Raw genomic sequence first — 115,343 nt, 5'->3', positions numbered from 1 at the left:
GTAATTTGGTGCAAAGTTTGTTTGGGATTTATTTATAGAGTATTATAGTAGGTTTTGAAAGATATAACATAAATGTTTTATCTTTCATTTATAATTTAAAAGGATGGTGAATGAGAAAGTTTTTCTGTGTGGTCTTTGTACCCTTTATTTATAATTTACATTATTCGCAGGCAGCGAAAAAAACTTTTCCCTGCTATGATCTTACTACTGTATTGAAGGTTGAACCTACACCGCTTTACAAACCCCATCTTGATGCTTCAAAGAGTTTTGGAATACAGCTTCTGAAAGATTCCAAAACAGTACAGAAGTATATTAACAAAGGTAAATTTTACAAAATAAAAAAATCAGGGAAAGGATATCAGGTTCAGAGACTGGATTACAGCAGGGCTTATATGGTATCTAAGGCCAAAACTACCCTTGAGAAAATAGCTTCCAAGTTCAGTAAAGATACAAAAGGCGGTACTTTTACCGTTTCATCCATTACCCGTACTCTTGAAGACCAGTGCAGGCTGAGAAGAGTGAATTCTAACGCCTCACTAGGGATTAGTTCTCACAATTATGGCAATTCTTTTGACATTTCTTATATCAGATTCAACAATGTTCTGAAGTACAATCCGAAAATGGAAATAGCACTGGAGAAAGTTTTAAAGCACTATCAGAATGCCGGTAGAATATATTACATTAAAGAAAGACAACAGAGCTGTTATCATATTACAGTGAAAAATTATTAATTAAAATCTTACTTGCATAGCATGTTTAGTTTACATATTTTTATAGAACTAAAAACTATGCTTATGTCAACATTAAACATTGTAGACTACATGCTGCCTGTAGAAGAATGTAGAGCAGCATCAAACGAATGGAAAGCGTACTTCTCTGACTTTTCCAAAATTCAAAAGCTGATTCCTACCAACTATGTTTTTAATATTTCCAATGAGCACCTTGATTGGATGAAGGGCTTTAAGGATTATAAAGACTTTTGTGCAGCAGTAGGTGTTTATAGAGATCGTATGATTCTTATTTTTTATCCTATGAATAATGAAGGGGTAAAAATAGACGTCAAAGAATATCCGTACAGCTTCCTTACAGAGCTTGACAGAGACCTGAGACTACAGGAAGTTCAGGAATATACTGTTATTAAAAACGCTGTTCTTTCTAAAAATCTTGAGAGCACAGAGAAGAATGCGAATATGGGATTCCCGGTTTCCAATACACCTATTCTTGAGCAGGATATAGCGGTATCAGCTATTGAACGTTGGAGAAACGAAGGTATGGAGTGGTTTTATAAAGAATGCAGGGAAAATGAAGGCATTGGAATTTTCAGAAAATTCTATGTTCCTACCGCAGACCTTTGCCTTGAAGATGATGGTTTGCTGGGTATTACCTGTTCTTTTGGACTTAGATACAATGATATCTATGGAAAAATGCTGGTAACTCTTATTTTTATTTCTTCCCGAGCAAATCTTAGAAATGCCGAACTGGGAGCAGAGACCATTTCCAATACATATGACTGGGCAAAACCATGTCCTCCTATCTGCCGTATTCCGGATGTAGATGTAGGAAGTGGATTTTAAAAACGATAAACTGAGGAATGGCTGGACTTTATAAAGCAATTTTATTCCTGAACTATGCACTGCTTCTATCTGTTATACTGCTGGGAGCAGCAAAATACCGCATATTAAACCAAAAAGAAAAGCCGTATTTTTATTGTATTGCTTTTCTTTTTTTTATTGAACTGCTGAATCTGGCACTGCCTTATATCTTCAGACTCAATGATACATCATTTCTTTATCCCTTTTATATCGCAGGAGAGTTTTTTTTGCTGACAGGTTTATTTATCAGAAAACTGGATTGGCCGAAATATGCTCTGGGACTTACAGGTTTGCTGGCAGGAGGTTTTATGATTTCAAAATATGGGTTTGATTATCCGTCCAATGCAGATATTGCAAAGGTGGTATCCAATATTGTAATCATCTGCCTTTCCGGGTTTACCCTGATCCGTGAGATTAAAAATACCTCTGTACAGAATCAGAATCGTTTTATTCTGGTAGATGCCAGTATTTTTTTCTACTATTCCGTTTCGGTATTTATTTTTATCATCCAGCACCAGATTGCAGAACTGTCGGAAAACGATTATTATATTATTCTCAGTGCCAATAATATTCTTTCGAGTATTTTGTACTGTTCATTTTTATATACTTTTATCAGATTAAAGAAGTAACTTTAAATATCAATCTGCTGATCCTTATAATTGTTACCATAACAGTTATAGTATCCTTTATTCTGCTTGCCTACAGAGCTTTTATAACCAGAATTATCAAAGAGAAAAATGTACAGCATGAAGCCGAAGTTCTTCATCAGAAAAAATTAGTACTGGAAAACATTAAAGCGCAGGAAGAAGAAAGGAAAAGAATTGCAGTGATGATTCATGATGATATCGGAAACCGCCTCAATATTCTTTCTTTATGGTTGAATAATCTCGATACCCAGGGTGACGAGCTGATTAAAAAAAATATCTACGGTCAGATGTCTTCCCTGATTGACGCTGCCAGAAGTATTTCCCATTCATTGTACCCTGTAAATCTGGAATCGGTAGGATTGGTTTTATACGTTGAAGAACTCATAGCCAATCTTTCCCATAAAATTAATATATCCCTGCAGGTGATGCCCGGATATGAAAAGAAAGATCTTTTCGCAGAAGTGCAGCTGTACCGGATTATTCAGGAGTTTACTACCAATGTAATCAAGCATTCTGAGGCAGCCGATCTCTGGATCTATATTAAAGATTATCCTGAAAATACGGCCGTTATTATTTCGGATAACGGACAGGGTTTTGAATATGAAGAAGTGAAAAAAGGAATGGGAATAAAAAACATAGAATCCCGTATCAAATCTATGAACGCAACACACAAATGGAAAAAAACTTTTTCGAATAAAGGAAGTCGTTTAATCATAAAAATTCCAAAATATCATGAGTTCCCAAATCAAACTAGCACTGATTGATGATGAACAGCTGATCCTCGAAGGGGTAAAAATGTTGCTGTCCAATGAAAAAAATATATCGGTATGCCTTACTGCAGATAATGGCCCCGATTTTATAGATGACCTCGGAAAACTTTCAAAAAATGAATTTCCTGATATTGCCCTTGTAGATGTTCAGATGAAGCCGATGAACGGTTTTGAACTGGTCGAAATCCTGAAAGAAAAATATCCCGACCTTAAAATCATTATCCTTTCATCCCATTATAAAACCTCTATTCTTGGATATATGGTTAAGTTGGGAGTATCAGCCTTTCTTCCTAAAAACTCCGATAAAAAAACATTTATTGAGGCCATCACGATGGTTGATAAAAATGGAGTTTTCTTCACGGCAGAAGACCATCAGATGCTGTTTACTTACATGAATGGTTCTGCAAAGAAAAATTCTCTTTTTGAAACAGAAGATGAGCTTTCTGAAAGAGAAAAAGACGTGGTAAAACTCATCTGCCAGGAATTTACCAATAACGAAATAGGAGAAAAACTCTTTATCAGTCCCAGAACCGTAGAAAGCCACAGGCAGCGTATTCTGGAGAAGATAGGAGCCAAAAATACTGTGGGAATAGTGATTTATGCTATCATTAACAATATTTATTCCCTTGAAAAAATGTAATCGGATTCCGTAGAAATACGGAATTTTTTATTTGGTACTTTTCACTCTACCTAACCTTGTTTTTCTTCTGTTATTTTGAAATGTCTCTTTTAGGGATTTTATTTGAAAAAAACACAAACGGGATCTGTAATAAAAAAATTAAAGTAAAAACATGAATGGCAGTAGAGTGATTTCCGTTGGGATTTTCTTTGACGGTACAGGAAATAATGGGGTAAATATTCTTTCACCGGATAAACCGCTGAACAACAATGAGAGTTATTATGGTACGTTCACCAATATCTATAAATTATACAGTTTATTTATTGGAGATGAAAAAATATATATCGAAGGGATAGGAACCGTAACAGGCAGTGAAGATAATAATTTTGCTATGGCAACATGTGCAAATCCACCTTATGGTAACGGATATTCTTCCGATGATAAACTTCAGAAAGCGGGAGATTTTGTACAGCAGATTATTCATGATCAGACAAAAGAATACCATTTTTATATTTATGGATTCGGAAGAGGAGGAATGCTCGCAAGAACTTTCTGCAATCAGCTTTTAACTCATTATTCTCCGGGAAATTGCAGAATAAAATTTTTAGGAGCTTTTGATACGGTAGAATCCAAACCTTTTAATACTTATAATCTGAATATCCCTGCTCAGGTAGAGAATGCTTTACATATCTGCGCCGTGAATGAAAGCCGGTTTTTCTTTCCGCTTACCGGTTTTTTTGAGAACTCAAAAATAATGGAGGATCAGAAACTGGAAAATACGTCTTCCGTTTGGAAAGAAATCTTTGTGCCGGGTGATCATGCCGATATCGGAGGAGGATATCTTGAAGGGCCTCAGTCTGTTTATATTTCTACAAACTTCATTCACATTGATGATCTGCATCATTATATTTCGGATATCAGGAATGAAAAAACCAATGCTGAAGGAAATAAAATCTGGGATGCTTTGCTTTCCGGATATGAGATTGAGATCACCAATGGTCTTTCCCAGGCATATTTGTGCCGGGATAAAGTATACAATGACCTTTCAAAAGTATATGGAAAGCTGATGCTGGAAGAAACCAATGCTCAAGTATCCATTTTCAGTACAGAAAACGATGCGTATTTTGGAATAGATTATAATAAGCATCCTTTTCTCAGTTGGTTTTATATCAAAATAAGAGAATATGTAAAGGATCTTTCTGCGGGTAAAAAGCCAATCTATGATTTCGGGAAATTTGCAGACTATATCCATATTTCAGCAAATTTCGGACTTTATAGCAACAGTTTTCTGAAAAGATCCCAGCGGGAAATTACTATTGAATTGATCAATAACGGATTAAATGTTTCCAGCAGTACTTCTGTTGACCAAGCCGGCCAAACAAGGCTTTCTGCTGAGCTCCATCTGCCGGAAGACAGTTTTGTGGCAGATTTTCTCTACGGAACCAGTGTTCCCAATAATGATATATGGGATCGTTCCATTTTAAGAACACCAGCAGCTATTACATTGAATGAAATTAAGAATTAATACCAACAACTTCTCAGTTTTAAATTTAGGTTAGGGGACATCATGTTAGGTGTTCCCTTTTAATTATAAGATATCGGGCTCAAATGAGTATAAGTACTGAATTTGAAATTTGGTATGTTATACTGTAGTTTTTGGATTTTAATTCTCGTTACTTTGAATTGTTCATTTGTGAATGTTTAATAAAAAATCGAAGATAAACTCAAATCACTAAAAACAATATAATTATGAAAGTTTCAGAATGGCTTAAAAAAGCAAACAAATTGTTAGAGACTTGTGAATACCAGATCAGTATTAAAAATGGAAGTAAACCCATTACAATGTCCGAAGCTAAGACTTTGAATGAATTGCAAGTTGCAATAGGTTCCAACCATGGGATCAGACAGGTGAAATATAAAGAAGCTGAAGCAACACTTATAGAAATGATTGCTATGGTTGAAGCAGGGCAGAAAACACCGCCGCTAACGCCGGGATAAATATCTTATAAAATCACTTCACATGCAAAAGAAAGAGCTGTTCGTTTTGGGCAGCTTTTTTTATTTCTGGGCTATTCATTTCTTTTTCCGTATTTTTGCACCCGAAAATTCATTATTCATTACTAATTATTAATTAAGATGCTTTCGGTTCAAAGTTTAGGATTACACCATTCAGGAAATTATTTATTTCAAAATGTCAATTTCACCATTAAAAAGGATGATAAAGTTGGTCTCGTTGGTAAAAACGGAGCGGGAAAATCCACTTTATTGAAAATGCTTTCCGGAGAAATTAATTTCTACGAAGGAGAAGTTGTGACTGAAGGAAGTGTTACTATCGGTTTCCTAAAACAGGATCTTGATTTTGTAAAAGGAAGAACGGTTTGGGCTGAAACCATGCAGGCTTTTGAGCAGATCAACGCCTGGAAAGATGAGCTTGAAGAAGTGAATCACCAGATGACGGTAAGAACAGATTATGAAAGTGATTCCTACACGGATCTGATTAATAAAATGACCGAACTGAATGACCTTTTAATGAACCACGATGCCTACAATCTTGAAGGTGATATGGAAAAAGTGTTGTTTGGTTTAGGATTTAAAGCAGACGATTTTCAAAAAATCACCGATGAATTTTCCGGAGGGTGGAGAATGAGAATAGAATTGGCAAAATTACTTCTTCAGAAGAATGATATTATGCTTCTCGATGAGCCTACCAACCACCTGGATATGGAATCTATCATCTGGCTTGAAAACTTTTTGAAAGACTATCCTGGAGCCATTGTTCTGGTAAGTCACGATAAACAGTTTATGACAGCGGTTTGTAACCGTACTTTTGATATCAACAACAAAAAAGTTGACGACTATAAAGCCAATTATTCCAAATATCTTGTCATGAGAGAAGATCGCCGTGAAAAACTGATTCAGGCTAAAAAGAATCAGGATGCGGAGATCAAGCAGATGGAAGATAATATTAATAAGTTCCGTGCAAGTGCTACAAAAGCATCTTTTGCGCAGTCACTTATTAAAAAATTAGATAAAATAGAACGTATTGAAGTTGATAATGAAGACGTTTCAAAATTCAATATCCGTTTCGTACAGTCTATGGTTCCCGGAAAGATCATCTTTGAAGCAGAACACCTGGGAAAAGCTTACGGACAAAAACAAATCTTTGATGATGTAGACTTTATCGTTCAGAGAGGAGACAGGATTGCTCTTTTGGGGCAAAACGGACAGGGGAAAACAACTTTAGCTAAAATTTTGGCGGGAGATATTAAAGATTATTCAGGAACATGGAATCTTGGACATAACGTTAATATCGGATACTTTGCACAGAATCAGGAAGAGGTTTTAACCCCTAATAAAACGGTTCTGGAAGAAGCAGAAGATGCTGCAACGGAAGAGACAAGACCTAGAGTAAGAGACTTATTAGGATCTTTCCTTTTTCAGGGAGATGCGGTTACTAAGAAAACAAAAGTACTTTCCGGAGGAGAGAGAAACCGTCTGGCACTTTGTAAACTGTTACTTCGTCCTTTCAACACATTGATTATGGACGAACCTACCAACCACCTTGATATTCAGTCGAAGGAAATTATCAAGCTGGCACTGCAGAATTTTGAAGGTACCTTAATTGTCATCTCGCACGACAGGGAATTCCTTCAGGGGCTTTGTGATAAGATTTATGAGTTCCGTGACGGGAAAATGAAAGAATTCCTTGGAGACATCAATGAATACCTTGAATACAGACAAAAGGAAACGATCAGAGAGATTTCTGCAGAAAAAGCCAAACTTCATCAGGAAGTAAAGGTAGAACCTAAAAAAGTGGAAGAAAAACCAGCTGCTAGCAGTCAATCTTCGAATATCGTTAGTAAAGAACAGAAAAATATTCAGAATAAAATCAAGAAAGTAGAAGAGAGAATTTCCGAACTTGAAGCAAAAATAGAGGAAATGGAAGCTTCTTTTGCCAAAGAAAACCCTTCCGATGAAACCCTTGAAAAATACAATAAAACCAAGGAAGACCTGGATACAGCTCTACAGGAGTGGGAATATCTTGGTACCCAGCTTGATTAAATAAAATAGAAGTGCTTCATAAACTAAAAATTATGAAGCATTTTTTTTGTAACAAAATCCCGCTCATTTCTACTTATTATCCGTAGTTACAAGTAATTTAATAAAAGTTTAAGGAAACAATTAAATTATTTTCATAATTTTGAACCATGATTTTTAAAGAAAGCAGAAACCTAAAGAGTTTTATCTCCAAGCTATTGTTTGGAGTGTACTTCCTCGCGCTGCTTTCTCAAAGCTTTCACCATCATGATTCGGTAGACTATTTTAAGGCTTTTAATCTTAAAAAAGTTGAGAACACGGTGACGAAAGCAGTTACTAAAGAGAAAGCTGGCGACTGTCTGGCCTGCCACTTTTTGGTGACCGGACATACATTAGCTCCTGAGGAATTCAGTTTTACTTTTGAGCATTACAGCCATGAGGTAAAACAAATCATCGCCATCCAGGAGAAAATCTGGTCTCAGACCAAATTCACTTTTCAGCTTCGGGGACCGCCCGCACTTTCCTAATTCATAGATTCTATAGGGTTTAAAGTTTGATACTTAAAATTCAATGTTTAAAGTGTAAGATTTAAAGTTGTTGGAAAACAACTGATAGTTTGTAATTGATATTTAATTACAGCTTCTAACTTCTCATCAGCATTATACTTTTTTATATTGTACAACGTACATTTTACAATCAAACCCAACCCTTCCCACAAATTTTAACGACAATTGTACCTATCAAAAAAGGGTACGCAATCAATCTATTACAATGAAATTGATATATTGCCTGTTGCTGATCTTTTGCGGATCAGTATTTATAAGTGCACAAAAAACCTATACTGTAGAAGGAACCGTTCAGGATTTTCACGATAAAAGCTTATTGGAAAATGCTGTAATTAAAATCGGAAACTTCACAGCTAAAACCAATAAGAAAGGTAAATTTTCTTTTGACAAGATCCCTGCAGGGAAGTATACACTCATTGCTCAGCATCCTGATTGTGATGATTATACTGAAAATATAGGAGTTGATCAGGATGTTCAGCTGGTTATTACGCTGGAACACCATGTCAAGGATATTGAAACGGTAACGATTCATGGAAGTCATAAAAATAATGGTTCTCTGGTAGTCAAAACAGTCAATAAATCTGATATTGAGAAAAACTCTACAGATAATTTGGGGAACTTATTATCTAAAATTTCAGGAGTGACGGCCTTAAAAACCGGAAATAATATTTCGAAACCCGTTATTCATGGTCTTTATGGAAGCCGTATCAGCATTTTGAACAATGGGGTACGTCTTGCTGAGCAGGAATGGGGTGTAGAACACGCACCGAATGTTGATATCAATAACTTTCAGCATATCGATGTAATCAAAGGGGCTTCTGCCTTGAAGTATGGTAGTGATGCCATAGGTGGAGTCGTAGTAATGGAGCCCGAAGTTTTCCCTAAAAAAGATACCATAAAAGGCTCAGTAGGGCTTACCGGAATCTCCAATGGAAGAGGCATTGGCCTGGACGTGGATGTTGCCAAAGTCTGGAAAAATGGATGGGCCGTAAAGTCTGGCGGAAGTATGAAGAAGCTGGGCGATCAGAGTGCTCCGAACTATAATCTGAAAAATACAGGGATGGATTTCTCTTCCTTCAATTTTACTGTTCAGAATAATACCTATGAAAGAGGAATTTCTTTTGATTATTATCTGACCAATCAGAATATTGGGATCTTAAGAGACTCACATGTTTCAACTTCTGAAGACTATGACAGAGCAATGACTGCTAATCCCCCCATCTATTCAGGTAAGTTCAGTTATGATATTGATAATCCGAGACAGGTTATTGAACATCATATTGCAAAGGTTTCCGCTTTCAAACGATTTGAAAATATAGGAAAGCTATCTGCAACATACAGTTATCAGTATAACCACAGACAAGAATATGATATCAGAAGAGGTGAACTGAGTGATACTCCTTCACTGGACCTGGAACTGATGACACATCAGTTTAATCTTAATGATTTATTAGAAAGAGAAAAATGGTCTTTAGAAACCGGAATTGATGCAAGTTTTCAAAACAATTATTCAGATCCGGCAACCAAAGCAAGACGTCTGATCCCGAATTATGATAAATATTCTGCAGGTGCATATTCTGTTTTTAAATATAAGATCTCCCCTGAATTCAATTTTGAAGCAGGAGCGAGATATGATTTTACCCGTTATGATGTTACCAAATGGTATGATAAAAGTGACTGGGAGAAATCATATGCAGATATTTATCCACAATTTTATGTGAAAACAGATCAGAACAGAGTGCTGACACGTCCTCAGCTTAATTACAACAATGTTTCTTTCAATGCAGGTTTGGAATATCGTCCTAATGCTAATTTTGATCTGAAATTTAATTATGCAAAGGTGGGACGATCTCCGAATGTTGCTGAATTATTTTCAGATGGGCTGCATCACTCTGCAGGAGTGATCGAAACGGGAGATATGAGATTGAAAAATGAGCAGGGTCATCAGTTTAATTTAAATATAGATTCAAGGTTCAATGTTCTGAAAGGCTTGAATATTTCTGTGAATCCTTATTTCTTCATCACTAAAAACTTCATTAATGAAATTCCGGTGGGGATTAAAGGAACTATCAGAGGAGTATTCCCTGAATGGGTGTATCAGCAGATTGATGCGAAAATGTACGGAGTAGATCTGGACATCAACTGGAAACTTACGGATGATCTTACTTATGTAGGAAAGGGAAGTTATGTATATGGACAGGATGATACTCACAATGAACCGTTGATCTTAATGATGCCGCCTAATTTTTCCAATGCATTGCAGTTCAAAAAAGAGAAATGGAATAATTTCTATTTCACTGTTGAAAACCAAACTTTTGTAAAGCAAACCAGATTTCCGATTCGAAATGCATCGTTGGAGCTTTATGTCAATGGCGAATTGGTAGATAAGGAAATCGATTTCAGTACGCCGCCCAATGGATATTCACTTTGGAATATCCAAACCGGAATCAACATCAGTAAAAATCTTTCTGCAGGACTTATCGTAAATAATCTTTTCAATACTTCGTACAGAGAATATCTGAACCGTTTGAGATTCTTTGCAGATGAAGCAGGAAGAAACTTTATTTTAAATTTTAGATACAAATTCTAAAAATTTCAAAAAACAATTCAATCAAAATTTTACAATTTTAAAATTAAAAAAATGAAAAATCTATTCAATACTAAAAATATCATCAAATTATTAGCCGTTTTATTTATTACTGTTACTGCTGTTACTTCTTGTCAGAGGAATGGGTCTGCAGAAGAAGATGACCTTCCTCAGGAAGAACTTACGAATATTCTTTTGCTGGTAACAGACGATGCTGCAGGAACTACCCAGACTTATGATTACAGTATCGGGGCAGGAGGAACACCTACTATTCCGCTTACAAATGGTAAGACGTATACTGTTCAGGCAAAATTCAAAAACGGAAATGAAGATGCTACTCAGGAAATCATTGATGCTAAAAACGAGCACTTTTTAATATTTGATTTTCCAAAATCTAATATTACGGTAGAAAGAGCAGATGGAAGTGATCTTAGAAACGATGGAAAAAGAGTAGGACTAAGAACAAAGTGGACAGTGGTAAAAGCTGTTGATGGAACGGCTCCATTCTTAAAATTAACACTTATTCACTCTCCTCAAAGCGTAAATGATGCTAAATCAGGAACTGCATGGGGAAGCGTAGTAGGAGGAGAAACTGATGCTGAGGCAAAATACAACCTAAGTAATTAGGATAATTAATCTTGTTTGGACCACCGGAATTCTCCGGTGGTTTTTTATTTAACAATATTTGGCGTTATAAGTTGATTTTAAATGGGTGATTTTCATAAAAAATTCATATTTTTGCAACCTAAAATTTTAATCAATAATGAAGGTTACCGCACAAAACCATGATGACGTAAGTGCATTGCTTACAGTAACATTGGAAAAATCTGACTACAAAGAAAAAGTAGAGAAGCAGTTGATTAATTATGCTAAAAATGCGCAAGTTCCTGGATTCAGAAAAGGGAAAGTGCCTTTAAGTATGGTTAAAAAACAATATGAAGCAGGTATTGCATTCGAAGAAATCAACAGACAAGTTTCTGATGCTTTAAACAACTATGTTAATGAAAACAAATTAAGATTAGTTGGTCAGCCTGTTCCTCAGCCAGTAAACGAATTAGATTACAATGCTGATCAATTAGAAGTTGCTTTCGAAGTAGGATATGAGCCTGAATTCACTATAGATTTAGCTAAATATGAAGCACCTCACTACAAAGTAGAAGCTTCTGACAAAGAAATCAGCAAGAGTATTGAAAACATGCAGAAGCGTTTCGCTGAGCAGGTTCCTCAAGATAAAATCACTAAGGATTCTTACATTGCTTTAGAAGTTTCTCAGGTTGTGGAAGAAGATGCTGAAGGAGAGCACCACCACCACCCAAAAAACCTTACCATTACAGCTGAAAACAAAGAAGCTTTCAAATTGGTAAAAGGTTTGAAAATGGATGGATCTGTAAAAGTAACAAAAGAAACGCTTGCAGGTGATGAAGAATTAGCTAAAGAATTAGGATTCAGCAAAGAAGAAGTAGAGCACCTACACCACAATGAAGTAGAAGTAAAAGTAAAAGACTTCTATACATTAAACCTAGCTGAACTTAACCAGGACTTATTCGACAAAGTATACGGAGAAGGAAACATCAAGACTGAAGAAGAGCTTAAAGATAAAGTGAAAACTGAATTAGATGAGTACTTCCAGCAAAATGCTGATGTTCACTTTGTGAATAAAGTATTAGAGCAGGTAACTGATAAAGAAGAAGTAAAACTTCCTGAATCATTCCTTGTGAAGTGGTTATTATTCTCTAACCAGAATATCCAGTCTGAAGAACAGGCTAAAGAAATTCTTGAAGCTGAGAAAAACCAATTGAAATATCAGATCATCGAAGGTAAATTGATGACTGAAAACGAAATCAACCTTGACTATGCTGATGTATTGGCTCAGGCTGAGCAGTTAGTTAAAAATCAATTGGCAATCTACGGAATCCACCACTTAGGTGATGAAGAAATCCAAAAATATGCTGTTGAAATGTTGAAAGACCAGGAGCAGGTAAGACAAATTTCTTCTGAAGTAGCTATGGCTAAATTGAAAGATGTAATTCTTGAAAAAGCGAGCAAAAAAGAAACTAAAATTTCTCACGACGAATTTTTAGAAGAACTTAAGAAATAATTATATCCGATATAAATATTTAAAACCGTCAATTTTTTGGCGGTTTTTTTATTATAGCCCTACCTGAAAATTAATCATTCATCATCACCCACTGTTTATTCAATTCCCATTTATCATTTATCATTCATCATTTATCACTCATTACTCATTACTTATTTGTATGTCCGTCAATATTCCTATATTTACCCTTTAAACTTATTATATAATATGAAAAAGATCATCATACCGTTTTTCTGTGCTGTACTTTTCTCAGTACCGGCAGCCGCTCAGAAAAAAGCAGCCGTAGTAACTAAAACAGAAGCTGTAAAATCTAAACTAACTCCTAAAGAAGTTATTGACAATTATTTCAAAGCATTAGGAGGAAAAGATAAACTGGAAGCTGTAAAATCTACCATTACTGACAACACAGTAGCTGTACAGGGAATGGAAATCCAGATGACAACTAAGAAATTAGGAAATAAATTCAAATCCGTACAATCTTTTATGGGGAAGGAAATGATTCAGTTGTTTGACGGTGAGAAAGGATACTTTGATCAGATGGGAACTAAAACTGATATTCCTGCTGATAAAATCGCTGACCTGAAAAAAGGGAAACCCATTGATGCTCTGGCATTTGATGCTTCAAACTTCCAGACTGTATCTACAGAGAAATTAAACGGAAAAGACTATAATGTATTGTCTTCGGATAAAGGAAAGTTTTATTTCGATGCAGGAACCGGACTTTTATATAAGACGGATGCAGGAGAAGGAAATGCAACCATTAAAAGTTATATGGCCGTAGATGGAATACAGTTCCCTGCTGAACTGGATGCTGAAGGTGGAGGTCAGAAAATGACAATTAAAACGAACAAAGTTGTAATCAACTCCGGAGTTACGGATGCTGATTTTAAATAGAAAATCGCTTTTTAAGATATTTAAACCGGGTATTTCCCGGTTTTTTTTGGTATATGGATAAGTTTAACTCAAATTTAACTATAAAATGAATTCTGTAATTTCTTCAGATTGTGAATAATTGTTAGTTTTAACCCGTAAATAAAATCAAATACCATGAAAAAAGTCTTATCTTCATTTGCGGTCATCTTTTTGATGTCAGCAAATGCCTTTGGACAGAATATTCCAGTGGATCCTTCTGTGCGAATTGGTACCCTTTCCAACGGAATGAAGTACTATATCAAAAAAAATACTTTACCGGAGAAAAAAGTAGATTTCCGTCTGGCAATCAATGCCGGATCAATTCTTGAAGACGAAAATCAAAGAGGATTGGCTCACTTTATGGAGCACATGAACTTCAACGGAACCAAAAACTTTCCAGACAATAAATTAGTAGACTTTTTACAGTCTATCGGAGTGAAATTCGGACAACATCTTAATGCTTACACCAGCTTTGATGAAACGGTTTATATGCTTCCCGTTCCATTGGATAAACCGGGGAACCTGGATGCCGGACTGAAAGTAATGGAAGACTGGGCATTCAATGCAACCCTTTCCGATGAGCAGATCAATAAAGAAAGAGGAGTGGTGTTGGAAGAACTAAGATTGGGTCTTGGAGCTGATAAAAGAATGATGGATAAATATCTTCCGAAACTTTTATATAAATCTCAATATGCAGACCGACTTCCGATTGGTAAAAAAGAAGTGTTGGAAAACTTCAAACCTGATGTGATCAGAAAATTCCACCAGGATTGGTACAGACCAGATCTGATGGCAATTGTAGTCGTAGGAGATATCAATGTGGATGAAGTTGAAAAAAAGATCAAAGATAACTTCAGTAAATATAAAAACCCATCAAAATCCAGAGAAAGAAAATCTTTTGATCTTCCAAACCATAAAGAAACTCTGGTAGCGATTGAAACAGATCCTGATGCAACCAATTCTATGGTACAGTTTATCATGAAAGATGCTGATGCCTATAAACCGGATGTAACGGTAGAGCAGTACAATCAGAGTCTTGTGGAAAATCTTTCAACAACGATGCTGAACAACAGGTTGAGAGAACTGATCAACTCTACAAACCCGCCTTTTACTTTCGGATCAGTATACCACGGAGGAACTTATGCAAGAAGCAAAGAAGCTTTCCAGGGATTTGCCATGGTGAAAGAAGGAAACCAGCTGAATGCACTGAAAGTTTTACTGGAAGAAGTTGAAAGAGCAAAAAGATTTGGATTTACTCAATCTGAACTTGACAGAGCAAAATCTCAGGTGCTTTCCAACCTTGAAAGATCTTATAATAACAAAGATAAAACAGAAAGTGGTATGCTTGTAGATGAGTATGTAAGAAACTTTCTGGAGCAGGAACCAATGCCTGGAATTACATGGGAATATGAAGACACAAAATCTTTCTTACCATCGGTAACCCTTGCACAGACCAACGAAATCATCAAGAAAATGGTGAAGGATGACAGCAGGGTCATTGTTATCACAGGTCCTAAGAAAGATAATGTTGCCATGCCTACAGAAGCTATGGTTATGAATACATTTGATGCTGTAAAAATGGCTGATCTGAAGCCTTATGAAGAAAAAGCAGCTATCAAAAATTTAGTAAAACCTTTCAAATCTGAAGGGAAAATTGCTAAAACAGAAACGGATGCCAAGCTGGGAACAACAACCTGGACATTAAGCAACGGTGCTAAAGTGACTTTCAAGAAAACTGATTTTAAAGATGACGAAATTGTATTTACGGCGCGAAGCTTAGGAGGAAGCTCGCTTATTCCGGATGCCGATTACAATAAGACACAGTTTGCTTTCTCTGCATTAACAGAAGCCGGAGTAGGTGGATTTTCCAAAGCAGATCTTACCAACTATCTTGCCGGTAAGCAGGTGAATGTAAATCCTATGGTAACTTCCCTTTTCGAAGGGGTTTCCGGAAGAACAACCCAAAAAGATTTAGGAGCAGCCATGGAGCTTATGTATGCTTATTTTACAAATTTAAATTACAATCCGGCTTCCTTCAATGCTTACAAAGAAAAGCAGTCTGCCATGCTAAATAACCTGTTGTCAAATCCACAGACTTATTTTGCAAGCGAACACGCTAAATTTATGAATCAGAAGAACCCTAGATTTATCGGTCTGTTCCCAATGGAGAAAGATTGGGAGAATACAGATTATAAAAAAGCATATGACATCTATAAAGAGAAATTTGCCAATGCAGGAAACTTCCATTTCTATTTTGTAGGAAATATAGATGAAGCGAAATTTAAAGATCAGGTGCTGCAGTACATTGCAAGCCTTCCTTCATCAGGAAAGGGCGGCATGTTCAAAGATACAGGATACAGACAGATGGCCGGAGATTATACCAAGGTGTATAAAAAAGGAAAGGATCCGAAGAGTATGGTAACCATTTCTTACGCAGGAGAAGCTCCTTATAACGAAAAAGAAGCATTGGCTTTATCAGCCCTTGGAGAAGTGGCAACTATCAAAGTGATCGAAAAACTGAGAGAAGACGAAAGCGGCATCTACGGTGGAGGAGCAAGAGGAGGAATGAATAAGATTCCTTACAATTCCTACAATTTCAGCATCAGTTTCCCTTGTGGTCCTGAGAATACAGAGAAACTTACCAAAAGTGCTATTGCTGAGCTTCAGAAGCTGATTGATAATGGCCCGGAGCAGAAAGATCTGGATAAGTACAAAGAAGGAGAATACAATGATAATAAAACAGAATTGAAAGACAATATGTTCTGGATGAATGCTATTGCTAAAAACCAGCTAGACGGAAGTGATAAATATGACATCCTGAATTATCAGGAAAAAGTAAAAGCACTTACCGTAAAGGATCTTCAGGATGTAGCTAAAAAATACCTTACAAAAGGTAGAATTGTAGCCACTTTGATGCCGGAAGACGGTTGGGAAAAAGCTAAAAAAGAGGAAACTAAAAAAACAGAAGTAACTGCTGTAAAAGCAGGAGCTGCTAACTAGTCATACTTTTTACTTACAATAAGAAAACCGCAGAGAAATCTGCGGTTTTTGTTATTTAATTCAAATCCTTATCGGTTAAGAACCATATTCTTTTTTCCACTCATCAGCAGCTCCACTCAGAACATTGTAGAATTCTTCACCATATTTTCTAATCAAAGGAGTCTTTAAAAACTTATAGACAGGAACCTGAAGTTCTTTTCCAAGCGTACATGCATCGCTACATACATTCCATTCATGATAATTCAAAGCAGTGAATGCAGAATATTCCGTAACACGAATAGGGTACAGGTGGCAGGAAATCGGCTTCTGCCAGTCTACAGCACCATCCTCATAGGCTTTTTCAATACCACATTTGGTAATTCCTTTTTCGTCAAACGTTACATAAGCACATTCACGGTTCTCCACCATAGGAGTAACATACATTCCGTCGTGCGGATCAGTAGTCCATGTTCCCTGCTCTTCAAGGGCTTTGATGCCTTCCTGAGTAAGGTAAGGTTTTATTTTATCAAAAATACTGTCCAATATTTCAAGCTCGTTTTTATCCAACGGAGCCCCTACATCTCCTTCCACACAACATGCACCTTTACATTTCGTAAGGTTGCAAACAAATTCTTCGGAAAAAATTTCCTCAGAAATCAATTTATCGTCTATCTGAATCATAATTTTCTAAAATAAATCAAAAACTGTACCTGCTTTAAAGGTCAGTAAACTAATAATAATAAGCCATACACTGGCTTCACGCATCCAGTATTTAGGTAAAAATCTCATCATTCTGCTTAAAATAATACTAGAAGGAAATGCCAGTAGCAGCAGATATTCATAGCTCTTATTCATATACAGGATGATGGAAACAAGCTGTGCCATTGAAAAGACCAGCAGGAAAGTATATTTATACCTGCTTATCGGGCTTTTCTTGTTATAATTTTTAAAATGGTCATATACCGCATAAATAAGCATCAGAACCACAGGAATCAGTGGCAGAAGCTCCGTATAGTCCGTTACCGGTTTCATCTTTCCAAACGGGAAATAATCTATATTCCAGGAAGTAAACTGAACAAAATACATCACAGAGAAATAACTGAAGGTAATCAGAACAATCCCCAGCAGGAATCTGAAAAGGTTCAAGGTGATTTTAGCAGAGGTCGCAATCACGTGGATGATCACAAAAACAGCCATCGGCCACGTGGTAGGGAGAAAAATAAAGTTTAATGCTACAATAGACCCTACCAATACATACGATTTCTTTCTGATATCTTCGTCCGCACTGGTCAGAAGAAGGATAAGAAAGGAATTCGTAAGCAGTGAAACCGCAATTCCTATATCCAGATTTCCGGGATACAGCCCGAAAATGAAAAAAGTATATAGAAATAATGGAAGATGCGTCTGATAATTAAGGGCAATACTATGAAAACAAAAATATCCCAAAGCAATTCCCAGAAAAGTTATCCCGGCAACAATGGCTTCGTAAGTGTTGAAATTCAGTATGTTAAATATTACGACTACTAAAAGAAGAAAACCAATATAAACAGGAATTGAAAAAATATTGCTTTCTTTTGAAAGTAATTTAAACATTTTTTATAAATTTGTACAAAGTTAATTTAAAAAAGGAAAATAATGACGTCTTTCTTTCTATTCTTAAGTAAAGTTTTCAAATGGAGTTTCGGGTTCTTTGATAATTTCGGTAATGTTTTAAACTGGATTCTATTTGCAGTTTGCTGTGTATTATTTACTTATTGGTGCTATGTACTTGTAGTAACATTAGGTGGAGACAAAGACAAAGACTATTATTCTCCAACGGAAGGTAAGCATCCTTACTACGATCCGAATATCTACAAAAAAGAAGGTTAATTAATTGGTTATATAGTAAAAAACCGATCAGACAATATGCTCTGATCGGTTTTTTTATTACTAACGATTAAAATTTTCTTTTTCTTTAGTCGTGAATTGGAAGTACCAGAACAGGAATACTTGAACTTTTAGTAATTCCTTTGGTTAAGCTTCCCACGAATACATCATAGATTCCGCTTCTGCCATGTGATCCCATCACAATATAATCTGCATTTTTTGCCTTTGCATGTTCCAGAATGATATCTTTGGCAAGTCCTTGTTTTAAAAGGTGCTCGCAATCGATATCATGAGCAATGATTCTCTGCTCAATTTTATTAAGCTGTACAAGCTCTTCTCTGATTTCATTGGCTTCTACTTCAGGAAAATATTGAAATCCCATATCGCCAATAGCAAAGCCGATATCTGATGGCGCTACATGAATCAGGTAAATTCTGCCGTTAAGCTGTTTTGCAAATTTTATGGCACCGTCTACCAATTGGTCTGTCTTGTCCCCAAAATCTACGGGTACTACAATATTTATCATAACCTCTAATTTTGTTACCTAAAGATAGGAAAAATTTGTCAGACTCTGATGTTAAATACTTATAATATTCGGATATCAAGGATTTTTTCTTCCTCAAGATAAGCTTCCAGAATGTCATTTTCTTCCACTTTTCCAACCCCTTTTGGAGTGCCGGTGAAGATAAGGTCACCAACTCTTAACGTAAAATACTGAGAAGCAAAGGCAATAATATCATCAAAATTGAACATCATATCTTTTGTATTGCCATCCTGTACCTTCTCTTTGTTCTTTAACAATGAAAACTGAAGGCTCTCAAGGCTGAAGTTCTCCTTTTTGAAGAAACTGCTTACTACTGCAGAACCATCAAAACCTTTAGCAAGCTCCCATGGAAGCCCTTTTGATTTTAGTTCACTCTGAAGGTCTCTGGCTGTGAAATCTATTCCCAGACCTATTTCCTCATAATGCTTATTGGCCGTTTCTTTCTGGATATATTTTCCACCTTTGGAAATTTTTAATACCACTTCAAGTTCATAGTGAATATCATTTGAGAATTCAGGGATGTAGAAGTCATTTCCCTTTAGAACGGCTGTATCCGGTTTCATAAAAATAACAGGATTCTCAGGAATTTCATTTCCTAATTCTTTCGCGTGTTCGCTATAGTTTCTTCCTATGCAGATGATTTTCATAACTTAATTAATTTACTTTACCTTTAAAATATCCTTTACCTTCTTCTATATATTTTTCAGGACCATATCTTCTTTGAACTTTGGGTTCAGTATATCCGAAGATGCTATCTCCTTTTTGATAAGATTCTTTATCCAGAATAAGTTTACTGCCCAAAACTTTATAATATTCTCCTGTGTCCAAAAAATCAAAAAGCTTTCTATCGTCAGTATAAGAATAGGGCGAGATTTTATATCTATTTTGGAAAATATCTATCTGAAAACCACCACCGCTGAAACCATCTCCAACAGAAAATGTAACGTTTAGCATTGGATTTTCATTAATAGAGCAACTATAATATGCTGGACTTATACTGTCTGATTTTGTCTTAAAATCATTGGTTTTAATATCTTCACCCTCTGAACCCCAGATACTTGTTTGCTTTTGCTGATCAAAAGATTTAAAAAGAGGTTTCTGGCTTAAACTATGATCAACTTCTACGCTGTTCCACACCAATAAGAACTTTCCTATTATGAAAACAAGAAAGCCAAGAATAACAACGAGAAAAATCTTTCCAATTTTTTTGACCATATTAAATCTTAATGGGAGAACTCATTTCCGCAATAATAACATTTGAATTTATGACTTGTCAGAAAAGAAATTCCAAAGAAGCTGGTGGCGCTGTCATCCCTGTAAATATGATTGGAACCGCATTTCGGGCAGACAAAATCAAACTCAGGATCTTCAATAGTGTGTTCTACTTCCAACGAATATTGTTCATTGTCTTTATAATCCTGCAATACCTCTTTGGCTTTCTCAAGATCTTCTTCAAAAACCTGAAGCTGTATCCCGCCTACAGCCTGCGACAGAAGCCAATCCGATTGGATTAGCTGTTCATTCGCAATGAAGCTGTTGATATCGTTTTCAGCCAATATCTGTTTGTCCCTGTTAGCTTCAAGGGCAGTTTCATAAAATTTAAAACGAACCAGATCAGACATATTTAAAATCTGCTTGAGAGTTGAATTTTTGTGAAAATCTTCTTCGTATACAACGGAAAGTCAGCATTCTGAAGCCATCCGAAATATCCTAAATCCTTTTGGAATACCGCTTTCACACCCTGGCCTTTATATTTTCCAAAGTTGAAAACTTCTTCCATTTTTTCGTTATATCCGATAAATCCTGCAAGATCTGCATTTTTATTATGGAATGTAAACTCGCTTAATGGTGCTATTTCATTCGGAATATCATCATATTTTCCTACTTGTGCATCCAGAACTTCAAAGGTTGCCATTACATCAGCCTCTGCAGAATGGGCATTTTCCAGTGTTTTTCCACAGTAAAACTGATAAGCCGCTCCTAAATTTCTAGGTTCTTTTTTGTGGAAAATAGTCTGTGCATCTACCAATCTGAATTTACTCAGATCAAAATCCATTCCTACTCTTAAAAGCTCTTCAGCCAAAAGCGGAACATCAAATCGGTTGGAATTAAACCCTCCCAGATCACTTCCGGTAATCATTTCCATAATTTTAGAAGCTATATCTCTGAAGGTAGGTGCATCTTTTACATCCTCATCATAAATTCCGTGGATCTCGCTGCTTTCTTTAGGAATAAGCATTTCCGGGTTGACACGCCATGTTTTGCTTTCTCTGGAAGCATCAGGATTTACTTTTAAGATACAGATTTCAACAATTCTGTCTTTTCCGATGTTGGTTCCTGTTGTTTCAAGGTCAAAAATACAAAGTGGTTTATGGAGTTTTAAATTCATGTTGATCATTAATAATTTGAAAAATGTGTTTTATTTAAAATAAGGTGATAAAACCTTATGTAGATTCTTTAATTTCTATTTTAACTGTCCCTGGAAAACAAGAGACACCAGTATATAATAAATAACAAGCATCGGAATTCCTACCACCTGAAATAGGGCAAGAATAGCAATACCTCCTACCAGTAATACAACTTTAGGATAATTGTCTTTTAATTGTTTGGATTTGAATTTCATAGCCATCATCTTAATCGGGCTGATCAGAAACCAAGACGTAAGAAGTGTCAGTAAGATCAACAAGAGTTCATTATCGAACAAAAAACTAAAAGTTCCGGTTTCTTTAAACGCATAATAAAGACCGAACAATAAAACAGTATTGGTTGGTGTATTCAATCCTTTGAAATAATAACGCTGCTCTTCATCCAGGTTGAAAATGGCAAGCCTCAGGCAGGAAAATACCGTAACGATCAATCCAATATATTTAATTTCAAACGGAAAATGAATCCCAAGAAGCTCAGCACCAAACGGTTCAAGAGCTTTATACATCGTAAGTCCCGGAATGACTCCAAAGCTTACCATATCCGCAAGAGAATCCAGCTGAAGTCCCAGATTGGAGTTTGATTTTAAAGCTCTGGCTACAAAGCCGTCAAAAAAATCGAAAATAGCAGAGAGAATAAGACAGATCGCAGTCGTCTGATAATCTCCTAAAATTAGATGTATTGCTCCTACACAGCCTGCAAATAAATTAGCCAGGGTTAAGGCATTGGCCAGATTATTCTTTATAAAATCCATAACCACAAAATTACAGTTTTTAAAAATTCTAACTCAAAATAATCTGCACTAAAAAATGCATTAAAGTGTTTTTGATGTAAATTTGCCCCATGAAATTTTTAAAAGGATTTAGAAAACAGGAAGTTCTGGCATTAGTTTACAGGATTTTTTTAGCCTATGTTTTTTATCAGATTGCCAGGCTTTTATTCTGGTATTTTAATAAAGATCTGATTAAAGTTGACTCTGTTTCAGAATACATAAAGCTCGCCTTCCATGGTACAGCTTTCGATACTACTGCTATTTTATATGTCAATGCATTGTTTATACTCCTTAGTTTGTTGCCTTTGGTGATCAATACAAAAAAGGTCTTTCAGAAAATTCTTTTCTGGCTGTATTTTATCACGAACGGGATTGCTTATGCAATGAATTTCGGGGATTTTATTTACTATAAATTTGCACAGGCAAGGCTTACCTCTGCCGTATTTCAGGTGGCTGAACATGAGTCCAACGTCTCCCAAACGCTGTTGATTTCTGTGGGAGAGCATCCTTTTGTGCTGATTTGGTTTATTGTTTTAATGGGATTGTGGGTTTTCCTTTACAAGAGAGTAAAAGTGGAGGAGGTGAAACCTTTGAAATTAGTTCCTTATTTTATTACCTCCATTATTACGCTGTGTCTCACTGCGGTATTGGTTGTAGGAGGAATCAGAGGAGATTTCAAACACAGTACAAGGCCTATTAATATGGTAGATGCTACCCGTTTTGTAACCAATCCACTGCAGGGAAATATGGTGCTCAACAGTACATTTTCTTTTTTCAGGACTTTAAATACCAATAATTTTAAGGAGGTTCATTTCGTAGATGAAAAATATATTGAAGAAAATGTACAGCCTTATAAAGTATATGACAGAAAAGTGGAGAACCGTCCCAATATTGTTATTTTCATTGTAGAATCCTTCGGGAGAGAATATTCAGGAGCTTTTAATAAAGATAAAAATATTAAAGATTATGTTTCTTACACTCCATTTATAGATAGCCTGGCTGGACAGAGTCTGATTTTTCCCAATACTTTTGCGAATGGAAGGCAGTCAATTCATGGAATGAGCAGCGTATTGGCCGGAATTCCGAGTCTTACGGATGCCTTTACAGGATCACCTTATTCCAACCAGAAAATTCAGTCTATTGTGTCTGTTTGTAACGATCTGGGATATGATACTTCTTTTTATCACGGGGCCCCGAATGGTTCCATGGGCTTCCTTGGATTTGGAAATATTTTAGGCTTTAAACACTATTTCGGAAAAACGGAATACAACCATGATGAAGATTTCGATGGAATGTGGGCCATATGGGATGAGCCTTTCCTTCAGTATTTTGCTAAAAACGTCGGGAAGAAACAACCTTTCATGACCACTGTGTTTACTGCTTCATCACATCATCCTTTTAAAATACCTGAAAAATATAACGGTAAATTTAAAAAAGGGAAAATTGAAATCCATGAGCCGATGCAGTATACGGATTATGCCATTAAACAATATTTTGAAACGGCTAAAAAGCAGCCCTGGTATAACAATACCATCTTTGTTTTCACCGGAGATCATACCAACCAGGTGTATTATCCGGAGTACGAAAGAGCAATGAACCGCTATGCAGTTCCATTGGTTTTCTATTCCCCGAATCCTGCTTATCAGTTGAAAGGTGTAAGCCAGGAGATAGCACAGCAGGCAGACATATATCCTACATTGGCTGATCTTATCGGGTATAACAAGCCTATCAGAAGCTGGGGAAGAAGTCTGGTAAGTGATAAAAAGTATCCTTTTATCGTTGTAAATTCAGATGGAAGTACAGATCAGTTTATGATCGGGAATTATATTTACCGCTTTGACGGAAAAGAAATTATCGGTGTATATGACAAATCAGATCTGAGTCTTGAGAAAAATATACTCAATGAGGTTAAAAATGCTGAAGTGGAGCAGGGAAAGAAAACCGCAAAAGCATGGTATCAGGATTATATGGATAGGGTGATTAACAGAAAACTTAATTAAGACAAAAGGATAAGCTGTGACTGAGCTTTTTTATTTTTATACATCTCTTTATGCTTTGTATAATAAAAGTTTTTGTTCGTTGAAAATTAATTTATATTTTTAACAATACGTAGATAAGAATATTGTATAAAAATTAAAACTATAAGAAATATGAAAAAAATATTGTTAACGTTCGCGCTTTCTCTATGTGGTGTACTTACATTTGCACAGATAGAAGGCAAGTGGAAAACAATAGATGATGAGACAAAACAGGCAAAATCTATTGTTGAAGTATTCAAAAAGTCAGACGGGAAATATTATGGGAAAGTTTCTCAGTTATTGATAAAACCAGCTGATCCAAACTGTACACTTTGTAAAGATGACAGAAAAGGAAAACCAATTGTAGGATTGGAGATCATCAGAGGATTGAAAAAAGAAGGTGATGAGTTTACCGGAGGAACAATTACGGACCCTAAAACAGGAAAAACATACAAGTGTACCATTACAAGAAGCGGTGATAAACTTAATGTAAGAGGTTACTTAGGATTATCTTTATTAGGAAGAACCCAGGTTTGGGAAAAAATGAATTAATTTAAGTTTAAATAGAATTTTAAAATGACATTTCAGAAATGAGGTGTCATTTTTTGTATAGATAGGAATTTCTTCAGGACCTTCTAAAAAATTACAAAGAACTGAGTCTACAGGAGAAAAATCAGTTTTAAATAAAATTAATAAAAAGACTTCTCGCTTAAATGAAGAGTCTTTTTATGATGTGTATAATAAAAAATCACTATTTTTGTAGTCTAAATTTTTCGAATAAATATGGCAGAATATACTTTTCGTGAGGTAATTGCACAGGCAATGAGCGAGGAAATGCGTAAAGACGAATCCATCTTTTTAATGGGGGAGGAAGTTGCAGAATACAATGGTGCTTATAAAGCTTCAAAAGGAATGCTGGATGAGTTTGGTCCTAAAAGAGTAATCGATACCCCAATTGCAGAACTTGGTTTTACGGGAATTGCTGTTGGTGCTGCGATGAACGGTAACAGACCAATTGTAGAGTATATGACATTCAATTTCTCATTGGTAGGAATTGATCAGATTATCAATAATGCTGCAAAAATCCGTCAGATGAGTGGTGGACAATGGAACTGTCCGATTGTTTTCCGTGGACCTACAGCTTCTGCAGGACAATTGGGAGCTACCCATTCTCAGGCTTTTGAAAACTGGTTTGCCAACATTCCTGGCCTTAAAGTAGTGGTTCCTTCAAATCCTTACGATGCGAAAGGGTTGTTGAAAACAGCAATTCAGGATAATGACCCGGTTATTTTCATGGAATCTGAGCAGATGTATGGAGATAAAATGGAAATTCCTGAAGAAGAATACTACTTACCATTAGGAAAAGCAGATATCAAGAGAGAAGGTACAGATGTTACTTTGGTTTCTTTTGGTAAAATCATGAAGCTGGCTTTACAGGCTGCTGAAGATATGGCTAAAGAAGGAATCTCTGTAGAGGTTATTGATCTTAGAACAGTTCGTCCTCTTGATTTTGATACTATTCTGGCATCAGTGAAGAAAACAAACAGATTGGTTATTTTGGAAGAAGCTTGGCCATTTGCGTCTATATCTTCTGAAATTACTTATATGGTACAGCAAAAAGCATTTGACTATTTAGATGCTCCTATCAAGAGAATTACTACTCCTGATGCACCTGCACCTTACTCTGCAGCATTATTTGCAGAATGGTTCCCTAAACTTGAAAAAGTAAAAGAGGAAATTAAAAAAGCGATGTACGTAAAATAGTTATAGAGAAAAACTTCCGAAAGGAAGTTTTTTCATTTATTATATTCATGAAGAAAAATTCTTGACGTCATAAAATTAGTATAAATTTGCGCCTTTAAAATAAATTAAGCTGATATGGCAGAAGTTACAGAAGATGGTTACCACTTCGATATAAAGAAGCTTTCCTTTATGGGAGTTTTAGTGTCTCTAGGAATTGTTTTTGGAGATATTGGGACCTCTCCGCTTTACGTAATGAAAGCAATTGTGAATGCAAGGTCTGGGAGTAGCAATATGCCTTTCAATGAATACATAGAGGGAGCTCTTTCCTGTATTATTTGGACGCTTACCCTGCAGACCACGATAAAATATGTTATCATTGCTTTAAGAGCAGATAATAAAGGTGAAGGAGGTATTCTGGCTTTGTTTTCATTGGTAAGAAACCTTAAGAAAGGTTGGCTGTATCTCATTGCCATTGTAGGAGCCGCCGCTCTTATTGCAGACGGGGTCATTACGCCATCACTTACCGTAATGTCGGCCATTGAAGGTCTTGAAATTTATAACCCTCACACCCCTGTTGTTCCTATCACGATTGGAATTCTGATTGTCATTTTTGTGGTACAGCAATTCGGAACCAGCTTTATCGGGAAGTTTTTTGGCCCTGTAATGGTTGTTTGGTTCCTGGTATTAGGAGGTTTGGGAGTGATGCATTTAAGTGAGAATTTTGAGATCCTAAGATCTTTCAATCCTTACTATGCTTACAAGCTTATTGTCAACTCACCCAGTGCTATTGTTATTTTAGGTGCTGTTTTCCTTTGTACAACAGGAGCAGAAGCGCTTTATTCAGACTTAGGACACTGCGGTGCAAAAAATATCAGAGTAAGCTGGGGATTTGTAAAAATCATGCTTATTCTAAACTATCTTGGACAGGGAGCATGGCTTCTGACTAATTACAACAAACCTGGATTTTCAGTAGTAAATCCGTTCTTTGGAATTATGGAAGAATGGATGATCATCCCGGGAGTAATTTTGGCAACAGCCGCTGCAATTATTGCCAGCCAGGCATTGATTACAGGTTCTTTCACCATATTCTCAGAAGCAATGTCTCTTAACCTGTGGCCTAATCAAAAAATTGATTACCCTTCCGGAGTTAAAGGACAGATGTATATCCCAAGAATCAACTGGGGACTTCTTATTCTGTGTATCATTGTCGTTCTGCATTTCAGGGAATCCGGAAAAATGGAAGCCGCTTATGGACTTTCCATTACAGTGACGATGCTGATGACGACAATTCTGCTCGTGTTCTGGCTATTGAAACAAAGAGTGAGCAAAATATTGATTTTATTCTTCGCATTTGTTTATATGGCTATTGAACTAGGTTTCTTCAGTGCCAATATTATCAAATTCATGGAAGGAGGATGGATTACCGTTGTATTGGCTGGTTCTATCGGACTTTCTATGTATGCATGGTATAACGGACGATTGATCAAAACAAGATTTATCCAGTTTGTGAAAATAGAAAAATATGTGTCTATCCTTAAAGACATGAAACTGGATGAGACCATTCCGAAATATGCTACCAACCTGGCTTATCTGAGCAGAGCAAAAAGAAATGATGAAGTAGAATCAAAAATTATTTATTCCATCATCAAAAAACAGCCGAAAAGAGCAGATCATTACTTTATTCTGAGCATTGTAAACCAGGAAGATCCATATACTTTCAAATATACAGTTGATGAAATTCTTCCGGGAACAGTCTATAAAATCAACTTCCTTTTAGGATTTAAAGTAGACCGAAGAATCAATGACTATTTCAATATGGTCCTTAAAGATTTAATGGCTGACGGAACCATTCCTTCAAGAAGCAGCCACCCTTCTTTAAGATCTCATGAAATACCGCCGGATCTTAAATATGTAATCATAGATAATACGTATATCAACGATATCCTTTTAACTGTTAAGCAAAAGATTATTCTTAACATTTACAACTTTGTGAAGTATATCGGAAGTGATGACTTTAAGGCCTGGGGAGTATCTTCTCACAACGTTGAAGTAGAATCTGCACCTATTACAGAACTTACGGTTTATGATAATAAGATTGAGCAGTCAGGGTACTTCCGTCACAACTCTTAGCCTTCTGGCGTTGAACCATGCTATCTATTTAAATAAAATTCAATAAATTTGTAGATAATTTTTTTAATGGATACAGTACAAAAAGAAAAAAATATAGCATTGATCAAGGATGTTTTAAGAAACTACTTATTAGAAAAAGGGTTCAGAAACACACCTGAAAGATATACGATATTAGAAGAGATTTATAATATGGATCATCACTTCAACGTTGATGATCTGTATCTTCTGATGATGCAGAAGAAATATCATGTTTCCAAAGCGACGATTTACAACACTATTGAGATTTTCCTTGATGCAGGTTTGATCCGTAAGCATCAGTTCGGAGAAAAGACATTGACCTCTTCATCTTATGAGAAGTCTTATTTTGACAAACAGCATGACCACCTGGTGATCTACAAAAAAGACTCTGATAAAGAGATTGAAGAAATTATTGAATTCTGCGACCCAAGAATCCAAGGAATCAAAGAAGCCATTGAAGAAGCATTTGGCGTAAAAATTGATTCTCATTCGCTATATTTCTATGGCACTAAGAATGACTAATTAATGAGAATAATCCTTTTTCTGCTAATCTTTATTTCTACGCTCAACTTTGCGCAGGATAAAACTCCTGTGAAGAGAGATCCTTATTTGCAGGCTCCTTCACCGGCTCAGCCCAAACAGGTGAGACCCGAAGATAAAGTAAAGATCATCCATGCGGACGAAATCAAGAAAGACCCTGAAAAATACGACGGAAACCAATATTTTACCGGGCATGTTCAGATTGAACATCAGGGCTCCATTCTTACCGCAGATGAAGTTGTCCTGTATAATGAAGAAAACTTTGTAAAAGCAATAGGCAATACAAGGCTTCAAAATACAGATGGCTCAGTAATTACAGCAGGAGAAATGGAATATGATGCCAATACCCAAAAAGGTGTTGCCAGAAAAAATGTGGTCTTAACCGACCCTAAACAAACAATAAAAACAGATATTCTGTATTATGACAGACTGGCTAATCAGGCTTATTTTAATACAGGAGGAACGATCTCTGATGGTCAGAATGTAACCTATGCCAAAGTGGGAACTTACTTTCTCAATACAAGAGTTGTTGACCTTACCGGAAATGTAAAGATCGAAACACCTCAGTATATTATAGATGGTCCCAACATCAAGCAGAATCAGAATACTAAAATAGCAGATTTTAATGGTCCTACAACCATTACCAGCAAAACTAATCCAAGAAACAGAATCTATACTGAAAGAGGAACCTATAAAATGGATTCCAAGGAGGCTTACCTAACCAAAAACTCAAGGATATTTTATAATGAGAAAATCCTTACCGGTGATGATATGTATTACAATCAGATTTCCGGATTTGGTAAAGCAACAGGAAATGTAACCCTTGACGATCCAAAAGAAAGAAGATATATAAAAGGAGGGTATGGAGAGATTTTTGAGAAAAAAGACTCTGCAATGATGACGAAAAACCCTTATGCCGTAAAAGTGATGGAAAAAGATTCCATTTATTTTGCAGCAGAAAAAATTATCTCTTATCAAAGACCGGATTCATTGGACATTAAAGTGAAGAAAAGCTATCTCAGAGCCTTTAAAAAAGCCCGTATTTATAAATCCAATGCACAGGGAAGAGCAGATTCCATAGCCTTTAATGAAACGGATGGGATCATGCATATGTATACAAGCCCGATTCTGTGGAGCGGTGAAAAACAGGTGACCGGTGATAAAGTGGAAGCTTACTTTAATACCAAAACAGAAGATATAGACTCATTAAAAGTAATCGGAAATGCCTTTGCCATCAGTAAAGTTGATTCACTCAATCTAAAAGATGAATTCAATCAGGTGAAAGGAAAATTCATGACGGTTTACTATGAGAAAAATGATATTAAAGAAGCCAGAGTCGTTGGAAATGCCCAGTCTATTGTCTATGTAGATGATACCGATCAGGAAACAAAAAAACCGGAAAGAATAGGAATTACCCTTTCTACCTGCGGAATTATCGGTGCATTGTTTGAAGAAAGAGCCTTACAGATTATTTCATGCAGTATTGGAGCAAATTCTGATACCTATCCCATGAGTAAAATAGAACCTGCACGAAGAAAGTTCCCTGATTTTAACTGGAATACGAAAGACCGGATCCGGAAATGGCAGGATATCCTTGTAGACAGCCCGAACAACGAGGAAATACAATATACAGCTGATAGTGAACTCTTCGATAAAGCACAGAAAGCAATTGATGACGAAAAAGCTAAGGAAGAAGCTAAAAAGCCGAAAAGAACCAGAAAATAATACAAAAGACCAGTACTCGCTGGTCTTTTTTGTGGATTAATTTTAACCTTTAGTGAATCTTTTATAGCTTTGCTGAAATTTTGGAGACAATGGAAATGCATAAAGATTTTTTTATATATCAGGCTCAAACCACAAAATTTGCGGCAGGTTTTGAAGTTGAAAAAGCAGAAGGAAGCTATATTTACGGTACAGACGGAAAAAGATATCTTGACTTTGTAGCAGGAGTTTCTGCCAATACGCTGGGGCATTCACATCCTAAGATCGTAAATGCAATTAAAGAACAGGCAGATAAATACCTTCACGTAATGGTGTATGGCGAATATGCCCAGGAAAAGCCTGTTGCCCTATGCAAGCTGCTTGCAGAAGCTACCCCGGAGCCTTTAGAAGTTACCTATCTTGTAAACAGTGGTGCCGAAGCTATTGACGGAAGCCTGAAACTGGCAAAACGATATACAGGGAGAGAAGAAATTGTTTCCTTTAAAGACTCTTATCACGGAAATACCCATGGGGCTTTGAGTGTTTCAGGAAATGAAACGCATAAAAGAGAATTCCGTCCCTTATTACCGATGGTTTCTTTCATTGAATTTAATAATGAAAAAGATTTCGATAAAATCACTGAGAAAACAGCGTGTGTCATTCTTGAGACCATTCAGGGAGCAGCAGGGTTTCTGGTTCCTGATCAAGACTATCTGATCAAACTGAAGAGAAGATGTGAAGAAGTAGGTGCTCTTTTGATTTTAGATGAAATCCAACCCGGATTTGGAAGAACAGGAAAGTTATTTTCTTTTGAGCACTTTGGAATTGTTCCGGATATCCTGGTAATGGGTAAAGGAATGGGAGGAGGAGTTCCTGTAGGAGCTTTTATGAGTTCCAGAGAAATCATGGAAAGCTTATCACACTCACCAAAGCTTGGTCATATTACTACTTTTGGAGGAAACCCGTTGATTGCAGCCGCAAGTTACGCTACTTTAAAAGAAGTGCTGGACAGCGGGCTGATGGATGAGGTGGAAGAAAAAGAACAACTGTTCAGAGAACTTTTAGTTCATCCTAAAATTAAAAATATCAATGGCAAAGGTCTAATGCTTGCCGTGAATCTCGGAACACCGGAATATACGTTGGAAGTGGCGAAAAAATGTATGGAAAAAGGACTTGTTGTTTTCTGGCAGCTGTACAGAAATGAATACCTGAGAATTTCTCCGCCGCTTACATTATCTAAAGATGAAATCAGAGAAGGATGTCAGATTATCCTTGATATCCTGAACGAAAATTAAAGATAAAATCTCTCCTTCCCGGAGAGATTTTTTTATGCTTTACATGACAGTTTTAGCCATTAAAAATTAATAGAATAAGGATTTAAATCCCGTGATAAATATCATACTGATTCTTTAAAAAAGTAATTGTTTTTTTGCGTAATAAAAAAATTAATTTATATATTGCGGGACGATAAAACAAAGATTATATGGCGAAACATAAAGTCCATTACGAATTTCCAATGCACTGTTTATCAGAGATTTTATACGAATATCTGGCGACTGCAGAAGGATTGTCTGAATGGTTTGCGGATGAGGTAACAGAGAAAGGCGATGATTTCTTTTTTAGCTGGGGTGGAGGACCTGCTGAGAAGGCCACTTTGATCAGATATAAGCCTGAAGGTTTCGTGCGTTTCAGATGGGAAGAAGATGAAGGAACAAAAAATTTCTTTGAAATGACTATCACAATTGATGATATTACAGAAGATCTGGCTTTAAATATTACAGACTTTTGTGAAGAAGGTGATGAAGAGGAAAATGCAATGTATTGGGAAAATCTTATTGAAAACCTGAGAATAAAATTAGGTGCGGCATAATACCGGGCTATATTAAATGATAAAACTGATGAACGATTTATCGTTCATTATTTTTTTGTAAATAAATCACATCAAAAATTGGAAAATCAATATTTTACATCAGACGAGTTAAATGTAAAGAACAGAGCCTTCCTTTGGGGCGACTCAGTGAAAGTTTCTTTCTTTGTAAGAAATGGTGGATTGATCATGGACGAAGAATGCTATTTTTTCCTGATGGCTTCCATGAGAAAGATGAGAATGAATATTCCTTTAACTTACACCCTGGAGTTTTTCCAGACTCTTTTTCAAAAAGAAATTATTGAAGGTAAAGGAGTAAAGAACGGAATTATCAATTTCCAGGTGTTCAGGAATAATGACGGCGTAACATTGGCGAAATCTTCTGTTTCCTATTTCTACGAAGTTTCAGAAATGGCGGATGTGCTGGCAGTTCATCAAAGACCTTTAGAATTGGATCTGATTAAGGAAATTAACGTTAATAACAACCTTCTGAGCAATATCAGAGTTCACTGCCCGGAAAATATCTACGGAGCGATCTATGCCCAGGAAAACGACCTTGATGACGTTATTCTTCTTAATCCCAACAAAAGGATAGCACGTACTACTGCCGGAAATCTTCTTTTTTTAGAAGGTGACGTTATTAAAGTGCCAAAGCAGACTGAAGGAGCTTACATTTCTCCTTTGATGGAAAACTTTGTGACTTTTTTACATAAAAATAACCTTGCTGATATTCAGGAACACGAAATTATCGCATTTGAATCTCAGAAAGCTGAAGAAATTTTAATGATTTCTGAAGAGAAAGGTATATTTTCTGTAGGTAAGATTAGAAATAAGACTTTTGAAAACTCCCGTTTCTCAGAATTAGTAGAAAGCTGGAAGAAAAGTTTTAATCAATAAAAATTGACAAACCCGGTAAACAACAAAGTTCCAGAAGTCCTTTACCGGGTTTTATTCTGATTAAATCAGAAATTGTTTATTTATTTAGTATTCGTTGATGATTTCAACAAATTTCTGTGCGATTTCTTTCTGCCCTTTTTCACTTGTTATATAATTCCTGTTTTCAGAATTATTGATGAACCCAAGTTCTACCAATACGGCAGGTGCTTTAGTTTCTCTTAAAATGTGAAGATTGCTCTCTGATATTTTACGGGCATTGAATTTCTTATAAATTTTTCCGGCAAGCTCCTTTGAAACATCAGAATTCTGAACATACACCTCAAAACCGTTATCAGACCTCTCTTGTTCAGCAGAAGTGTTGACATGGAGTGAAATGGCCATTTCAGGATTAAGTTTATTGATCTGAGCTGTCCTTTCAGAAAGAGAAGGATACGTGTCAGAATCCCTTGTCAGAATAATTTCATATTTATCCTGGCTTTCATTGATCTTCTGGATTTCCTTAGCAATACTTAACGATATATTTTTTTCACGAATTTCACCATGTGTAGCCCCAAAATCATTTCCGCCATGACCGGCATCTATGACAATGTATTTTTTGTTAACTGGGGTAAATGATAAAAATGCGGTAGAAAATATTGATAAAGCAAGTAATGTAATACCTTTCATATCAGTGATTTTAGTTTTTCAAAGAACGGAAAAACTTTCTTTAAAATTGGTTAAAGGAATCTTAAAGTTTGTTAATTGTCTGATTGTCATGAAAATGACACACTAATTCAGCGAAATGTCTTCAGGAGAATTGGCCCAAAGAAGAAATTCACCACCAAGATTCTGCATAATAGATTTCCAGAGAGTTTGATCGTTTGGAAGCGTATAATCCAGATTATACACATCTACTACCGTCCACATTTTTCTTTGAACTTCAGTGTCAAGCTGGCCCGGAGACCATCCTGAATAGCCTGAAAATATTTTGATGTGCTCAATATCCAGTTCGCTGCTCAAAACAGCATTGATGATGCGTTCAATATCTTCTGTAAGATAATATTCATCTGTGATGTCTGTATAGATCTCAGTAACCCTTTTACCTTTTACAATAAAAAACACTTTGTCGTTCTCCACAGGACCTCCGTCATACACCTCAATTTTAAAGTCAAAAAAATCTTTGAACCTGGTGCTCATCTGGCTGTTCTTTTTATTCAGTATCAAACCAAATGCACCACTTTCATTATGTTCAATAACCAGCACTACCGATCTTGAAAAAATATCGCCGGAAATGTCAGGTGTCGAGATTAATATTTTACCTTTGTATGAGTGATTCATACTCAAATTTAATAAAAAATATTTATGGAAAACCTGCACGACAAAAGAAAAGTGTACGAGAAATCCCAACTTATTGAAAGTGAGATAAAACAAAATCCAATTGAGCAGTTCAGAGACTGGTTTTTGGAGGCCAGTGAGAGCCCAATGATCTCAGAATCCAATGCTATGGCTGTTTCTACAGTAGAGGAAGATGGGTGCCCGAGAACAAGAATGGTGCTTCTTAAAGCATATACCCATGAAGGATTTATTTTTTATACCAACTACAACAGCCGAAAGGGAAAAGCAATAGAAAACAATCATAAAGCATGCCTGCATTTCTTCTGGCCTAATCTTGAAAGACAAATCATCATTAAAGCAGATCTTGAGAAACTTGCGGAAAACTTAAGTGATGGTTATTTCCATTCAAGGCCTAAAGGAAGCCAATTGGGAGCTGTAGTATCTCCACAGAGCCAGGTGATTCCAAACAGAGAGTTTTTGGAAGATAAATTAAAAGAACTGGAAAAAGAATATGAAAATACTGAAGTTCCAAGACCTTCTAATTGGGGCGGATATCTGGCAAGACCTTATGAGATTGAATTCTGGCAGGGCAGGCCCAACCGTCTTCATGACAGAATTATTTATCAGCTGGAAGATCTGGATTGGAAGATTTCAAGACTGGCTCCTTAAATGGGGAATTAGATATTAGAAGCTAGAAATTAAAGATAATCGTTTTATCATAAAACGAATACTGAAAATATAAAACTTTGTACTATCAATAGAAGCGGGCTTTAGCCCGCTTATTTATTTATAACAATGATAAAGGCTTTAGCCGAAACTTAATATTCTACAGCTTATTTATTTTGAAAAGTAATGGAAATGAGACTGCCTAAAGCCCTTTAAAGTTTTGGCTGAAGCCATCAGAACTGATGATGTTTTTGAACGGGCTCCCTTCGACTAAGCTCAGGATTATAGCCCGTTCCTATTGAATGTTTAACTCTAAACATAATTAATTGGTTAATTAATTATGATTGCCTCCTATTGCTTAATAATCTTGATCCGGTTTGTAAAATAAATCATCAATAGAAGCGTGTTTTAGCCCGCTTATTTATTTACAATAATAATAATAATAATAATAATAATAATAATAATAATAATAATAATAATAATAATAATAACGGCTTTAGCTAAAACTTAATAATTCTTAATTGCTTAAAGTTTCTTAATGGTTTAATTTCTTCCACTATTTAAAATAAAAAAAGGCTATTTCTAAGAAACAGCCCTTGAATTTTTTTAATCTGAATGATTATTTTTTCTTAGCACCTGAAACTGCATTTGATAAATCAGCTCCAGCTTTAAATTTAGCAACTTTTTTAGCAGCGATCTTGATCGGTTTTTTAGTTGCAGGGTTAATCCCTTGTCTAGCAGCTCTCTCAGCTACTGAGAAAGTACCGAAACCTACTAAAGACACTTTTCCGTCTTTTTTCTTTAATGTAGTAGTTACGTTACCAATGAAAGATTCTAAAGCAGCTTTTGCTGCAACTTTAGTGATACCTGCATCTTTAGCGATTGCGTCGATTAATTCAGACTTGTTCATAATTTTTAATATTAAAGTTAGTTCGTAATTATAGCAAATATAATACTATTTTCTAATTGTGCAATTTTTTTATTAAAACTTGTAAAATTTTTTTGCTTTTCGGGGAAATCAGTTCAAATATGATAATTCCACTTTTTACAGAAAATCTACGTTACAGGTTACTAAAATCATGCCAAATGCTTATGTTTATTGACTTTAGCAAAAAGTTAATATTATTTTTCGTATTTATTAAATCCTAAATTTCGTATAAACAATTAATTTTTTTGACCATATGATTATTAAATCTATAAGTAATTTTCGGAATCCTTGTGTTCTGTGAAATTAAACGCCTGTGTTTGTGGGAGTTTTTAAATGATACTAAAGACCTGATTTATTAATTTTTATTAATAAATTTGCAACATGTTAATAGAAGTTTTCAAGTCTAAGATTCATAGGGTGAGAGTAACTGCCTCTGACCTTAATTATATAGGAAGTATAACAATAGATGAAGATCTTATTGAAGCTGCCGGTCTGGTAGTGGGAGAAAGGGTCTATATTGTGAATGTGAACAACGGAGAACGTTTTGACACGTACGTTATCAAAGGAAAAAGAAAATCCGGAGAAGTATGTCTGAACGGGCCCGCAGCAAGAAAAGTACAGAAAGATGATATTATCATTGTTATTGCTTATGCGCAGATGACCCCGGAAGAGGCTAAAGACTTCCAGCCAAAGATCGTTTTCCCGGATGAAAAAACAAATCTTCTTACCTAGTACATGGAGAAAACATCAAAAAGTCCGGTAAAATCAATAGTAACAATAGTAATATCGCTTGCTTTTGCAAGCTTTTTTTTATGGCTTGCCTTAAGAGGCCTCGATTTTAAAGTCATTCAGAAGTCTCTGGCAAAAGCGAATTATCTTTGGGTACTGTTTGCATCTGTATTTGGTCTTCTTGCGTATTGGTTTAGGGCCATTCGCTGGAACCTGATGCTGGAACCCATGGGATACAAAATTTCTAACTCCAATTCTCTTTGGTCTATATCATTTGGATATCTGATGAACCTTACCATTCCGAGGAGTGGTGAAGTGGCAAGAGCTACGGCTTTGTATGGGGTAGAAAAAGTACCTGTGGACAAATCTTTTGGAACGATCATTTTGGAAAGAGTGGTAGACCTGATATGTATGCTCGGTTTTTTAGGATTGACTTTATTGTTTAAATATGATGCAATTCTGTCGTTCTATAAAAATTCAGGAATCAGTATGAATCCTAATAAGATTGTATTGATCCTTTCAATTCTGATTGCAGGAACTGTTTTATTTTTCGTATTCAAGAAGAAACTTTCAGGAATTCCCTTTTTAGGAAAAATTGTCAACTTTATTGATGGGATTTTTCAGGGGATCACTTCAATTTTTAAATTAAAAGAAAAGGGAAAATTCATTCTTTATACATTAGGAATCTGGATTTGTTATTATTTAGCGGCTTATCTGGTTTGCTTTGCACTTCCGGAAACCTCTGCATTTACCTTCGCAGACGGTTTCTTTATTATCGTAGTAGGAACATTGGGAATGATTATTCCTGCCAGTGGAGGTATTGGGGCTTATAACCTTGCGATGAAGTATGGTTTTATGGCACTTTTTATATCCGTAGGAAAAAGTGCTGATTTCGGTGGGGAAATGGGATTGACCTATTCCTTTATTTCTTTACCGCTGCAGATTGTGATCATGCTGGTGATGGGATTGATTTCCATTCCTATGCTGGCCAAAGCAAGAAATGCTGCTGTTTCAGATAAGGATTTTGAAAATTAATTTAATACTCTTTATACAATACAAGGTTCAATTTTTTAATTGGACCTTTTTTTATGATGATGCGTGACTTAAACAGCTTTGATTGAGTTCTAGAAATGATTTTTCCTAAATAAATTTGGCCAGGTCATAAATCACTTCTATCTTAATGCGAAAAATAATCATAATATAATGGCAATTAATCTACAGAAAGGGCAAAAGATCGAGATAGGATTGACGAAAATGACGATCGGATTAGGCTGGGATCCCAACGAAGGAACCGGCTATGATTTTGACCTTGATGCTTCTGCAATCATGATTGATTCTGACAGAAAATTAGTAAGCGAAGAATACTTTGTTTTTTACAATAACCTGAATTCTCCGGACGGAGCCCTTATCCATACAGGAGATGATCCTAGTGGTAAAAACAGTGATGGTGACGATGATGAAGCTATTGTAATAGATCTTGATAAAGTAGATTCAAGAGTAGAAGAAATTCTTTTCGTAGTCACTATAGAAGATTTTGAAAGAAGAAGACAGAATTTCGGACAGGTAAGAAACTCTTATATCAGGGTTGTTGATAATCATTCAAACCAGGAAATTGCAAAATATGAACTGGATGAAGATTTCTCCATTGAAACCGGTGTAGAGTTCGGAAGGCTGTACAAAAGAAACGGAAGCTGGAAATTTGAAGCTTCAGGGATAGGATACAGGGCAGATCTTGGCTTCTTTTTAGAGAAATACTACAAAGGGCAAATTATCAAATAAAATCATCAAATACACAAAACTATAACTATGGCAATTAATTTACAGAAAGGACAAACGATAGATTTAAAAAAGAATGACCGCGGAGAAAGCGTTTATGATCTTTCAAAAGTAACCATTGGCTTAGGATGGGATATAAGAACGGGCTATAATCCTGAGCTTAGTCGAAGGGAGCCCGTTTAATCAAATGAAAAAAGTCCAACGGCTTTAGCCAAAACTTACATGATTTTCAATTCACTGCTTTTCAGTTTCCATGAAATAAGAATACTGATCTTCACCCACAATTCTAAAACCAAGACTTGTGTAAAGATGCTGTGCCTTATTGGTTTTTAAGACACTTAATGATACCGTTTTTCCTGCTAACGAAGCTTCCTCCAGGATATCAGACAAAATCTTTTTTCCAAGCCCTTTACCTTGTTGGCTGGGATCAATCTGAAGTTGCAGAACTTCAATGTTGGTAAATGTTCGGTCTACTTTTAGCAGTCCTACGGGTTGATTGTTTAAAAGAATAATATTGGCTTTTTCAAACTGGTACAGAACTCTTTGCAAAGTTGTTTCTCTGTCAGTAGATAGTCCTGAATTTTCATAATGAGGGTTCATTGTTTTCATTCTGAGGTTGAGAAGAAAATCAATATCTGTTTCGTCAGCTTGTTTATAATGCAGGTCAAGATTCATATTCAAAAATAAAAATTAGATTTTATTTTAATGCAATTTTCAGTCCCATTTCCTCTTTCATATGCAGCAAGACTTCTGCATTTCCCCGGGCATCATCTACCGGATTGTGGGTATGTTCCGTTTTGCGCACATGCTTCCATTGGGCAAAAGTATCCTTTTCCAATCCGCAGTAAAGATCAGACAGTCTTCTGGAAGAAAAGCCAAAAGGATTCCGTCCGAGAAAATGATGGAAATACCAGCAGATAAACATCCAGTCGAAACCATTATTATCGCTGATGAAAATAGGTCTTCCTTTGGAGTTCGTTTTAATCCAGTCTTCAAAGGCAAGCATTACAGTCTCGGGATTATCAAAATTCATTGTTTCTTCCCTGCTGAAACCGGAAACCGCTAAAGCATCAGGATTGAATCTATCAGAAATCGGCTTCAGTTTTCCATAAAAAGTAGTGTCCAGTTCCTGTGTAACGAGTACAGCCCCGAAACAGACCATTGAAAAATCACCGGGAATCGGCCCATCCGATTCTATGTCAACCATGACGTAGCTCATTGGAAATAGTTTTAAGAAAACGAAGATATTGAAATAAGCTGGATAATGTAATGTTTAAGGCTGGAAACTGGGAGAAGGAAGCTGGAAGTTATTTTGGTTGCTAAGATATACTTTTCTCTTTTTAATAAAAGTTATCTCAAAGATTTCAATCAAATAGCTTCAGATGTTACTCGTCATCCAGAAACTTCCCTCCTCCAACTTCCCTCTTCCAGCCTCATATTAACTCAAAAAAACCTCTTCTCCCGATTTTTATCTTCGTTTGCGGGATCAGTTCCATTTCTTCATTAGCATCTGTTATTTTGATATTATTGACCTGAATGCCTCCATTTTCAATTAACCTTCGGACGGCTGATTTGCTGAGGTTATTTTTAAGCTGATGGCAAAGTTCCACAAGAGATACTTTATTTTGGTTGTTTTTCAAAGAATTTATAGAAACAGGTTCATACACTTTTTCCTCAAAATTTTTATTCTGAAACTGATTGATAAAGAATTGTTCTGCATTTTCTGCTGAAGCATCATCATGGTATTGACTGATGATATTTTTAGCAATGAGTTTTTTTATATTCATAGGATTTTCGCCTTCCGTTATTCTCGAAACAAGAGTCTTTTTTTCTTCTACAGGAAAATCTGTAGTCAGGTTGATGAATTCCTCTATCAATGCATCCGGAATAGACATCGTTTTTCCAAACATTTCATTAGGTTCGTCTGTCAGCCCGATAATATTGTTCAGTGACTTACTCATTTTTTCCTTTCCGTCAAGACCCTTGAGCAGTGGCATACACATGACGATTTGTGCAGGCATTCCGTATACCTCCTGAAGCTGTCTTCCCATTGTACAGTTGAAAAGCTGATCTGTGCCACCCATTTCGATGTCACACTCAATTTTTACAGAATCAAAACCCTGAAGAATGGGGTACACAAGTTCATGCAAGGCAATAGGGGTATTTTCTGTAAATCTTTTATTAAAATCATTGCGGTGCATCAGTTGAGCAACAGTAACTTTTGATAGCAATTGGATAACCTCTGAAAAGTCAAGCGCATCCAGCCAGTCAGAATTGAAAACAATCTTTGTCTTCTGAACATCAATTACTTTGGAAAGCTGGTTGATATAAGTCTGGGCATTATGCTGTACATCTTCAGCACTTAAAGGTTTTCGGGCTTTATTTTTCCCTGTAGGATCACCAATTCTCGCCGTAAAACTTCCTACCACGATAATGATCTGATGTCCCAGATCCTGAAATTGTTTCAGTTTTTTCAGTACAACCGCATGTCCCAGATGCAGATCCGGCGCAGTAGGGTCAAATCCCAGTTTGATGGATAGTTTTCTGTTTTCCTTTTCGGCTTGTATAAGTTTTTCTTCCAAACCGTTTTCAGGTAGGATGATAGCCACATTTTCTTGTAGTAAGTGAATCATGTTGAATAGTTTTAAAAATGAAAAGCCCGGACAGGTACTGTCCGGGCTTTATATATACGTTAGATTATTTTATTGAATTACAGATATAGAAAGTCTTCCCGAACGATAGCTCGGAACGTAATATTCACTGAAGAATGGAAGACGTAGTATACTGTTTAAATGTTTCATGATGTTGTAAAGGTACAGAATTTCTGCGGATCCAATATTTAAACCATTAAGATATTTTGTAAAGGTTATAACAAGATTAGTTTAAAAAACTTAACCAATTACGAATCTTAATGGTTTAAAATAATGGTTCAAAACAATTTTATTTGCGGTGTTTGAAGCCAATTTCATGCCATAAATCCCTTAAAAGCAAAATACAGAATAAAGATGTAAAAACTGTATTTTATTATTTTCTTTGTCAGTTTATAAGTGTTGATTAATAAAGGATTGGCGGTTTGTTTGTCAGTGTTTGTTTTCATAAATTGTTATTAATAATTAAAGACATATTCAGAATACAAGGTTTTAATTTGATCTTCCCAGATTTCAATATCTTCGGATGTCGCTTTATCTGCCTTATCAAAAAATAAATGTTGGATAATTTCCAGTCCGGAATAGATAAAAATTCCATTATCTGAGGTTAATGTAAGGGCTTTATCCATTCCGGTTTGTTCATATTCTTCATGAGATTTTCCGTGGGTATTGATAATGACGGCTTTTTTACCCGTCAGAAGTCCTTTTTGTATACCCTGATCATAACGGTAGGCAAATCCGTAACTAAAGACCCGGTCTATATAACCTTTCATCATTGCAGGAAGACCTGTCCACCAGATAGGATAAATAAAAGTAATCTGTTCTGCCCAGGAAATATAATCCTGTTCAACTTGTATATCATCAGCTACTTTTCCCATGCGCTGTCCCTGCATATCAGCCAAAGAAAGTACAGGATCAAAACCTGTTGCATACAGATCTCTCACTACAATTTCCTGATTTCGGGATTCAAGCGTTTCAATAACGGTGTTTAAAAGTTGATGATTTAAACTGTTCTCATTCGGATGGGCGTAAATTATTAAATGTCTCATTGTTTTTCTTGTTAAGATTATTGAGACAAAAGTAGCCGGATGTACTTTTCAAAAATTGTAAGAAAACGAAACGGCTATTTAGACTTTGGATTGCAGATCTCCTGCTGAAATTTTAAATACTGAGCTGGCGAAATGTTCATAAAATGTTTGAAATCATGAATAAGCTGGCTTTGATCATAATAACCACATTCATCAATGATGGTAAACCATTTCACTTTATTCTGCTTTCCGGTTTCTTTTTCAATGATTTTTACAGCTTTTAAAAAACGGTTATAGCGGTTAAGCTCTTTTAAGGAATACCCGAATTGCTCTTTCTGCTTTCGCTGAATATTTCTTTCTGTCTGCTGAGTCTGCTCTGCAATTGCTTTGACCGGATTCAAAAGATCATTTTCAAAACTGCTCAAAAGTTTACTGGTAATATCCTGATGTTGAAGATAAGGTTTGCAGAATTCAAGGATGTGATTTACCTGCTCTTGGGTTGAAGCTAATTTTTTCAACTGTTGCCACAAATCTGTAAAACAATTTTCCTCCAGCAGTTCGTCAGGATGTCTTACCGATTGTTCAATGGGTACTTTTCCAAAAAATCTGAAGAAAGCATCATCTTTAAAATTGGCTACCAGAATAGAACAGCCTGCCGGAAGCGTATATTCAAAAGATTGTCTCACCGGACCCAATACCATACATTTATCAACACCAACGGTTGTCTTTTCGCGGGTAGACATTGTAGCACTTTCTCCAAAACAGAATAACAGAATTGTCTGATACGTGGGCAAAAGAGTTTTGGTAACAGATCGATCAGAAGTATTTTCAGCAAAATAAAAATGAGTAAATACATTTTCAAATTCCTGAGGAACTGAAATCCTAAACTCATTATATTCCGGTGTTAATTCCATAATTAAGAAATTAAGAAAAGTTTTTTGCCATTTTATAATTAGTAAGGGCAATTCCTTTTACACGAACAGTCTGCTCTTCAATCACATGAAAACTCATCTTTTCAAAAAAGGGTCTGGCGGTTTTGCTTACATCTGCTGTAATTTGTTTCGTATCATGCTTCAGAGCTTCTTTTTCAATTTCATGGTAAAGCAGCGCTGCTATCCCTTTATGCTGATAAGCTTTGTGTACAAAAAGAAGGTCAATATAGTTTCCCTTATCAAGAGTACAGAATCCTGTGATCTGATTTCTATTTTCAGCAATTAAAACATGTTGGCTGCTGATCACATTCATCCATCTTTCCTCGTTTTCTGCACCGGATTTCCATGCTTCAAGTTGTTGGGGATTGTAGTCTTTTTTGCATACCTCATCTATAGTGGATGTAAAAAGCTCCAGCATTTCCGGAAGATCTTTCCTGAGCCCTTTTCTTATAATAATACTCTGGTTATTGGATGTATTGCTGTTCATAAAGTTTTTGCTGTTCTTTATTAAGAAGTGGATAGAAAAGATTCATCTGCAGAAGCGTATAATGCTGTATTGCTTCTTGGGGACTGAGCTTTAAGATAAGCCTGTTGTGAGTAAGCCAGTTATCTGCAATGATGAATATCTGTTCAGTAAGACAATCCACAATAAAATGGGGAACATCTTTCTGGAAAATATTACTCTTTTGAAGGTCTGAAAAGATGAGCTGAAATTCCTCTTTTCTGCTGAAATTGATCCCTTCATACCTGGATTCTATTTCAGGAATCCGGTTGAGTATATCTATAAAATTAATAAATATAAAACGGTAAAAATAAAAGATCTCACAGGTAGAATAGGTAAACTGATAAAGATCTTGCAGACTTTTATTATCCAGTTTTTTCATTTGGTTCAGAAGCTCATCCATTTTCTGGGTAAGCTCTGAGAATAGAATTTTAATAATGTCTTCCGAGTGCCTGAAATGATAATGCAGGTTGCCCGCACTGATGTTGAGTTCAGCCGCAATATGCCTTGTAGTGATATTGTTATATCCCTTTTCATTAAATAACTCCAGTGCTTTAGACAGAATTTTATCCTTGGTCTTCATAGCTCAAAGATAAGAATATAAGAACGGATATAAATCATATTTTAAAAATTAGAACAATTGTTCTAATTTGGTATATTTGCAAAATAAAATCATAAGGCAGTGGAAGGTAAACCAAAATTTGATTACGAATCAGCAGGCAAAAACGAGGATGAAAGCAAAACCGATCCTCAGGAAGTTATATCCAAAATACTGCAGGTTGTTCTTGGGATAATAATGGCAGTGCTCCACATGTAATGAAAAAAAGAATTTCATATTGGTTTCTGCTGGGACTGGCAGCCTGGGGAACGATTGTTTTGCTGAGACAGAACGGAATTTATATTCCCGTTATCAATGATTATTTTGCGGACGGTATTACTGTTCCTATGTATTGTTATCTGATCGGATATATAATGAATTCAATCTTGGGCTGTTCATGGAAACCTGATTTGAAATTTATATTCACCTCAGTGCTCTATCTGTCTTTTTTGTTTGAAATGCTTTGCCCGAAACTATCTGCCCAATTTATCGGAGATATTTTTGATGTACTTGCATATTTTGCCGGAGGAATGGTGTATTATTTTGTTGCAGTAAAGAATTTGGCTGTAAATAAATAAAAAAAGCCAACAAATCTACATCGTAAAAGAGACTGCTGGCTGTGGTATAGTTTTTATCCTGATTCAATCATTCTTGTTAATCTCAGTTGTACTTTTTTATCAGCAGCGTTTTTTCGATTATATATACAAGACAATTATTGAATCCGGAATGTTACATGAGCGGAAGAATATTTTTTAAACTTATCCCTTTGAATAAGGATAAAGAAATTTCATCCCGATAACAATGAAAGGGATATCAGAACAGCTAAAAGCGAATGAAAGGTTTTTATTCCTGTTCCAGTTTAATAATAGGACCTTTGTAAAACTTGGTCAGATCATACAGATCAGCAAAATGATGTTGAAGTTCGGGAATGATTTTTCCGTCAAATTCTTTTGAGCTACATTGGTTTTCTGCCAGAAGATATAAAGATTGATGGTCCGGTTTCAGATACTCACAAAGTATATTATCCTGATGCTGGTCTCTATTGATAATTTCTGTGAGAAATATTCCGTAGATCAGGAATTGATTGAAGTTTTTGGAATCCACAATATAATTCATGTCCTGTTTCAGGAGCTTTTCATAATCTGAAAGAATCTGAAGAAAGTTTTCGGCATGAACGGTTGTAGGTATTTCATAAAAAAGATCAATACCATTGATGAAAAGTTGTGTTTTAGCTTCCTCATGATCTGAAGAATATACTTTACTAAACCATTGAAAAATAAGGAGAAGCTCCTCCTGAGTAAGTTCTTCAACAGAATCCTTTACCTTGTTTTTGATATTTTCAAGTGTGTCTTTTGCATCAGATGGCAGGAATTGTAAAATATTTTCTTCTTCACGGTCAAGCTTATTGTACAAATTAATTTTGGCAATAATAGGGTTGGTTTTGATGAAATAAAGTTCTTCCGCCATAGGTATTTACCAGATAATCTTTTAAAAATGGTTATTGAAAGATACAAAATATGCTTCAATCTTATTTAAAAAAATAATATGTAGCGAATGGTATAACTATTTTGTTAGTTCAAAAAGTTTACATGCTGAGTTTTCAAAAGTTTTTATTTGTTTTTAAAAATAGATAGACTTATCTATTTTTTTTGTTTAGATTTGTAAAAATTTTCACGATGAAAAAAGAAAAAGTACGCGAGAGGATTGTCAGGGTTGCTTCAGATTTATTTTATAAGCAAGGATACAATTCTACAGGAATCAACCAGATTATTGCAGAAGCTGATATTGCCATAGGTTCACTGTACAACCACTTTTCATCTAAAAACGATCTTCTTCAAGCCTATCTGGTCAAAGAAGAAGTGAACTGGTTTGAGGGATACGAAAACAGCACATCCAACATTTCAGAACCCAGAGAAAAACTTCTGGCACTCATTGACTACAGGAAAAAACTGCAGCAAACCTCTAAGTTTGCAGGATGTCATTTCATAAAAATAGTTTCTGAAATAGGAGAAGGAAATCCTTCTGTCTCCGGTTTTGCCAGACAGCATAAAGAAAAACAGAAAGATCTGATTAAAACACTTGTAACAGAATACGGTGCACAAGGAAAGCTTTCTGATATTGATTTCGTAACAGAAAATATTTTCCTGTTAATAGAAGGAGCGGTTGTAACCTCCACCATCAGCAAACAAAATGATTCTTTTGATCAGGTTAAAAAAATTGTTCAGGGCTTATTACCCTAATTTTTTTTGAATATTAAAAAATAGATATATCTATATAAAAATGAAACATAAGTATTTGAAATTATTAGTTATACTTTTTGGTCAGCTGTTGACAATTATGGATATTTTTATCATTAATGTGTCTATACCTTCCATACAGCGTAATCTTGATGCTTCCAACGGCGAAATGCAGTTTATGATTGCGGCTTATCTTATCGGATTTGCTTCTTTTCTGATTACCGGAGGCAGGTTGGGCGATCTCTACGGAAGAAAAAAGATCTATTTCATCGGATTAATATCTTTTATGGTAAGTTCTATAGCTTGCGGAATTTCTGCAGGAGCTGAGCAACTTGTTATTTCGAGATTTATACAAGGGATAAGTGCTGCAATGATGGCTCCGCAGGTTCTTTCGATGATTCAGATTTTATTTACTGTTCATCATGAGCGTACAAAAGCTATGGGTTGGTATGGGATCACGATTGGAATAGGAACTATTTTAGGTCAGTTTCTCGGCGGATATTTTTCATCTCTTACAATCATGGAAGAACCCTGGAGACTTATTTTTCTGATGAATATTCCTATATGCCTGCCCGCAGTTTTTCTGAGCCTGAAATTATTGAATGAATCTAAAACTTCAGTAAAGCAGTCTTTTGATATGGGTGGTGTTGTAATGCTTTCTGCAGGATTGTTCTGTGCTACTTATGCCCTTACGATGTCTGAACATGAAGGTTTTCATTTCAAAAATGCTGGATTGATGGTCATCTCAGCCGGAATTATTTTCAGTTTTATCAAAAATCAGAAGAGGAGAGTACAAAATAAACGTTCTTATCTGATTGATTTTGATCTCTTCCGTTATAAGAATTTTAATCTGGGAATTGTGGCTGTTTCCTTCTTCTTTATTATGCTGGATTCCTACTTTTATATTCTGTCGCTTTTTTTTCAGGATGGATTAAAGATCAGTCCTCTAGCAGCCGGAGAAATTATAGTCTTTCAGGGACTGGGATTTATACTCGCGTCCGCAGTTTCTGTAAAACTGATTTTGAGATATGGAAAAAAAGCCCTGATTGCAGGGCTCAGCTTTATTATTGTTATTCTTATTCTTCAGCTGTTTTTATTCAGAATACAGATTGGTTTTCCCATTTTCTGCCTGTTGTTGTTTCTGCATGGCTTGGGAGTAGGCTCAATCATTCCTTCGCTGGCCAATATTGCCCTGTCGGGGATGTCTGAAAAGCTGATAGGAAATGCATCCGGGGTTTATAATACCTTTCAGCAGGTGGCCGCCATCATTGGAATTGTCGCTGTAGGAAGTGTTTTTTACTATTTTCTGGGAACGAAACCTTTGGTAAAGCATTATCACAATGCATTTTCAGTAGCCATATTGATCAATATTCTCTGCCTGGTTTTTGTTATAGCTTCAGTTTTTAAAGTTCCTAATCATGTTCTTCCTGAAATAAGGCGTAAAAAATAATCAGGATTATTTGTATGTTTTTTTAGAAGAAGTTTTGACTTCACTTAATGTCGCTTTTGCAATATTTCTGGTAACTTCAGTAGGAGAGTGGCAGTCACAGTTGCTGAATCCTATCACATAGATATCCTCACTGGGGATATAAACACCCATGCTTTTAAATCCAAATACACTTCCACCATGTTCCCGGTCTGGAGTTCCATTAATGTCTTTCAGATGCCATCCGTATCCATAGGTAAATTCTTCACCACTGTTCAATTTATATTTCTGAAATGCTTTTTGGGTTTCTGTTGAATTCAGTAAGGTATTCTGAAGTAAAGCCTGCTGCCATTTCAGCATATCATCTACAGTAGACATCAGTGAACCGGAAGAAAATGGAACACTGAAACTGATGACCGTTTTATTGACAAATCCCTGTTCTTTTTTGTGATAACCATAAGCTCTTTGAAGGATCACTTTTCTATCCGAAGCGTAATAAGAATGGGTCATTCCTGTTGTATCAAAAATATTTTTCTTAATAAAATCTTCATAAGAATTTCCGGAAACCAGTTCAATAATATAACCTAAAACTACATACCCGGAATTGTTGTAATCAAACTTTTCTCCAGGAGCAAAATCTACAGGTTCATTCTTGAAAAAATTAACCATCTCTTCAGGCTTCATCTCTTTTTGTGCAATAGAAGAAATGGATTTCATTTTGGTAAAATCCTTAATGCCTGAGGTGTGTGTCAGAAGATGATGAATGGTAATTTTATCTCCGTTAGGATAATCTTTAATGTATTTGGAAATGGGGTCGTTGACACTAAGTTTGCCTTGTTGTTCCAGCATCAGAATAGCTACTGCGGTAAACTGTTTGGTCATTGATCCGATCTGGAAAACATTTTCCGGGGTCATATTAACGTTGAGTTCAAGATTGGCTTTTCCAAATGCTTTCCGGTAGAGATTCTTTCCCTTTTGAGTAATCAGAAAAACGCCGCCGGGTTCATTTTCATTCCCGAATTCTGTCTGAATAATACTGTCAATTTTCTTTTCATATCCTTTTGTATGGATCTGAGCATCCATTGTATTGCTGAAAAACAGGAGCAATATCAAAAAGGAAACTAGTTTTTTAATAATCATATTCTGTAATTTGCTATACAAAGATATGATAAATTATTATTACTATGTTATGCAATATAGTGATTTGTGTTTTTTTCTAAAAAAATAGAATGAGTTGTTATAAGAAACTATTTTTCAACAGAGATTAACAGCATCATTGGTCTGCGGAGTTCTTCTTTCATCTCCGGGATTTCTTTCAGCATCTCCTGATCTGGTTCCGGTTCAACAATTTCTTTGATTTTGAAGCCGTGTTTCAATAAAGTATTTAAATAAGAAGTTAAAGTACGGTGGTATTTGATCACATTTTCTCCTAAAAAAGTAGTGTTTCTTTTTCCTTCCATAAAATAACGGTCTATGGGCCAACAGGTTTTTTCGCCGTTTTTATCATATACCCAATCCTGACCGCCTTCAGCTGTGAAAACAGGGTGTTCCACTGAAAAGACAAAAAATCCTCCGGGACTAAGCCATTTGTAAATATGCTGAACTATAGTATCGAATGATTCTACATAATGTAATGTGAGCGAACTCAATATGATATCAAATTTTTCAGCAGGATAATCAACATCTTCCAAAGCTTTCCTTTCATATTGAATTCCTTCCAGATTATTGATTTCCTGAGCTTTTGCCAGCATTCTTTCCGAAAGATCAATTCCGATCACGGATTCTGCACCATTTTCCATGGCATAACGGCAGTGCCATCCAAAACCACAGCCGAGGTCAAGAATATGTTTTCCCTGAAAATCAGGCAGCATATTTTTCAAAGTATGCCATTCTCCGGCACCTTCCAATCCTATCTGTGAGCGGAGCATTTTTTCGTACTGGTCAAAAAATGACGGATTGTCATATTTATTTTCTTTCATAGCATAAAGAAATTAGCGGTTCTTTTGATGTTAAACTAATACGTTTCAGACTTTGAAAATCTTTCAGTCAAAGGAATTTTATCATTCCGGTAGTTTTCTCCGGTGAGAATGGTCTATGTAAATTTACGACAATTATATCAGAACCTCAATGCTGTTATGGATTATTAAAGTATTGCCCGTGTTGGGAATTGATAGTTACTTTTGATTTTTTCGCATTGCTTTAATCAGTTTGTCATTGCGCTTATCCGCTCTTTCATTATTTAAAGAAAGAACAGCCCATATGGCGGCAGGAAGCCATCCGATCAGAGTGATCTGTAAAATAAGGCAGATTATTCCGGTGAGAACTTTTCCGCGGACAATAAAGGATAGAAAGGGAAGTAATATGGCCAGTAACATGATTTTAAATTTTAATTGTATAGAATTTTAACGGGATTGAGGATCAAAATAAGCTTTAAAAGTAAGCGGATCTTCAGTTTTATCTTCAGCTTCTTCAAGATATTCTAAATATTCTTCCTGGTGCTTTTCCATATAAACAAGAACAATAGCCAGGTTTACAAACAGATTTTTGTCTTTAGAACCTAAGTTTAAAGCCATTTTTAAATACTCCAGCGCCTTTTCGTTTTCTCCCATATCGGAATACACAGCACCAATATTAACCAAAGCAGAAGTGTTTTCAGGCTCAATCAATAAAATTTCATCCAGTTCTTTGATTAATAGATCATTCAAAGTGTCCCAGTGATCTTCATTTTCCCATCTTTTGGCCTGAAGTTTTTTTACGTTTTCTAATCTTTGAGGTATCGTACTCATTATTTAAAATTACAGAATGGATATTTCTTATGCTATACAAATTTAGCTTCTTAGAACAGAAAGATCAGTATTTCCTGTTCATTATTGTATTATCAGGTCTGATAACAGGGCTCGAACCTGTGTCCTCCCGGTCCAAGAGCCGGGTGCTCTGCCACTGAGCTATATCAGATATCAGGATAGATGCAGGGCTCGAACATACGTCAACCCGGGTGAAGAGCCGGGTGCTCTGCCACTGAGCTAATCTATCCTTTATTTTTCTTTCAGATTTTTCCTGAAAAATATTTATTCTGTTTTAAAACCTTTGCTAAAAAAGGATTTGAAACCGTTACACCATGCACCAGTTCAGGAGTGGGTCTGAATGGGCTTACTCCATGAGTACGGGGTGCAATCCATCCTGATTTTTCAGGATTTATACCAGCTTCTTTACAAGCATTGACAATAGTTTCCTTATTACAAAAAACTTTTTCCTGAAAAACTTCCCACGGCAAAGGTACATTATTCCACACTTCTGTATTGGGATCTATCTTACCACCGGAAGATAAGTGCCATGCGATAACATCGGAAGCCATCAGACGCATCACTTTTCCAAAGCAAAGATCATCAAGAACAGAATCTAGCCCTAGGGCATAAATCAGATTCATCCAGTTATCTCTGGCTTTATTCCAGGCTCCGGCTGTATTATTCCATGTAGTAGAATCATTCCCTTTTTTGACAGCCATGGTTTTTCGGTAGATATCATTTTCATTCCAAAGTGTTTCCAGAAATTCTGAAATTTCTTCAAGAATAACGGTCCATCTTCCTAATAAATTTCCTTTCTGTTCATCTGTCAAATGCTGTAAAACTTCTTTAGAAGAGTAGCTATAGGAAATAGCTGACCAGTTTGTTTCTGACGGATTTTGTTTGCATCGGTTGAAAAGCATATCACATATTTCATCAAAAGGCCTGTCCTGACTTTGATTGGTAAATGTGCTTCTCAGATTGCTGCGGGCATTGAAGTAGGCAATAAAACATGCGGTATTCATATCAACGGAGAAATCTTCAAAGCTGATGGTATGAGAAAGTCCGTGCTTGGCAATTTTCTGAAGCTCGATTTTTTTTGATTCTTGAATAAATTTCTGAAGCCTGATCTCAATCCTTTTCAGAAGCCTCCACTTTTTATTATAATTCCGCTTGGAAATATCCATTCCGGCGAGCTTTCTCAAATCTTTATTAAGACGGTCTTTTCTGAAATCATTTTGCCCGATATCTTTGTGAATAAGGGAAGAAACTTCTTTTAGGAAAGCTTCAATTTCATCCACATTATTGTACCCTGAATTTTCTTTTTCATTGATTTTAAAAATATCAGTCGCTTTTTTGATCTGCTTTCCAGCTCCGATGGCTGTTCCAAAAGTTTCCAGCATCGAGGTATATCCATAGAAATTTTTATTCAGAGAACGGTTGGCTGCTTTACTTAAAATAGCATGTTCCTGAATTTTCAGATCGCTTTTCAAGACATCAACGATCATTTCTGCAACATCTTCTGGGCGTCTGCGTTCATCTAAGGTTGTATAAAGCTGTTTAATTGTTGCCATAAAGACAAAGTTAAAAGATATTTTTATTCAGAAATATATTACTTAAGACCATCTTTTATTGCTGCTTTCAGGATTTCAATGTTGATATCTTTCAACGCTTTGAATTTAATGCAATATCCGGTTACGCTGGCTTTACCTATTTTATCTGCATAGGTTGTGTTCAGATAGGTTTTATCGGCAATATTGAGGACATAAATTGAGATCCCAGAGGTATTGGCACTCATTCCGATCTGATAAAAATCTCTGGTTTTTCCATCAGTATATTGTATAGTGTAGAATCCATAGCCGATATTGGGATTGGAAACTGTTTTATTTTCACTGTTTTTACCATCCAGAAACCATAGCTGGCATTCCGGCATAAGTTCCAGAATGATGTGGTGCAGTTCCTGCATATCATTACGCTTTTTCTCAGGCTGGCTGTTGATATAGTCTTTGATTTGTTCTTGGATGGTCATGTGAAATTTGAGGTTATTGAGTGACTAATTTACAAAATTTCATAAAGCACCATACACGTAATGAGAAAACAAAAAAGAACAGCAATTGCTGTTCTTTTATAGTAATCTGTGAATCCGTTTTTATTGGTTATCCAAATGCTCTTTTCAGCAAACTCTCCACTTTTGGCTCGCTGCCTCTGAAGCTTTTATACAATTCCATTGGATCTTTTGTTCCTCCTGAAGAAAGCAATACTTTATATTTGGCTGCAATCTCAGGATTGAAGATTCCATTTTCTTTGAAATACTGGAAAGCATCCGCATCCAGAACTTCCGCCCATTTGTAAGAATAATATCCGGCAGAATATCCGCCCTGGAAAATGTGGGAGAAACTTGGGCTCATTGCCGTTTCAGAATTGGAAGGATAAAGAGTGGTTGCTTTGGTATATTTATCTTCAAAATCCTTTATACTTTCATTCTCCAACTCTCCAACTTTTGTATGATAATTCATATCCAGAAGTCCGAATCCAAGCTGTCTTAAAGTTTGATAACCTTCCATGAAGTTTTTAGACTGCTCTATTCTTTCAATTTTTCCATCAGGAAGTACTTCCCCGGTTTTATAATGTTTGGCGAATGTTTTTAAGAACTCAGGCTCATAACAGAAGTTCTCCAGAAACTGAGATGGAAGTTCCACAAAATCCCATTTTACAGAAGTTCCAGACAGTGTAGGATACTGGGTATCTGCCATCATTCCGTGAAGTGCGTGCCCGAATTCGTGGAAAAGAGTAGTCACTTCCTGGAACGTCAGTAGGCTGGGGGTATCTTTTGTCGGTTTGCTGAAGTTACAAACGATTGAAATATGCGGACGGGAATTTTCACCGTTTTGCTTATACTGATTTTTGTAGCTGGTCATCCATGCACCGGCTCTTTTCCCTTTTCTTGGGAAATAATCAACATATAATAATGCCTTGTAGCTGTCAGCCTGAGCGGAGCCGAAGGCCTCTTTTACTTCATATACTTTTACATCTTCGTGGTATTTCGGAATATCATTTCTCTCCTCAAAAGTCAGTCCGAAAAGTTTTCCTGCCAATCCGAATACTGCTTCCTGTACCTGATCTAACGGGAAGTATGGTTTTAATTCCTCATCATTAAGATCAAATTTCTGCTTACGAAGCTTTTCAGCATAGAATGCATGATCATAACCCTGCATTTCTTCAATTCCGTCGGCTTTGGCTAAAGATTTCAGTTCTTCAATTTCTTTATCAGCATATGGTTTTGCTTTGGTTAAAAGCTCGTTTAAGAAATCAAAAACTTTTACCGGAGACTTCGCCATTCTTTCTTCCAGAACGAAATCTGCATAATTTTTATACCCGATAAGTTCAGCTTTCTGCTGTTTTAGATTAAGTAGTTCTTTAATCAGATTCTGATTGTCGAATTCTCCGCCATCAAAGGATTTTTTACCATTTGCCAGTGCCAGTTCCTTTCTCAGTTCGCGGTTTTCAGCATACGTCATGAACGGAATATAGCTTGGGTATTGTAAAGTTACTACCCATCCTTCAAGGTTTCTTTCTTTAGCCTCCTCAGCATATTGATCAATGATAGCCTCAGGAATTCCTGCAAGATCTTCCTTATTCGTGATATGTTTAAAATAAGCATTTGTAGAAGCCAAAACATTCTGTCCGAACTGTAAAGATTTTAAAGAAAGATCCATGCTGATTTTCTTTAATTTTTCTTTGTCTTCCTCATTCAGTAAAGCTCCGCTTCTTACAAAACCTTTGTAGGTCTCGTTCAAAAGCATTTCCTGCTCTTCGTTGAGATTATATTTGTCCTTTTCATCATATACTTTCTTGATTTTGTTGAAAAGGGCTTCGTTTTGAGATATTTTTGAAGAATATTCCGTTAAGATCGGAGAAACCTCCTGGGCAATCTGCTGGATCTCATCGCTGGTTTCTGCAGAATTTAAGTTGAAAAAAATATTTGAAACCACATCCAGCTGTTCCCCTGAATACGCCAATGCTTCAATAACATTTTCAAAAGTGGGTGCTTCCGTATTGTTGACAATAGCATCAATTTCTGCTTCAGATTTTTGAATCAGCTCTTTAAACGCCGGAAGATAATCTTCATTTTTAATATCACTGAAGGGTGCTGAATGATATGGAGTAGTAAATTTTTCTGTTAAAATATTCATTTTTTGATCTTTTATATAAGGTAAATGTAATGATTCATTGGGAATCACAGCTGAAACGCTCAAAAATAATGCCTTACTCACAAGTTATGACAAAAATACTTATCTTTAAATAATCTTGTCATATGGAAAGTGAGAGTGATGTGGGAATATTTAATTTTGAAACCGATTTAAAATAAATAACCTTAAAATATATAGACTATGAAAACACTCTTAAAAATCATTGGTGCCATCATTGTGCTGGCTATTATCTATGCTGTAATTGCAATGCTGGCTTTCAGTAAAGATTATCATTATGAAAAATCTGTTGTCATCAATGCGCCACAGGAAAAAGTGTGGCCTTATGTAGGTACTTTAAAAGGCTACAATCAATGGGATCCTTTTTCCAAGGCTGATAAAAATATTGTGATTACGTATTCAGGGAACGGCGATAAAGTAGGAGATTCCTATCACTGGAAAGGTGATAAAAATGTAGGAGAAGGAGAGCAGGCAATTACTGAGCTGGTTCCTAATCAGAAAATGGCTACAAAACTTCACTTTATAAAACCTTTTGAAGGAGATATGAAGGCTAATTTTGTTATGGTTCCTGAAGGAAGCGGTACCAAAGTGACCTGGATGATTGATAATGAACTTACTCCTATGATGAAAATTATGAAACCACTGATGAACGGAAATATGGATAAAATGTTTAGCCAGGGGTTGGGTGATCTGAAAAAACTTGCTGAAAAATAAAATGAAAGCCTTGTAAATTTTACAAGGCTTTTTTACTACAATTCTTTCTTACCAATCTCGTTGATCGAGTTATAGTTTCCTTCACCCTTAGGATTAGGTCCGTATTCATTGGGTCCGTGGTCACTGTCTGCAAATAACATCCATAAACCATACAAAGGAATTAGTTGAAACCAACCTGAATTTCCTCTGTCGTGGCATCTTTTTGCTCCCTGTGCAATAAAAAACCAAAGAAATGGAATTAATAAAAGGAAGAAAACGATAATAACACCCCCGGATGGCTGTTCGTTAGTCTGAAAATAAAAATTGAAAGGCACAGAAAATACCAGATATAGAAGATAGGACAATCCGTATTCTGTCCTTCTGATTCTCCCATCAAATGAAAATGGTGTTTTAAACATGGTTTTAGATTTTAAAGGGGCAAAGCTAAAAAATATTTTTAAAAATGATGAGCTATTTTGCAATCGTTTTTTTATGTTAAGTCAAAGAAATATTATTCCAAAAATATTATCTTTATATAAAGAATAGATTGTATGGAGAAGATCGTATTTGAAAAAAGTGATATCAGAGACTTTGTGAAAACTACCATCGCAGAGAAAATTGAAAAGCTTAAAAACTTTATCGAATTTACCCTGGAAGCCAGCCGTGACATCAAAAAAACTCCGAAATATGACAGTATGAGAGAAGAGATGCAGGAGGAGATTTACCAGATGCAGCGACAGCTGGGAGCTTTGAATGATCTTAAAAGAAATATGGCAAAAGTCCTGAATACCGCTACGGAAAGAGTACAGCTTGGCTCGCTGGTCATTACCAATAAGGCCCGGTTTTATATATCCGTGTCACTAGGGGAATTCTTTTTTGAAGGAGACCGGTTCTATGCCATCTCTCCTGAAAGCCCCATGGCCAAAAAAATGATGGGTATGAAATCCGGTGATGAGTTTACCTTAAACAAAATCCATCAGAAGGTTATAGAGGTTTTGTAAAAGTAAAAAGTAAAAAGTAATTTTGATAAGTTTCCGGTACCTATCAGCCAATCAAATATTAAACTTCTTTCATCCCGCTTCCTGCTTCCATCTTTTTCGTAATTTTGTTACATGAATAAAGCATCCATTTTAAAAGAAATCATAGAGCAAAGAAGAAGTATTTTCCCAAAAGATTATGCGGATACAGAAATATCTCAGGAAGTTTTGGAGGAAATTTTAAATGCTGCTACACTGGCTCCCAATCACAAACGTACAAAACCCTGGCGTTTCAAAATATTCAAAGGTGAAGAGAAAGCACAGCTGGCCTCAGAAATGCAGGCTATCTATAAAGCAATTACACCTGAGCAGCTTTTCCTGGAAAAAAAATACAATGATATCGGTTTTAAAATCAATAAAGCCAATGTTGTAGTTTCTATCGTAGTCAACTTCAGCGGAATGGTTCCTGAATGGGAAGAAATAGCCGCTGTTTCAATGGCGGTTCAGAACATGTATCTTACCTGTACAGCGAATAATATCGGATGCTATTGGAGTTCTCCCAAAATTGTAGATGAATTGAAAAATTCTCTTACTATTGAAGAAAACCAGAAGTGTCTGGGATTATTTTACATGGGTAATATGGAATAAATAGCCCTGATCGAGCGGTTTGTTTAAGCTCTTTTTCTTTCTAAAAGAAAAAAGCGAGTAGCGAGAGCAGGTTCCCGGCTTCTGGAAAATGAATTTTATAAAACTTTTTACTTGTCGCTTTTTACTTTAAACTTTTTTACTATCTTTGCACTCTTAAATATTTAACTGGGACGAGTTCCCGTAAAATTCAAACATTATGTCAGTAAAAATCAGATTACAAAGACACGGTAAAAAAGGAAAACCTTTTTTCCACATCGTGGTTGCAGATTCTAGAGCGAGAAGAGATGGTAGATTCATCGAAAAACTAGGAACTTACAACCCAATTACTAATCCAGCAACTATCGAATTGAACGTTGATTCCGCTGTACAGTGGTTAAACAACGGTGCTCAGCCTACTGATACTGCTAGAGCTATTTTATCTTACAAAGGTGCTCTTTACAAAAAACACTTACAAGGTGGTGTAGCTAAAGGTGCTTTTGACGAAGCTGAAGCTGAAAAAAGATTCAATGCTTGGGTAGAAGCTAAAGACTCTAAAGTACAAGGTAAAGTAGAAGGTTTAGCAACTGCTAAAGCTGATGCTAAGAAAGCAGCTTTAGAAGCTGAAGTAAAAGTAAACGAAGCTAGAGTTGCTGCTGCTGCACAAGCTGAGGCTGATGCTAAAGCTGCTGAAGAAGCTGCTAACGCACCTGCTGAAGAAGTTGTTGCTGAAGCTACAGAAGGAGAAGCTCCTGCTGCTGAAACTGAAGAAAACACTGAAGCTTAAGAACAAACCCTGTTATGCGTAAAGAAGATTGCTATTTTTTAGGAAAAATCACACGCAGACATGGACTTGCGGGTAACGTAATCCTTAAATTGGATACCGATCAACCCGAGCTTTACAATAAATTGGAATCAATATTCGTTGAAATCAACGGATTATTGGTTCCATTTTTTATTGAAAGATCATCATGGAGCAAACTTGATGCTCTGAATCTTGCATTCAAAAACTCTTCTGAGGCTATGGTAGACCAGGTATTGGGTAAAAATGTTTACCTTCCGCTTGCTTCACTGCCCAAACTTTCGGGAAAACAATTCTACTATCACGAGATCATCGGGTTTGAAATCTTTGATCAAAATGATAACAGCTGTGGAGTGATCAGATCTGTAAATGATCAGACGGCGCAGGTGTATTTCATTACCAATCTGGATGGAAAAGAAGTAGTTATTCCTATGATCAAAGACTGGATTCTTGAAGTTGACCGAGAAGAAAGAATAATCAAAATGGAACTTCCTGAAGGTCTTATTGACGTATTTCTGGTTCCATCCAAGAAAGACGAATAGTTTGCAATAAGCTATTCTTCCTCAATTTCCTACATTACTATTACTTCATTACCGATTACTCATTACCCATTTTCAAGGCGGGTAAAAGATATTCCTGTACCATTTTTTCAACTTGTGAATGGGCATAAGGCTTATTGTAAGCTTGTGCGGTAATTACCATTACAACTGGTATTTTGGTGAAGATGATGATCTTGTTTCCACCATTTCCGCTGGATTGAAAAGCTTCATAACTGCTGTTTCCCACCGTATAAACTTTTCTCCAGAATAAATATCCATACCCTTCAAAATCCTGACGGTCCGGGAAATAATTGGTAAAAGATTTTTTAATCCAGTCTTTACTCAAAATAGTTTTTCCTTCCCAAACTCCATTATTGCTGTAGAGCTGCCCGAATTTTGCAAAATCAAGAGCTTTCATACGAAGTCCTCCCGCCAGAGACGGCTTTTGCTGTGGAGTAAACTGCCATTTATAATTTGTGATTCCAAGGGGTTGGAATAACTTTTTATCAGCATAGTTTTTTAAGCCTTGTGGAACCGATTTATCCAAAATATCTCCTGTTACCACAACTCCGGCAGTGAAGTAACTCCAGTTTTTCCCTGGTGTATTCTCTGTTATCGGCAGATCTAATGTGAAATTTACCCAATTTTCGGTAGGATACATATTTTCTTCATTTCCTGGAGATTCGTAATTTTCATCATTCCCATCAAATCCGGAACTCATTGTCAACAAATTTTTTATAGTAACATTCTCTTTTTGAGAAGAATAGTTTTTAAATTGTTTCAAATTGTAAAACTCTTTCAGGTTTTGATTTTCGCTTTTTAAATATCCTTCTTTGACAGCAATTCCCGTCAACGCTGAAGAAAATGACTTCCCTACAGAACGGGTATCCTGCAAAGAATCTCTTCCGGATCCGTTGAAATATTCTTCCAGCAGCAATTTTCCATCTTTTATAATGACAATTCCAGTTATATTTTTAAATCTGTTTTCTGCAATTTTCTTATTCAGATTTCTGATAGCTTCTGTGTTGATTTTTTCCTGAGAAACCTTCCATCCGCTGTTGGATTGAATGGGTTGAATGGCGATCTGATGCTCAGGAATATTTTGGGAAGGAACGTTGAGGTTGATCTGACCTTCTGCGATAACAGATCCTGTTTTGAGTGTAGAAGCGTTGAGATACGGGCGTATTTCAATTTTTAAGGTATGATTTCCTTCTGACAGAGCATCAATCCCGTTATGGGACATATAAAAACGCATCCATAAATACCTTCCCCATGAATCTTCGTTTTTGCTGCTGAGAAGAGGAATTCGCAGTGTGGTTTTGACTTTTTTATGATCTGCAATGCCTGCACCTGTATTGAGATTTTCTTTATGGATCAGTTTTCCGTCTACATAAAATGAGAATTGATAATTTCCGTTTTTCAACAGTTCATCAACCGTCCAATTGGGTTCAAGCTGATGCAGATAATTAACTAGAGAGTTGTCAAAAAAAGCATGAATACCAAGATCTCCGTTTTCCTGGAATAAAGAAGAACTGAGAAAGTCCGAATCCTTAAGGTTTTCAAGAGCAATAGTTTTATTAACGAAAACAATTTTTCCGATATGATTTTTTTGAATCGGATTTTCAATTTTTTCAGGATTGACTATGTTTTTGTTTTGTCCCTGATACAGATAAAATGTGAAAATAAAGATCAATAATAGAACTGGTTTCATTGGAAGAAGTATTTAAACAAAAGTAACAAACTTCTTCATGGTAAAATAGAATGAAATTAACATTGCTATTTTATTATTCGCCACATATTCTAATTGAACAGCTTTCTGAATTCTCCGGGAGACTGATTCGTCTTTTGTTTAAAGAGTTTACTGAAAGACTGCGGATGTTCAAATCCCAATTCATAAGCAATCTCACTTACAGATAAGCTTGTGGTAATCAAACGTTCTTTGGCGGAATCAATCAATTTATTCTGAATATGCTGCTGGGTATTTTGCTGCGTATGTAAGCGGAGTAAGGTTCCGAGATAATTAGGTGAAATATTCATTTGTTCGGCAATGGTTTTTACCGATGGAATTCCACTTTCAAGAAGATTTCCGCTTTCGAAATATTGGGAAAGGATATCTTCAAACTTGTATAATAATTCGTGGCTTGATTTTTTTCTGGTGAAAAATTGACGTTCATAAAAACGGTCAGAGTAAACCAGTAATAATTCAATTTGGGCAATGATGAGTTCTTGTGTAAATCGATCGGTATTTGACTGATATTCCCGTTCAATATTTTTAAAAATATCAACAAGGGTTTTCTCTTCTTTATCGGAAAGAAAAAGAGCTTCTTTTACCTGATAACTGAAGAAATCATAAGACTTTATTTTCCTGGTTAATGGAGTATTCCACAGAAAATCGGGATGAATCAACAATAAAAATCCGGTAGGCTCTACTTCAACATCCTGTCTTATTTCCAGGCTTAAAAACTGCTGGGGAGAAACAAAACACAATACTCCGGAGTCAAAATCATATTGCTGCTGACCGTAATTAAACTTTGGAGTGACATTTTTTTTCAAACCAATAGAATAAAAATTCTGGATCCACTTCAGTTCTTCATTTTCTACAACATAACGAACCTTGCTGTAATCTATCAAACTGATCAGTGGATGCTCGGGATTCGGAAGACTGCAGAAAGCATGAAATTCTGAAATGGAATTAAAATGAACCGGCTGTTTCATAATTGCGAAGTTAAGTGTTTTTGCAAATATTATAATGCATGATATCATAAAGCCTTCGACTCCGGTCAGGCTGACCTCTAAAGTTTTATATTTAATTCATCCGATTAAATTAAAATAGTAAGTATTAGGAATGTCATCCTGAGCGGAGTCGAAGAATAGTATCAAATTAAATCGCAGTAGAAACGGTAAGGCTTTCCCATTTCTCAGCATCTTTCTTTAAGATATCAATCTTATTATTCAGAAACTCCATCGTTCCTACTCCCAATAATAAATGTACCGGCGGATTTTTCTCTTTACTGATCTGAATCAGTACATCAGCTGCCTTCTCCGGATCATTTGGCTGATTTCCGTTGATGTCATTAAGATGAGCCTGTTCAGAATTTCTTGCTGCTTCATAAGCCTGAATAGGATTGGAAGGTGTTTTTACAGAATCTTTACTTAAAAAATCTGTACGGAAATATCCGGGATATACTACAGTAGCATGAATTCCGAAATCCTTTACTTCTTCGGCCAAGGCTTCAGTAAATCCGGCAACAGCAAATTTTGTTGAGCAGTAAATTCCCCAACCCGGAAAATTAGCGGAATATCCGCCAACGGAAGAAATATTGAAGATGTTTCCAGACCTTTGCTCACGGAGATAAGGCATGGCATTTCTGATCACATTTAAGGTTCCGAAAACATTCACAGCATAATTTTCTCTCGCCTCTTCATCTGTAAGTTCTTCCAATGTTCCGATTTGTCCATAACCGGCATTATTCACAACTACATCAATTTTTCCGAAATGTTCAACCGTTTTGGCAATGGCAGATTTAATATCGTTATTGTCTGTAATGTTTACGCCGAGCGGAAGGAAGTTTTCAGAAGTTTCTCCGAGGGTTGAGATCAGGGATTCAATGGTACGGCTTGTTGCAGCAACCTGAAATCCTTCGGATAATAATTTTTTTACCAACTCGAATCCTAAGCCTTTTGAAGCTCCTGTCACGAACCATACTTTTTTTGTTTCCATTTTTAAATATTTTTTTGTTTAAATGATGGTACAAAGATGGAAACTTACGAAAGGGGAAATGTATCCAAATCGGGGAATGATGTATCCAAATCGTGAATGATGGTTTATTTCCTTTGTATTCGGAGAACTTTTAATAATTTTTCAGAAGGTTCCTGTATTTCAATGGAGTAATTCCGATATTTTCTTTAAAACATCGGGTAAAATGACTCTGATCTGAAAAGCCGCATTCTATGGCAATATCCGTCAAAGAATGGGATAAAGTCAGCAATTCAAGTGATTTGTTAAGTTTTAATTTTCTGAGATATTCACCCAGATTGCAATGGAAATATTTATGAAAATCCCTGCTGAGATGGATAGGATGAATATTCAATGTTTTAGAAAGTTCCGTAAGATTCAGGCTTTCTGTAAAGCTTTCATGTAAAATTTCATTGATCTGACCTACCCAAACTGGTTTTCTATCACTACTTTCCTTCTGATGGGCCAATTGACTGAAAAGATGCAATAATAACTGAGTAACGGCCAGTTCAAAAGATAAATCATTGGTTTTCGTTTCTTTGAACATCTGATAAACCAGTAGTTTTAAAGCGGGATCTTTTATATTAAAGCTGCCCTCCACTTTATTTTTCTGAATATCAAACCGGTCAAACCAACTTTGAGTGAGCTCGATATGAAAGCCTCTTGTAAAGATATCCGGTTTACTATTGTAATGCGGATCTTCCCAATGATGGTACAATAATGTTCCGGCAGAACAGCCATAGGTTTCTTTTCTGTTCCCTTCTTTCATATTGCCCTGAAGCAAAAAAGTGAAGTAAGCATTTTCATGATAATGCCAGTCTACATAAGGATGCGTATACTCCGTATCAGTGATGATCAATCCTTCCAGATTGACTATTTGATTGGTTTCTCCAAAATATTCTCCTTTACGCAGGGTATTCATGATAAATTTTGTTTTAATCGGTCAATCTGTTCATACATTTTATTAAAGAACATTTTCCTTTCCCGGTTTCCGGATTCGTTCAGGGATCTGGAGTTCTTGATCTGATGCTCAAAATAGCTCAGAGAATCTTCACAGGTGATTTTATCATTGGTCATCATATATCCGAACATGCTGAAAGGAACGAAAAAGGAACATTGCTGCTCATTTTTGAATAAAATACTGTTGTTTAAAATGACTAAATCATTCACATAGATCTGGAAATTAGTTTTTTCCAGTGTTTTAATTTCCAGACTTTCCAGTAATTTCCTCAGGTCATCAAGAATAAGATCCACATCATTTTTCTTCAATAATCCCATTTCATAGTAGAAGGAGATTTGTCTCAAAACACTCATAATGGTGGTGTCATTCCAGATTTCGGTGACGTTTTGTTTATCATAAAGATCTTTCAGCAGGTCATTTTTTACTGAATGATATTCCATACTAAACTCATGAAACGGACTTAAAAACTTGTCCTGATTCAGTAAATTCATCCAGACATAAAACTTGAAACGGGATAATATTGAATCTGAAATGGTATAAAAAAACGGGATGTCTTTTGCAGAATAGAATACTTTGGAATTGTTGATATTCTGAAAAACATTTAAAATCTTCAAAGAGTTTTCGAAATAGTTTAAAAGATCTTCAGTGGTTCTTACCGGTTGTGTTCTTTTGACAACCAATTGATTTTCTGTTCCCAGAAACTGATCCAATGAGATCTGATAGTATCTGGCGAGCTCCAAAGCCTCTTCAAAACTGAACTTGGCTTTCATGGAAGTCCTTCTGTGGGCCGCGTCATAGCTGATATTAAGAATGTTGGCGATCTCATCATTTAAAGATTTTTCACCTATTTTTCTTCGGATTTCCTTGAGCAGAGCTTCCTGGTACATAGTTTTGTGATTTTCACAAATGTAATATTTTTTGTGGAAAGAGTTTTTGATTTTCTGTTTAAAAGGTGGGAAGCTTGAAGGCGGGAAGTATTGGTAGTCGAAAGAATCAATAATAATTTAAAAGTAATTGGAAATATAAGCACGATTACTATTGATCACTCAAAGTAACTTCGAACCTCTTTCTTCCAGTTTCCAGCCCGTATTTTGTGATTTTCGCAAACAGAATGTTTTTTTTAATTTTTTTTCACATTCAAAACTGTGCTTTCTGCTGATAATTTTGAAATGTAATTTTAAAATAATGCGTTATGAAAACACGAATTTTATTTGCAGCAGTTCTTTTATTCAATAGTCTGGCTTATGCATCAGACAGTTTAAAAGCAGATTCTTTGAAACCGAGATTTATTGCAGCTTCCCCTTCAAAGAATGTCAGAAATGTCAACGGGATTTTATTTAAATACTATGATGAGGAAGATCATTTTAAGCCTAAAAAAGTAAACGGATTAGGAATGGGATTCAACTTCCTGGGTATTTTTCTTCCTCCGTTGATGCTTGTCAACTTACAATTACCAGGCAATGATGATTATGTAATGGTTCCCCGTGAAAAGATGAATACAATCAATGGACTTCAATTGTCTCTGATCAATATGGAACCTACTGTTACAAATGGTCTGGAGATCAATGTTTCGAGTAATATCAACACATATGCGGTGACCAACGGAGTATCTGTTTCTCCATTTTTTAACCTGCATCATGAGATGAAAGGTGTTTCTGCAGCACCGTTGGCCAATATTGGACATAAATGCCGTGGGTTGCAGATTGGTTTGTATAACAAATGTGAAGATTTCAGAGGAATCCAGATCGGCGGATGGAATGAAAACGGAAAAAGAAAACTTCCGCTCATCAACTGGAATTTTAAAAAACAGAAAACAAATTAGACATGAAAAATTATAAACTCATATTATTTTTATTCCTGTTTTCAGTACGTATTTTTTCACAAAATACCACTAATGATACAGTGAATACTTCTACAGAAGAACCTTTTGATTATAAAAAATATTATGACTGTGATTTTGGAGAAGGAAATGTTTTGATTGTGATTAAAAAAGGAAAAGAATTTACAGATTTAAAAGATTTAAGAAAATCAGGGAAAGGTTTTGCCATTAAAATGGAAGCCATCTACAGTATGGAATTTACGGATGGACAAAGATATGAATCAAGCGTGGTGAAAAATATTACCCGGGATAGTCTTTCAATCACGAATTTTTTTAATGAAAATGCAGCTAAGCTTGCGGGAAAACCTTTTAAATTGATTACTTATCCGCTTTCATCTCTGAAATATATCCGGTTTATTGATGACAGGATGCTGTCGCTTTACAGCAAAAAAAATATTCAGAAAAATTTTGACCTGATTGTGAAAAAAATGGATCATGCTAAAATGTGTCCGGCTGTTATCGATTTTAAAGATAGAAGCGGAGAAACAAAGGTTTGCCATTTTTATCTGACATCCCAGGGATATGATCTTCTTTACGAGAGTGATGGAAGAGTATATTATCTTGAGGGTAGAGTAGAATGGAAATAATTTTTTGAAGAGAGTGCAGCCATCAGTCTGTACTCTCTTTTTAGAGACTTATCAGCATTAAATTTAATGAAAATATTGATTAATACATGAAAAAAGCAAAAGCAGTGGTGCATCTACAGAAGAAAAATAATATTTTTGTAATATAGCTCGGATGAATGATGAAAATAAAATGTTTAATCCTGTTTTTGATGATATGGAATGTGTTTTTTCAGGCACAGACCAATAATACCGAAAAAAATAATCCGGAAAAACGGACTTATAAAGAATTGGAAGACGAATTTTATAAGGCTCTTCCCGGAGATACAAACAACTCAAAAAGTATTGCCAGTTCTTATCTTAAAAAAGCAAAGTCTGAAAACAATACAACTCAGATTGCTGAAGGGTACGTTATGCTTCATTTTGACGAGGATTTACCTAATGCACTAAAATACCTTGACAGCTTACAGCATATCACCCAAAACTCTAAAGAAAATACCTATCCGGCCAGAATTTATCTTTTAAGAGGAAATCTTTATTTTAGAAATGATAATCTTCAGTCTGCATTGAATAATTATATCCTAGGTTTGAAGTATGCAAAAGAAAAAGGAAATAAAAGGCAGATTGCCATGGCCCATATCAGTATTGCCTATCTCAACAATTATATCGGGAAACATGAGGAGACTGCAAAAGTACTGAGGCATTATGCTTATGATGCCGATTATATGAATGAGACGGAGATCAATTCCCTCAAATTAAACCTGGCAGATGCTTATATAGAGATCAATAAAATGGATTCTGCATATGCATTGATACAGGAAGGTTTACAGGGTTCCAAAAAAAGTAAAGATGTTTACCGTTATTATCAAAACCTTGGGCTGCTGGGCTATTATCATCTTCATTCAAAAAATTATCAGAAAGCAATTGACGGTTTACTGGAGTGTGAAAAATATTTCTTTACCAATAATAGTGGCAGTAAAAGAAACCAGCATTATACTCTTTTATATTTAGGGAAATCCTATGCCGGGCTTCAGGAAAAAGAAAAATCTGTAGACTTTTTCCGGAAGATTGATTCTATGGTTCTTAAAACAAATTATATCTATCCGGAGCTGAGAGATGTATATACCTATCTGATTGATTATTATAAAGAAAACGGTGATAAAGAAAAGCAGCTGTATTATGTAGACCGTTTTCTAAAAGTTGATCAGGTCCTGGATACGCAGTTCAGGTACATTTCCAGAGAGCTTCCGAGAAGATATGATACGCCGGAGTTGCAGCAGGAGAAGGAAGATATTACTAACGAGCTTACCAAAAGGAAGAGTCTGTTTTATATTGTACTGAGTCTTTTGTTGATATCACACCTTCTGTTTATCAATGTTTATTTTAAATATAAAAAATCTGAAAAGAACTATAAAAAGATAGCCCAGGATCTGATTCAATCTGTAAATGAAAAAAGAGTAGTGAAAAATAAAGAGCCGGAAGCCGGACAAGAAATTCATCCGGTAGAAAATACGGAAAATTCTGAAGACAAAACATCCAGAACGGTTTCTGAAGATATTGCCCAGACCATTTTAAAGGAACTTGAAATATTTGAAAGCAAAGATCAGTTTTTGAATAAAGGAATTACGTTGGGAAGCCTTGCCAAAAAAATAAAAACAAACTCTAAATATCTGTCAGAAATTATCAATACTTACAAAGGAAAAAACTTTGCAACGTATCTCAACGATCTCCGTATTGACTATGCCATCAGCAGATTGGCCACTGACAGAAAATTCAGGTCCTATAAAATTCCTTTTATCGCAGAAGAATTAGGATATAATAACGAACAGGCTTTCACTTTAGCCTTCAAAAAAAGAACCGGAACCCCTCTTTCTATCTATCTGAAAGAAATTGAAAACATGTCTTCAAATTAGGTTTAATTTGTTGATATTCATTTTATTATTGTTTATAGATTCATGATTTTAGGTATATAAATTTATGAATCTATAGACCATTCACTTGTGTCATTATTTCACTTCCTGCATCTTTGCTTCAGGTAAAAACACAACCATTTATTTTGTATGTGCACAATACAAGATATCAGTTCCAAACTGTTGATCATTAAAAGAAATCAAGTCAGGAATTGTATCATAAAACTAATCATGAAGAGGATAAAAACCAGAAAAAATAACCAGAAAATTAAATGTAAATAATGAAGTAATTGTTCAGAATTCAGAGATGTAAAGTGTAGTGATCATTTAAAATCATTAAACAGTAAATCCGGTTCATCCGCCACAAAGTTTAAAAGTATAGTATAGTCTAAAAATGGATGTATGACCCGGTAATTTACCACAAACTTATCACTTAAAAACTAATAACCATTTCAATAAACTAATTCCATGAAAACCCAGAGTAAAATAATATTTTATTCTTTAAAAGTGATAGTGTAAGTGTGTTTATTCCGGGTGTTTATTCCGGATTTTATTGAAGTTCAGGATAATATTGAGTGGAAATGTACCTGAAAATGAAGGAGAGTCTGCAGAAGAAAAAAGGTGAATTTCCTGAACTGAAAGTTTAAATACCTGTTAAATGATTTTTAAAGACGGCGCAATCATCAAGTTGCGCTGTTTTTTTGTAACTTTGCGGACATTAATTTTTATATAAAAAATTTATCATCAACAAATGAAAAAGCAAACGATCAAAGAAATCCTAAAGGATTACAAGAAAGTATTACATCATGACATTACTGTTTACGGATGGGTAAGATCATTCCGTGCAAATCGCTTTATTGCACTTAATGATGGTTCTACGATTAATAATTTGCAGATAGTTGTTGATTTCGAAAATTTTGATGAAGCTATTATCAAGAATATCAGTACAGCTTCTTCCCTGAAAGTAATAGGAGAAGTGGTGGAAAGCCAGGGAGCAGGACAATCTGTGGAAATTATCGCTAAAAAGATCATTATTTTAGGAGATAACTTTACAGAAGAACTTCAGAGTACAATTCTTCAGCCTAAGAAACACAGTCTTGAAAAACTTCGTGAGCAGGCACACTTAAGATTCAGAACGAACCTTTTCGGAGCGGTGTTCAGAGTGCGTCATGCAGTAAGTTTTGCTGTTCACTCATTCTTCAACCAGAACCAGTTTTTCTATATCAACACACCGGTTATTACAGGCGCAGATGCGGAAGGAGCAGGTGAAATGTTCGGAGTAACCAACTTTGATCTGAACAATATGCCGAAAACGGAAGAAGGCGAAATTGATTTTGCACAGGATTTCTTCGGTAAAAAAACCAACCTTACCGTTTCAGGACAGCTTGAAGGAGAAACTGCTGCGATGGGATTGGGAAGAATTTATACTTTCGGACCTACTTTCCGTGCTGAAAATTCTAACACCACAAGACACCTTGCCGAGTTCTGGATGATTGAGCCGGAAGTAGCTTTCAACAACCTTGAAGACAATATCGACCTTGCGGAAGATTTCTTGAAATATGTGATCCAGTATGTATTGGATAACTGCAAAGATGATCTGGAGTTCTTAGACAATCGTTTTGCAGAAGAACAGAAAACAAAACCGGAAAAAGAAAGAGCTAAAGAAGGTCTTATCGAAAAACTTCAGAATGTAGTGGCTAAGCGTTTCAAGCGTGTAAGCTATACAGAAGCAATCGAAATCCTGTTGAACTCTAAAGAAAACAAAAAAGGAAAATTTGCTTACCCGGTTGAAAAATGGGGAACAGACCTTCAGTCTGAGCATGAAAGATACCTTGTAGAAAAGCATTTTGAAAGCCCGGTAGTATTATTTGACTACCCGAAAGAAATCAAAGCTTTCTATATGAAACTGAACGATGACAACAAAACCGTTGCAGCAATGGATGTTCTTTTCCCTGGTATCGGTGAGATCATCGGTGGATCTGAAAGAGAAGCAAGATTAGATGTTTTAAAACAGAAAATGGCAGATATGCATGTAGATGAGCATGAGCTTTGGTGGTACCTTGATACCAGAAAATTCGGTTCTGTACCGCATGCGGGCTTTGGTTTAGGACTGGAAAGACTAGTTCTTTTCGTAACAGGAATGACAAATATCAGAGATGTGATTCCTTTCCCAAGAACGCCGAAAAGCGCTGAATTCTAGAGCAATAAAAAAAGCCTTAATCACAAGTTAAGGCTTTTTTTATTTTTCAATAGTTTATTAAGATGGGATGTATACTGCAAAAATCATGCTAAATGTGTTTTTTGTCAAATAAATTTATTAAATTCGTAGAATATGTTATGTTAAAACGCAAATAAGAATATGCTTAAACAACACTTACAACTCAAATTAGGACAAAAGCTGGCCCCTCAGCAAATCCAGTTGATGAAGCTTATTCAACTTCATACTCTGGAATTTGAAGAGGAGCTGGAGAGAGAGTTAGAAGAAAACCCGGCTTTGGAAATTGCGAAAGAAGATTCTAAAGAAGATGAATACTCTTCCCTGGAAGATGCTTATAAGGATGAGGGTACAGAAAGCATTGAAACAGATTTCGACGTCAATGAATATATCTATGACGATGAACCAAGCTATAAAACCGCATCCAGCAACTATTCTCCGGATGATGAAGAATTTGACAATGAAAGTCTTCTCACGGAGGGACAGTCTTTATACGACTATCTTACAGAGCAGATACACCTGGTGAATATCAGTGAGGAAGATCTTAAGATTGCAGAATACCTTATCGGGAACTTAGATACAGACGGATATCTTAGAAGAGAAATCAAGTCTATTGTTGATGATCTTGCTTTCTCACAAGGTATTTATACAACCAAAGAAAAAGTTGAGGATATCCTGGAGAACTATGTTCAGAAGCTGGACCCGTCCGGAGTAGGAGCAAGAGGCCTGCAGGAATGTTTATTGCTGCAAATTGAAAAGAAAGTAAGCTCAGATAAAGCAGTTTCTTTAGCTGCCAATATTTTGAGACATCAGTTTGAAGCCCTGACGAATAAGCATTACAACAAGATCATTCAGAAATATGATATTGAAGAAGAAGATCTGAAAGATGCACTGGACGAAATCTCAAAATTATCCCCGAAAGTAGGTGGAAACTTTGATACGCAAACCATTACAATTAATCAGGAAATTATTCCGGATTTTGTGATTCAGGTAAAAGACGGATTAGTGATTCCTATGCTTAACAGCAAAAATGCGCCTACTTTAAGAGTTTCTGAAGAATATAAAGATATTCTGACGACTTACTCCCATGATAAAAATTCGTCAGAGCATAAGCAGGCTGCATTATTTATCAAACAGAAACTGGATGCTGCAAAATGGTATATTGATGCTATTAATCAACGTCAGAATACCTTATTACAGACGATTACAGCGATTGTGAAATTCCAGAAGGATTATTTCATTACCGGAGACGAAAAATCTCTGAAACCAATGATCTTAAAGGACGTTGCAGATATTACGGGATTTGATATCTCTACCATTTCAAGAGTGGTAAAAAGTAAGTATGCAGATACTCCTAACGGGATTGTATATCTTAAAGACCTGTTTTCAGACAGCTTAACGAATGATGATGGAGAAGAAGTTTCTACCAAAGAGATCAAAACCCACCTTCAGGAAGTCATCAGCAAAGAAAATAAAAGAAAGCCGCTTACAGATGATGCATTAGTAGTAATCCTAAAAGAACAGGGTTATAATATTGCCAGAAGAACGATTGCAAAATATCGTGAACAGCTCAATATTCCTGTAGCAAGATTAAGAAAAGAACTTTAAAAACATAAAAAAAGCATTTCAAACTGAAATGCTTTTTTGTTTTTTATAGGTTTGAATGGTAAAAATTATTTGTCAGATTCAACAATTTCATCATTTCGCAATTTTGCATTTTTAATCTTATCATATCTGCTTTACATTCTCCAGTCCCAATTCCCTCATAGAGATTTCTCTCATTTCTACCTTTCTTATTTTGCCGGAAATAGTCATTGGGAACTCATCTACAAACTTCCAGTATTTCGGGACTTTATAGTGGGAAATTCTTCCTTTGCAATATTCCTGAAGTTCCTCTGCTGTGATAGTGAATCCTTTCCTTACTTTGACCCAGGCCATCACTTCTTCCCCGAATCTTTCACTTGGAACTCCAATGATCTGAACATCAAGGATATTGGTGTACGTGTATAAAAAATCTTCAATTTCTTTGGGTGAAATATTTTCTCCGCCACGGATGATGAGGTCTTTTATTCTTCCGGAAATGGTAATATATCCGTCTTTATCCATTACTGCCATATCTCCGGTATGCATCCAGCGTGCATCATCCAGTACTTTTTTTGTGTTTTCAGGATCATTCCAGTATTTCAGCATGACAGAATAGCCTCTTGTGCAAAGTTCACCATGTTCGCCGCGTTTCAGGGTTCTGCCATTTTCATCCACAATTTTGATCTCAAGATGATCCTGAACAGTTCCCACAGTACTGACCTGCTTTTCCAGCGGCGTTCCAATTAAAGTTTGGGTAGATACGGGTGAAGTTTCCGTCATTCCGTAGCAGATGCTCATTTCTTTAATATTCATCAGGCTCTCTACCTTTTTCATAATTTCCGGAGGACATACTGATCCTGCCATGACACCCGTCCTTAAACTTGAAAAATCATACTTATCAAAACCTTTTACCGCCAGTTCCGCAATAAACATGGTAGGAACCCCATACAAAGAAGTACATTTTTCTTCAGAAACGGCTTTTAAAGTGATTTCCGGTTCAAAGCTGTCGTTAGGAATTACCATGCAGGCTCCGTGGGCTGTGCAGCATATATTTCCGATTACCATACCAAAACAATGGTAAAAAGGTACCGGAATACAGACGCGGTCTTTCTCAGTATATTTTAATCTGATTCCGATAAAATAGCCGTTGTTCAGGATATTATGATGAGAAAGCGTAACGCCTTTCGGGAAACCTGTAGTTCCGGAAGTATATTGAATATTAACAGGATCATCAAACTGTACATGTTCTTCAAAACTGTGGAGAACTTCATCTGAAATATCCTGGCCGTTATTGACAAATGCTTCCCAGTTTTCATCAAAGAATATCTCATGCTCAAGGGTAGGGCATACTTCTTTGGCATACTCAACCATTTCTTTATAGTTGCTGCTTTTAAAGCTTAAAGACGAAAAAATAAAACGAACTTCAGACTGATTAAGAACATAGGTGAGTTCATGAGTCCTGTAGGCCGGATTGATATTGACTAAAATAGTTCCTATTCTCGCAGTGGCATACTGCAAAAGAACCCATTCATAACGGTTGGAAGACCAGATTCCGATTCTGTCACCGGATTTTGCTCCCAAAAGCAGTAAAGCTTTGGCAACGGCAGTTGTCTGATTGTAAAATTCCTGGTATGTAGCTCTGTAATTCTGATGAACACAGACTAATGCTTCCTGATGGGGATATTTTTCGACAGTACTTTTAAGATTGGCTCCGATGGTCTGTCCTAATAATGGAACCTCAGAAGTTCCATACACATAAGATAAGGGCATAGTTTAAGATTTGGTGGGCTAAAATTAATAATTATATCCCGAAATATGCCTATGTATATTAACTTTCCTGAGAATCTATTTCTTTAAGTTGCTTTAAATTTTTATCAAGCTTTTTAATAATTGTACCATATACCAGCCTGTAATAAAGCCAGATCATGGATATACCTAATAAAGTACTGACAATAATTCCTACGATAATGATGGTAAGGTTTGAGCCGCTAGGCTGTATATTCTGAGAATTTAAAGTGTAAAATATGAACGCGGTTAATACAAACGTGAATATCAGCAATAATACAATGCTGATCAGGATAAAAGCATTTACTGTTGTTTTGAATTTAATAATTCGGGTGATAAGACCCTTCAGATTTTCCTCAATCTTGATTCTTCTGTAATTCTGATAGAATTTCAATACAAAATATGCTGTAATCAATAGACTTAAGACCTTTATAGCTAAATAAGCATGACCGAAGTTGTTTTCTACTTCCGGAGCTTCCTGGGCACCTAGTCTTTCCAGCATTTTACGGAAACTGTCTGATTCTTCTTCAGGGAAAAGATAAAACAGACCTAATACGGAAAAGAATAAAAATTCTACAACGCTGATCCAGAAAATATATTTGATGTAATTACGTGACTTTCTATTCAACATCTGGAGAATCTCCTTGTCGTCATATTTAGGCTGTACAGGTTGTTCCTGCCATGTTTTTTTTAAACTATCTAGATCAAATTCAGGCATATTTTTCCATCTGTTCTTTAAGGGTTTTCTTTAATCTGTTCATTTTCACACGTGCATTGACTTCAGTGATACCGAGGTTTTCTGCAATATCCTTGTAAGGCAGATCGTCAAGATACATCATGACAATGGCTCTTTCTACATTAGGAAGAGTCTTGATTACAGTATACAAAAGTGATACCTGCTGCTGTTTGTCATCGTCATCTTCCACAAAATCCTTGTGGTTGATGTCCAGCTCATTTGTAGGAAGACTTTTGCTTTTTTTTCTAAAGAGGGTAATGGCTGTATTGAGCGCTACACGATACATCCATGTGGAAATCTTGGAATTTCCTTTAAAGGAATCATAGCTTCTCCAAAGCTGTAAAACAATTTCCTGGAAAAGATCTTCTTCATCTTCCAGAGAATTGGTATACAGGCGCGATACTTTGATAATCAGACCCTGATTATCCTTGATAAGCTTCGCAAATTCTTTTTCTCTGGAATCCATAGATGTATAATGGCACGAAGATAATAATAAAGTGGTAATTGGTGAAAATTATAATGTAAAATCGTAAAAATGGAAAAAGAGAATTAATAATTTAGATTTCTCTCTCTGTCCTGGCTTTCTCCGCTTTCTTTGCGAAATTTATGTATCTTTGCATCCGCGAGAAAATCGGCTTGTTGATTTCCCGTTTTACGGGAGGTAGGAAAGTCCGGACACCATAGAGCAGCAAAGCGGATAACATCCGTCACCCGTGAGGGTAGGACAAGTGCAACAGAAAGCAAGTACAGTTCGGCTGTAGTGAAACCAGGTAAACTCTTTGCGGTGCAATGGTAAGTATATCGGTTCTTTTCAGTAATGGAAATAGGGGCGGCTCGTCCTGAAAACCGAGGGGTAATCAGCTCAAGTGTTGCAGCAATGTAACACGTAGATAAATAACAGGCACTTCTTCGGAAGTACAAAATCCGGCTTATAGATTTTCTCGTTTTTTTTATATAATCTTCGTCCAATTTTATTCTTAAATCAAATCTGTTTTCATAATTATTTGTGAAAGAGATATTTGTTTTATATAAGTCTAATATAAGACTTGTGCAAAACCAAATAAGACGAATAAAGGATTTTTATATTGTTCTGTTATCACACATTTGTATAAACAAATAAAAATGAAAACAGAAATCACACTACATTCAGTTCCTGAGGAAAAACCCGGGTATATTCTTATTCTACTCTACATTGCCTTTGTATATGGACTATTTTGGGCAATTGACCAATGTCTGACTTGTTTTTTTAGTGATATTACCAATGTTGTAGTGATAAAGATTCTTAATAAAATAATATGGATCGGGTTGATGTTTTTAAATTATCTGATCATAAAACATTTTCTTTATCTGATAAGAAAACAAACAAAACGTCCGGTTATTTCTCCTGCTTTAAACATCTCAAAAGAAGGAATAACTTATTACCCAGAAAATAGAAAAGCTGAATGGGGAACTATTTCAGAAATACAGATTATAGATTCTATATTGTCTGTAACCGTAGATTTTGATTCTGGAAAAGATTTTAAACTTAACCTTTTTAATACAGATCTTCAGAAACAAATGAAGCAGGAGGATTTTGAAAAATTATTGGAATATCATTATAAAAAAGAAATTTATACTTACATTACTCCTGTGTCCTGCGGTTGTGGTTGTTGATTTTAATATAGAAACATACAAAATGCAAACAGAAATCACTTTATATAAATCAAGACAAAGAAAACCCGGGTATTTGGGGATTATTTTCTTTATTCTCATCTCACTTGCTCTATTGGCCGCTCTTTGTGCAACAATATATCTTTTGTTAATAAGCAGTAATTTCTTTAAGTTTTTAATTTCGGTTATTGTACTTGTATTGATATCAGTTTTCTTTTATGGTTCAGTAAAAATCTTGATCACATGCATTACGGAGCAGAGAACTCCGGAAGAAGAAGCTGTGGAAATACTATCCATCACCCAAACAGGAATTTTTAATCATAAGACAAAACAGCAATTGATATGGGATGAAATTTCTGAAATTCAGATTGTTGATGCCGTTCTTTCGGTGACAGTAGATTTGTACCCCGAAAAAGATTTTCAATTACATTTAGGAGATACAGATGTTGATACGGATATGACCAGGGATGATTTTGCAAAATTAATTCAAGGTCATTACAAAAAAGAAATTTATACCTATAATAGTCCTTTATCCTGTGGATGCGGAGGTTGATAGGGCTTATATTAATTACAGAATTACCAATTAAAATGTTGACATTATGAAACCCGAATTTACTTCCGTTTTATTGGATAACAAACAGTTAGATTATGACCAGAATCCTTTGTGGGAGAGAATTTCAGCGTATCAGATTGATCAGGCTGTCATCATTCCATTTTCCAGAAAACTGGCTCAGACTGAAGGGTGGACGAGGAGATTCTGTCTGCTTGCCATTGAAGAATATAAAAAGTTTGTTTACTTATGCTGTGTCTCAAAAAACGGAGCCTCTCCTTCAATTGTAGTAGATAAAGTATGGCACATGCATTTGCTTTACACCACCGAATACTGGAAAGAATTCTGTCCGAAGATCCTGGAAAGGGAGCTGCATCATTTCCCAAATGTAGGTGGAATTAATGATTATCATAAGCATCAGGATTGGTATCTGGAAACATTAAAACTTTACATCAATATTTTCAGGCAAAACCCACCTGAAGTTTTCTGGCGTATTCCAAAGGAAATTATACCATTCCTATTACCGGAAAATGTAAATAAGGTCAAAACTACCGGACAATTTACATGGAAAAAAACCTTTGAAAAATTACATTCAAAGGTCTTTAATTATATTCATCACAGATCGGTTTTGAAATAAACCATGACTGATTATTCTCCCATTAATTGTGTTTTGGCCCGTTGAAGGTCTTCTTTGTCTTTATCAGAAAGAGAAGGATATTTGAGATTCATTTTTTCAAGAGTATCAATAATGATCTGGATAGCAGCCACTCTTGCAAACCATTTGTTGTCTGCAGGAAGTACATACCAGGGAGCATGATCTTTCGATGTTTCATTGATGGCTGTTTCATAAGCTTCCATATACTGATCGAATAATGCTCTTTCCGGAAGATCTCCTGCAGAGAATTTCCAGTTTTTTTCCTGTTCATTGATTCTGTCCAGAAGCCTTTTTTTCTGCTCATCTTTAGAAACATGTAAAAAGATCTTTACAACCGTTGTTCCGTTCTGTGAAAGATGTTTTTCAAAATTCCTGATACTTTCATATCTGTTTTCCCAGAATTTATTGTCGAAATCTTTTACAGAAGACCACGTTTTTTCACTTAAATTATATTCTGGATGTACTTTGCAGACCAGGACACTTTCATAATGAGAGCGGTTGAAAATCCCGATCATTCCTTTCTGTGGCAACGCGAGATAATGTCTCCATAGAAAATCATGGGAATATTCTTTAGAACTCGGTGTTTTGAAACTGGTCACATTGCATCCCTGCGGATTCACTCCTCCGAAAACATGTTCTATCATACTGTCTTTTCCCGCTGCATCCATAGCCTGTAATACAACCAGAAGAGACTGGCTTCCGTCAGCATATAATTTTTCCTGCAGTTCACGAAGCTTTTCTTTCTCCTGAATCAGCATTTGTTCTCCATCTTCTTTGGTGAGCTTTCCTTTATACGATGTTGAAGTTTTTTTTATTGAAAATTTTCCGTTTACCTTAAAGTCATCTGAGAAATTGGTGTCCATATATTTAAAAGATTAAAAGATTAAAAGATTAAAAGATTAAAAGATTAAAAGATTAAAAGATTAAAAGATTAAAAGATTAAAAGATGTTGTTATTAAAATTCAATAGGGGTGGGCTTTAGCCCAGCCAGAGTTTAAAAGTATCCATTGGCTTCAGCCAAAACAGAAATAATATTTAGATAAACATCAACACTATTTCCTGTCACCTATTATCCGCTACCTGCCACCTAAACAAACATAAATGTAATAAAAAAACCGCCTCTATGGAGACGGTTTTTTTATTTTTTTGAGTAGAGATTACTTCGCAGCAGCCTTTTTAGCTAGTTTAGCAGCTTTTTTCTCAGCTTTAGCAGCTTCTTTCTGTTCTGCAGGAGTCAATACTTTTGCTTCAGCAACAGGAGCAGGAGCATTAGCGTCTACATTACCTTTAATGTAAATTACACTTCTGCTGTTTACAGGGTCATTAGAGAAAACCTCAATCATTTTGTTGAAACCTCCAGGAATAGCAGTGTTGTATCCAACTTTGATCTTAGCGGATTTACCCGGCATGATAGGGTCCTGGCTGAACTCAGGAGTTGTACATCCACAAGAAGGCTTTACGTTTGAAAGAATCAAAGGCTTATCACCTGAATTCGTTACAGTAAAGAATCTTGTACCATCAGCGTTAGGCTTAATAGTACCGTAATCGAAAGTTGTTTTATCAAATGTAATCGTTTGTGCAGATGCAATTGCAAATGTCCCGAATAATGCAATTCCTGCAATTAGTTTTTTCATATTCTTGAATGTTAATACGTTTGTTAGATAAATTTTGTGAAACAAAGTTAAAAATTATTTTAATTCATGCTTAAAAATTTTTTTCTTTAGACTATTTTTGCAAATTGCAAGCCAAAGAAATAGAATTTATGCAGATTTCAGAAAAGTACAATCCACAGGAAACAGAACAGAAATGGTACAATTACTGGTTGGAAAATAAATATTTCCATTCAGAACCTAATGACAAACCACCATATACCGTGGTCATTCCTCCACCAAATGTGACGGGGATATTACACATGGGACATATGTTGAACAATACCATTCAAGATGTTCTGGTCCGTCGTGCAAGAATGCGCGGGTTTAATGCTTGTTGGATTCCGGGAACAGATCATGCTTCAATTGCTACTGAAGCTAAAGTTGTTGCTAAATTGAAGTCTGAAGGAATCAATAAGTCAGATCTTACCCGTGAAGAATTTCTAAAACATGCCTGGGACTGGACTCACAAATATGGAGGGACCATTCTTGAGCAGCTGAAAAAACTGGGATGTTCTTGTGATTGGGACAGAACCCGTTTTACCATGGAAGATAACCTTTCAAAACAGGTTATTATAAGCTTTGTAGATCTGTATAATAAAGGAAAGATCTACAGAGGATACAGAATGGTCAACTGGGATCCTGAAGCAAAGACCAATATTTCTGATGAAGAAGTAATATTCAAAGAACAAAACGGAAAACTATATTTCCTTAAATATAAAATTGAAGGCTCAGAAGAGTTCCTTTCAGTGGCTACTACACGTCCTGAAACTATTTTTGGAGATACCGCAGTTTGTATCAATCCTAATGACGAAAGATATGCTCATTTAAAAGGTAAAAATGTAATTGTACCGATTGTGAACAGAGTAGTGCCAATCATTGAAGACGAATATGTTGATATTGAATTCGGAACCGGAGCTTTGAAAATTACACCGGCACACGACGTGAATGACTACGAAATCGGACAGAAACACCAGTTGAAAATGATTGATGCTCTGGATGATGACGGAAACCTTAATGAGCATGGATTGCATTATGCCGGAAAGAATAGATTTGACGTAAGAAAGCAGATTGCAAAAGAACTTGAAGAAAAAGATCTTTTACTGAAAGCTGAAGACTATGTAAATAAAGTAGGAACTTCGGAAAGAACAGGTGCCGTAATTGAACCTAAAATTTCTGTACAGTGGTTTCTTAAGATGTCTGATCTTGCTAAGCCTGCTTTAGATGTGGTAATGGATGATGATGTAAAATTCTATCCTGAGAAATTTAAAAATACCTACAAACATTGGATGGAAAACATCCGTGACTGGAATATTTCCCGTCAGCTATGGTGGGGACAGCAGATTCCTGCTTTTTACTTCGGAACAGGAGATGAAGATTTTGTAGTAGCTGAAACAGCTGAAGAAGCTTTAGAATTAGCAAAACAGAAATCCGGAAATCCGGAACTTACTCTGGAGAGTTTAAGACAGGATCAGGACACATTAGATACATGGTTCTCAGCCTGGCTATGGCCAATGTCTGTGTTTGAAGGGCTTTTAGATCCTGAAAATAAAGATATCCAGTATTATTATCCTACTTCTGACCTGGTAACTGCCCCTGATATTATTTTCTTCTGGGTGGCAAGAATGATCATGTCCGGATTGGAATACAAAAAAGAAGTTCCGTTCAAAAATGTTTACTTTACAGGAATTGTAAGAGATAAGCAAAGAAGAAAAATGTCAAAATCTTTAGGAAACTCTCCGGATCCTATTGAATTAATGGAAAAATATGGTGCTGATGGGGTACGCGTAGGAATTCTATTGAGTTCTGCTGCAGGTAATGACCTTCTTTTTGATGAAGACTTAATGCTTCAGGGAAGAAACTTTATGACCAAAATCTGGAGTGCATTCCGTTTGATCAATATGTGGAATCACGAAGATAAACCTGCAATTGCTACAGATAATCAGGCTATTGAATGGTTTGAAAATAAACTGAACAAAACAATCGTTGAAATTAATGATCAGTTTGAGAAGTTCAGAATTTCTGATGCGTTGCATTTGATCTATAAATTAATTTGGGATGATTTTTGTGGTTGGTATCTTGAAGCAATCAAGCCTAACTATGGAGAAGGAATTTCTAAAGAAGTATATAATAAAACCATTTATTTCTTTGAAGAATTGATGAAGCTGCTTCATCCGTTCATGCCATTCCAGTCTGAAGAAATCTGGCAGTTGATTTCTGAAAGAAGTATTGATGAAGCGCTTGTTATTGCTCAGCAGAAGAATGCCGATAGCTTTAGTGAAGAAGCTATTAAAAACTTTGAAATCACAGCTGAATTAATTTCAGGAGTTAGAAATTACCGCCAGACAAAAGGAATTTCGCCAAGAGAAGCTGTTGAGGTTTATACCAATGCATCTGAATTTGCCAATGAAGCTGTAGTAAGAAAACTGGCTAATGTTTCTGAAATCTATTTTGGACAAAAAACAGATAAGCCTAGCTTTACTTTCCTGGTAGGAGCGACTGAGGTTTCTATTCCTTTAAGTGAAAACTTAGATTTAGGAGAAGAAAAAGCAAAAACTGAAGAAGAATTGAAATATTTAAAAGGGTTCTTAATTTCAGTTGATAAGAAACTTTCCAATGAAAAGTTTGTTGCCAATGCTAAACCTGAAGTTGTAGAAGTGGAGCGTAAGAAGCAGAAAGATGCTCAGGATAAAATTGCGATCCTTGAAGAGAAACTGAAAAGTTTGTAAAAATTACCTAATAATAGGGTAATTTGTCGGAATGTCAGGCTGAGCAGAGTCGAAGCCTTTTTGAAAGATGAAACAATATTTTGTATATATTTTAAAATGTTCCGATAATTCCTATTATACAGGAGTTACCAATGATATTGAATTGAGATTTTCTCAGCATCAGTCAGGGAAATTTCCTGAAAGTTATACGTATAAAAGAAGACCGGTTGAGCTGGTCTTCTTTTATCTGTTTAATGATATTATTCAGGCAATAGCATTTGAAAAACAAGTGAAGGGCTGGAGTCGTAAGAAAAAGGAAGCTACTATAAATGATAATTGGGATAAGCTGAAAGAATTATCTATTTGCCGAAATGACAGCCATGCAGATAATTTTAATGATAAAAATCCCAAAGGCTTCGACTCCGCTCGGCCTGACACTGAAAATAAAGAATAAATAAAATGACACATATAGAAAACATAAAAAAACTATTCTCGAAGGATTTTGTAGAAAATCCATTGTTAGAAAGTTTTGAAGCGGGGAAGATCTATCTTTCCAGTGGAAAGCTGGTTGCCTGCGATCCATTAATCACCAATGATATGCTTCCTTTCACTACAGAATTTCCGAAGGGGGATTTTTCTGTGATCGTGCACAAAGAAAGAAACAGTAACTGTGTGGCTTATGCTGAAATCATATTCAATAATTCTGAAATTAAAGAATGGAAACTGGCAACTACGGCAGGACAGAACATAAAAGATCTGGCAAAAGAAGAAATCTTTGGTTATCCTGTAGAAAGCGGGATGGGATGTTTCATGGATGTTGATACTCAAAATAGCCTCAACGAGCTTGAACAGAGACTATTCCAGAATAAAGGCGGTGATTTTATGGGAATCTACGAAGAATTTTTCCATGAGTATTTCTTTGATGAAAACGGTGCTATTGACCAATATGCCTTCCTGAAACCTGCAAAAGAGCATCCCGGAACTATATTTGCTTTTGAAACCGGATATGGGGAAGGATTTTATGCCAGTTATATAGCATATGATGAAAATCAATTACCAGTGAAAATAATTACTGAATTTATAGAAATAAGTTAACTTAAAATTAGTTACTTTTGGAACACGATTTTGTCAGTTATAAATTTTAAAGCTAATACAAAACACAATGAATTTCTCATCAGAACAACCCCGAATTATTGTTGTGGGCAGCTCATCCATAGATTTGGTTCTTGAAACCGAAAAACTTCCTTCACCCAACGAAACGGTCTTGGCTGTTAAGTCAGATAGCTATTTTGGGGGTAAAGGAGCCAATCAGTCGGTAGGTACTGCCAGGCTGGGTGCAAGTGTGTACTTTATAGGATGTGTGGGAATGGATCCCCTTGGTCAGCAAATCATGAGAAATCTGGTAAGTGAAAATGTAAATGTAGGTTTTGTACATGAAACAGATAAAGAGGCTACAGGAACAGCTTATGTGACAACTTCTCATGGCAATGCAGCTATTGTTGTTGTACCGGCAGCCAATAAATATCTCAGCAAATCGCATATAGACGAAGCAGATAAGTATTTTAATACTGCAGATCTTGTACTGGTACAGCTTGAAGTTTCTATGGAGGTGGTAGAGCATACCGTTAAAAAAGCCAAGAAATATGGTAAGAAAGTTGGCCTATATGCTTCTCCTGCAATGAGAGTCAGTGAAGAAGTTTTAGAAAAGGTTGATTTTATTGTAGCTAAAAGCAACGAGTTATACACCATTTTCGGAGAAGAAAAGAGGGAAGAGGTCCTTAAGAAATATTTCAATAAAGTTTTTGTAAGAGATGATACCAACTCAACCATTTATTTTGATGGCACAGAGATGAAATATTATAGAAACGACAAAGACGAGAAAGTTTATAAAATGGGAATGGGCGATGCATTTACGTCAGGATTTGCTATTGCGCTTTGCCATGGGAACTCTATTGAAGAATGCGTGAAATTTGGAAATGAAGTTTCATCAAGAGTTTCCGGGGGTAAGGGTTCTCAGACAGGGTTGCCAAGAATGTCAGACTTCTTTTCTTAAAGCTATTTACGACATATCAAAAGTCTGAAACTTAACATAAAAATATAAGTAAAATGTCCACTTTTATAGTGGATTTTTTCTTTTTATACTATGGAAAAACTAATATTGACCACAGAAGACCATATTTCTCTCGCTGTCCATCTCTTTAAGCCTGAAAAAAGTAATGGGAAACTATTGCTGATTAATTCGGCAACAGGAGTAAAACAGCAAGTGTATTTTTCTTTTGCCAGTTATTTTTCTGAACAGGGATTTACAGTGATTACTTATGATTACAGGGGAATAGGACTTTCCAAGCCGAAAGATATGAGAGGATTTCATGGTTCTATGAGATTGTGGGGCTCAAAAGATTACAAAGCTTTAACCCAATATATCAAAACAAATTTTAAAGACTATAAAAAGTTTTGCTTAGGCCATTCTGTAGGTGCTTTAATTCTGGGAATGAATGAAGACTCTGAAATTTTTGAAGAATTTATTTTTGTGGGAACACAAAATGCTTTTGTGGGTAATCTGAAGTGGAGAACAAAAATTGAAGCATATTTTGGCTTTGGAATTGTTCAGCCATTAACCACTTCATTACTAGGGTATTTTCCGGCACATTGGTTTGGACTGGGAGAAAGTCTTCCAAAAAATTGCGCATATGACTGGAGAACCTTAATTTTAAACAAGAAATCAACCAACAGACTGTTGGAGAAAATTGATGACTTTTCTAAAAATTTGACACAGAAAGTATTTGTAATCCGTGCAGAAGATGATGTCTGGCTCACAGAAAAAGGAGTTTTAAGCTTATTAAATAATACTTATCCTAATCTTAAACCAACTTACAGATTGGTTGCTGTTTCAGAATCTGATAAAAAGGAAATCGGACATGTCAATTTTTTTAGAAGTTACAATAGTAAACTCTGGGATATTATTTTAAATGAACTGATAGATAAATGAAAAGTACGATTGACAACACAATAGCATTTGTAAAAGAAAAATTAGAAGGAGCAGAAGCGGGACATGACTGGTTCCATATTGAAAGAGTCTGGAAACTGGCCGCTCAAATAGCAGAAACAGAAGATTGTGATCAAGAGGTTGTAGAATTGTCTGCGCTTCTTCACGATATTGCAGATCCTAAATTTCATAACGGAGATGAAACCATTGCTCCCAAAATAGCCAGAGCATTTCTTGAAGAGCAAAATGTTCCCGAAGAAACAATCCTGAAGGTTTTATTTGTGATTGAAAATATTTCATTTAAAAATAGAGATCAGGCTCCGTTAAATCCACCTATTGAACTTAAAATCGTGCAGGATGCCGACCGTATTGATGCAATTGGAGCAATTGGAATTGCCAGAACGTTCAATTTCGGAGGCTTTAAGAATAACCTGATGTACCATCCGGATATGAAGCCTAAATTGGGAATGTCAAAAGAAGAATATAAAAAGTCTGATGGCACAACTATCAATCATTTCTACGAAAAACTATTGCTTCTGAAAGACATGATGAACACCGAAAAGGGGAAAAAAATGGCCGAAGAAAGACACAATTATATGCTGAATTTCCTCGACCAGTTTTATAAAGAATGGAATGTAGATTAGAAAATATTATATCCCAGGATTAAGGAAGCATACTTTAGATTTGCCTCAGGACCTTTTTCTTCAAGTAGATTCATGCCCGTATTATACCTAGCTTCTATAATGTATTTGTTATTATAATTATACCCTATTCCAAATACAGCGCTTTTGAAAGCCTGAGATGAAGATAACTTAAATCTGTCAAATACATATCCATCATAATCTAATGGGAAATCCTTAGCTGAACTTGTTTTCAGAGTTAGAACATTAATACCTGCATTAATAAAGATCTTTGATTTATCATTGATAAACATGTAGTGTCTTACACTTAGAGGAATACTTATAAATGAATAATTATCTACATTTATGTTATACAAATTACCGTTAGTTGTTCTTACAGCCGTTTTGTTATTGTAAAGTGAGAATGTAGGTTCAATTACAACTGACCATTTGTTTTTATTGAATGGTAATACAATTTCTGCTTCAACTCCTATCCTGAATCCAGTTTTTGAAGGAGCCCCTTCATTACTAAAAGTTTTTGTTATTTCCAATGGTGAGTAAAAATTGAGCCCAGGTCTGACAGCCAAGTTAAACTTAGAATTTCTTTTAGTCTCAGAAGGAGTTTCTTCGTTAGTAGTTCCAGAAATATTGCTGTTATATGTTGAGAAAATTTTCTTTAGATCATTACTCGTATATTTTGTTTTTAGAGCAATTGTCTGAGCTGTATTATCATCTGAGAATATAGTTTTCAATTGATCAATATATTTTTCATTTGTTGCAACCTGCAGATTGTTTCCATTGAAAAAGTATTTTTTATAAATCAATGGCTGAATAGAAGAATTTGAGTCAGAATAAAAGTACCTTGTGATATTTTGACCCTGATATGAGTAGAGGTTTTTACTGCCTGTTACAATTTCCTTAAGGAATACAGAAGCTTTTTTCAACTCAGGTTCTTTGTTGGAAGAAAAATCCCCGGTATTATCAGACGAATAATCAATGTCACCGTTATAGGTAACATATTTTACATCATTGTAAATCTCAAATTCTTTAATTGTAGAGGGTGTACCAGTACTTTCTCCTGATTTTTCATCTGTTTTGTAAGTGAAGCTGTCAGGGTTGTTTGCCCATCCCTGATTTTTGATAAGTACTTCTTTCTTTACATTATTACTGTTGATGATATAACCTTTTTCAAATTTTATCTGAGCGCAGATTAACGCAATACAGAAGGAAAGGAGTACTGAGAATGTTTTTTTCATAGTTAATTAAGATTAAAATATGGCCGCAAATATAGATAAAATAGAGAGAAGAAGTATCTTTGTAGAATATGACACTCATTATTTTTATAATATTTCTGGCATCTGTTCTTTCTCTGGTTTTATTTAAAGTGAAATCGGGAAGTATGATGAAGTGGGCAAAGCTGTTCCGTATAGTAACAGTAGTTTTCTCAATTTCTGTTTTTACGTACTGGTTTATTAAGAAAAGTGCGGTAGCATTTGTGGATAATTCTGTAGGACTGCAGGTTATTAATAAACTTCCCCAGGCATTGGATTTTTATCTGATCAATGTAAATAAAACCGATCAAAACACAACTCTTGAGCCCAAACATATCGGAAAAATACGTCCGGAATACTACAGAATAGAATACCTGAAAATGGATAAGTCTGATGAATACTGGATTGTAGGATATCTCGGAAAGAAAAATCTCGTATACTTTTCGCAACATTCCGTGCCGAATAAAAATATAGATCAGATTGTAGAGGTACAGAATTACATCAACCAAAGTATGAAACTTTCTGAATCAGCAAAAAAACAGGTAGATGCCTACAATTATGAGAATACAAAACTGGGCATCTGGATTACACTGGATTTCCTGCTTCTGTTTCTCAATCTGGTGTTGCTTCTGAAGAAAAATAAATAAGAATAGAATAAATGGGTAATGAGTACTATAAAAGACTTATTACCCATTATTATTTCTGTTAAGGATAATCCAGGATTTGCATAATTTGTTCTTTGAATTCCTCAGGACAGGATCTGACCAGTTTGTCCTTGCTTTGTTTACTGATTTCTTTTGGAGTAACCCATTCCGTTTTATTGGAACTCAGGCTGTGATGATCATATACTCTTTTTATGGTATTGTTTTCATAAAAAATATACTCATCACCAAGCCAGCTATTGGCAATACTGATTTTGCAAATTTCTTTTTCCATGATTTATGTTTTTAAAATATAATGCATCGTGAAATACATTACACCCTAATTTACGAATTTATTCGTTATGAAAAAGAAGTTTATATCAATCTTTATCCTGTACCTGATTTATATTATCTAAAATAACGTACCTGTACTTTCTGTGGCCATTTGTGGAATATGAATATCAGTTTTCCACTCTTCATTCAGCTTCTTGATAAAATATGCGGATAATAGAGGTGATGCTTTTTCAATATTCTGGTGTACGAAAAAGTAGAGATTCTGAAGACCTTCTTTCTTCCATTTAGTAAGATGTTTCAGCCAGTCATCCAATCTTTCATAGTCACTTTCGGCATTGGCTCCTACGTAACGGATAAATGCATTAGGCGTGGTAAGGCGCATATGAAGCATATCTCTTCTTCCGGCAGTATCTACGATGATGTTGGTGATGTTATGAGCTTCAAAGAGCTCACAGGTTGTATTAAGGATTTCCTCATCAGTAAACCATTCCGTATTTCTGAGTTCTATAGCTAAAGGAACTTCTTTAGGCCATTCTTTTACAAATTTTTCCAGCCTGTCATAATCTTTAGGTTTAAAATTATCATGAAGCTGAAGAAAAGCCATTCCCAGTTTTTCATCAAAATTCATCACTGCCGAAGCAAAATGGGTCACCGGATCAGTCACATCAATCAGTCTTCTGAAATGAGAAACCGTATTGGTGATCTTAGGGAAGAATTTAAAATTTTCAGGAGTTTTTTCCTTCCATGTTTTTACCTGGTCAGGAGTGGGCATTCCGTAGAAAGTAGCATTCAGTTCAATAGAATTAAACTGAGTTGCATAATAGGTCAGTTCATCTTTAGTTCCTTTAGGATAAAATCCCTTAAGATCCGTTTTATTCCATTTCGCACATCCGATAGAAATATTTTCCAGTCCTTTTTTATTAAGAGCCAGCATTTCCTTGGTTTTAGGATGATCTTTTGGTAAGGTGAAATCTATTTTTGACGGGTCTTCTACTTGTCCGAATTTCATATCTGTAGTTTTGGTATTAAACAATAAACACAAATATAAATCAAAAAATTCAGAGCTTCTATGATTCGAAGGGAAAGTAGTTCAACAGAGAATAATTGTTAATAGTAAAATTTTAAGAAATTAAAAACTTTTGAAAGCTTGAAATATAGAAGATTTTCATCTTTGCTCTAGAATTTTTTTTAAGATTTTCATGATGTTTCTATTAAGTTTTTTTTAAGGAAATATTAAACATTCTGTTACGTAATGTTAATTCTATGTTACCATACTTCATTTTTACTAGATATAATTTTACACCAAGTTTATAGCGAATAAAATATGAAGAAAAAAATCATCTGTGCTTTTGCTCTATTATCGTTTGGGTTTGCATTTTCACAGGAAACCAGTTCTAAAATTTTTGGAAGATTAAAGGGAATTTCTTCCGAAGTTACCGTAAAGGTAGTTCACCTTCCTACTAATAGTACCATTGAAACGAAAAGTAACAGCAAAGGACAGTTCAGTTTAGATAATCTTCAGCCGGGAGGACCTTATAAAATTGAAATATCTGATGGATCACAGGTTATTTATGAAAACCCGAATCTGCAGCTTTCTTTAGGGAATAACGACTTACCTGTGGTAGAAGTGGGAAGTAAAGAAAAGACAATTGATGAGGTGAAAATCACTTCTAAAAAGACCGCCGCAAAATATGGGGTAGGGATCAGCCAGGCTCAGATTTCTGGTCTTCCTAATATCAACCGCGGAATTCAGGATGTTACCAAACTGGTTCCTCAAAGTGCTAACAACTCTTTCAACGGGACCAATTTCCGTTATAATAACGTGACGATTGATGGGTCTATCAATAATGATGCAATTGGATTCAGTCCTTCATTAGGAGGGCAGACCGGTACTTCGGGAATGCCGGGAAGCAGTACCCGTTCCAATTCTATAAGTCTGGATGCTATCCAGGATGTGCAGGTGTATATTGCTCCTTATGATGTAAAGCTCGGGAATTTCCTTGGAGGAAGTATTAATGCGGTAACACGAAGCGGAAGTAACGATGTTACAGGATCAATCTATGCATACGGAAGAAATGCGGCAATTACCGGTAGAAACAGAGTAGGGGATAATTCCAAAATGCCGAGTGATTTTGAAGACTTTATTTATGGAGGAAGAGTAGGTTTGCCCATTGTGCGGGATAAGGTATTCTTATTTACCAATTTAGAATACACCAAAAGAACAGATCCTGTATTCTATAATGCCAATGATCCGGGAGCACTCGTAAATGAGCAGGTTGCCCAGCAGATTTCTGATTTTGTACGAAATAAATATGGATTCAATGTTGGTAGCTTTAATCAATACAATAATTTTTCTGAAAGTTCTAAACTTTTCAATAAATTAGATTGGAAAATTAATGATAAGCACACCTTATCCGTTAAAAATAATACAGTATTTTCACAGGCATCCAACCTTGAAAGAGACGGCGCGAATTTCAGATTTTCCAGCATGGATTTTGTTCAGAAAAATACTGCATCTACCACTACGCTTGAATTAAAAAGCCGTTTCAATGATAAATGGAGCAATAATTTAGTAGTAGGATATTCTTCCATTCATGATTACAGAGATCCCACTTCCGGTAATGCCATGTTTCCACAGGTAGAAATTGCTTACAACGGCGGAACGATTCTTTTGGGAAATGACAGAGAGGCCACTGTTTTCAATATGAAGCAGAAGACTTTTGAAATTACCGATAATCTTACTTATAAAAAAGGAAATCATACCTTCTTATTAGGAATGCACAATGAGTTATACAATATTGACTATGGTTTTGTAAATGCATTGAACGGAAGAATTTCCTATAAAAGCCTGAATGATTTTTTTAACGGTACTCCTGCAAGGATAAGAGGTACTTACCCTTTCAACGGAGACAGCAGACAAACAATTTTTGATAATCCTTATGCTCAATACAAAGTGAATTTGCTTTCCCTGTACCTTCAGGATGAAATTAACTGGGGAAGAGTGAGACTTTCACCGGGAGTAAGAGTAGATTATACAGACTTACCGAATAAACCACAATTAAGTCCATTGGTAAACAATTCGCCTCAGGATCCAAACTCGGGAAATACCTACAGTTACACTCCATTGAGTCAGCTTACCAACAACTACCTGAATAAACCTACATTCTCTCCAAGACTTGGATTTACGATTGACCTTACAGAGAACAGATCTATGGTATTAAGAGGTGGATCAGGAATCTTTGTAGGAAGAATTCCTTTTGCATGGTTAGGATATGCTTATTATAATGATGGAGTAGGTTTTGGAAGTTATGATTATAATGGGCCAACAGCGGCACAACTTGCTTCCAATGGAGATCCACTGAACAGTGCCAATTTCCCGAAATGGCAGAACTCTTCAAAAGTACAGGTAGACCTTATTGACAACAACTTTAAAATGCCAAGAGTTTGGAGAAGCTCCTTAGCATTCGATTATACCCTTGCAGGATATAAATTGACTTTAGAAGGGATCTATACAAAAGTGCTTTATGATCTGAAATTCCAGCAGGTGAATAAAACGGATAACGTAACGTATTACAGCTATGATACAAATCATGAGATGCCAATCTATACAACAAATATCAACAGTAATTTCTCTAATGCCTACCTTTTATCCAATACTAAAGAAGGATACCGTTACAATCTGACTGCACAGCTTTCAAAATCATACGACTTCGGTTTTAATTTCTTTGTGGCTTATACTTATGGAGACGCTAAGGATATTACCAACGGTATCAGAAACTCTATGGAAAGTAACTGGCAGATGAATCAGTCTCTGACGCCAAATGACCCGAAACTGACAACATCTAACTTTGCCATCAAAAACAGGGTCGTTGCGAATCTTGGATATGCCTTTAATATTTCTGAGACCAACAGATTATACACCAATGTATATTTCAATGCACAATCCGGAAATCCTTTTTCATGGGGATTTGTGAACAGCACGATTGCCAATACAGGACAGGCAGCAGGACTTGCTTATATTTTTAAAGATGCTGCAGAAGCTTCCAAATATATAGTTCCTATAAAAGATGCTGCAGGAAATGTAGTGGTAACTGCTCAGCAGCAGATTGCAGATTATGAAAATTTTGTCAACAATAATGACTATCTGAAGTCCAGAAGAGGAAAATTCACTGAAAGAAATGGTGATGTTACTCCCTGGAATATTCAGGCGGATATCAGAATCATGGATGAGATCAAACTGAGTAAGAAATCTAAGAATAATATACAAATATCATTGAGCATCATCAATTTTACCAATTTACTGAACAAAGATTGGGGGAAAGTATATTTTGTTCCTAATACTTTCAATTCTACAGCAAGTGTTGGTTTGACAAAAGTTGGAAATGTAGCAACAGGACAACCTTCTGCCGGCGATCCAACATATAACTTCAAAACCCCGGGGCTACCTTATACTATTGATCAGTTTGCATCAAGATTTCAGGCTCAGCTGGGTGTTCGATACAATTTTTAAGTACGTTTTTACATTTTACTTCATAATTCTTTTCAAAGGTTCGGATTTTCTTTCCGGACCTTTTTTTGTAAATTATAAATTATAAATGATGAATGATGAATGATGAATGATGAATGATGAATGATGAATGATGAATGATGAATTTTACTAATAAAAGACGTACACTTTTATGATTATTAAATCATTTTGAGAACACGCAATCATCTGTGAGAATCTGCGCAATCTGTGGGAAATGCTCAAAATAATTATATACAAACTGTAATTATTCAATAGGAACGGGCTTCAGCCCGTTTAAAAAATAAAGACTAATTCCGACGGCTTTAGCTAACCTATCAACATCAGGAGCTGAAGTGAAATTTTTTCAATTTTTACCAATCATCTGTGAAAATCTGTGCAATCTGTGGGAAACTAAAGGCCTATGAAAACGACAAAAGCACACCTTTCGGTATGCTTTTGTAAATATAGCGTGTTTATTACTTGATCCTATGCCTCGCAGCTTGAACATGACACGAAGTTAACCATCATTTCTTTTGAAACAGATGAACTTCTTTGGTAATAAAGTGTTTTCACTCCTTTTTTCCAAGCTTCAATATAAAGGTAGTTAACATCTTTTACAGGCATTGTAGAAGGAATCTGAAGATTCAGTGACTGTGCCTGGTCAATGTATTGCTGTCTCTGTGCCGCCTGAGAGATGATCTCCATTGGAGAGATTTCTTTGAATGTTTTGAATACTGCCTTTTCTTCAGGAGTAAGCTCATTCAGGTGCTGTACAGATCCATGGTTAAGCATGATTGTTCTCCATGTTTCTTCGTTATCCAATCCTTTTTCTTTCAATAATTTTGCAAGGTATTTGTTCTTACGCATAAAGTTTCCTTTAGCAAGACCTGCTTTATAATAGTTGGAAGAGAAAGGCTCGATTCCCGGGGAAGTCTGTCCTAAGATTGCAGAACTTGAAGTAGTAGGAGCAATAGCCATTGTGGTGGTATTTCTTAATCCGTATCCTTTCAATACTTCTGGTTCTCCATAGATGTTGGCAAGCTCTCTTGAAGCCTGTTCCGCCTGATCTTTAATATGTCTGAATGCTCTTGCGTTGAACTGAGTCGCCTCAAAGCTTTCAAAAGGAATCATATTTTTCTGTAAATAAGAATGGTATCCTAAAACTCCTAATCCAAGTGCTCTGTGACGCATAGCGAAGTTTCTTGCTCCCTGTAGATAATAGTTACCTTCAGTTTTGTCAATAAACTCAGATAATACAGCATCAAGGAAGTATACTGCTAATTTTACAGCATCTGTATCTTTCCACTCATCATACAGTTCAAGGTTCATGGAAGATAAACAGCAGATGAAAGACTCTTCCATAGTAGATGGAAGCATAATTTCAGAACAAAGGTTACTTGCATTCACCGTCATTCCTAAATCTTTATAAACCTGAGGTTTATTTCTGTTCACGTTGTCTGTGAAGAAAATATAAGGAAGACCTTTTTGCTGACGGCTTTCCAATACTCTTGCCCAAACTTTACGTTTCTCCATATCACCGTCAATCATATCCTGCATCCAGTAATCTGGTACACATACTCCGGTAAACAGGTTCTGAATCGGGCTACCAATATCTTTAATGGATAAAAATTCTTCTATATCTCCGTGGTCAATATCTAAGTAAGCAGCAAAAGCACCTCTTCTTACCCCTCCCTGAGAAACCACATCCATAGCCGTATCAAAAAGCTTCATGAATGAAACTGCTCCTGAAGACTTTCCGTTGTCTGTTACAGCTGTACCTCTGTTTCTTAGTTCTCCAAAATATCCTGAAGTACCTCCTCCGATTTTAGTCTGCATGATGACTTCACCCATTTTGTGAGTAATCCCTTCAATGCTGTCCGGAATATGAGCGTTGAAACATGAGATAGGAAGACCTCTTTCTGTTCCCATATTTGCCCATACAGGAGAAGAAAAACTGATCCATCCTTTTGTGATCATTTCTTTAAATGCCGGTTGAAGTTCAGGTTTGTATAACCTTTTTGCAGCAGCAGTGGTAATTCTGTCGATAGCTCCGTCTACCGTTTCACCTTTTAACAGATATCCTCTGTTCAGCATTTGCTCAGACTCTTCATTGAGCCACCATATATTTGAATTTTGCTCTTCCATAGATGTTATATTTTCGAATTCCGGAATGAGAGAATCACTCCGGAATTTTGTTTTTTTATAGTATTGATTGTAAAATTTCTACTTTGTGGGAACCGTTCAGCCCGCTTTCGTCTCTTAATCTCTGAAATTCTTTAAAAGACGGAACATTCAAAACCTCATGCTGAACTTCTTCATTAATGTAGTTTGAATAATGTACAAAAGTAACACCATCTTCCTTTACATAGACTTTATATTCAAAGGTGGAAGAATCTAAATTCTTGAAATCTTCCAGAAACTTTTGGATATTGGTTTTATTGTTTGGAACAAATTCCGGGTTTACTGTATAGCTTACTATTACATTGATCATCTCTTCTGTATTTGTGCTTTATTAATGAACTGATTTCCGTTAACTGATCAGAAAGGAATAAATCCTGATACTGACTGCTTTGACGCTCGCTTCGCTCGCGCTCCAATATTAAAACAAATCGTTTGCTGTAATACTCTTATCGTGCTTCGTATAGTCTACAGGTCTTTTTGCAAAGAAATCATCTAATGAATTGGCGAAAACTTCCTCTTCGAACCATACCATTGGTTTGTACTGTTCCGGAGTGATGTTGTATCTTGTTTTCATATTGATTTTCTTCAAGCTGTCATCCACACGGTATTTCATGAAGTTTAAAAGATCTTCTTTAGAAACATTGTCGATTTCTCCCAATTCAAAAATCCAGCTAAGGATATCACCTTCTCTTGCGATAGATTCGTCTACTAAAGTGTAGATATCTTCTATATCGCTGTCTGTTAATAAGTCAGGCTGTTCCTCACGGATTTTATTGATCAGGTAGATTCCTGCATTAGCGTGAATTTGCTCATCTACTGAAGTCCATGCGATGATATTGGAAACATTTTTCATGAATCCTTTAAATCTTGTGAAAGAAAGGATGATGGCAAACTGTGAGAAAAGAGAAACGTTTTCCACTAAAATACTGAATAATAGTAAAGCGGAAACATATTCTTTCGGGGTCGCAGAATTAGCATGCTTCAAAGCATTTCCTAAAAACTCGATTCTTCCTTTTACGGCAGGAATTTCAATAACGTTAAGGAATTCATCATTATATCCTAATACCTCTAATAAACGGGAATATGCTTCAGAATGACGAAACTCGCATTCTGCAAAAGTAGATCCTAACCCATTGAATTCCGGCTTTGGAAGGTGGTTGTATAAATTTCCCCAGAATGTCTTTACAGACACCTCAATCTGTGCAATGGCTAACAGCGCATTTTTCACAGCGTGCTTTTCATGTGGTTCCAACTGCGAATGAAAATCCTGAACATCTGCAGTAAAGTCCACTTCCGAATGCACCCAGAACGATTTGTTGATTGCCTCTACAAATTGAAGAACCTCCGGGTATTCAAATGGCTTATAGCTTACTCTTTTATCAAAAATTCCCATATTAAATATCTTTATAATTAAATAATTTTAGATCCTTGTGGATAACGTTCCGGAAATACTTAACTTTTTGTTTGTCTGCAAGTTGTAAAATAAAGTTATTCACTTTTGCAAAACCATATTTCTTGTAAAGAACTAATAGCAAAGTTCGAAAAAAAGAACTGATTTTGAAAGGGGTAAATACTAATCGGCTGACTTTTAGCCTGAAAAGTTTTCCACATTTACATGAAACAGGCTAGAATAATAGGCTAGACCACTATATTGAGGATAAATACATAGAAATCTGGAGTTACAGTTAAACATGAATTTATAAAGTATTATTAATAAAGGTTTAAAGCATTAAACAAAAAAATATTTGAATAAATTTTTATTCTTGTAACAATTTGAAAATATCATCTACTTATTGGGTATAAAACATACATCACTTAATGTTAGTAATTCAGGATTTAAATAAGTCATACGATACAGGAAAAAGCAAACTTCATGTTCTCAAAGGAATTAATCTGAATATTTCTGAGGGCGAGTTTGTTTCTATTATGGGAAGTTCCGGTTCCGGAAAATCTACACTTCTTAATATTATTGGGATTCTGGATGAAAAAGATTCAGGGACCTATGAATTGGATGGAGTTCCTATCGAGCATTTATCAGAAGTAAAAGCTGCAGAATACAGAAGTAAGTTTTTGGGATTTATTTTTCAGTCCTTTAATCTTATCAATTATAAAACAGCCTTGGAAAACGTAGCACTTCCTCTGTACTATCAGAATGTACCGAGAAGAGAACGTAATCAGAAAGCTATGGAATATCTTGAAAAAGTAGGTCTTGCACAATGGGCAAATCACCTTCCCAGTGAACTTTCCGGAGGTCAGAAACAGAGAGTGGCTATTGCAAGAGCATTGATCACAAATCCAAAAGTGGTATTGGCAGATGAACCTACCGGAGCATTGGACTCCAAAACTACTCATGATATTATGAAACTTCTTCAGGATATCAATAATGAAGGAAAAACGATCATCGTTGTAACCCACGAACCGGACGTAGCTGCACAGACCAAAAGAAACGTAGTGCTGAAGGATGGGGTTATTGAAAGTGATGAGTTTATTAAGCAGATTGTGCTTTAGGAATTTGAAAATTTGAAAATGAGATAATTTGAAAATTTAACGATTCAATTTTTTAATCTTTAAATTTTTCAATCTTTTAATACCAATAAAAAATGTTTGACCTAGATCGTTGGCAGGAAATATTCAGTTCTATCCGGAGTAATGTACTTCGGACGGTGCTTTCAGGGTTTACGGTAGCTTTGGGACTGTTTATTTTCATTGTGCTTTTTGGAATTGGAAAAGGGCTTCAGAATGCATTCTCGGAAGGATTTGCGGGAGATGCTAAAAATCTTATTATTTTTTCTACAGGAAAAGCCTCTTTAGCTTATAAAGGCCTTCAGTCTGATCGGAATATAACCCTGAATAACTCAGACTATGACTTTTTAATTAATGCAGATAAGGAAAAAGCTGGGCCTTCCAGTCCCAGATATACCGCCAATTTAATGGTGAAATATGGAAAGGAAAGTGGCCTTTATCAGATCAATGGAGCTCAACCCGGGGAACAGGTCATTGAAAACAGAAAAATTATTGATGGCAGGTATGTGACAGCGATGGATTTGGAAAGGAAATTAAATGTTGCGGTCATTGGGAGAATGGTTCAAAGGGATTTAATCAAGAATGGAAGCCCGATAGGAAAAGAGCTCGATATTAATGGAACCATGTATAAGGTCATTGGAGTTTTCTCAGATGACGGAGGAGACAGAGATGAAAGACATATTACCGTTCCGATTACTACTTTACAGCAGATGAAGAAAGGATCTGATACTGTAAATATAGCCTATATAACATATAATGATAAACTGACTCCGGATCAGGCCATTAAGTATGGTGATGAGCTTAAAGATAAATTAAAAGCAAGAAAAAGTGTTTCTCCTGACGATGAAAAGGGTATACGTGTCTGGAACAATGCGAAAAACATGAATGATACATTTGCGTTTATGGCAGTTCTTACCGCAATTGTCGGTTTTATTGGTATGGGGACATTGCTGGCAGGAATTATCGGGATCAGTAACATTATGGTGTATATCGTAAAAGAAAGAACCAAGGAAATAGGAGTACGGAAAGCTATTGGAGCAAAGCCAAGCGGAATTGTAGGACTGATCGTTCAGGAAAGTGTTGTGATTACCGTGGTTTCCGGACTGGTTGGAGTAGGAGTAGGCGTTTTGACTTTAAGTCTTATCGGAAACAGCCTTGAAGAGTTCTTTATTAAAAGCCCGAGTGTAGGATGGGGAGCTATCATCATGGCATTTATCGCTTTGATTTTCTCAGGATTGATCGCAGGATTTGTGCCGGCATACAGAGCTTCAAGAATTAAACCGATCGAAGCATTGAGAACAGAGTAATTTGTGAAAAAGATAAACGGATTAATGAAATTCATAACTCATAATTTATAACTTATAATTCAACAAGGTGAATATCATATTTAAAAAAGATACTTGGCAGGAGATTTATTATTCATTAAGGAATAATAAGCTCCGAACATTTCTTACCATGATCGGCGTAGGATGGGGGATGTTTTTGTATGTAAGCCTTCTTGGAGCAGCAAAAGGAATGGAGAATGGTTTTGATAAATTATTTTCCGGTTTTGCTACCAATTCAATCTTCCTGTGGGCACAGAAAACCTCTATTCCCTATGAAGGATTTCCTAAAGGAAGAGAAGTTCATCTGAACTTAAATGATATGGAAATGCTGAAAAGAAAAGTAACTGCCATAGATTATATCTCGCCGCAGAATGCCAGAGGAAGCTTTACCGGAACACCGGGAGAGGCAATGTCAAGAAACGGGAAAAATGGTACTTATTCGCTTACGGGAGATTACTCTGTAGGAAATAAAATTTCAGAAAAGAAGCTGATCTTTGGACGCTACATCAATGATGCCGATGTTTCAGGAAATAAAAATGTAGTAGTCATTGGAGAAGAGATTTATAAAAACTTCTTTGATGCTAAGAAAAAAGAAAACCCAATTGGGAAATCAATCAATATTAAAGGACTATTCTTTAATGTAATCGGAGTTTTCCGTGTGAAAAAAGGAGGTGGATTTGAAAATGACCAAACAGCTTTCATCCCGCTTTCTACCTATACAAAAATGTATAATGCAGGAGATCAGATTGACATGTTTGCGATTGTAAGTAAACCTAATGCCAATGTGAATTCGGTAGAAGAAGATGTAAAGCAGGTGTTAAAGTCAAAAAATAAAGTATCCCCTGAAGATACCAATGCTTTCGGAAGTTTCAACCTTGGAAAAGAATTTAAAAAGCTGACAGGTTTTCTTACGGGAATGCAGCTATTAACTATCATTGTAGGTACACTGACAATCCTTGCCGGAGTAATTGCAATCTCGAATATCCTTTTGATTACAGTAAAAGAAAGAACCAAAGAAATCGGGATCAGAAGAGCATTGGGAGCGAAACCGGCAGAAGTAAGAAATCAGATTTTGCTGGAAAGTGTGGTGATAACACTCTCCTCGGGGTTATTAGGCTTTATGTTTGGAATTTTTGTGTTGATGATTCTGAATGCCGTTACCCAGGGACAGGATTCATTTCCTTTCTATAATCCGACAGTCAACTATGGAAACGTATTTGCTGCCATGGCTGTCATGGTGATTTTAGGATTGATCATCGGAATGATTCCGGCACAAAGAGCCGTAAAGATCAGGCCTATTGAAGCCTTAAGAACAGAGTAATTAATTTGAAAATGAAATCATTTTAAGATTTAAAAGTAAAAAGGAATATAGAGAATCAATCTTTAATTTTTAAATCTTTCAATCTATTTAATAAAAAATAAACTATACATATGAAAAAGAAATTCACTTGGAAAAAAGCCATTTATATAGTGTTGGGGCTTTTATTTGCAGTGGCATTGTTCTCAGGGATTGGCTATCTTATCAAATCTAATTCTAAAGAAGGAGAAGCTTTCCTTACCCGTAAGCCTACCGTTCAGAATATGGATGATAAAGTAATGGCAACAGGAAAAATTGTTCCCAAGGAAGAAATTGAAATTAAACCCAATATTGCAGGGATCATAGATAAAATCTTAGTAAAAGAAGGAGATAAGGTAGAAGTAGGACAGCTGATTGCTACCGTAAAGATTGTTCCTAGTATTTCTGAGGTAAATGCTGCTCAGCAGGAAGTTCAGAATGCACAGATTCAGATCAGCAATGCGCAGATGAATGTAGGAAATATGCAGAAGCAATTTGAAATGCAGGATAAACTGTACAAGCAGGGAGTAGCTTCTAAACAGGAGTATCTGAATTCTCAGCAGCAATTGTACTCTCAGCAACAGACGTTGAAAAATGCTCAACAGCAATTAAATACCGCTCAAAAAAGATTACAGATTGCTAAGACAGGAGCAACGCCTGAATTGAAAGGACAAGGTTTAGCTACTACCGAGATTCGTTCCAAAGCTTCGGGTACCGTACTTGAGGTGCCTGTAAAAGCAGGAAGCCAGGTGATTGAAGCCAATAACTTTAACGCCGGAACTACAATCTGTTCAGTGGCAGATTTGAATGTCCTGATTTTTAAAGGTGAAATTGACGAAGCTCAAGCTGGAAAACTGAGTGAAGGTATGGATATGAACATCGTAATCGGTGCACTGCAAAACAAAACTTTCCCTGGAAAACTAACGATGATCGCACCTAAAGGAAAAGATAATGCAGGAACCATTAAATTTCCGGTAGAAGGTAACGTAAGTAATCCTAATAATGAGTATATTAGAGCAGGTTTTTCTGCGAACGGTGAAATTGTTTTGAGTTCTCAGAAAAATGCATTATTATTGGACGAGTCTTTAGTTCAGTATGAAAAGAAACAAGGAAAAGATGTTCCTTTTGTAGAATCGAAACAAAAAGATGGGAAATTCAAAAAAGTATATTTGAAACTGGGAGCTAGTGACGGTATCAACGTTCAGGTTCTTCCGGGATCAGAGATTACAAAAGATACTGAGATTAAAGTTTGGAATCCTTCTGATAAAGACAAAGAAGAGCTGAAAGAAAAATCCAGCAAAAAATAATAAACTACACTATACACTTTTAAACTGTAATCCTGGAGGAATTTTTTTTCTCCGGGATTTTTTTATATAAACCTTTACAAGAGTAAATTCCTATATTTGAGTCAGATAAATCCATGAAAAATGTGTCGATATGCTCGGAAAACTTATAAATCACATTATGTCTGTTTTAAATGCCGGAAATCATTTAAACAGCCGGATACTTATGACATTATAAGAAGGATAGAAAAAGAAAAAATATACTATGAACCTGGTGGGAAAATATTTCGCAAAGTAGGATATGTTTTCACGAAAGCAGAAACAAAAGAATTGGAAAAAATTGTTTCAAACCTTGAAAACAGGATTATAAAATGCCCGGAATGTACCAGTGTGATGGCTGATCTGGGAAAAGATTTCAAAGCTCCTAAAAAAACAGCAGTCAAAGAATGGAAGATTGCAGAAAGCCTTTTTAAAACAGGAAAATGCTTTCATTCCTGCGGCTGTGATGGAATAGGATATATTCCTAAAAATCCTAAAGATTATGAAGTATATCTGAATAATATATTGAAAAAGTACCAGGAATATTTGATCGACTGTCAGAATGCTCCCATAGAAGAATGTCCTGAGAAGATTGAAGAAATTAAATATTGGTCTGACAATATTCAGAAGATAAAAACTGAAATTATAGATAATAAGTTTGAAATCATGCAAATTATGTAACAAAAGAGAGAGTTAGACTGTCTTACCTTTAAATTCCAAACTATATCCCATGAAAAAAGACTACTGGATTCTGCTTCTTTTTATCATTGCGAAATTTGCTCTTCAATACTCACTGATAAGTCCTGAGTATGAGCTTCACCGGGATGAATATCTGCATCTCGATCAGGCCAATCATCTGGCGTGGGGATATCTTTCAGTTCCTCCCGTCAATTCATGGATTGCCTGGATAATTAAAATGTTAGGAAATTCCATATTTTGGGTTAAGTTTTTCCCTGCGTTGTTTGGAGCAGTGACGATAGTGTTGGTGTGGAAAATTGTTGAAGAACTTAATGGAAACCTCTTTGCCAAAATACTTGCTTCTTTAGGGATTCTGTTCTCAGTACTCCTCCGGATAAATATGCTGTTTCAGCCTAACTCTTTAGAAATTTTTCTGTGGCTGTTCCTTTATTATGCTTTGATTAAATATTTTAATTCAGAAAAAGTAAAATGGATATACATTGGAGCTGTTATCTTTGGAATAGGAATATTAAATAAATACAATATTGCTTTTTCATTATTGGGACTTATTCCTGCATTATTATTAACAGAGCAAAGAAAAATTTTTATGCAGTCTCATGTATATTGGGCCGCTCTTCTGGCTTTGATTATTGTTTTTCCCAATCTTCTCTGGCAGTATCAGAATCATTTTCCGGTGATCCATCATATGAAAGAACTTTCTGAAAAACAGCTTGTGCATGTGGATAGAATGGGTTTTATGAAATCTCAGATTCTCTTTTTCATAGGAGTTATTTTTGTCATTATAGCAGGCTGGGGAGCATTACTGTTGTACAAGCCTTTTGAGAAATTCAGGTTTTTCTTTTGGAGTTATATCATCACCATTACCCTGTTTTTATTTTTTAAAGCAAAAGATTACTATGCGATAGGGCTGTATCCGGTATATATTGCCTTTGGTTCCGTTTTTCTGGGCCGCTTATTTGAAAAAGGGTGGAAGAGATTTTTAAAACCTGTCAGCATCCTTATCCCTATACTTTTATTTCTTCCTTTATATAATGTAGCCTTCCCCAATAAGAGTCCTGAATATATTGAGTCCCATCAGGATCAATACAAAAAGTTCGGATTGCTTCGCTGGGAAGACGGAAAAGATCATCCGTTACCTCAGGATTTTGCTGATATGCAAGGCTGGAAAGAATTGGCTCAAAAAGTAGATAAAGAATATTCCCGACTGTCAAAATCCGGAAATACCATGGTATTGTGTGATAACTACGGGCAGACTGGTGCTATTAATTATTATTCAAAGGCAGGTGTTGTAGCCATGTCATTTCATGCGGATTATATCAATTGGATAGATTTAAGCAAAAAATATAAAAATGTTATCAGGGTTAAAGATGCTCCTGAAGCAGGAAAGGAACTTAAAGAATCAGGTTCTTTTTTTGAAGTAGCAAAATTATATGATTCCATTACCAATCCGTACGCAAGAGAAAGAGGAACGGCAATTTTCAGTTTGCAGGGAGCGAAAATAGATATCAGTAAAAGAATTCAGGACGAGATTACTGAAGTCAAAAATGAGTGGAAATAGTTTTTCAATAAGAATAAAATAATGATTTGTAGACAGGATAAAATTAATAGATAAATATTATTGCAACTTTATTGCATTAATTGATTTTAAGTTAACTTTGTATTATCAATTATCAATTATCAATTATCAATTATCAATTATCAATTATCAATTATAAACTGAACTATGGAAAACAAAAATTTTGATATCATCATAATAGGAGGAAGTTACTCCGGTTTATCTGCAGGTATGTCATTGGGAAGGTCTTTAAGAAATGTCCTGATTATTGACAACGGAAAACCTTGCAACAGGCAAACACCGCATTCCCATAATTTTGTTACTCATGATGGGAAAACACCTTCCGAAATTGCAAAGCTGGCAAAAGAAGATGTAGAGAAATATAACACGGTCCGGTTTTATAATGGAACAGTTGTAAAAACAGTAAAAACAATTGATGGTTTCGAGATTGAAACTTCATCCGGCGAAAAATTTCAGGCTAAAAAACTCATTTTAGCTTCCGGAGTGAAAGATAAAATGCCGGATATTCCCGGATTTGCAGAATGCTGGGGGATTTCTGTTATACATTGTCCATACTGTCACGGCTATGAAGTGAAAAACGAGGTTACCGGAATTCTTTCCAATGGAGATATGGCTTATGAATTTTCAAAACTGATTTTTAATCTGACTAAAAACCTTACCCTGTTTACAAACGGGAAAGCTGTTCTTACTGATGAACAACTCGAAAAACTGGAGCAGAATAAAATCATTCTTAACGAAGATGAAATTAAAAGCATTGAGCATACAAATGGTTCCATTCAAAAAATCGTTTTCAAAAACGGAAAAGAAGTTGCTTTACAGACTTTATATGCTAAAATTCCTTTTGAACAGAATATCAATGTATCTGACGATCTGGGATGTGAACTTACAGAGCAGGGATTTATTAAAGTAGATATGATGCAGAAAACAAATGTTCCCGGAGTTTTTGCCTGTGGAGACAATGTGACAATGATGCGTTCAGTAGCTAATGCTGTTTCACAGGGAAATTTTGCAGGTGCAGTGGTCAATAAAGAACTTGCAGACGAAGAATTTTAAAGGGTTTTTGATCAAATTAAAACAGCTATAATATTTGATTTATTGATGATGTTTTCATTTTTTAGTGTTTAAAATCATTTTTTCAATAGAAAAATCTCGATGAAAAATCCGTACATTTGGGGTGGAAATTTCAAAAACTAAAAGTAAAATGGATATTATTTTCGACCTGATTGAAAAGGAAAGACAAAGACAAACTCACGGATTAGAGCTTATCGCATCAGAAAACTTTGTTTCTGAAAACGTGATGAAAGCAATGGGAAGTGTACTGACAAATAAATATGCTGAAGGATATCCCGGAAAAAGATATTACGGAGGATGTGAAGTTGTAGATGAGGTTGAAACATTGGCTATCAACAGAGCAAAAGAACTTTTCGGAGTAGATTATGTGAATGTTCAGCCGCACTCCGGTTCTCAGGCGAATGCAGCCATTTATCTTGCAGTTTTGAAACCTGGTGATAAAATTATGGGGATGGACCTTTCAATGGGAGGACACCTTACTCACGGTTCTGCAGTGAACTTTTCTGGTATACAATATAATGTGGTTTCTTACGGAGTTCAGCAGGAAACAGGTCTTATTGACTATGACCAAATGAGAGAAGTTGCTCTAAGAGAAAAACCAAAAATGCTTATTGCTGGTTTCTCAGCGTATTCAAGAGATTTGGATTATGCTAAATTCAGAGAAGTAGCAGACGAAGTGGGAGCTACGCTTTGGGCAGACATTGCTCACCCTGCAGGTTTAGTAGCAAAAGGATTATTAAACTCACCATTCGAGCACTGCCATGTAGTAACTACCACTACTCACAAAACCCTGAGAGGCCCAAGAGGAGGGATGATTATGATGGGGAAAGATTTTGAAAATACATATGGCCACAAAACTCCAAAAGGAGAAATCAAAATGATGAGCCAGGTATTGGACGGAGCTGTATTCCCAGGTATTCAGGGAGGACCACTTGAACACGTGATCGCTGGTAAAGCAGTAGCTTTCGGTGAAGCTTTGGACGTACAGTTTGAAACATATGCAAAACAAGTTAAATCCAATGCTCAGGCGTTATCAAAAGCGATGATCGACAGAGGATTTGATATCGTAAGCGGTGGTACAGATAATCACCTGATACTGGTAGACCTTAGAAATAAAGGAGTAAACGGTAAAGAAACAGAAAAAGCATTAGTGCTTGCTGATATTACTTGTAACAAAAACATGGTTCCTTTTGATGATAAATCTCCATTCACAACATCTGGTATCAGATTAGGAACGGCAGCTATTACAACAAGAGGTTTGAAAGAAAATGATATGGATACTATTGCAGGATTGATTTCTGAAGTGGTAGACAATATCAAAAATGAAGAAGTTCTTACATCCGTAAGAAAGAAAGTTAACGAATTAATGGAAGGAAAAGCTCTGTTCAATTACTAACAGACATTCCGATATCATATAAAGAATGGGCAAACTGCTCATTCTTTTTTTATTCAATGGAAAAGAAATCTTATACCTTCGAGGAAATCAAGCAGAAACTGGTGAACTACTGTGTTTACCAGGACCGCTGCCATGCAGAAGTGGAACAGAAGATGAGAGAATTTCTGCTTATTGATGAAGCCAAAGAAGAAATCATTTTATATCTCCTGAAAGAAAACTATCTGAATGAAGAAAGGTTTACACGAAGCTATATCAGAGGTAAATTTTACATTAAACACTGGGGGAAGACCAAAATTAAAATGAATCTGAAGCAAAAACAGATTTCAGAAAGGTTGATCAGCTCGTGCTTTGATGAGATAGATGATTCTGATTATGAGAAGACTATCAGGAAAATTTTTGAAGGATATTATTCTAAACAAACTGGTTTGAAAGAATATCAAAAAAAAACCAAGACTATAAAATATTTGATGAGTAAAGGTTTTGAATATGAGAAAATAATTGATATTTTTGAATAATATATTAATGAATTCCAAAAAACTTGACATATGACTTTTAACAAAAAAACAATCAGTTCAGTGAAAGAGGTTGATACATAAATATTTAATAATTATTTTAAAGATAAAACAGCTGAAATAAAGAATTTTTATAGATAAATATCGCCTTTATAAGACTTTATATGGTATGATTTTTGTCTGTGAGTTTTAGCTGTATCGTAATGAAATTGCTAGATTTCATAAATATAACATCAAATTTATTTTTGATTTCAACATATTGAAATAAATTTATTTTATTTTTGCATGATTGTATCGGAATTATCTTTGATCACAAGATCAGATATTACACATTAATTAAATATGAACACCAATATAGACAATGTACGATTCTCTTAGAAAAACAATATTTGGAGGGGATAATGTTGTCAATCTCTCAGACGTAAGATATCTTCCTAGATGGATAATTCTTGTAATAGACATTATTATTCTGGTTATATCTCTATTTCTTTCTACTTACATTATCGAAAAAATTACTAAACAGGAATTTATTTACCATGAAGATAAAAGCTTAATTTTTGCTTTTATTATTTTGGCGAATACTGTTTTTATGTATCTCTTCAAGACGTATGCCGGAATTATCCGCCATTCAACATTTATAGACTTATTTAAGCTTCTGATATCATGCTTTTGCACAATGCTGACTATCGGAACGATCAATATTCTTTACTTCTGGACTACAGGGGCCAAGTTTATACTTACTCCTTATCTGATCCTTTATTTTGTAATTTCATTTATGGGATTATTCCTTTTCAGATTATATGTGAAAGAATTTTTCCATATTGTAAGGGAATACAGAAGAAGCGCACTGAAAAAAAGAATTCTGGTATTAGGAATTGATGAACAATCAATTGCAATTGCACGTGCTATTCTTGATAATCCGAGCCTTCCTTATCAGGTAGTAGGTTTTTTAACTCAGAGAACAGATTCTAAAAGAGCATCTCTACTAGGAAAACCAATCTACGGAAAACAAAAAATAGAAGAAAACACCAAAGAAGATCTTATTATTGATGGTATTCTCATTGTTAAGGAGATGATGGCCAGAGATGAGATGAATGCGTGGGTGAATTTATTTTTAGAGAAGGATCTTAATGTCTTTAAGGCACCGTCAGTACAAAAGCTAAGAGACAGCGATCTGGGCGGGTCTATCAGAAATCTTCAAATTGAAGACTTACTGAATAGAAAGCCTATCAAAATTCAAAACGAAAAAGTCAAGAGCAGACATTATGATAAAACCGTATTAGTAACTGGTGGAGCAGGTTCCATAGGTAGTGAAATTGTAAGACAGGTTGCTAACTTTAATCCTTCTCTAATTGTCGTTCTGGATCAGGCAGAAACTCCTCTTTATGAAATTGAACTCGAAATGAGAGACAAGTTTCCTCATATTGCTTTCAAATTTGTTTTAGGAGATGTTTCTAATCATCACAGAATGGAATCTTTATTCCAGACCTATAAATTCTCGATGGTATACCATGCTGCTGCTTATAAGCATGTGCCTTTGGTAGAAGAAAATCCACACGAAGCAATTTTTGTTAATATATTAGGTTCTAAGATTGTTGCAAAATTGTCCAGCAAGTATAAAGTAAACAGGTTTGTAATGGTATCTACAGATAAAGCTGTAAATCCTACCAACGTTATGGGAGCTTCAAAACGAGCTGCGGAACTTTTTGTACAGTCGCTTCAAAATGTAGAAGGTAATGTTACCAAATTTATTACAACAAGATTTGGAAACGTATTAGGTTCTAACGGTTCCGTAATTCCTCACTTTAAAAAACAGATCGAAGCCGGAGGTCCGGTAACCATCACTCACCCGGAAATTGTAAGATATTTCATGACTATTCCGGAGGCATGTGAATTGGTACTTCAGGCTGGAACAATGGGAGAAGGAGGTGAGATTTTTGTCTTTGATATGGGTGAACCTGTTAAAATTCTTGATCTTGCGAAAAGAATGATCAAATTATCAGGATTCGAACCTAATATTGATATTAAGATCATTTATACAGGATTAAGGCCTGGAGAAAAGCTTTATGAAGAACTTTTAAGTGATGATGCGAAAACTCTTCCTACGCACAATGAAAAAATTATGATTTCTAAAGACCCTTCTATAGGATTTGAAGAAATAGAGATGCTTACCACACAAATTACAAAAGCTTCCCTTAGAAGAGATAAAGTAGAGGTAGTAAGGATTCTTAAGACAATAGTGCCGGAATTCCGAAGCAATAATTCAATCTATGAGGCCCTAGATAAATAGGAAAAAATATAAATGTATATTTGTACAATTTAACAATATAATGAAAGGAAAAATATTAGCAGTAATCTTGGTGTCCTCTTTAGTGATTTCCTGTAAAGTTAATCCCAATGCAAAGAATGATTTAAATTATATGCAGAATATAGAACAGGTTGCAATCAATGCTTCTGCTAAAAATTCTGCAAATACAATTCAAGCAGGGGATCAGCTGGTTATTCTGATCACAGCAAAGGATATGGATGTTGTAAAACCTTTTAATCAAAACTATTCTTCATCAGAACTTGTTCAAACCAATGCAGCAGCAGGAGGAAATACTCCTAATCAGGGTGCGACAATACTATCAGGTCCAACATATATTGTAGATGCCAATGGCGATATCGACTTTCCAATATTGGGAAAACTGAATACTTTAGATAAGAGTTTGACAACATTTAAAGATGAGCTAAGGGAAAAAATGACGAAATATGTCATTAACCCAACAGTTAATATGAGACTGTCGAACTTTAAAGTTACCGTATTAGGAGAAGTAAATAGACAAGGCGACTATACTATTGCAAACGGGCAGGCAACGATCTTAAATGCATTAGGGATGGCTGGCGATTTGACTCAGTATGGAAAAAGAAATGATATATTGGTGGTAAGAACAGAAAACGGGGTTGTTTCTCACGGCCGCATTAATCTTCATGATGCTAATTTAATTAATTCTCCATATTATAACCTGAAACAAGGGGATGCCATTATTGTTTCCTCAAACAATACAAAAGATGTTATGGCAAAACAAAACCCAAATACAGGTCTTTACCTGACAGCAATTTCTATCGGTATTACAGCCATAGCAGTAGTGGTAAGTTTATTTAATAAGAAATAAAAATTGATGGATAACCAGCGAACTTCACAATTTTCAGAAGACGAAAACGACACAAAGAGGATTAATGTTAGTGAAATTTTAAAACCATATATCCGAAGATGGCCTTGGTTTATTATAAGCGCATTTATTGCTCTCGTAATAGGCTATATTTCATTGAAATTTATGGTTCCTGTATATGGGGTACAGTCTACAATTCTTATCAAGGATGCTAAAAATTCTTCTTCATCAGTAATGGCAAACGATTTGGGAGTCTTACCTGATTTATCAGGAATTGGAGGTCTTAAAACCAATAGTATAGCCAATGAAATAGAAGTTTTGAAGTCAAAAAAAATGATGAGTGAAGTTATCAGCAGTTTAAGTCTTCAAACTAATATTACAGCAAAAGGAAAGATCAGAACCCTAGAGTTATATAAAGAAACTTCCCCTGTAGAAGTGAGAGTAATTGGAGAGAAGAAAGATAAAGGTGCTATAAATACAATTCTGCTTGCAATCAATGGAGAGAAGTTAACTTTGACTGGTGAAAGCCTTAAAAAAGATATTGTAACAACTTATGGTAAAACAATAAGTTTACCGTTTGCCAACATTATAATAACAAAAAACCCAAAATTTAACTCTGCAGAAGTTAAAGGCATAAACATAAACAATCTGGTACTTCAGATATCTTCTCTGGAAGCTGCTGTAAATAGCCTTCAAGGGCCGCTTAATGTTGATCTTGTCAATAGAGAAACTACTGTACTAAAACTTGCATATCAATATCCTCAGATAGCAAAAGCAAAAGATATTATCAATAGCCTGGTAATAGCTTATAACAATGATGCTATTGTAGATAAAAATTCAGAATCAAAAAAGACTTTAGATTTTATTGAAGATAGAATTAAAAAATTATCAGGAGAGCTGGGGGAAGTTGAAAATCAGAAAGAAAGTTTTAAATCGAAAAATAACCTTACTGATTTAGAAACGGAAGCTAAAATTAATTTAGAAAGTTCTGCAGCAGCCAGAGCTAAGCAACTGGATGTGGATGCTCAATTGGAACTTACAACAGCTCTTATAGGCTATGTTTCTAAACAAGGACAGTATCAGGTTCTGCCCGCAAATGTAGGACTGAATAATCCCGAAGCAATATCAGGGATATCTGGATATAACCAACTTGTTTTACAGAGAAACAGATTACTTGAATCTGCTACACCGGAAAACCCTACTGTGGTAGATGTTACAAAACAAATAAACGCAATGCGTAGTTCTATTATGCAGACTCTCCAAAGAAATAGAGTGGGGCTGGAACTTGCAAAAAATGAATATTTAGGAGAACAAAATAAAGTTTCCGGGAAAATATCCAAACTTCCTTCTATCGAAAAAATGTTCAGAAGTATAGAAAGACAGCAGCAGATTAAAGAAAATCTGTACTTGCTTTTACTTCAAAAAAGAGAAGAGACTGCTATTGCACAATCTATTTTAGCTCCAAAGGCAAAAGTCCTGGATGCTGCATATGCTTCACCAGCAGCAATTTCTCCAAAGACCAATGTTATTTTGACGGTTTATTTAGTAGCAGGTTTGTTAATTCCTTTTATTATTATTTATTTAACGTTACTTTTCAATAATAAAATTGTTACTAAACATGACCTTGAAAAGCTTGTACATGCACCTATTATTGCTGAATTACCAAGTCTTGAAAAAGGAGATTCTGAGATCGTAAAAACGAATGATATTACTCCGATGGCGGAAGCATTTAGAATTCTTATTACCAATATGAATTTCATGCTTTCAAAAGATGGAAAAGGAAAAGTTGTATTTGTTACTTCTACAGTAAAAGGAGAAGGAAAAACGTTTACTTCTGTTAATTTAGCTTTGACATTGGCTAATCCTAAGAAAAAAGCAATTATCATAGGATCTGATATCAGGAATCCTCAGCTTCAAAGATATAATCCTGCAAGAAAAGGACTTACCGGACTTACAGAGTATCTTTATGATGACAATACTAAACTTGAAGATATTGTTCATGTATCATCTTTTAATCCTTATCTGGATGTAATTTATTCAGGAATGATTCCTCCTAATCCGACAGAATTGTTATCCAATGGTCGTTATGAAATCTTACTAAGCGAGTTGAAAGATAAATATGAATATATTATTCTGGATACCGCACCATTGCTTCTTGTTACAGATACATTCCTTATTGCTGAACTTTCTGATATTACAATTTATGTATCCAGATCTAAATACACAGAAAAGTCATTATTAGAATTTGCAAATAGTAATATTGATCAGAAAAAAATCAAAAATGTTGGATTCGTACTTAACGATGTAAATAGAGAAGATTTAGGATATAGTAACAAATACGGTTATGGATATAACCAACATACAGAACAATCTTGGTTTCAAAAAATAAAAAATAAACTTAGTTAATGACAACAACATATAAAATAGCGGTTATAGGCCAGGGTTATGTAGGTCTTCCTTTATCTCTTGAATTTGCAGATCACTATCCTGTCTTTGGATTTGATATCAATACACAGCGTGTTGACCAGCTTAACAACGGAAAGGATATAACGCTTGAAGCAGATGTTGATAAATTAAATAACGGACTGAAAAAATATAATGAATCTAATGGTTCTTTAGGCTACAAGGCAACAAGCCTGTTGTCTGACATTTCCGAAGCTAATGTATTCATTGTAACAGTTCCTACCCCTATTGATAAATACAATGCCCCGGATCTGAATCCATTGATTTCTGCCTCAAAAATGTTGGGCGAAATTATCAAAAAAGGAGATATTGTTATCTATGAATCTACAGTCTTTCCAGGATGTACAGAGGAAGAATGTGTACCCGTTCTTGAAAAATATTCAGGACTTCAGTTTAACGAAGACTTTTTTGTAGGGTATTCTCCGGAGAGAATTAATCCGGGAGATAAAGTGAATACGCTTACCAGTGTTAAAAAAGTAACTTCAGGTTCTACGGAAAAGATTGCCGAAGAAGTGGATAATCTATATAAGAAAATCATTACAGCTGGAACGCACAAAGCACCCAGCATTAAAGTAGCAGAAGCCTCAAAAGCTATTGAAAATGCACAAAGAGACGTTAATATTTCTTTTGTTAACGAATTAGCTTTAATTTTCGATAGAATAGGAATCGATACCAATGATGTATTGGAAGCTGCAGGTACAAAATATAATTTCCTTAAATATAAACCGGGATTAGTAGGAGGACATTGTATCTCCGTAGATCCATATTACCTTGCACACAAGGCAGAGCAGTTAGGATACCACCCGGATGTTATTTTATCCGGAAGACGTGTAAACGATTCTATTGCTAAGTTTGTTGCAGCCAAAGTAGTGAAGCTTCTTATTGCAAAAGGTGGAGTGATCAAGAATTCTAATGCTTTGATTTTAGGGGTTACGTTCAAGGAAAACTGTCCGGATGTCAGAAATACTAAAGTTGTCGATATTTACAGAGAACTTGCTGATTACGGAGTAAATGTAGATATTTATGATCCGTGGGCGAGCAAAGAGGAAGTAAAACATGAATATGGAATTGATATTCTGGATACCCTGCAGGAAGGGAAAAAGTATGATTCTTTAATTATTGCAGTATCTCATAATGAGTTTCTGGAAATGGATATGGATCAGCTTAAAAAAGAAAATGCTGTGGTTTTTGATACCAAGGCATGTTTAGACAGAAATCTGGTGGATGCAAGACTGTAACAGATAATGAGCTATGATATTATAATCATTGGTGCAGGTTTGGTAGGATTGGCTACGGCCTATCAGACTAAGCTGAAAAATCCTGATTCTAAGATTTTAATTTTAGAAAAAGAAAACGATGTTGCATTACACCAATCGGGACACAACAGCGGCGTAATCCATAGTGGGATTTATTATAAACCAGGCAGCCTAAAAGCAAAAAACTGTATCGAAGGATATAATTCAGTCATTAATTTTGCCGAGAAACACGGAATAAGATACGACCTTTGCGGTAAAATAATTGTAGCTACCTCACAGGAAGAATTACCCCTTTTAGATAATATTTATAAAAGAGGTATTGAAAACGGTCTGCAAAACTTAAAATACCTTTCAAGAGAAGAATTCCGTGAAATTGAACCTCACTGTGAAGGTATAAGAGCAATAAAAGTGCCACAAACCGGAATTATTGATTATCCGGGAATAGCAAAAAAAATAAAAGAACTTTTTGAAGAATTAGGAGGAGAAGTAAGATTCAACAATGAAGTAAAGAATATCATTGATAAAGGATCTGAAATTATTGTAAACACCAATATTTCCGAATTTAAAACCAAAAAGCTGATTTCCTGTGCAGGACTCTATTCTGATAAGATCACCAAAATGACCAACGAAAAAAACGATGTGGTCATTATTCCGTTCAGAGGAGAATATTATAAAATTAAGGATGAAAAAAAATATTTGGTAAAACATCTTATTTACCCGGTTCCTGACCCTAGTTTTCCGTTCCTTGGAGTACATTTTACCAGAATGATTGATGGTAATATCGAAGCTGGTCCTAATGCTGTTCTGGCTTTCAAGAAGGAAGGATACCATTTTTTCGATTTCAATTTTAATGAAACTATGCAGACCATGCTATGGCCTGGATTTAGGAAAATTGTAGCGAAATACGGGAAAACAGGAATGGGAGAAATGCACCGTTCACTTTCCAAATCCGCGTTTACAAAAGCCTTACAGAAACTTTTACCGGAAATACAGGAAAATGACCTCGTAGCAGGAGGCTCAGGTGTAAGAGCTCAGGCTTGTGACAGAAATGGAGGATTAATTGATGATTTTGATATCGTGAAAAACGGAAACATTATTCACGTAAGAAACGCACCCTCTCCGGCAGCCACTTCCTGTCTTTCTATAGGAAATAAGATCAGTGAGCTTATTGTGAATTAAAATGCACCTCTACGTGCACTCAAAAAACTAAAGATATGAAAATTCAAATGGTTGACCTTAAAGGTCAATACCTGAAAATAAAAGAAGACGTAGATGCCGGTATCCAGGAATGTATAGACCATACAGCATTTATTAACGGTCCTGCTGTAAAAGAATTTCAACAGGATTTCGAAAAATACTTAGGTGTAAAACATGTTATCCCTTGTGCTAACGGAACAGATGCCCTTCAAATTGCCATGATGGCACTTGATCTGCAGCCTGGTGACGAAATTATCTGCCCGGCTTTCACTTACGTAGCTACTGCTGAAGTTATTGGTCTTTTAGGATTAAAACCCGTAATGGTAGATGTAAACGAAGATACTTTTGATATTGAACTTGAGGATTTACAAAAATATCTGACACCTAACACCAAAGCAATTGTTCCTGTTCATTTATATGGCCAAAGTGCCAATATGGAAAAGATTCTTGAATTTGCAGAAAAGCACAATCTTTTTGTTATAGAAGATAATGCTCAGGCAATAGGTTCCGATTATACTTTTTCTGATGGAACTGTCAAAAAAACAGGAGCTATCGGCCATATCGGGTGTACCTCATTTTTTCCGTCAAAAAATCTGGGTTGCTACGGTGATGGAGGGGCGTTAATGACGAATGATGATGATCTGGCTTTAAAAATCAGAATGATTGCCAACCATGGTCAGGAAAAGAAATACTATCATAAAGTTTTAGGCTGTAATTCCAGATTAGATACAATTCAGGCAGCTGTTTTAAAAGTTAAGCTCAAACATTTGGACGAATACTCAGCTGCCAGAAACAGGATGGCTGACTATTATGATAAAAATCTTGCTGGTATTGGCGAAATTCAAACGCCTAAAAGAGCTGAAAACTCTACCCATGTATTCCATCAGTATACCCTTAGGGTGAAAAATGGGAAAAGAGATGACCTACAAAAATATTTGGCAGAAAAGAATATTCCAAGTATGATTTATTATCCTTTACCCCTTTACAAACAAGAAGCTTTTCTTCAATATGTGGAAGAAGGTTTTAGTCTTCCTGTTACGGAGCAGCTTTGCACCGAAGTAATTTCCCTTCCTGTACATACAGAATTTGATCAGGAAGTATTGGATGTTATTGTTACAGAAATTAAGAATTATTTTAATTAATATAAAGCAGATATGTCAGATTTTTTTGCACACGAAACAGCTGTTATTGATGAAGGTTGCCAGATAGGGACCGGAACGAAAGTTTGGCATTTTTCACACCTTATGACCGGATGCGTTTTGGGAGAAAAATGTAATATAGGACAAAACGTTGTTATTTCTCCAAAAGTAGTTTTAGGAAAGAATGTAAAAGTTCAGAATAATGTTTCTATCTATGAAGGAGTAACATGTGACGATGATGTCTTTTTGGGTCCTTCAATGGTTTTTACCAACGTAATAAATCCAAGAAGTGCTGTAAACAGAAAGAATGAATATCTGAAAACACATGTGGGAAAAGGTGCATCTATAGGTGCTAATGCAACTATTGTCTGTGGACACAATATAGGTCAGTATGCCTTTATTGGAGCAGGAGCTGTAGTTACAAAAGAAGTACCGGATTATGCATTGGTGGTAGGGAATCCTGCCAGACAAATGGGGTGGATGAGCGAATTTGGACAAAGGCTTCAATTTGATGCAGGAAATATTGCTGTTTGTGAAGAAAGTGGAGAAAAATACAA

Annotated in this window: 113 protein-coding genes, 2 tRNA genes and 1 other RNA gene (1 of these 116 cut by a window edge); 71 read left to right on the top strand and 45 right to left on the bottom strand. The window is 35.7% G+C overall.

Annotated features, from left to right (window positions below; translation table 11 throughout):
• Positions 1 to 110 precede the first annotated feature (110 nt).
• The 14 genes from FN817_RS09715 (at position 111) to FN817_RS09650 (ending at position 16,829) form a co-directional block, all read left to right on the top strand.
• Positions 111 to 731: a DUF5715 family protein gene (locus tag FN817_RS09715; protein WP_167498840.1), complete on the top strand. Its 621-nt coding sequence runs from the start codon at positions 111 to 113 to the stop codon at positions 729 to 731.
• Positions 732 to 794: 63 nt separating this feature from the next.
• Positions 795 to 1,574, top strand: a complete 780-nt coding sequence (locus FN817_RS09710) for a hypothetical protein (RefSeq protein ID WP_228451515.1) — start codon at positions 795 to 797, stop codon at positions 1,572 to 1,574.
• A gap of 17 nt (positions 1,575 to 1,591) precedes the next feature.
• Complete coding sequence (locus tag FN817_RS09705) at positions 1,592 to 2,221, top strand: hypothetical protein (RefSeq protein WP_142717744.1); 630 nt, start codon at positions 1,592 to 1,594, stop codon at positions 2,219 to 2,221.
• A 200-nt stretch (positions 2,222 to 2,421) separates the two neighbouring features.
• Positions 2,422 to 3,003: a sensor histidine kinase gene (locus FN817_RS09700; RefSeq protein ID WP_228451514.1), complete on the top strand. Its 582-nt coding sequence runs from the start codon at positions 2,422 to 2,424 to the stop codon at positions 3,001 to 3,003.
• Entirely contained in the window at positions 2,972 to 3,649 is a 678-nt protein-coding gene (locus FN817_RS09695; RefSeq protein WP_142717742.1) for a response regulator transcription factor, read from the top strand. Before FN817_RS09700 ends, FN817_RS09695 begins: the two co-directional genes overlap by 32 nt.
• Positions 3,650 to 3,800: 151 nt before the next feature.
• A complete protein-coding gene (locus FN817_RS09690) occupies positions 3,801 to 5,153 on the top strand; it encodes a T6SS phospholipase effector Tle1-like catalytic domain-containing protein (RefSeq protein ID WP_142717741.1) in 1,353 nt (450 codons plus the stop codon).
• Between the two features lie 224 nt (positions 5,154 to 5,377).
• Positions 5,378 to 5,626, top strand: a complete 249-nt coding sequence (locus FN817_RS09685; protein WP_142717740.1) for a hypothetical protein — start codon at positions 5,378 to 5,380, stop codon at positions 5,624 to 5,626.
• Positions 5,627 to 5,764: 138 nt separating this feature from the next.
• Positions 5,765 to 7,690: an ABC-F family ATP-binding cassette domain-containing protein gene (locus FN817_RS09680; protein ID WP_142717739.1), complete on the top strand. Its 1,926-nt coding sequence runs from the start codon at positions 5,765 to 5,767 to the stop codon at positions 7,688 to 7,690.
• Positions 7,691 to 7,836: 146 nt separating this feature from the next.
• Positions 7,837 to 8,193: a hypothetical protein gene (locus tag FN817_RS09675; RefSeq protein ID WP_167498839.1), complete on the top strand. Its 357-nt coding sequence runs from the start codon at positions 7,837 to 7,839 to the stop codon at positions 8,191 to 8,193.
• Positions 8,194 to 8,437: 244 nt separating this feature from the next.
• Positions 8,438 to 10,822, top strand: a complete 2,385-nt coding sequence (locus FN817_RS09670; protein WP_142717738.1) for a TonB-dependent receptor — start codon at positions 8,438 to 8,440, stop codon at positions 10,820 to 10,822.
• A gap of 51 nt (positions 10,823 to 10,873) precedes the next feature.
• Positions 10,874 to 11,446 carry a hypothetical protein gene (locus FN817_RS09665; protein ID WP_142717737.1) on the top strand — a complete coding sequence of 191 codons (573 nt, stop codon included), beginning with the start codon at positions 10,874 to 10,876 and terminating at the stop codon, positions 11,444 to 11,446.
• A gap of 136 nt (positions 11,447 to 11,582) precedes the next feature.
• Positions 11,583 to 12,917: a trigger factor gene (locus FN817_RS09660; RefSeq protein WP_142717736.1), complete on the top strand. Its 1,335-nt coding sequence runs from the start codon at positions 11,583 to 11,585 to the stop codon at positions 12,915 to 12,917.
• 207 nt (positions 12,918 to 13,124) lie between these two features.
• Positions 13,125 to 13,811 carry a hypothetical protein gene (locus FN817_RS09655; RefSeq protein ID WP_047420697.1) on the top strand — a complete coding sequence of 229 codons (687 nt, stop codon included), beginning with the start codon at positions 13,125 to 13,127 and terminating at the stop codon, positions 13,809 to 13,811.
• A 153-nt stretch (positions 13,812 to 13,964) separates the two neighbouring features.
• Entirely contained in the window at positions 13,965 to 16,829 is a 2,865-nt protein-coding gene (locus FN817_RS09650; RefSeq protein WP_142717735.1) for a M16 family metallopeptidase, read from the top strand.
• A gap of 75 nt (positions 16,830 to 16,904) precedes the next feature.
• On the opposite strand, the gene FN817_RS09645 is transcribed toward FN817_RS09650, so the two are convergent.
• Both FN817_RS09645 and FN817_RS09640 read right to left on the bottom strand, forming a co-directional pair.
• Positions 16,905 to 17,489 (bottom strand): DUF3109 family protein, encoded by a 585-nt coding sequence (locus FN817_RS09645; protein WP_047378893.1) that lies wholly within the window; start codon positions 17,487 to 17,489, stop codon positions 16,905 to 16,907.
• A 6-nt stretch (positions 17,490 to 17,495) separates the two neighbouring features.
• The gene (locus FN817_RS09640; protein WP_047378892.1) at positions 17,496 to 18,401 is read right to left on the bottom strand and encodes a DUF6427 family protein; all 906 of its coding nucleotides are present in this window, start codon (positions 18,399 to 18,401) and stop codon (positions 17,496 to 17,498) included.
• 42 nt (positions 18,402 to 18,443) lie between these two features.
• Between FN817_RS09640 and FN817_RS09635 the strand changes: the two genes are divergently transcribed.
• Positions 18,444 to 18,677, top strand: coding sequence for a DUF6341 family protein (locus tag FN817_RS09635; protein WP_047378891.1), 234 nt, complete (start codon positions 18,444 to 18,446; stop codon positions 18,675 to 18,677).
• A gap of 85 nt (positions 18,678 to 18,762) precedes the next feature.
• Here the strand turns inward: FN817_RS09635 and FN817_RS09630 are convergent, their stop codons facing one another.
• The 6 genes from FN817_RS09630 to FN817_RS09605 all read right to left on the bottom strand — a co-directional run bounded on the left by FN817_RS09630 (position 18,763) and on the right by FN817_RS09605 (position 22,396).
• Entirely contained in the window at positions 18,763 to 19,200 is a 438-nt protein-coding gene (locus FN817_RS09630; RefSeq protein WP_142717734.1) for a universal stress protein, read from the bottom strand.
• Positions 19,201 to 19,259: 59 nt separating this feature from the next.
• Positions 19,260 to 19,865, bottom strand: coding sequence for a fumarylacetoacetate hydrolase family protein (locus tag FN817_RS09625; RefSeq protein WP_142717733.1), 606 nt, complete (start codon positions 19,863 to 19,865; stop codon positions 19,260 to 19,262).
• Between the two features lie 7 nt (positions 19,866 to 19,872).
• A complete protein-coding gene (locus FN817_RS09620; protein WP_142717732.1) occupies positions 19,873 to 20,433 on the bottom strand; it encodes a hypothetical protein in 561 nt (186 codons plus the stop codon).
• Between the two features lie 8 nt (positions 20,434 to 20,441).
• A complete protein-coding gene (locus FN817_RS09615) occupies positions 20,442 to 20,840 on the bottom strand; it encodes a putative signal transducing protein (RefSeq protein ID WP_142717731.1) in 399 nt (132 codons plus the stop codon).
• A gap of 2 nt (positions 20,841 to 20,842) precedes the next feature.
• Positions 20,843 to 21,607, bottom strand: coding sequence for a 3'-5' exonuclease (locus FN817_RS09610; protein ID WP_047434759.1), 765 nt, complete (start codon positions 21,605 to 21,607; stop codon positions 20,843 to 20,845).
• Between the two features lie 75 nt (positions 21,608 to 21,682).
• Complete coding sequence (locus tag FN817_RS09605) at positions 21,683 to 22,396, bottom strand: CDP-alcohol phosphatidyltransferase family protein (protein WP_142717730.1); 714 nt, start codon at positions 22,394 to 22,396, stop codon at positions 21,683 to 21,685.
• 89 nt (positions 22,397 to 22,485) lie between these two features.
• On the opposite strand from FN817_RS09605, the gene FN817_RS09600 reads away from it, so the two are divergent.
• From FN817_RS09600 to FN817_RS09560, 9 genes are all read left to right on the top strand, one after another.
• Entirely contained in the window at positions 22,486 to 24,414 is a 1,929-nt protein-coding gene (locus FN817_RS09600) for an LTA synthase family protein (RefSeq protein ID WP_142717729.1), read from the top strand.
• Positions 24,415 to 24,564: 150 nt separating this feature from the next.
• Positions 24,565 to 24,984, top strand: a complete 420-nt coding sequence (locus FN817_RS09595; RefSeq protein ID WP_142717728.1) for a DUF2147 domain-containing protein — start codon at positions 24,565 to 24,567, stop codon at positions 24,982 to 24,984.
• A gap of 231 nt (positions 24,985 to 25,215) precedes the next feature.
• Positions 25,216 to 26,196: a pyruvate dehydrogenase complex E1 component subunit beta gene (locus tag FN817_RS09590; RefSeq protein ID WP_047378880.1), complete on the top strand. Its 981-nt coding sequence runs from the start codon at positions 25,216 to 25,218 to the stop codon at positions 26,194 to 26,196.
• Between the two features lie 114 nt (positions 26,197 to 26,310).
• Positions 26,311 to 28,305 carry a KUP/HAK/KT family potassium transporter gene (locus FN817_RS09585; RefSeq protein ID WP_142717727.1) on the top strand — a complete coding sequence of 665 codons (1,995 nt, stop codon included), beginning with the start codon at positions 26,311 to 26,313 and terminating at the stop codon, positions 28,303 to 28,305.
• A 66-nt stretch (positions 28,306 to 28,371) separates the two neighbouring features.
• Complete coding sequence (locus tag FN817_RS09580; protein ID WP_027374694.1) at positions 28,372 to 28,845, top strand: Fur family transcriptional regulator; 474 nt, start codon at positions 28,372 to 28,374, stop codon at positions 28,843 to 28,845.
• Between the two features lie 3 nt (positions 28,846 to 28,848).
• Complete coding sequence (locus FN817_RS09575) at positions 28,849 to 30,588, top strand: OstA-like protein (protein ID WP_142717726.1); 1,740 nt, start codon at positions 28,849 to 28,851, stop codon at positions 30,586 to 30,588.
• Positions 30,589 to 30,683: 95 nt separating this feature from the next.
• On the top strand, positions 30,684 to 31,859 hold the full coding sequence (locus FN817_RS09570) for an aspartate aminotransferase family protein (RefSeq protein ID WP_142717895.1): 1,176 nt from the start codon (positions 30,684 to 30,686) through the stop codon (positions 31,857 to 31,859).
• Between the two features lie 188 nt (positions 31,860 to 32,047).
• Positions 32,048 to 32,434, top strand: a complete 387-nt coding sequence (locus FN817_RS09565; RefSeq protein ID WP_034696870.1) for an START-like domain-containing protein — start codon at positions 32,048 to 32,050, stop codon at positions 32,432 to 32,434.
• 78 nt (positions 32,435 to 32,512) lie between these two features.
• Positions 32,513 to 33,328, top strand: a complete 816-nt coding sequence (locus FN817_RS09560; protein ID WP_142717725.1) for an aminotransferase class IV — start codon at positions 32,513 to 32,515, stop codon at positions 33,326 to 33,328.
• Positions 33,329 to 33,412: 84 nt separating this feature from the next.
• Here the strand turns inward: FN817_RS09560 and FN817_RS09555 are convergent, their stop codons facing one another.
• A complete protein-coding gene (locus tag FN817_RS09555; protein WP_142717724.1) occupies positions 33,413 to 33,994 on the bottom strand; it encodes an N-acetylmuramoyl-L-alanine amidase family protein in 582 nt (193 codons plus the stop codon).
• Between the two features lie 102 nt (positions 33,995 to 34,096).
• On the bottom strand, positions 34,097 to 34,645 hold the full coding sequence (locus FN817_RS09550; protein ID WP_142717723.1) for a YqgE/AlgH family protein: 549 nt from the start codon (positions 34,643 to 34,645) through the stop codon (positions 34,097 to 34,099).
• 24 nt (positions 34,646 to 34,669) lie between these two features.
• Between FN817_RS09550 and pdxH the strand changes: the two genes are divergently transcribed.
• A complete protein-coding gene (gene pdxH / locus FN817_RS09545; RefSeq protein ID WP_047420683.1) occupies positions 34,670 to 35,311 on the top strand; it encodes a pyridoxamine 5'-phosphate oxidase in 642 nt (213 codons plus the stop codon).
• Between the two features lie 616 nt (positions 35,312 to 35,927).
• Here pdxH and FN817_RS09540 read toward each other — a convergent pair.
• Positions 35,928 to 36,218, bottom strand: coding sequence for an HU family DNA-binding protein (locus FN817_RS09540; protein ID WP_002976900.1), 291 nt, complete (start codon positions 36,216 to 36,218; stop codon positions 35,928 to 35,930).
• Between the two features lie 399 nt (positions 36,219 to 36,617).
• On the opposite strand from FN817_RS09540, the gene panD reads away from it, so the two are divergent.
• From panD to FN817_RS09520, 4 genes are all read left to right on the top strand, one after another.
• A complete protein-coding gene (gene panD / locus FN817_RS09535; protein ID WP_047386679.1) occupies positions 36,618 to 36,968 on the top strand; it encodes an aspartate 1-decarboxylase in 351 nt (116 codons plus the stop codon).
• A 3-nt stretch (positions 36,969 to 36,971) separates the two neighbouring features.
• The gene (locus FN817_RS09530) at positions 36,972 to 38,000 is read left to right on the top strand and encodes a lysylphosphatidylglycerol synthase transmembrane domain-containing protein (RefSeq protein ID WP_142717722.1); all 1,029 of its coding nucleotides are present in this window, start codon (positions 36,972 to 36,974) and stop codon (positions 37,998 to 38,000) included.
• A gap of 168 nt (positions 38,001 to 38,168) precedes the next feature.
• Complete coding sequence (locus FN817_RS09525) at positions 38,169 to 38,744, top strand: TerD family protein (RefSeq protein ID WP_142717721.1); 576 nt, start codon at positions 38,169 to 38,171, stop codon at positions 38,742 to 38,744.
• A 27-nt stretch (positions 38,745 to 38,771) separates the two neighbouring features.
• Complete coding sequence (locus FN817_RS09520) at positions 38,772 to 38,924, top strand: TerD family protein (protein ID WP_228451513.1); 153 nt, start codon at positions 38,772 to 38,774, stop codon at positions 38,922 to 38,924.
• 51 nt (positions 38,925 to 38,975) lie between these two features.
• Here FN817_RS09520 and FN817_RS09515 read toward each other — a convergent pair whose 3' ends face one another.
• The 7 genes from FN817_RS09515 to FN817_RS09485 form a co-directional block, all read right to left on the bottom strand.
• Positions 38,976 to 39,416: a GNAT family N-acetyltransferase gene (locus FN817_RS09515; protein WP_142717720.1), complete on the bottom strand. Its 441-nt coding sequence runs from the start codon at positions 39,414 to 39,416 to the stop codon at positions 38,976 to 38,978.
• Positions 39,417 to 39,438: 22 nt separating this feature from the next.
• Positions 39,439 to 39,960 carry a 3'-5' exoribonuclease domain-containing protein gene (locus tag FN817_RS09510; protein ID WP_142717719.1) on the bottom strand — a complete coding sequence of 174 codons (522 nt, stop codon included), beginning with the start codon at positions 39,958 to 39,960 and terminating at the stop codon, positions 39,439 to 39,441.
• A 214-nt stretch (positions 39,961 to 40,174) separates the two neighbouring features.
• Entirely contained in the window at positions 40,175 to 41,374 is a 1,200-nt protein-coding gene (gene tyrS / locus FN817_RS09505) for a tyrosine--tRNA ligase (RefSeq protein WP_142717718.1), read from the bottom strand.
• Positions 41,375 to 41,847: 473 nt separating this feature from the next.
• A complete protein-coding gene (locus tag FN817_RS09500; protein ID WP_142717717.1) occupies positions 41,848 to 42,438 on the bottom strand; it encodes an NAD(P)H-dependent oxidoreductase in 591 nt (196 codons plus the stop codon).
• A gap of 74 nt (positions 42,439 to 42,512) precedes the next feature.
• Entirely contained in the window at positions 42,513 to 43,331 is an 819-nt protein-coding gene (locus FN817_RS09495) for a helix-turn-helix domain-containing protein (RefSeq protein WP_142717716.1), read from the bottom strand.
• Positions 43,332 to 43,341: 10 nt separating this feature from the next.
• Positions 43,342 to 43,836: a GNAT family N-acetyltransferase gene (locus FN817_RS09490; RefSeq protein ID WP_142717715.1), complete on the bottom strand. Its 495-nt coding sequence runs from the start codon at positions 43,834 to 43,836 to the stop codon at positions 43,342 to 43,344.
• Positions 43,814 to 44,434 carry a TetR/AcrR family transcriptional regulator gene (locus FN817_RS09485; RefSeq protein WP_142717714.1) on the bottom strand — a complete coding sequence of 207 codons (621 nt, stop codon included), beginning with the start codon at positions 44,432 to 44,434 and terminating at the stop codon, positions 43,814 to 43,816. The genes FN817_RS09490 and FN817_RS09485 overlap by 23 nt, the downstream gene beginning before the upstream one ends.
• A gap of 99 nt (positions 44,435 to 44,533) precedes the next feature.
• Here FN817_RS09485 and FN817_RS23465 point away from each other — a divergent pair, with 99 nt between their 5' ends.
• Positions 44,534 to 44,668, top strand: a complete 135-nt coding sequence (locus FN817_RS23465) for a hypothetical protein (protein WP_262712106.1) — start codon at positions 44,534 to 44,536, stop codon at positions 44,666 to 44,668.
• Positions 44,668 to 45,027, top strand: a complete 360-nt coding sequence (locus FN817_RS09480; protein ID WP_142717713.1) for a hypothetical protein — start codon at positions 44,668 to 44,670, stop codon at positions 45,025 to 45,027. Before FN817_RS23465 ends, FN817_RS09480 begins: the two co-directional genes overlap by 1 nt.
• A gap of 265 nt (positions 45,028 to 45,292) precedes the next feature.
• Here the strand turns inward: FN817_RS09480 and FN817_RS09475 are convergent, their stop codons facing one another.
• On the bottom strand, positions 45,293 to 45,916 hold the full coding sequence (locus FN817_RS09475; RefSeq protein ID WP_142717712.1) for a hypothetical protein: 624 nt from the start codon (positions 45,914 to 45,916) through the stop codon (positions 45,293 to 45,295).
• A gap of 209 nt (positions 45,917 to 46,125) precedes the next feature.
• Here FN817_RS09475 and FN817_RS09470 point away from each other — a divergent pair, with 209 nt between their 5' ends.
• Both FN817_RS09470 and FN817_RS09465 read left to right on the top strand, forming a co-directional pair.
• Positions 46,126 to 46,689: a TetR/AcrR family transcriptional regulator gene (locus FN817_RS09470; RefSeq protein ID WP_142717711.1), complete on the top strand. Its 564-nt coding sequence runs from the start codon at positions 46,126 to 46,128 to the stop codon at positions 46,687 to 46,689.
• Positions 46,690 to 46,744: 55 nt separating this feature from the next.
• Positions 46,745 to 48,136, top strand: a complete 1,392-nt coding sequence (locus tag FN817_RS09465) for an MFS transporter (RefSeq protein ID WP_228451512.1) — start codon at positions 46,745 to 46,747, stop codon at positions 48,134 to 48,136.
• A gap of 6 nt (positions 48,137 to 48,142) precedes the next feature.
• Here FN817_RS09465 and FN817_RS09460 read toward each other — a convergent pair whose 3' ends face one another.
• From FN817_RS09460 to FN817_RS09420, 9 genes are all read right to left on the bottom strand, one after another.
• On the bottom strand, positions 48,143 to 49,252 hold the full coding sequence (locus FN817_RS09460; protein ID WP_185149906.1) for a serine hydrolase domain-containing protein: 1,110 nt from the start codon (positions 49,250 to 49,252) through the stop codon (positions 48,143 to 48,145).
• A 107-nt stretch (positions 49,253 to 49,359) separates the two neighbouring features.
• The gene (locus FN817_RS09455) at positions 49,360 to 50,091 is read right to left on the bottom strand and encodes a class I SAM-dependent methyltransferase (RefSeq protein ID WP_142717709.1); all 732 of its coding nucleotides are present in this window, start codon (positions 50,089 to 50,091) and stop codon (positions 49,360 to 49,362) included.
• Positions 50,092 to 50,286: 195 nt separating this feature from the next.
• Entirely contained in the window at positions 50,287 to 50,487 is a 201-nt protein-coding gene (locus FN817_RS09450; protein ID WP_047386728.1) for a YqaE/Pmp3 family membrane protein, read from the bottom strand.
• A gap of 27 nt (positions 50,488 to 50,514) precedes the next feature.
• Complete coding sequence (locus tag FN817_RS09445) at positions 50,515 to 50,898, bottom strand: tetratricopeptide repeat protein (RefSeq protein ID WP_047420775.1); 384 nt, start codon at positions 50,896 to 50,898, stop codon at positions 50,515 to 50,517.
• 96 nt (positions 50,899 to 50,994) lie between these two features.
• A tRNA-Lys gene (locus FN817_RS09440) sits at positions 50,995 to 51,067 on the bottom strand.
• 4 nt (positions 51,068 to 51,071) lie between these two features.
• Positions 51,072 to 51,146 (bottom strand) — tRNA-Lys (locus tag FN817_RS09435).
• A gap of 12 nt (positions 51,147 to 51,158) precedes the next feature.
• Positions 51,159 to 52,469 (bottom strand): hypothetical protein, encoded by a 1,311-nt coding sequence (locus FN817_RS09430; RefSeq protein ID WP_142717707.1) that lies wholly within the window; start codon positions 52,467 to 52,469, stop codon positions 51,159 to 51,161.
• Positions 52,470 to 52,507: 38 nt separating this feature from the next.
• Positions 52,508 to 52,924 carry a DUF1801 domain-containing protein gene (locus FN817_RS09425; protein ID WP_142717706.1) on the bottom strand — a complete coding sequence of 139 codons (417 nt, stop codon included), beginning with the start codon at positions 52,922 to 52,924 and terminating at the stop codon, positions 52,508 to 52,510.
• Positions 52,925 to 53,051: 127 nt separating this feature from the next.
• A complete protein-coding gene (locus FN817_RS09420; protein ID WP_142717705.1) occupies positions 53,052 to 55,088 on the bottom strand; it encodes a M3 family metallopeptidase in 2,037 nt (678 codons plus the stop codon).
• A 198-nt stretch (positions 55,089 to 55,286) separates the two neighbouring features.
• Between FN817_RS09420 and FN817_RS09415 the strand changes: the two genes are divergently transcribed.
• The gene (locus FN817_RS09415; RefSeq protein ID WP_142717704.1) at positions 55,287 to 55,817 is read left to right on the top strand and encodes an SRPBCC family protein; all 531 of its coding nucleotides are present in this window, start codon (positions 55,287 to 55,289) and stop codon (positions 55,815 to 55,817) included.
• 35 nt (positions 55,818 to 55,852) lie between these two features.
• Here FN817_RS09415 and FN817_RS09410 read toward each other — a convergent pair whose 3' ends face one another.
• Positions 55,853 to 56,215, bottom strand: a complete 363-nt coding sequence (locus tag FN817_RS09410; protein WP_142717703.1) for a DUF805 domain-containing protein — start codon at positions 56,213 to 56,215, stop codon at positions 55,853 to 55,855.
• Between the two features lie 132 nt (positions 56,216 to 56,347).
• Here FN817_RS09410 and FN817_RS09405 point away from each other — a divergent pair, with 132 nt between their 5' ends.
• The 4 genes from FN817_RS09405 to rimM all read left to right on the top strand — a co-directional run bounded on the left by FN817_RS09405 (position 56,348) and on the right by rimM (position 58,741).
• Positions 56,348 to 56,797: a hypothetical protein gene (locus FN817_RS09405; protein ID WP_047420780.1), complete on the top strand. Its 450-nt coding sequence runs from the start codon at positions 56,348 to 56,350 to the stop codon at positions 56,795 to 56,797.
• Between the two features lie 111 nt (positions 56,798 to 56,908).
• Complete coding sequence (locus FN817_RS09400; protein ID WP_142717702.1) at positions 56,909 to 57,421, top strand: nitroreductase family protein; 513 nt, start codon at positions 56,909 to 56,911, stop codon at positions 57,419 to 57,421.
• A gap of 196 nt (positions 57,422 to 57,617) precedes the next feature.
• Positions 57,618 to 58,184: a 30S ribosomal protein S16 gene (locus FN817_RS09395; RefSeq protein ID WP_034698991.1), complete on the top strand. Its 567-nt coding sequence runs from the start codon at positions 57,618 to 57,620 to the stop codon at positions 58,182 to 58,184.
• A gap of 14 nt (positions 58,185 to 58,198) precedes the next feature.
• Positions 58,199 to 58,741: a ribosome maturation factor RimM gene (gene rimM / locus FN817_RS09390; RefSeq protein ID WP_142717701.1), complete on the top strand. Its 543-nt coding sequence runs from the start codon at positions 58,199 to 58,201 to the stop codon at positions 58,739 to 58,741.
• 55 nt (positions 58,742 to 58,796) lie between these two features.
• Here the strand turns inward: rimM and FN817_RS09385 are convergent, their stop codons facing one another.
• The 5 genes from FN817_RS09385 to FN817_RS09365 all read right to left on the bottom strand — a co-directional run bounded on the left by FN817_RS09385 (position 58,797) and on the right by FN817_RS09365 (position 64,322).
• Positions 58,797 to 60,449, bottom strand: coding sequence for a serine hydrolase domain-containing protein (locus tag FN817_RS09385; RefSeq protein ID WP_142717700.1), 1,653 nt, complete (start codon positions 60,447 to 60,449; stop codon positions 58,797 to 58,799).
• 89 nt (positions 60,450 to 60,538) lie between these two features.
• On the bottom strand, positions 60,539 to 61,453 hold the full coding sequence (locus tag FN817_RS09380) for a helix-turn-helix domain-containing protein (protein WP_142717699.1): 915 nt from the start codon (positions 61,451 to 61,453) through the stop codon (positions 60,539 to 60,541).
• Positions 61,454 to 61,619: 166 nt separating this feature from the next.
• Positions 61,620 to 62,459, bottom strand: a complete 840-nt coding sequence (locus FN817_RS09375) for an SDR family NAD(P)-dependent oxidoreductase (protein ID WP_142717698.1) — start codon at positions 62,457 to 62,459, stop codon at positions 61,620 to 61,622.
• Between the two features lie 130 nt (positions 62,460 to 62,589).
• Positions 62,590 to 63,396 carry a helix-turn-helix transcriptional regulator gene (locus FN817_RS09370; protein ID WP_142717697.1) on the bottom strand — a complete coding sequence of 269 codons (807 nt, stop codon included), beginning with the start codon at positions 63,394 to 63,396 and terminating at the stop codon, positions 62,590 to 62,592.
• A complete protein-coding gene (locus tag FN817_RS09365; protein WP_142717696.1) occupies positions 63,393 to 64,322 on the bottom strand; it encodes a helix-turn-helix domain-containing protein in 930 nt (309 codons plus the stop codon). Before FN817_RS09365 ends, FN817_RS09370 begins: the two co-directional genes overlap by 4 nt.
• A 305-nt stretch (positions 64,323 to 64,627) precedes the next feature.
• On the opposite strand from FN817_RS09365, the gene FN817_RS09360 reads away from it, so the two are divergent.
• The 5 genes from FN817_RS09360 to rpoN all read left to right on the top strand — a co-directional run bounded on the left by FN817_RS09360 (position 64,628) and on the right by rpoN (position 71,610).
• Positions 64,628 to 65,257, top strand: a complete 630-nt coding sequence (locus tag FN817_RS09360; protein WP_142717695.1) for an LA_2272 family surface repeat-containing protein — start codon at positions 64,628 to 64,630, stop codon at positions 65,255 to 65,257.
• Positions 65,258 to 65,259: 2 nt separating this feature from the next.
• Positions 65,260 to 65,901, top strand: a complete 642-nt coding sequence (locus FN817_RS09355; protein ID WP_142717694.1) for a hypothetical protein — start codon at positions 65,260 to 65,262, stop codon at positions 65,899 to 65,901.
• 155 nt (positions 65,902 to 66,056) lie between these two features.
• Complete coding sequence (locus FN817_RS09350) at positions 66,057 to 67,790, top strand: helix-turn-helix domain-containing protein (protein ID WP_142717693.1); 1,734 nt, start codon at positions 66,057 to 66,059, stop codon at positions 67,788 to 67,790.
• Between the two features lie 748 nt (positions 67,791 to 68,538).
• Complete coding sequence (gene asnS, locus FN817_RS09345) at positions 68,539 to 69,987, top strand: asparagine--tRNA ligase (protein ID WP_142717692.1); 1,449 nt, start codon at positions 68,539 to 68,541, stop codon at positions 69,985 to 69,987.
• A gap of 159 nt (positions 69,988 to 70,146) precedes the next feature.
• Positions 70,147 to 71,610, top strand: a complete 1,464-nt coding sequence (gene rpoN / locus FN817_RS09340; protein ID WP_142717691.1) for an RNA polymerase factor sigma-54 — start codon at positions 70,147 to 70,149, stop codon at positions 71,608 to 71,610.
• 120 nt (positions 71,611 to 71,730) lie between these two features.
• Here rpoN and FN817_RS09335 read toward each other — a convergent pair whose 3' ends face one another.
• The 3 genes from FN817_RS09335 to FN817_RS09325 are packed head-to-tail and all read right to left on the bottom strand — an operon-like array spanning position 71,731 to position 74,573.
• Positions 71,731 to 73,356: an AMP-binding protein gene (locus tag FN817_RS09335; protein ID WP_142717690.1), complete on the bottom strand. Its 1,626-nt coding sequence runs from the start codon at positions 73,354 to 73,356 to the stop codon at positions 71,731 to 71,733.
• A gap of 58 nt (positions 73,357 to 73,414) precedes the next feature.
• Positions 73,415 to 74,089 carry a hypothetical protein gene (locus FN817_RS09330; RefSeq protein ID WP_047420793.1) on the bottom strand — a complete coding sequence of 225 codons (675 nt, stop codon included), beginning with the start codon at positions 74,087 to 74,089 and terminating at the stop codon, positions 73,415 to 73,417.
• Entirely contained in the window at positions 74,082 to 74,573 is a 492-nt protein-coding gene (locus tag FN817_RS09325; protein WP_047420794.1) for an RNA polymerase sigma factor, read from the bottom strand. The genes FN817_RS09330 and FN817_RS09325 overlap by 8 nt, the downstream gene beginning before the upstream one ends.
• A 157-nt stretch (positions 74,574 to 74,730) precedes the next feature.
• On the opposite strand from FN817_RS09325, the gene rnpB reads away from it, so the two are divergent.
• The 4 genes from rnpB to FN817_RS09305 all read left to right on the top strand — a co-directional run bounded on the left by rnpB (position 74,731) and on the right by FN817_RS09305 (position 76,944).
• An RNA gene (rnpB, locus tag FN817_RS09320) (RNase P RNA component class A) lies at positions 74,731 to 75,055 on the top strand.
• A gap of 174 nt (positions 75,056 to 75,229) precedes the next feature.
• Positions 75,230 to 75,760 (top strand): hypothetical protein, encoded by a 531-nt coding sequence (locus FN817_RS09315; RefSeq protein ID WP_142717689.1) that lies wholly within the window; start codon positions 75,230 to 75,232, stop codon positions 75,758 to 75,760.
• Positions 75,761 to 75,782: 22 nt separating this feature from the next.
• Entirely contained in the window at positions 75,783 to 76,310 is a 528-nt protein-coding gene (locus FN817_RS09310) for a hypothetical protein (RefSeq protein WP_142717688.1), read from the top strand.
• A gap of 46 nt (positions 76,311 to 76,356) precedes the next feature.
• Positions 76,357 to 76,944, top strand: coding sequence for a glycine-rich domain-containing protein (locus FN817_RS09305; RefSeq protein WP_142717687.1), 588 nt, complete (start codon positions 76,357 to 76,359; stop codon positions 76,942 to 76,944).
• Positions 76,945 to 76,955: 11 nt separating this feature from the next.
• On the opposite strand, the gene FN817_RS09300 is transcribed toward FN817_RS09305, so the two are convergent.
• Positions 76,956 to 77,825: a polyphosphate kinase 2 family protein gene (locus FN817_RS09300; protein ID WP_142717686.1), complete on the bottom strand. Its 870-nt coding sequence runs from the start codon at positions 77,823 to 77,825 to the stop codon at positions 76,956 to 76,958.
• Positions 77,826 to 78,119: 294 nt separating this feature from the next.
• Complete coding sequence (locus FN817_RS09295; RefSeq protein WP_047386795.1) at positions 78,120 to 78,596, bottom strand: DUF1573 domain-containing protein; 477 nt, start codon at positions 78,594 to 78,596, stop codon at positions 78,120 to 78,122.
• A gap of 128 nt (positions 78,597 to 78,724) precedes the next feature.
• On the opposite strand from FN817_RS09295, the gene FN817_RS09290 reads away from it, so the two are divergent.
• The 6 genes from FN817_RS09290 (at position 78,725) to FN817_RS09265 (ending at position 84,949) form a co-directional block, all read left to right on the top strand.
• On the top strand, positions 78,725 to 81,340 hold the full coding sequence (locus FN817_RS09290; RefSeq protein WP_142717685.1) for a valine--tRNA ligase: 2,616 nt from the start codon (positions 78,725 to 78,727) through the stop codon (positions 81,338 to 81,340).
• A 67-nt stretch (positions 81,341 to 81,407) separates the two neighbouring features.
• Entirely contained in the window at positions 81,408 to 81,773 is a 366-nt protein-coding gene (locus tag FN817_RS09285; protein WP_142717684.1) for a GIY-YIG nuclease family protein, read from the top strand.
• Between the two features lie 5 nt (positions 81,774 to 81,778).
• Entirely contained in the window at positions 81,779 to 82,414 is a 636-nt protein-coding gene (locus tag FN817_RS09280; RefSeq protein WP_047420797.1) for a DUF4241 domain-containing protein, read from the top strand.
• Positions 82,415 to 82,481: 67 nt separating this feature from the next.
• Complete coding sequence (locus tag FN817_RS09275) at positions 82,482 to 83,372, top strand: ribokinase (RefSeq protein ID WP_142717683.1); 891 nt, start codon at positions 82,482 to 82,484, stop codon at positions 83,370 to 83,372.
• Positions 83,373 to 83,462: 90 nt separating this feature from the next.
• Positions 83,463 to 84,308 carry an alpha/beta hydrolase family protein gene (locus FN817_RS09270; protein WP_142717682.1) on the top strand — a complete coding sequence of 282 codons (846 nt, stop codon included), beginning with the start codon at positions 83,463 to 83,465 and terminating at the stop codon, positions 84,306 to 84,308.
• Entirely contained in the window at positions 84,305 to 84,949 is a 645-nt protein-coding gene (locus tag FN817_RS09265; RefSeq protein ID WP_142717681.1) for an HD domain-containing protein, read from the top strand. The genes FN817_RS09270 and FN817_RS09265 overlap by 4 nt, the downstream gene beginning before the upstream one ends.
• Here FN817_RS09265 and FN817_RS09260 read toward each other — a convergent pair.
• A complete protein-coding gene (locus FN817_RS09260) occupies positions 84,946 to 86,181 on the bottom strand; it encodes a porin family protein (protein WP_142717680.1) in 1,236 nt (411 codons plus the stop codon). The genes FN817_RS09265 and FN817_RS09260 overlap by 4 nt on opposite strands.
• 68 nt (positions 86,182 to 86,249) lie before the next feature.
• Here FN817_RS09260 and FN817_RS09255 point away from each other — a divergent pair, with 68 nt between their 5' ends.
• The gene (locus tag FN817_RS09255) at positions 86,250 to 86,843 is read left to right on the top strand and encodes a hypothetical protein (protein ID WP_142717679.1); all 594 of its coding nucleotides are present in this window, start codon (positions 86,250 to 86,252) and stop codon (positions 86,841 to 86,843) included.
• Positions 86,844 to 86,901: 58 nt separating this feature from the next.
• Here FN817_RS09255 and FN817_RS09250 read toward each other — a convergent pair whose 3' ends face one another.
• The gene (locus tag FN817_RS09250; RefSeq protein WP_142717678.1) at positions 86,902 to 87,132 is read right to left on the bottom strand and encodes a hypothetical protein; all 231 of its coding nucleotides are present in this window, start codon (positions 87,130 to 87,132) and stop codon (positions 86,902 to 86,904) included.
• A gap of 117 nt (positions 87,133 to 87,249) precedes the next feature.
• The gene (locus FN817_RS09245; RefSeq protein WP_142717677.1) at positions 87,250 to 88,140 is read right to left on the bottom strand and encodes a DUF72 domain-containing protein; all 891 of its coding nucleotides are present in this window, start codon (positions 88,138 to 88,140) and stop codon (positions 87,250 to 87,252) included.
• A 315-nt stretch (positions 88,141 to 88,455) separates the two neighbouring features.
• Between FN817_RS09245 and FN817_RS09240 the strand changes: the two genes are divergently transcribed.
• Positions 88,456 to 91,641, top strand: a complete 3,186-nt coding sequence (locus FN817_RS09240) for a TonB-dependent receptor (RefSeq protein WP_142717676.1) — start codon at positions 88,456 to 88,458, stop codon at positions 91,639 to 91,641.
• Positions 91,642 to 92,124: 483 nt separating this feature from the next.
• Here the strand turns inward: FN817_RS09240 and FN817_RS09235 are convergent, their stop codons facing one another.
• The 3 genes from FN817_RS09235 to FN817_RS09225 form a co-directional block, all read right to left on the bottom strand.
• Positions 92,125 to 93,783, bottom strand: coding sequence for a ribonucleoside-diphosphate reductase subunit alpha (locus FN817_RS09235; RefSeq protein WP_047386822.1), 1,659 nt, complete (start codon positions 93,781 to 93,783; stop codon positions 92,125 to 92,127).
• A 55-nt stretch (positions 93,784 to 93,838) separates the two neighbouring features.
• Positions 93,839 to 94,129 (bottom strand): hypothetical protein, encoded by a 291-nt coding sequence (locus FN817_RS09230; RefSeq protein ID WP_047420804.1) that lies wholly within the window; start codon positions 94,127 to 94,129, stop codon positions 93,839 to 93,841.
• A 108-nt stretch (positions 94,130 to 94,237) separates the two neighbouring features.
• Positions 94,238 to 95,212, bottom strand: coding sequence for a ribonucleotide-diphosphate reductase subunit beta (locus FN817_RS09225; RefSeq protein WP_047378790.1), 975 nt, complete (start codon positions 95,210 to 95,212; stop codon positions 94,238 to 94,240).
• A 425-nt stretch (positions 95,213 to 95,637) separates the two neighbouring features.
• Here FN817_RS09225 and FN817_RS09220 point away from each other — a divergent pair, with 425 nt between their 5' ends.
• The 16 genes from FN817_RS09220 to FN817_RS09145 all read left to right on the top strand — a co-directional run.
• Positions 95,638 to 96,327, top strand: coding sequence for an ABC transporter ATP-binding protein (locus FN817_RS09220; protein ID WP_047420805.1), 690 nt, complete (start codon positions 95,638 to 95,640; stop codon positions 96,325 to 96,327).
• Positions 96,328 to 96,419: 92 nt separating this feature from the next.
• A complete protein-coding gene (locus FN817_RS09215; RefSeq protein WP_142717675.1) occupies positions 96,420 to 97,649 on the top strand; it encodes an ABC transporter permease in 1,230 nt (409 codons plus the stop codon).
• A gap of 67 nt (positions 97,650 to 97,716) precedes the next feature.
• Positions 97,717 to 98,988, top strand: a complete 1,272-nt coding sequence (locus tag FN817_RS09210) for an ABC transporter permease (RefSeq protein ID WP_047420807.1) — start codon at positions 97,717 to 97,719, stop codon at positions 98,986 to 98,988.
• A 110-nt stretch (positions 98,989 to 99,098) separates the two neighbouring features.
• The gene (locus tag FN817_RS09205; RefSeq protein ID WP_185149905.1) at positions 99,099 to 100,310 is read left to right on the top strand and encodes an efflux RND transporter periplasmic adaptor subunit; all 1,212 of its coding nucleotides are present in this window, start codon (positions 99,099 to 99,101) and stop codon (positions 100,308 to 100,310) included.
• A 120-nt stretch (positions 100,311 to 100,430) separates the two neighbouring features.
• Entirely contained in the window at positions 100,431 to 101,006 is a 576-nt protein-coding gene (locus FN817_RS09200; protein WP_142717673.1) for a hypothetical protein, read from the top strand.
• 49 nt (positions 101,007 to 101,055) lie between these two features.
• Positions 101,056 to 102,582: a glycosyltransferase family 39 protein gene (locus tag FN817_RS09195; protein WP_142717672.1), complete on the top strand. Its 1,527-nt coding sequence runs from the start codon at positions 101,056 to 101,058 to the stop codon at positions 102,580 to 102,582.
• Between the two features lie 165 nt (positions 102,583 to 102,747).
• Positions 102,748 to 103,653: an NAD(P)/FAD-dependent oxidoreductase gene (locus FN817_RS09190; RefSeq protein WP_142717671.1), complete on the top strand. Its 906-nt coding sequence runs from the start codon at positions 102,748 to 102,750 to the stop codon at positions 103,651 to 103,653.
• Positions 103,654 to 103,801: 148 nt separating this feature from the next.
• A complete protein-coding gene (gene glyA, locus FN817_RS09185; RefSeq protein WP_142717670.1) occupies positions 103,802 to 105,067 on the top strand; it encodes a serine hydroxymethyltransferase in 1,266 nt (421 codons plus the stop codon).
• A gap of 56 nt (positions 105,068 to 105,123) precedes the next feature.
• Complete coding sequence (locus tag FN817_RS09180; RefSeq protein ID WP_142717669.1) at positions 105,124 to 105,582, top strand: regulatory protein RecX; 459 nt, start codon at positions 105,124 to 105,126, stop codon at positions 105,580 to 105,582.
• A 358-nt stretch (positions 105,583 to 105,940) separates the two neighbouring features.
• Complete coding sequence (locus FN817_RS09175) at positions 105,941 to 107,869, top strand: polysaccharide biosynthesis protein (protein ID WP_142717668.1); 1,929 nt, start codon at positions 105,941 to 105,943, stop codon at positions 107,867 to 107,869.
• Between the two features lie 40 nt (positions 107,870 to 107,909).
• Positions 107,910 to 108,734 (top strand): polysaccharide biosynthesis/export family protein, encoded by an 825-nt coding sequence (locus tag FN817_RS09170; protein WP_142717667.1) that lies wholly within the window; start codon positions 107,910 to 107,912, stop codon positions 108,732 to 108,734.
• Positions 108,735 to 108,740: 6 nt separating this feature from the next.
• Positions 108,741 to 111,137 (top strand): GumC family protein, encoded by a 2,397-nt coding sequence (locus FN817_RS09165; RefSeq protein ID WP_142717666.1) that lies wholly within the window; start codon positions 108,741 to 108,743, stop codon positions 111,135 to 111,137.
• Positions 111,137 to 112,432: a nucleotide sugar dehydrogenase gene (locus tag FN817_RS09160; protein ID WP_142717665.1), complete on the top strand. Its 1,296-nt coding sequence runs from the start codon at positions 111,137 to 111,139 to the stop codon at positions 112,430 to 112,432. Before FN817_RS09165 ends, FN817_RS09160 begins: the two co-directional genes overlap by 1 nt.
• A gap of 6 nt (positions 112,433 to 112,438) precedes the next feature.
• Entirely contained in the window at positions 112,439 to 113,629 is a 1,191-nt protein-coding gene (lhgO, locus tag FN817_RS09155) for an L-2-hydroxyglutarate oxidase (protein ID WP_142717664.1), read from the top strand.
• 35 nt (positions 113,630 to 113,664) lie between these two features.
• Complete coding sequence (locus tag FN817_RS09150; protein WP_142717663.1) at positions 113,665 to 114,789, top strand: DegT/DnrJ/EryC1/StrS family aminotransferase; 1,125 nt, start codon at positions 113,665 to 113,667, stop codon at positions 114,787 to 114,789.
• A gap of 12 nt (positions 114,790 to 114,801) precedes the next feature.
• Positions 114,802 to 115,343, top strand: the 5' portion of a protein-coding gene (locus tag FN817_RS09145) for an acyltransferase (RefSeq protein WP_142717662.1). It continues 31 nt past the right edge of the window; the window shows 542 of its 573 coding nt (coding positions 1-542); its start codon is at positions 114,802 to 114,804; its stop codon lies off the right edge, out of view.

Origin of the sequence: Chryseobacterium rhizoplanae (assembly GCF_900182655.1) — a bacterium.
In the GTDB taxonomy this organism is placed as follows: Bacteria; Bacteroidota; Bacteroidia; order Flavobacteriales; family Weeksellaceae; genus Chryseobacterium; species Chryseobacterium rhizoplanae.
This window is presented reverse-complemented; position numbering and strand designations above follow the sequence as displayed.

Coding starts and splice junctions, on each gene's coding strand:
- FN817_RS09715 (WP_167498840.1), top strand. CDS start 111: ATGAGAAAGTTTTTCTGTGTGGTCTTTGTACCCTTTATTTATAATTTA.
- FN817_RS09710 (WP_228451515.1), top strand. CDS start 795: ATGTCAACATTAAACATTGTAGACTACATGCTGCCTGTAGAAGAATGT.
- FN817_RS09705 (WP_142717744.1), top strand. CDS start 1,592: ATGGCTGGACTTTATAAAGCAATTTTATTCCTGAACTATGCACTGCTT.
- FN817_RS09700 (WP_228451514.1), top strand. CDS start 2,422: ATGATTCATGATGATATCGGAAACCGCCTCAATATTCTTTCTTTATGG.
- FN817_RS09695 (WP_142717742.1), top strand. CDS start 2,972: ATGAGTTCCCAAATCAAACTAGCACTGATTGATGATGAACAGCTGATC.
- FN817_RS09690 (WP_142717741.1), top strand. CDS start 3,801: ATGAATGGCAGTAGAGTGATTTCCGTTGGGATTTTCTTTGACGGTACA.
- FN817_RS09685 (WP_142717740.1), top strand. CDS start 5,378: ATGAAAGTTTCAGAATGGCTTAAAAAAGCAAACAAATTGTTAGAGACT.
- FN817_RS09680 (WP_142717739.1), top strand. CDS start 5,765: ATGCTTTCGGTTCAAAGTTTAGGATTACACCATTCAGGAAATTATTTA.
- FN817_RS09675 (WP_167498839.1), top strand. CDS start 7,837: ATGATTTTTAAAGAAAGCAGAAACCTAAAGAGTTTTATCTCCAAGCTA.
- FN817_RS09670 (WP_142717738.1), top strand. CDS start 8,438: ATGAAATTGATATATTGCCTGTTGCTGATCTTTTGCGGATCAGTATTT.
- FN817_RS09665 (WP_142717737.1), top strand. CDS start 10,874: ATGAAAAATCTATTCAATACTAAAAATATCATCAAATTATTAGCCGTT.
- FN817_RS09660 (WP_142717736.1), top strand. CDS start 11,583: ATGAAGGTTACCGCACAAAACCATGATGACGTAAGTGCATTGCTTACA.
- FN817_RS09655 (WP_047420697.1), top strand. CDS start 13,125: ATGAAAAAGATCATCATACCGTTTTTCTGTGCTGTACTTTTCTCAGTA.
- FN817_RS09650 (WP_142717735.1), top strand. CDS start 13,965: ATGAAAAAAGTCTTATCTTCATTTGCGGTCATCTTTTTGATGTCAGCA.
- FN817_RS09645 (WP_047378893.1), bottom strand. CDS start 17,489: ATGATTCAGATAGACGATAAATTGATTTCTGAGGAAATTTTTTCCGAA.
- FN817_RS09640 (WP_047378892.1), bottom strand. CDS start 18,401: ATGTTTAAATTACTTTCAAAAGAAAGCAATATTTTTTCAATTCCTGTT.
- FN817_RS09635 (WP_047378891.1), top strand. CDS start 18,444: ATGACGTCTTTCTTTCTATTCTTAAGTAAAGTTTTCAAATGGAGTTTC.
- FN817_RS09630 (WP_142717734.1), bottom strand. CDS start 19,200: ATGATAAATATTGTAGTACCCGTAGATTTTGGGGACAAGACAGACCAA.
- FN817_RS09625 (WP_142717733.1), bottom strand. CDS start 19,865: ATGAAAATCATCTGCATAGGAAGAAACTATAGCGAACACGCGAAAGAA.
- FN817_RS09620 (WP_142717732.1), bottom strand. CDS start 20,433: ATGGTCAAAAAAATTGGAAAGATTTTTCTCGTTGTTATTCTTGGCTTT.
- FN817_RS09615 (WP_142717731.1), bottom strand. CDS start 20,840: ATGTCTGATCTGGTTCGTTTTAAATTTTATGAAACTGCCCTTGAAGCT.
- FN817_RS09610 (WP_047434759.1), bottom strand. CDS start 21,607: ATGAATTTAAAACTCCATAAACCACTTTGTATTTTTGACCTTGAAACA.
- FN817_RS09605 (WP_142717730.1), bottom strand. CDS start 22,396: ATGGATTTTATAAAGAATAATCTGGCCAATGCCTTAACCCTGGCTAAT.
- FN817_RS09600 (WP_142717729.1), top strand. CDS start 22,486: ATGAAATTTTTAAAAGGATTTAGAAAACAGGAAGTTCTGGCATTAGTT.
- FN817_RS09595 (WP_142717728.1), top strand. CDS start 24,565: ATGAAAAAAATATTGTTAACGTTCGCGCTTTCTCTATGTGGTGTACTT.
- FN817_RS09590 (WP_047378880.1), top strand. CDS start 25,216: ATGGCAGAATATACTTTTCGTGAGGTAATTGCACAGGCAATGAGCGAG.
- FN817_RS09585 (WP_142717727.1), top strand. CDS start 26,311: ATGGCAGAAGTTACAGAAGATGGTTACCACTTCGATATAAAGAAGCTT.
- FN817_RS09580 (WP_027374694.1), top strand. CDS start 28,372: ATGGATACAGTACAAAAAGAAAAAAATATAGCATTGATCAAGGATGTT.
- FN817_RS09575 (WP_142717726.1), top strand. CDS start 28,849: ATGAGAATAATCCTTTTTCTGCTAATCTTTATTTCTACGCTCAACTTT.
- FN817_RS09570 (WP_142717895.1), top strand. CDS start 30,684: ATGCATAAAGATTTTTTTATATATCAGGCTCAAACCACAAAATTTGCG.
- FN817_RS09565 (WP_034696870.1), top strand. CDS start 32,048: ATGGCGAAACATAAAGTCCATTACGAATTTCCAATGCACTGTTTATCA.
- FN817_RS09555 (WP_142717724.1), bottom strand. CDS start 33,994: ATGAAAGGTATTACATTACTTGCTTTATCAATATTTTCTACCGCATTT.
- FN817_RS09550 (WP_142717723.1), bottom strand. CDS start 34,645: ATGAATCACTCATACAAAGGTAAAATATTAATCTCGACACCTGACATT.
- pdxH (WP_047420683.1), top strand. CDS start 34,670: ATGGAAAACCTGCACGACAAAAGAAAAGTGTACGAGAAATCCCAACTT.
- FN817_RS09540 (WP_002976900.1), bottom strand. CDS start 36,218: ATGAACAAGTCTGAATTAATCGACGCAATCGCTAAAGATGCAGGTATC.
- panD (WP_047386679.1), top strand. CDS start 36,618: ATGTTAATAGAAGTTTTCAAGTCTAAGATTCATAGGGTGAGAGTAACT.
- FN817_RS09530 (WP_142717722.1), top strand. CDS start 36,972: ATGGAGAAAACATCAAAAAGTCCGGTAAAATCAATAGTAACAATAGTA.
- FN817_RS09525 (WP_142717721.1), top strand. CDS start 38,169: ATGGCAATTAATCTACAGAAAGGGCAAAAGATCGAGATAGGATTGACG.
- FN817_RS09520 (WP_228451513.1), top strand. CDS start 38,772: ATGGCAATTAATTTACAGAAAGGACAAACGATAGATTTAAAAAAGAAT.
- FN817_RS09515 (WP_142717720.1), bottom strand. CDS start 39,416: ATGAATCTTGACCTGCATTATAAACAAGCTGACGAAACAGATATTGAT.
- FN817_RS09510 (WP_142717719.1), bottom strand. CDS start 39,960: ATGAGCTACGTCATGGTTGACATAGAATCGGATGGGCCGATTCCCGGT.
- tyrS (WP_142717718.1), bottom strand. CDS start 41,374: ATGATTCACTTACTACAAGAAAATGTGGCTATCATCCTACCTGAAAAC.
- FN817_RS09500 (WP_142717717.1), bottom strand. CDS start 42,438: ATGAGACATTTAATAATTTACGCCCATCCGAATGAGAACAGTTTAAAT.
- FN817_RS09495 (WP_142717716.1), bottom strand. CDS start 43,331: ATGGAATTAACACCGGAATATAATGAGTTTAGGATTTCAGTTCCTCAG.
- FN817_RS09490 (WP_142717715.1), bottom strand. CDS start 43,836: ATGAACAGCAATACATCCAATAACCAGAGTATTATTATAAGAAAAGGG.
- FN817_RS09485 (WP_142717714.1), bottom strand. CDS start 44,434: ATGAAGACCAAGGATAAAATTCTGTCTAAAGCACTGGAGTTATTTAAT.
- FN817_RS09480 (WP_142717713.1), top strand. CDS start 44,668: ATGAAAAAAAGAATTTCATATTGGTTTCTGCTGGGACTGGCAGCCTGG.
- FN817_RS09475 (WP_142717712.1), bottom strand. CDS start 45,916: ATGGCGGAAGAACTTTATTTCATCAAAACCAACCCTATTATTGCCAAA.
- FN817_RS09470 (WP_142717711.1), top strand. CDS start 46,126: ATGAAAAAAGAAAAAGTACGCGAGAGGATTGTCAGGGTTGCTTCAGAT.
- FN817_RS09460 (WP_185149906.1), bottom strand. CDS start 49,252: ATGATTATTAAAAAACTAGTTTCCTTTTTGATATTGCTCCTGTTTTTC.
- FN817_RS09455 (WP_142717709.1), bottom strand. CDS start 50,091: ATGAAAGAAAATAAATATGACAATCCGTCATTTTTTGACCAGTACGAA.
- FN817_RS09450 (WP_047386728.1), bottom strand. CDS start 50,487: ATGTTACTGGCCATATTACTTCCCTTTCTATCCTTTATTGTCCGCGGA.
- FN817_RS09445 (WP_047420775.1), bottom strand. CDS start 50,898: ATGAGTACGATACCTCAAAGATTAGAAAACGTAAAAAAACTTCAGGCC.
- FN817_RS09430 (WP_142717707.1), bottom strand. CDS start 52,469: ATGGCAACAATTAAACAGCTTTATACAACCTTAGATGAACGCAGACGC.
- FN817_RS09425 (WP_142717706.1), bottom strand. CDS start 52,924: ATGACCATCCAAGAACAAATCAAAGACTATATCAACAGCCAGCCTGAG.
- FN817_RS09420 (WP_142717705.1), bottom strand. CDS start 55,088: ATGAATATTTTAACAGAAAAATTTACTACTCCATATCATTCAGCACCC.
- FN817_RS09415 (WP_142717704.1), top strand. CDS start 55,287: ATGAAAACACTCTTAAAAATCATTGGTGCCATCATTGTGCTGGCTATT.
- FN817_RS09410 (WP_142717703.1), bottom strand. CDS start 56,215: ATGTTTAAAACACCATTTTCATTTGATGGGAGAATCAGAAGGACAGAA.
- FN817_RS09405 (WP_047420780.1), top strand. CDS start 56,348: ATGGAGAAGATCGTATTTGAAAAAAGTGATATCAGAGACTTTGTGAAA.
- FN817_RS09400 (WP_142717702.1), top strand. CDS start 56,909: ATGAATAAAGCATCCATTTTAAAAGAAATCATAGAGCAAAGAAGAAGT.
- FN817_RS09395 (WP_034698991.1), top strand. CDS start 57,618: ATGTCAGTAAAAATCAGATTACAAAGACACGGTAAAAAAGGAAAACCT.
- rimM (WP_142717701.1), top strand. CDS start 58,199: ATGCGTAAAGAAGATTGCTATTTTTTAGGAAAAATCACACGCAGACAT.
- FN817_RS09385 (WP_142717700.1), bottom strand. CDS start 60,449: ATGAAACCAGTTCTATTATTGATCTTTATTTTCACATTTTATCTGTAT.
- FN817_RS09380 (WP_142717699.1), bottom strand. CDS start 61,453: ATGAAACAGCCGGTTCATTTTAATTCCATTTCAGAATTTCATGCTTTC.
- FN817_RS09375 (WP_142717698.1), bottom strand. CDS start 62,459: ATGGAAACAAAAAAAGTATGGTTCGTGACAGGAGCTTCAAAAGGCTTA.
- FN817_RS09370 (WP_142717697.1), bottom strand. CDS start 63,396: ATGAATACCCTGCGTAAAGGAGAATATTTTGGAGAAACCAATCAAATA.
- FN817_RS09365 (WP_142717696.1), bottom strand. CDS start 64,322: ATGTACCAGGAAGCTCTGCTCAAGGAAATCCGAAGAAAAATAGGTGAA.
- FN817_RS09360 (WP_142717695.1), top strand. CDS start 64,628: ATGAAAACACGAATTTTATTTGCAGCAGTTCTTTTATTCAATAGTCTG.
- FN817_RS09355 (WP_142717694.1), top strand. CDS start 65,260: ATGAAAAATTATAAACTCATATTATTTTTATTCCTGTTTTCAGTACGT.
- FN817_RS09350 (WP_142717693.1), top strand. CDS start 66,057: ATGATGAAAATAAAATGTTTAATCCTGTTTTTGATGATATGGAATGTG.
- asnS (WP_142717692.1), top strand. CDS start 68,539: ATGAAAAAGCAAACGATCAAAGAAATCCTAAAGGATTACAAGAAAGTA.
- rpoN (WP_142717691.1), top strand. CDS start 70,147: ATGCTTAAACAACACTTACAACTCAAATTAGGACAAAAGCTGGCCCCT.
- FN817_RS09335 (WP_142717690.1), bottom strand. CDS start 73,356: ATGCCCTTATCTTATGTGTATGGAACTTCTGAGGTTCCATTATTAGGA.
- FN817_RS09330 (WP_047420793.1), bottom strand. CDS start 74,089: ATGCCTGAATTTGATCTAGATAGTTTAAAAAAAACATGGCAGGAACAA.
- FN817_RS09325 (WP_047420794.1), bottom strand. CDS start 74,573: ATGGATTCCAGAGAAAAAGAATTTGCGAAGCTTATCAAGGATAATCAG.
- FN817_RS09315 (WP_142717689.1), top strand. CDS start 75,230: ATGAAAACAGAAATCACACTACATTCAGTTCCTGAGGAAAAACCCGGG.
- FN817_RS09310 (WP_142717688.1), top strand. CDS start 75,783: ATGCAAACAGAAATCACTTTATATAAATCAAGACAAAGAAAACCCGGG.
- FN817_RS09305 (WP_142717687.1), top strand. CDS start 76,357: ATGAAACCCGAATTTACTTCCGTTTTATTGGATAACAAACAGTTAGAT.
- FN817_RS09300 (WP_142717686.1), bottom strand. CDS start 77,825: ATGGACACCAATTTCTCAGATGACTTTAAGGTAAACGGAAAATTTTCA.
- FN817_RS09295 (WP_047386795.1), bottom strand. CDS start 78,596: ATGAAAAAACTAATTGCAGGAATTGCATTATTCGGGACATTTGCAATT.
- FN817_RS09290 (WP_142717685.1), top strand. CDS start 78,725: ATGCAGATTTCAGAAAAGTACAATCCACAGGAAACAGAACAGAAATGG.
- FN817_RS09285 (WP_142717684.1), top strand. CDS start 81,408: ATGAAACAATATTTTGTATATATTTTAAAATGTTCCGATAATTCCTAT.
- FN817_RS09280 (WP_047420797.1), top strand. CDS start 81,779: ATGACACATATAGAAAACATAAAAAAACTATTCTCGAAGGATTTTGTA.
- FN817_RS09275 (WP_142717683.1), top strand. CDS start 82,482: ATGAATTTCTCATCAGAACAACCCCGAATTATTGTTGTGGGCAGCTCA.
- FN817_RS09270 (WP_142717682.1), top strand. CDS start 83,463: ATGGAAAAACTAATATTGACCACAGAAGACCATATTTCTCTCGCTGTC.
- FN817_RS09265 (WP_142717681.1), top strand. CDS start 84,305: ATGAAAAGTACGATTGACAACACAATAGCATTTGTAAAAGAAAAATTA.
- FN817_RS09260 (WP_142717680.1), bottom strand. CDS start 86,181: ATGAAAAAAACATTCTCAGTACTCCTTTCCTTCTGTATTGCGTTAATC.
- FN817_RS09255 (WP_142717679.1), top strand. CDS start 86,250: ATGACACTCATTATTTTTATAATATTTCTGGCATCTGTTCTTTCTCTG.
- FN817_RS09250 (WP_142717678.1), bottom strand. CDS start 87,132: ATGGAAAAAGAAATTTGCAAAATCAGTATTGCCAATAGCTGGCTTGGT.
- FN817_RS09245 (WP_142717677.1), bottom strand. CDS start 88,140: ATGAAATTCGGACAAGTAGAAGACCCGTCAAAAATAGATTTCACCTTA.
- FN817_RS09240 (WP_142717676.1), top strand. CDS start 88,456: ATGAAGAAAAAAATCATCTGTGCTTTTGCTCTATTATCGTTTGGGTTT.
- FN817_RS09235 (WP_047386822.1), bottom strand. CDS start 93,783: ATGGAAGAGCAAAATTCAAATATATGGTGGCTCAATGAAGAGTCTGAG.
- FN817_RS09230 (WP_047420804.1), bottom strand. CDS start 94,129: ATGATCAATGTAATAGTAAGCTATACAGTAAACCCGGAATTTGTTCCA.
- FN817_RS09225 (WP_047378790.1), bottom strand. CDS start 95,212: ATGGGAATTTTTGATAAAAGAGTAAGCTATAAGCCATTTGAATACCCG.
- FN817_RS09220 (WP_047420805.1), top strand. CDS start 95,638: ATGTTAGTAATTCAGGATTTAAATAAGTCATACGATACAGGAAAAAGC.
- FN817_RS09215 (WP_142717675.1), top strand. CDS start 96,420: ATGTTTGACCTAGATCGTTGGCAGGAAATATTCAGTTCTATCCGGAGT.
- FN817_RS09205 (WP_185149905.1), top strand. CDS start 99,099: ATGAAAAAGAAATTCACTTGGAAAAAAGCCATTTATATAGTGTTGGGG.
- FN817_RS09200 (WP_142717673.1), top strand. CDS start 100,431: ATGTGTCGATATGCTCGGAAAACTTATAAATCACATTATGTCTGTTTT.
- FN817_RS09195 (WP_142717672.1), top strand. CDS start 101,056: ATGAAAAAAGACTACTGGATTCTGCTTCTTTTTATCATTGCGAAATTT.
- FN817_RS09190 (WP_142717671.1), top strand. CDS start 102,748: ATGGAAAACAAAAATTTTGATATCATCATAATAGGAGGAAGTTACTCC.
- glyA (WP_142717670.1), top strand. CDS start 103,802: ATGGATATTATTTTCGACCTGATTGAAAAGGAAAGACAAAGACAAACT.
- FN817_RS09180 (WP_142717669.1), top strand. CDS start 105,124: ATGGAAAAGAAATCTTATACCTTCGAGGAAATCAAGCAGAAACTGGTG.
- FN817_RS09175 (WP_142717668.1), top strand. CDS start 105,941: ATGTACGATTCTCTTAGAAAAACAATATTTGGAGGGGATAATGTTGTC.
- FN817_RS09170 (WP_142717667.1), top strand. CDS start 107,910: ATGAAAGGAAAAATATTAGCAGTAATCTTGGTGTCCTCTTTAGTGATT.
- FN817_RS09165 (WP_142717666.1), top strand. CDS start 108,741: ATGGATAACCAGCGAACTTCACAATTTTCAGAAGACGAAAACGACACA.
- FN817_RS09160 (WP_142717665.1), top strand. CDS start 111,137: ATGACAACAACATATAAAATAGCGGTTATAGGCCAGGGTTATGTAGGT.
- lhgO (WP_142717664.1), top strand. CDS start 112,439: ATGAGCTATGATATTATAATCATTGGTGCAGGTTTGGTAGGATTGGCT.
- FN817_RS09150 (WP_142717663.1), top strand. CDS start 113,665: ATGAAAATTCAAATGGTTGACCTTAAAGGTCAATACCTGAAAATAAAA.